Raw genomic sequence first — 115343 nt, 5'->3', positions numbered from 1 at the left:
CAAGAATCCGCAGAATCTCGATTCGGTACACCACCGGCTGGTACAGATCTTCCCCGGCTGCGCCCTGGTGCACCGCCTGGATTTCGGCACGTCCGGGTTGATGGTGGTGGCCCGCAACAAGGCCGCCAACGCCGCGCTCTGCCGGCAGTTCAGCGAGCGCACCGTCAGCAAAGTGTACAGCGCGCTGCTGTGCGGCCATCTGGCGAATAACGAAGGGGTCATAGACGTGGCGATCGCCAAAGATCCGGCGCTGTTCCCGCTGATGTCGATTTGCGCCCTCCACGGCAAGCCCGCCCGCTCCCGCTATCGGGTCGTCGAGCGTTTTTATCGTGAAACGGAAGGCGGGATCCCGCTGCCGCTGACGCGGGTGCAGCTCACCCCGGAGACCGGGCGCACCCACCAGCTGCGTATTCACAGCCGGCAGTTGGGCCACCCTATTTTAGGCTGCGATCTGTACGGCGGGCGCCTGCTGCCGGGTACCGAACAGACGCCGCGGCTGATGCTGCACGCCAGCGAGCTGGACTTTGTGCACCCCATCAGCGGAGAGCGGATCGCCGCTCGTCACGCCGCGCCGTTCTGAACGCGGCTTACCACATCAAATCGTCGGGCACTTTAAAGTCGGCGTACGGATCGTCTTCATCCTGCTCTTCCTGACTCAGCGCACTGTGCAGCACAATGCTGGCCGCATCGCGCTGCGCGATTTTATCGGCGACGCTCGCGGGGATAATCGCGTATTCACACTCTTCCCGGTTCTCGACCACCAAGCGGGCAATGGCGAGGCGGCCATTGATCAGCTGAGTCTGCGTCGCCTTATCCACCAGGATTTTCTTGATCAGGTTGCCGTCGGTGAAGTTGAAACCGATATCACCTTTCGCCAGAACGATGCGGTTCATCTCGATCAGTTGCTTCACCTGCGCCTTGTATTCTTTGGACAGCGCGGCTTGCTTTTGCTGCTCGTTCAGCGCTTTATCGCGCTCAAGCTGCGCCTTTTTATTCTCTTCCACCGCCTCTCTGGCCTCACGGGCCTGAACGCGTGATTTTTTAGCCGTTCTTTGGACTTTGGCCATTTTCTTGCTGGTTACCAAGCCCGCTTTGAGCATCTGCTCTTGTAAGGTGAGTTTTGTCATGTTCGTGTCTGAAGCCGTGGGATCATGGGGGGATTATACCCGTAATTTTTCAGGCTGCACCAGGTTGCCGGCCCGGTACGTTGGCGGTTTGCGCTGCAGAGCAACGGCGATAAACCGCCCCGAACGCCAGATCATGAATAGCGCTCATGTGGTAATGAAATTAAGTCTCTTTCACTCCCTGCGGGACTCTGGCAAAAATAGACCTCATTAACGACAGACAATATGAAATCGGCTGAATGAAAAAAAGAGAAAAACAACCCATTGAAAGAAATGGATAAATCCAGCCGTCATACCATATAACAGGATGCTATAAGACGATGAATAGAGACTTTACCTTTACGATTAAGAGCAGTTCTTTCAATGAAGATTATAACCCTTCTGAAAGTACGCGTATCACCACCAACTTCGCCAATTTGGCCAGAGGGGAAAACCGCCGGGAGAACCTGCGCAATACGCTGGTGATGATTAACAACCGCTTCAATACGTTGGCGCATTGGGATAACCCCAAGGCCGATCGCTATTCGGTCGAGCTTGAAATCATCTCGGTTGAGATGCGCGTTGAAGATCAGGGTGCCAGCTTCCCGGTGATCGAAATCCTGAAAACCAACATCATTGATAAAAAAACGCAAAAGCGTATCGAGGGCATCGTTGGGAACAATTTCTCCTCTTACGTGCGCGACTACGACTTTAGCGTCTTGCTGCCGGCGCACAATAAAAACACGGCGGAATTTACCATTCCGGATGATTTCGGCGATTTGCACGGCAATATCTTTAAGCACTTCGTCAATTCAAACGAATACCATGAAAATTTCAGCAAACCGCCGGTGATCTGCCTCAGCGTGTCCAGCAAAGACACCTACCATCGGACGGGCAATCAACACCCGGTGTTGGGCGACGAGTATCGGCAAGACGGCGCTTCGCTGACCGACCAGTATTTTAAAAAAATGGGCCTGCAGGTGCGCTACTTCATGCCGAAAAATAGCGTCGCGCCCCTGGCGTTTTATTTCCCCGGGGATTTGCTGAGCGATTACACCGATCTGGAACTGATCGGCACCATCAGCACGATGGAGACCTTCCAGAAAATTTATCGGCCTGAAATTTACAATGCCAACTCGGCGGCGGGGCAATGCTATCAGCCAAGCCTGAATAACCAGGATCATTCATTAACCAAGATTGTTTACGATCGCGAAGAGCGTAGCCAGTTAGCGATTGAGCAGGGGAAATTTACGGAAGAGCAATTTATCAAACCCTATAAACCTCTTCTTGAGCAATGGTCTGCTCACTACGCGCTTTGATTCACTCAAATACAGGTCATCTATTATGAAAATATTGCTCCCTACGTCGACCGCCGGCAGCTTGCCCAAACCTGTCTGGCTGGCCCAACCGGAAACCCTGTGGTCGCCTTGGAAATTGCAGAATGAAGAATTAATCGAAGGGAAACAGGACGCCTTGCGTTTGTCGCTGGCAGAGCAACAACAGGCCGGCATCGATATCGTCAGCGATGGCGAGCAAACGCGCCAGCACTTCGTCACGACGTTTATCGAACACCTCAGCGGCGTCGATTTCGAGAAACGCGAAGTGGTTAAAATCCGCAATCGCTACGAGGCGAGCGTGCCAACCGTTGTGGGGGCGGTCTCGCGCCAAAAACCCGTTTTCGTTGAAGACGCCAAATTTTTACGCCAGCTGACCAAGCAGCCGATTAAATGGGCCCTGCCGGGGCCGATGACCATGATCGACACGCTTTATGACAACCACTATAAAAGCCGCGAGAAATTGGCCTGGGAGTTCGCCAAGATCCTCAATCAGGAAGCTAAAGAGCTCGAGGCCGCCGGCGTCGACATTATTCAGTTTGATGAGCCCGCATTTAACGTGTTCTTTGACGAGGTGAATGACTGGGGCATTGCCGCCCTGGAAAGAGCCATTGAAGGGCTTAAGTGTGAAACCGCCGTACATATCTGCTATGGATATGGGATTAAAGCCAATACCGACTGGAAAAAGACGCTGGGCTCGGAATGGCGGCAATATGAAGAGGCGTTTCCGAAACTGCAAACGTCCAACATCGATATCATCTCCCTGGAGTGCCATAACTCGCACGTGCCGATGGATCTGCTTGAACTGATCCGCGGCAAAAAGGTGATGGTCGGCGCCATCGACGTAGCGAATCATGCCGTTGAGACGCCGGAAGAAGTGGCCGCTACGCTGCGCAAAGCGCTGCAGTTTGTCGATGCCGACAAGCTCTATCCGTCGACCAACTGCGGCATGGCCCCCCTGCCCCGTCAGGTCGCCCGCGGCAAGCTGAATGCGTTAAGCGCAGGTGCCGAGATCGTGCGCCGAGAGCTGTTAGCCAAATAACCTTGCCAGCGCCCGCCACAGGCACCTCCTGTGGCGGGCGATTATCATCAATTCCCCCTCCCCGCAACGTCCCCGCTCTGGTGTATACTCGGATTTCTACGCGATGCCAGCCACAGCGGTTTTGGTTCAGGCCTGGCCTGAACAGCCCTCAGCCAGCCCACACCAGCCGAATAACAGTGGAATAACCATGAGCCCAAATACCGCTCGCATCAGCGAAATCATCGATCGCGCCAGGATCTCCCCCTACCAAATCCTGATCCTCACCCTGTGTTTCCTCATTGCCCTGCTGGACGGTTTCGATACCGCCATCATCGGCTATATCGCCCCGGCGCTGCGCGAAGAGTGGGATCTGCTGCCCGCTCAGCTCTCTCCCGCCTTCGGTGCGGGGCTGTTCGGCCTGCTGATCGGCAGCCTGCTGTTCGGGCCGATCGCCGACGCCTTCGGCCGCAAACGCGTGCTGCTCGTCGCGGTGCTGGTGTTTGGCGGCTGCACCCTGGCTTCGGCCTATACGCATTCGATCGAATCCCTGACCCTGCTGCGCTTCATCACCGGCATTGGCCTCGGGGGCGCAATACCAACTTGCATCACCCTCAGCTCGGAGTACTCACCGGCGCGCCGCCGCATGCTGATGGTCACCTTGAGCTGGAGCGGCTTTACCGCTGGGTTAGCCCTGGGCGGCCTGCTGGCCGGGCAGATCATCCCGACGTTCGGCTGGCGCGGCCTGCTGCTGGTCGGTGGCATCGCGCCGTTGGCGCTGCTGCCGCTGTTGGCCTGGCAGATGCCCGAATCAGTACGCTTTATGGCCGCCAGCGCCAAACATGCCGATCGGCTGCGCCGGGTGGTCGAGCGCATCACCGGCCAGCGTTGGACGGGGGTAACCATCGTCGATGACGAGCGCCCGGCGCAGGCCAGGTCGCCGATCTCGCACCTGTTTATCGAAGGGCGCGCCGTGCGCACCCTGCTGCTGTGGGCGGCATTCTTCTGTTCGCTGTTCGTGTTTTACCTGCTCACCAGCTGGTTGCCGACGATCCTCAAAGACGCCGGTTTCGATATCGCCCACGCCTCGCGCATCGGCGCGATGGTGCCGCTCGGCGGCACCCTGGGCGCCATTCTGATGGCGCTGCTGATGGATCGGGTCGGGCCCTACCGCGTGCTGGCCGTCTCCTACCTGGGTGCCGCGCTGGTGATTGGCGCCACCGGGTATCTGATGGGCGACGTCTACACGCTGGCCGCCGTCGTGTTCCTTATCGGCTTCGGCGTGGCCGGCGCGCAGAACGGCCTGAACCTGGTTTCCGCCACCCTTTACCCGACCGCAGCCCGCGTGACCGGCGTCAGTTGGGCCATGGCCAATGGCCGCTTTGGCTCGATCGTCGGCTCGATGCTCGGCGCCTGGATGATGACCGCCGCCGGCTCGACGGAGGTGTTCTTCCTCTGGCTGGCGCTGCCGGCGCTGTTGGGCGCCGCCGCCATCTTCCTGCTTTATCGCCTCAGCCTGCGCCGCCGCGTGCCGCTCACGGAGCCGGCAGCGGACATCTGACCGCCCTAAAAGAAAAGGCCGAGACGCCATCGGTAGCGTCTCGGCCTGCAGTAAAAAAAGGGGGCCAAGGCCCCCTTCTGTGTTATTCCGCCTTGGCGGAAGCGTCTTCGGTGCGATACAGGTGCACGTCCATTTGCGGGAACGGAATGCCGATGTTGTGGGCATCCAGCGCGCGCTTGAAGTTTTCCATCAGATCGAAGTACACGTTCCAGTATTCCGCATTGGTGGTCCAGGAACGGGTCACAAAGTTCAGGGAAGATGGCGCCATCTCGTTCAGACGCACGGTCACGCCTTTAGCGTGCATGATGCGCTTGTCGGCGGCGATCACATCGCCCAGCACCTTCTTCACCACGTCGATATCGGCGTTGTAGGCCACGCCTACCACGATATCCACACGGCGATTCGGCTCGCGGGAGTAGTTGATGATGTTGCCGGCGATGATTTTACCGTTCGGCACCACGATGGTTTTGTTGTCTGCGGTGCGCAGGGTGGTGGAGAAAATCTGCACCTGATCGACGGTACCGGCCACGCCGCCCAGATCGACATATTCACCCACGCGCAGCGGGCGGAAGATCACCAGCAGCACGCCGGCGGCGAAGTTAGACAGCGAGCCTTGCAGCGCCAGGCCGACGGCCAAACCAGCGGCACCCAGCACGGCGATCACCGAGGTGGTCTGCACGCCGACACGCCCCAGCACCGCGATGAAGGTGAACGCCAGCACGCCGTAGCGCACGATCGCCGACAGGAAGTCTGCCACCGTGGCGTCGATGCCGCGCAGCTTCATCACGCGGTTCAGCGCATTGCCGACCACGCGGGCCACGATCGAACCGATGATCAGGATAACGATGGCGGCGACGATATTCACCGCGTACTGGATCAACAGATCCTGGTTCTTCACCAACCAGTTGCCGGCACCGTTGATGCCGTCTACTACATTCAAATCTTTCATTCGTGTCGTCCTAACTCAGTCCCTAACGGGAGAAACTCGCAAAAATACACTGGCCTCGGCAGCCAGTAGGAAACCACCGCCTAAGGGTAACCAACATTAAAGGCTCATGCCAACCGTCAGCGTTAAAAATAGCCGAAACCGCCCGCCGCGTCTTCTATGCTGAAAACAGCGCGTTGGCTATTTCACGACTAGGGATCCGTTCTTCATGCACATTCGCTCTTCGCTCAAACACTATTGGCAAGTGCGGCCCAGGCTGCTGTTTTCCGTCGGTGCCGGGCTGTTGTGCTTTCTGCTGCTGCCCGCCCAGCTCTCGTTGCTGCAGCGCCTGATGATCGGCTGGAATACGCTGGCCTGGCTCTATCTGCTGTTTCTCTGGCGGCTGATGCTGGTCAGCACACCGCAGCACATTCGCCAGATCGCTCGGCGACAGGATGAAAGCGCCAGCACGGTGTTGGCGCTGGTCAGTTTCGGTTGTCTGGTGAGCATTCTGGCGATCCTGTTCGAATTGAGCAGCGCCAAACAGGCCAGCGACTCGCTGAAAACGCTACATCTGGCGTTAACCGGCGCAACGCTGGCAGTCTCCTGGCTGCTGCTGCCGACCGCCTTCACCATGCACTATGCCCATCAGTTTTACCGTCAGGGCGCACAGCAGGATCCCTTGCCGCTGCTGTTTCCCGGCAATCTCACCGAGCCGACCTATCTGGACTTCGCCTACTTCTCCTTCACCATCGCGGTCGCGTCGCAAACGGCCGACGTGGCGGTCGGCGCCGCGGAGGTGCGTAAAATCGCGCTCGTGCAGTCGGTTATTTCGTTCGTGTTCAACATGCTGATCCTGGGCCTGTCGATCAACGTCGGTGCCGGCCTGCTGGGCTGAAAACGAAAAAGGCTCCCCGCAGGGAGCCTTATGCACGTGCAACAGGTGCCGAAGATTACAGAACGTCTACCGCGTTCAGATCTTTGAAAGCCTGCTCCAGACGCGTCACCATGCTGGTCTGCGCTGCGCGCAGCCATACGCGTGGATCATAGTATTTCTTGTTCGGCTGATCGGCGCCTTTCGGGTTGCCCAGCTGGCCCTGCAGGTAAGCTTCGTTCGCTTTGTAGTACTGCAGGATGCCATCCCAGGTCGCCCATTGGGTGTCGGTGTCGATGTTCATTTTGATCACGCCGTAACCCACAGACTCTTTGATCTCTGCGTCGGTAGAACCGGAACCGCCGTGGAACACGAAGTTCAGGCTGTTGTGCGGCAGGTTGAATTTCTTGGACACGTAGTCCTGAGAATCACGCAGAATGGTCGGAGTCAGCTTGACGTTGCCTGGCTTGTACACGCCGTGCACGTTACCGAAGGAGGCTGCGATGGTGAAGCGCGGGCTGATGGCGTTCAGTTTTTCGTACGCGTAAGCCACGTCTTCCGGCTGGGTGTACAGTGCGGAAGCATCCATATGGCTGTTGTCCACGCCATCTTCTTCACCGCCGGTGCAGCCCAGTTCGATTTCCAGCGTCATGCCGATTTTGGCCATGCGCTTCAGGTAGGCGCTGCAGATCTCGATGTTTTCTTCCAGAGATTCTTCAGACAGATCGATCATGTGGGAAGAGAACAGCGGTTTGCCGGTAGCGGCGAAGTGCTTCTCGCCGGCGTCCAGCAGGCCGTCCAGCCATGGCAGCAGTTTCTTCGCGCAGTGGTCGGTGTGCAGGATCACCGGCACGCCGTAGTGTTCAGCCATCTGGTGAACGTGGTGTGCGCCAGAGATAGCGCCCAGAATCGCTGCACCCTGAGGCACATCGGTCTTCACGCCTTTGCCGGCGATGAACGCGGCGCCGCCGTTGGAGAACTGAACGATAACCGGCGCGCGCACTTTAGCCGCGGCTTCCAGCACTGCGTTGATGGAGTCGGTACCCACGCAGTTTACCGCTGGCAGCGCAAAGTTGTTCTCTTTAGCAACTGCGAAGACTTTCTGAACGTCATCACCCGTGATGACACCCGGTTTTACGAAATCAAAAATTTTAGACATGTTACTTTGTCCTGTTTCGTCGGCCGTAGATGGATGTAAATCGATGTTTTCACGCCGCGCAGCGTGAGCCGCGCGGTATAAAACAAACGGGCGGCTTTCGCCTCCCGTTGTCTGAATTACTGCTTAGCGCGCTCTTCCAGCATCACGACTGCAGGCAGCGGTTTCCCTTCAACGAATTCCAGGAATGCGCCACCGCCGGTGGAGATGTAGGAAATTTTGTCAGCGATACCGAACAGATCGATGGCTGCCAGAGTGTCGCCGCCGCCAGCGATAGAGAAAGCGTCGCTATCGGCGATCGCGCGGGCGACAATTTCGGTGCCCTTACGGAAGTTAGGGAACTCGAATACGCCAACCGGGCCATTCCACAGAATGGTCTTGGCGTTCTTCAGGATAACGGCCAGACGCTCGGCAGAGACGTCGCCCATATCCAGAATTTGCTCGTTGTCCTGGATCTCGTTGGCCTGCTTCACGGTCGCGGTCGCGGTTTCAGAGAACTCGGTCGCCACGCGCACGTCGGTCGGAACCGGGATGTCGCAGGTTTCCAGCAGTTTCTGCGCGTTCGGGATCAGATCCGGTTCGTACAGGGACTGGCCCACGTTGTTGCCCTGCGCCGCCACGAAGGTGTTGGCGATGCCGCCGCCGACGATCAGCTGATCGGCGATTTTGGACAGGGAATCCAGCACGGTCAGTTTGGTGGAGACTTTAGAGCCGCCCACGATGGCGACCATCGGACGGGCCGGGTTGCCCAAGGCCTTGCCCAGCGCTTCCAGCTCGGCGGACAGCAGCGGGCCGGCACAGGCGACAGGCGCGAACTTGCCCACGCCGTGGGTGGAGGCCTGCGCGCGGTGCGCGGTGCCGAACGCGTCCATCACGTACACGTCGCACAGCGCCGCGTATTTCTTGGACAGGGTTTCGTCGTCTTTCTTCTCGCCCTTGTTGAAGCGGACGTTTTCCAGCACCACCAGTTCGCCTTCGGCGACGTCGACGCCATCCAGATAATCCTTCGCCAGACGCACTGGGGATTTCAGATGATCTTTCAGGTAGTTGACCACAGGCAGCAGGGAGAATTCTTCGTTGTACTCGCCTTCGGTAGGACGACCCAGGTGGGAGGTTACCATCACGCGGGCGCCTTGCTTCAGCGCAGCTTCGATAGTCGGCAGGGAAGCGCGGATACGCGCGTCGGAAGTCACTTTACCGTCTTTTACCGGCACGTTCAGATCGGAGCGGATCAGTACGCGTTTACCCGCCAGATCCAGATCGGTCATCTTAATTACAGACATGGTGAACCCTCTTTATTGAATCTCTATAAAATTGCCTAAGCAGCGCGCCCATCACGCCGGCGCCGCCGTACTAGAAACCGCTGGCGGCCATTGCCCGTGTTGTATCCAACATCCGATTGGCAAAGCCCCATTCATTGTCGCACCAGACCAAGGTCTTTATCAGGTGCTGCCCGCTGACCCGGGTCTGCGTACCGTCGACGATAGCGCTGTGCGGGTCATGGTTAAAATCAATCGAGACCAATGGTAATTCCGTGTAGTCAACTATACCACGAAATGATTCCCGTGCGGCCTTTTGCAACAGCTGGTTGACCTCCGCCACCTTCACCGCGGCGCTCACGCTGACGCTAAGATCGATAGCCGTCACGTTGATGGTCGGCACGCGCACCGAGATAGCCTCGAAGCGATCGCAAAACTGCGGGAAGATGCGGGTGATGCCCGCGGCCAGCTTGGTATCGACCGGAATGATCGACTGGCTCGCCGCGCGGGTGCGCCGCAAATCCGCGTGATACGCGTCGATCACCGGCTGATCGTTCATCGCCGAGTGAATGGTGGTCACGGTGCCGGACTCGATGCTGTAGGCGTCGTCCAGCAGCTTGATCACCGGAATAATGCAGTTGGTGGTGCACGAGGCGTTGGACACGATGCGGTGTTCCGCCAGCAGCGTCTGATGGTTGACGCCAAACACGATGGTGGCGTCCAGATCGTTGCCGCCCGGATGGGCGAACAGCACTTTCTTCGCCCCCGCCGCCAGATGGGCTTCGCCATCCGCCCGGCTGCCGTACACGCCGCTGCAGTCCAGCACCACGTCGACGCCCAGCTCGCCCCAGGGCAACTGCTCCACCGCCGGCTGATGCAACAGGCGAATCGCGTCGTCTCCGACGCTCAGCGTGTCGCACTCTTGCCGCACATCCCACGCAAAGCGGCCGTGGCTGGAATCGTACTTCAGCAGATGGGCCATGCCTTCGGCGTTCGCCAGCTCGTTGATCGCCACCACGGAGATTTCCGCCCGTCGTCCCGATTCGTACAGTGCGCGCAATACGCTGCGGCCGATGCGGCCAAAGCCGTTTATCGCTATGCGGATGGTCATGCTGCTCCTGAAAAAGGGCCGTCCACGCCGGGTGACTCACCGGCGCCGCCCGGCGCTGACTGGTTGTCTCACTAACCCGCATAGAGTAGTGGATCGTACCGCCCGCTGTGAATCGCCGAGTTTGCATTATTCCCGCGCTTCAGCGGTTTTTCACCGCCGTCACATCGGCATTTCTGTTGAAGAGTGCTTCAACTGAAACGCTTCAGCTGAGCATAAACCAAAGTTTTGGCAAAAGGAACAGGTGCGACAGTTCCTCAGGTAACGGACGGGAGTTTTACGAGCATAAGATGATCTGGCGCACATTTTTGGCCTCAAGACCGCGACGAATTTTCGCTCGCCGGCCCCGTTTCGCCGTAGTGCTCACGAAAATAGTCGCGCAAAAATTCGACCGTCACCCGCACTTTCGCCGACGTTGCCAGCCGGGAAACGTACACCGCCCAGAAAAGATCGCTGCTAGCGGTTTAACTCTGTAAACGGAGCGCCCGCATCGGCGGGCGTCCTGGTTAAGCTTTCGGGAATATCCACAAATGCTCGGCCGGCAGGGAGAGCCGGCACAGCGTTTGATCGCGCGCCTCGTGGCCATAGGCACGCACCACGAAATCTTCGGCCACGGTGCGGAACAGGTATTCCCAGCGATCGCCGAGATACATGCTGGTCAGCAACGGCAGCTCAAGCTGGTTGCCCTGCGGATCTTCGCCCAACCGCACGCGCTCGACGCGGATCACCGCCGTGCCCTCCTGCCCGACCTGCACGCCTTCGCCCGCTTTGCCCCACAGCGCCCAATCCTTACCTTCGATGCGCGCCCGATCGCCTTCCAGCGCGACGACCTTGCCCGGCAACCGGTTGTTGCTGCCCATGAACTCGGCGGTGAACAGCGTGGTGGGCGAGCCGTACATCTCCTGCGGCGTGCCCTGCTGTTCGATTTTGCCGTTATTGAGCAGCAGGATGCGATCGGAAATGGCCATCGCCTCGTTCTGATCGTGAGTCACCATCAGTGCCGACAGACCGAGCTTGATGATCAACTCGCGCAGGAATACCCGCGCCTCTTCGCGCAGCTTGGCGTCAAGGTTGGACAGCGGCTCATCCAGCAGGATCACCGGCGGGTTGTAGACCAGCGCGCGCCCGATCGCCACGCGCTGCTGCTGGCCGCCGGAGAGCTGGTGCGGATGGCGTTTGGCCAAATGCCCCAGCCCGAGTTGATCCAGCACCGCCTGCACCCGCTGGGCGATTTCCGCCGAGGCAGTCTTACGCAGTTTCAGCGGGTAAGCGACGTTCTCAAACACCGTTTTATGCGGCCACAGGGCGTAGGACTGAAACACCAGCCCCAGATTGCGCTCTTCGGCGGGAATTTCACTGCGTGCGCTGCCGTTGTACACCGCGCTGTTGCCGATGACGATCCGGCCCTGGCTCGGTTTCTCCAGCCCGGCTACCGCCCGCAGCAGCGTGGTTTTGCCGCTGCCCGACGGGCCCAGCAGCGAGACCACTTCGCCCCGTTTCAGATCCATCGACACCCCTTTCAACACCGGGTTGTCGCCATAGGTCAAATGCAGATTCTCTACCGAAAGTTCAATCATGTAATTTCACTCCAAAGCGCAAGGCGATCCCCAGCCCCAACACCACCAGCAGGATATTGATGAACGACAGCGCGGCGACGATATCGATAGCGCCCGCGGCCCACAGGGAAACCAGCATCGAGCCGATGGTTTCTGTGCCCGGAGACAGCAGATACACCCCGGTGGAATATTCGCGTTCAAAGATCAGGAACATCAGCAACCAGGAGCCGATCAGGCCGTAGCGCGACAGCGGAATGGTGACGTGGCGGGTGATCTGACCGCGGCTGGCGCCGGCGCTGCGCGCCGCCTCCTCCAGCTCCGGTCCCACCTGCAGCAGCGTAGAAGAGATCAGCCGCAGGCCGTAAGCCATCCACACTACGGTGTACGCCAGCCAGACGCTGAAGATGGTGCTGCGCAGCGAACGCAGCCAGACGATCACGTTCTCGCGCAGCCACTCGGCCATCGGCAGCACTGACAGCCAGCCTTCCTTAAGCGATTTGTCCAACCACATCGGCAGGAACAGAAACACCCACAGGAACGCCAGGCCGGCCAACAGCCCCGGCACCGCGCGCGGCACCAGCACGCTGTAGTCGAGGAAGCGCGTGGCGCCATCCGGCTTGCGGTGCATGGCAATGCCGATAAACAGATAGCACGCCACCGCCAGCGCCCCGCCGATCACCCCGATCGCCATCGAGTTGACGATGGCGCGCAGCAGGTTGGGTTGCGCCCAGATGGTGCGGAAGGTGTTGATCGACAGTTCGTCCCAGACAGACACGCCCACGCCCCAGTTGGAGATAAAGGCGCGCAGCACTACGCCGATCAGCGGCACGCCGATGGTCACGGTCAGCCAGAACATCACCACCGCGCCGGCCACCCAGCGCCATTTGCCCAGCGGCAGCGCGCGCGCCTGCGAGGCTTTGCCCTTGACGGTGACGAAACGGTTGGCGGTACGCATCAGACTGCGCTGCAGCATCACCAATGGAATGGTGATGCAGATCAGCACCACCGCTACCGCCGCCATCAGGTGGTAAGAAGGCGTACCCAGCTTGTTGGTCAACTGATACAGGTAGGTCGCCAGCACCAGGTTGCCTTCCGGATCGCCCAGCACCAGCATCAGGCCGAACACCTCCAGCCCGAGGAAGAACAGCAGCACCCCGGCGTACAAGATAGACGGCCGCACCATCGGCAGGCTGACGGCGGTCATCACCTGCAGCGGCGTAGCGCCGGCGGTGCGCGCCGCTTCTTCAACGTCGGAGCCCACGCTGCGCAGCGCCGAGGAGATGTACAGATACGCGTGGGGCACGTGCGTCAACCCGGCTATCACCACGATGCTGGCCATCGAATAGATGTTCCACGGCACGAAACCCAGCAACGCTTCCGCCCACAGCGAGAAGAAGCCGACCGGCCCCGCCGCCACCACGTAACCGAAACCCAGCACCATCGGCGACACGAAGATCGGTACCAGAATCAGCGGTTCGATGATCCGCCGCCCCGGCAGATCGGTGCGCACCATCAGGAAGGCCAAAATGCCGCCGAGCGGGATGGCGATAATCACCAGGCCGAATGCCAGAATAAAGCCGCTTTTCAGCGCCTTGTAGAAATCCGGATCGGTAAAGATGAACTCGAAGGCCTCCAGGCTGAAGACCTTGGAGGGAGAGAAAAACGGAGCCGAGAGGAAGCTTTGAATGATGATAAACGACAGGGGGACATAGATAACCAGCGCGGTTATCAACACCACCAGGCCGCGCGGCAGGCTCTGCCACTTTCTGCGCCATGCTTGCATAAATGCTCCCTATGGTTGTAAACGACGACCAAAGGGCGCGCGCCCGTGCGGCAGGCGCGCGTCCGAATGCAGTCCCTGTTATTTCGCCGCGGCGGCGCGCCATTGTTTGATGTAGTCGAGACGTTTGGCCGGCTGCAGATATTCCAGCAGGCTGTCATCGACCGGGATCGGCTTGAGCGCGTTACCCAACAGCTTGGTCATGCCATCGATGTCGTTCTTGCCTTCGATGTCGTTGCGGATCGAGGGGATATCCGCCTGATTGGCGAGAATATTTTGCCCTTTCTCCGACAGCACGTAGTCGAACCACAGCTTGGCGGCATTAGGGTTGCCGGCCTCTTTGCTGATGAAGCTCACGCGCGACAGCACCAGGGTATAGTCTTTCGGATAGACGATGCCGAGCGACGGATCGCTCTTGGCGCGGGCCTCGGCGTATGAACCGAGGATATTGAAGCCGATCAGGTTTTCACCGGAGGAGACGCGCTCCATCATGGTGCCGGTGGAAGATTGCACCGCCAGCCCGCCCTTGGCCACGTCGGCCAGCGTTTTGAAGTAGTTAGGATCGGCCTTGAAGTCCTGCACCGACAGCATGAAGCCGACGCCGGATTTTTCGATGTCGTAGGTGGTGACTTTCTTCTTGAATTTGTCCGTCTGACCGGCGATCAGTTTAGCCAGCGCCGCGTGTGAATCCGGCACATCGCCCTGCGGGATCAGCCGTTTGTTATAGATAAACACCACCGGCTCATAGGTGGTGCCATACACTTTATCTTGCCATACCGCCCATTTTGGCAACTGAGCCCGCTCCGGAGAGGCATACTCCTGCGCGTAATCGCCCGCCAGTTTCAAAATGGTGTCCATCGACGAACTCCACACCAGGTCGCCGCTGGTGCCGCCGGCCGCCTGCTCGCTGATAAAGCGGTTATACAGTTCGGTGCTGTTCATGTCGTTGTATTCGACCTTGATGCCCGGATACAACGCCTCGAACCCCTGGATCAGCGGCGCCGCCGCCTTGGTGTCGGTGGTTGAATAAATCACCACCTTGCCTTCTTTCTTCGCGCCGTCGACCAGTTTCTGATAGTCGGCGGGGTAGCCCGCCGGGAAGGCCGCATAGGCGGAAACGGAGCCCAGTAAGGTGATAGCAGCTACGGTCGCGCTGATTTTTTTCATCATCATCCATCCCCTGATCACATTTAATAAACCAAAAATTAACATACAGTTAATATTTATGACGAGGCAACGGCGTTGCTTGTTATCTTTCGGTTTTGTGAGGTTGGACGTTTTTCAGCCAATAAAAAGCCCGGCAGCGCGGGCTTTACAGCACTTCCTATCGCAGACTATTCGGCCAGGTGAGAGCGCCGCCGCAGGCGAATTCGCTGTACGATGGCAACCCCCAGCAGCGTCAGAACAAATCCCGCCAGCTGCACCAGCGACAACGCCTCACCAAACAGCGCGTAAGCCTGCAGCGCCGCCGCCGGCGGCACCAGCAGCATCAGCGCGGTAATGCGAGTCAAATCGCCGTGGCGCACCATCCAAATGAACAGCGCGGTGCCGCCCAGCGACAACACGCCGGCCGACCACAGCAGCGAGAACCACAGCGTTGGCGAATTGTCCCAGGCGCCTGAGCCCATTACGGCCGCCAGTACGCCGGTCACGATCGCCGCGCCGAGGTGCTGAATGGCGCCTGCCGCCCGCAGATCGGCCGCTGCCAGCGAAGACTTCTGCACCATGATGCCTATCGTCAGCGCAACGATGCTGCCAAACCCCATCAGGATCGGCAGCAGCGCCATATTGCCGACGTCGATGCCGGTCAGCCGCGGGGAGAGCACCAGCGCAACGCCGATAAAACCGACCGCCAGCCCGGCCCAGGAACGTAACCCGATCGGCTTACGCAGCACCAGCGCGAAAATCAGCGCGGTAAACAGCGGCTGCAATCCGCCGATCAGCGACATCACTCCGGCCGCCAGGCCGTTCGCCACCGCCCACCAGCTTGCGGCAAGGTAAACACCGTTCATCAACATGCCGGTCAGCAGGTGCATTACGAACTGTCGCCCCTTGGGCCAGGCGCAATGCAGCGCCAGCAGAGCGAATACTACCGCGGCGATCAAAAAGCGAAAGGTCAGGAAAAGGTTGGGATCGGCATGATCCGCCACCGCCCGCGCGGCAATAAAACCGGTCGACCAAATTAATATCAGGAAAAACGGCGCAATAAATGCCTTTCGCCGATCGCGTTTTTCGCGCTGGGTTATTTCCATATCACTACCTAAAAAATGCCGTTGATGAATTAATGCAGAGCATACTAACCAATTTAACACGGGCTTAACAGTATCGACGCTGGCACCAAGCAGGCGTGGTGAACATAATTGCGGGAAATAATGAAGTTTCAATTTTATATAATTCACCAAGCTTATAATTAATTCCACCACGTTACGATAATGTAAATTAATTGCTACATCCGGTATAACTATTCCCCTCCTGGCGGCATTGTCGGAATAATTCCCCTTTGCTAGCCTTCCTGAAGCCACTTAATTAACTGGACTGACTCATGGCCGAAATCACTGATTTTATGAAACTGGATATGCGTATTGGCGAAATTATTTCCGTGGAATATAACGACAAGGCATTAAAACCCGCCTATAAGCTGCGCATTGATTTCGGCGAAGAAATTGGCATTAAAAACAGCTCGGCGCAATTATGCGAAAACTATCAGGAAGATGATCTGCTTGGAAAAAAAGTCATCTCCGTCGTTAATTTCCCCGCCAGGCGGGTTGCCGGATTTAAATCTGAAGTGCTGGTACTTGCCGCGGTCACCCGGGATCAAGGCACTGTCTTGCTGAAACCCGATGTCGACGTGGAGATCGGCAGCAAGATTTTATAATCGCCACATCATTCGTGAGGCCACCGAGAAATGCGACAGTTATCCCTGCTTGATGAAGTTAAGAAGGCGTACCAGGAACACCGTTCAGCCTTTATCCCCGGCGCCACCATGCAAGCGATCCTGCTGGCGCTGGGCGCGCGGCCGGAAGATTTCGCCAGGCTGCAGCAGGTCAGCGCCAATCTGGCGGACGATCCCACACTGCCTTTCCGCAAGTCCAGAAACGGCCGCTTCTGTTTCGACTTCGATCGCGCCCAGATTGAGCGGCTGGAGTTCCAGCCTTTCGTGCTCTCGGTCGAGGAAGACTTCATCCGCTACGATTCGGGAAAGGTGCGCCATTTCCGCGGCATCAACGACGATCTGCAGTTGAATACGGCATTTCAGGCACTGATGAAATTCAAAGCCTACGTGATCGATGGCGTGAGCGTGACGCCGCGCCCCCGGCTTAATCAGGAAATCAACAAATTCGTCTGCACGGTGTTCAACCTGCGCACCGTCACCACGCCGCAGATGTTGGGCGAACCGGCGCTGGAAGGCGTACACAGCGACGGCGTCGACCACACCATGACGACCTTCCTCGGCTGCGACAACATGACCGACGACAGCGCCAAGACCTTTATTCACGATATGCGCGAAACCAGCGGGATCAAATTCGATCGCGCCCGGCCGGAATGGATTTTGGGCGAAATACAGCATCGGCATTTCCTCGATACCCTGCTGATTGTCGACCATGAGCGCAAACACAGCCTCTCACCGGTGGAAGCGCAGGACAAACGCCGGCATTCGACCCGTGATATGCTGATCTTTTTCACCCGTAAACCGGTCGAAGACGGCCACGTCTCCTTCGCGTATGACTCTTTTAAACCGCATATCGAAATCCCGCTGTCGATAGACATGGTGGCGCGCGCGAGCTAACGCGCTGCCGGGCCGGCCGCCAGGATCCCTCTGTGCGGCCGGTTCACTCCGGGGTAAACAGCGCTGGATTAATCAGGTTTTTGTCGCCGAATTATTATATCCTGCCGGACGAAAATTTTTGCGGGCTTACGCTGCCCCACGCGCCTCCTCCTGCAGTGCTTCATTCCGCAGCCAGGCCGTTTATTTCATGAATACAGGCAGTGCCATACCGTTATGACCAAGAGTTTATCCCCGAAAGACATTATCGCCCTGGGCTTTATGACCTTCGCCCTATTTGTCGGCGCCGGCAACATCATTTTCCCACCGCTGGTGGGGCTGCAGTCCGGTGAGCATCTGTGGCCGGCCGCCCTCGGTTTTATGGTGACCGCCGTCGCCCTGCCGGTGATTGCCGTGATCGCGCTGGCGCGCGTCGGCGGCAGCATCAGCCTGCTGACTGGCCCCATCGGCCGCACAGCCGGCCTGCTGTTGGCGACCGTCTGCTATCTGGCGCTCGGCCCACTGTTCGCCACCCCGCGAACCGCCAATGTTTCTTTCGCCCTCGGCATCGCGCCCTTCACCGGCGACGGCGCCCTGCCGCAGTTCATCTACAGCCTGCTGTTCTTTACCCTGGCGATGGTCGTGTCGCTGTATCCCGGCCGCTTGCTCGACAACGTCGGCCATATTCTGGCGCCGCTGAAAATTCTGGCGCTGGCCGCGCTCGGCATCGCCGCCCTGGTCTGGCCCGCCGGTGCGCCGGTCTCCGCCGTCGGCAGCTATCAGGCCGCGGCGTTTTCCACCGGCTTCGTTCAGGGTTATCAAACCATGGACACGCTGTCGGCGTTGATGTTCGGCTCGATTATCGTCACCGCCGCCCGCTCGCGCGGCGTCAGCGACAGCGGCCTGCTGCTGCGCTACACCCTCTGGGCCAGCCTGATCGCCGGCGTCGGCCTGACTCTGGTCTATATCTGCATGTTCAAGCTCGGCGCCGGCAGCGGCAGCCTGGTCGGGAACGATGCTCAGGATGGCGCGGCAATCCTGCACGCCTATGTGCAGCACACCTTCGGCGATCTGGGCAGCGTCTTTATGGCGGTGCTGATGTTCATCGCTTGCCTGGTGACGGCGGTCGGCATGACCTGTGCCTGCGCGGACTTCTTCTCCCGCTACCTGCCGCTCTCTTACCGCACGCTGGTGGTTATCCTCGCCCTCTTCGCCATGCTGGTTTCCAACATGGGGCTGGCCAATCTGATCCGCGTCTCGCTGCCGGTGCTGACGGCGATCTACCCGCCCTGCATCGCGCTGGTATTGCTCAGCTTCAGCCAGAACCGCTGGCGCAGCGCCAAGCGCGTCTTCGCGCCGGTGATCGCTACCAGCCTGGTGTTTGGCCTCGCCGACGGCCTGAAAGCCTCCAGCTTCAGCAGCCTGCTGCCCGTCTGGTTCGATAAGCTGCCGCTGGCCGAACAGGGTCTGGTCTGGCTGCAGCCTACGCTGCTGGTGCTGTTGCTGGCGGCGGCTTACGACCGGTTGCGCAGCGCCGAAAGCATCAAGACCGCGTCGTAAACGCGGTTTCCGCCCATAAAAAAAGCCGGTCATGATGACCGGCTTTTGTATCGGCTTGCGCCCGGCGGCTTACTTCAGCAGCGCTTGCGCCTTGGCCACCACGTTGTCCACGGTGAAGCCGAACTCGGCGAACAGCTGCTCCGCCGGCGCCGACTCACCGAAGGTGGTCATGCCCACGATGGCGCCGTTCAGGCCCACGTACTTGTACCAGTAGTCCGCGATACCCGCTTCCACCGCCACGCGCGCCGTCACCGCCGCCGGCAGCACCGACTCGCGGTACGCCGCATCCTGCTTGTCGAACGCGTCGGTCGACGGCATCGACACCACGCGCACCTTGCGGCCCGCTGCGGTCAGCGTGTCCGCCGCTTCCACCGTGATACCCACTTCGGAGCCGGTGGCAATCAGGATGACGTCCGGCGTGCCCGCGCAGTCTTTCAGCACGTAGCCGCCGCGGTACACGTTCGCCAGCTGCTCTGCGCTGCGCGGCTGCTGGGTCAGGTTCTGGCGCGAGAACACCAGCGTGGTCGGGCCGTCGTTGCGCTCGATACCGTACTGCCACGCCACCGCCGATTCCACCTGGTCACACGGGCGCCAGGTGCTCATGTTCGGGGTCACGCGCAGGCTCGCCAGCTGCTCCACCGGCTGGTGGGTCGGGCCATCTTCGCCCAGACCGATGGAGTCGTGGGTGTAGACGAACACGTTGCGCAGCTTCATCAGTGCCGCCATGCGCACCGCGTTGCGGGCGTATTCCACGAACATCAGGAAGGTCGCCGAGTACGGCAGGAAGCCGCCGTGCAGCGCGATGCCGTTGGTGATGGCGGTCATGCCGAACTCGCGCACGCCGTAATGAATGTAGTTGCCCGCCGGGTCAACGTTCAGCGCTTTCGAGCCGGACCACATCGTCAGGTTGCTCGGCGCCAGGTCGGCAGAGCCGCCCAGGAACTCCGGCAGCACCTTGCCGAACGCTTCCAGCGCGTTCTGCGACGCCTTGCGGCTGGCGATGTTGGCCGGGTTGGCCTGCAGTTTTTCCACGAACGCCTTGGCGTCGGCTTTCCAGTCCGCCGGCAGCTCGCCGTTCATGCGGCGCTTGAACTCGGCAGCCAGTTCCGGGAAGGCCTTGGCGTAGGCGGCGAACTTGTCGTTCCAGGCCGCTTCCTTGGCCTGACCGGCTTCTTTGGCGTCCCACTGGGCGTAGATGTCCTGCGGGATTTCAAAGGCGGCGTATTTCCAGCCCAGTGCTTCGCGGGTGGCGGCCACTTCGGCGGCGCCCAGCGCGGCACCGTGCACGTCATGGGTGCCGGCCTTGTTCGGCGAACCGAAGCCGATAACGGTCTTGCACATCAGCAGCGACGGCTTGTCGGTCACCTTGCGGGCTTCTTCAATCGCGGCCTTGATGGCGTCCGGGTTGTGGCCGTCGACGTTGCGCACCACGTGCCAGCCGTAGGCTTCGAAACGCAGGGCGGTGTCGTCGGTGAACCAGCCGTCGACGTGGCCGTCGATGGAGATGCCGTTGTCATCGTAGAAGGCGGTCAGCTTGCCGAGCTTGAGGGTGCCGGCCAGGGAGCAGACTTCGTGCGAGATACCTTCCATCATGCAGCCGTCGCCCATGAAGGCGTAGGTGTGGTGGTCGACGATGTCGTGGCCAGGGCGGTTGAACTGCGCCGCCAGGGTGCGTTCGGCGATGGCGAAGCCGACGGCGTTGGCGATACCCTGGCCCAGCGGGCCGGTGGTGGTCTCAACGCCTGGGGTGTAGCCGTACTCCGGGTGCCCCGGGGTTTTGGAATGCAGCTGACGGAAGTTCTCCAGCTCGCGCATCGGCAGGTCGTAGCCGGTGAGGTGCAGGAGGCTGTAAATCAACATGGAGCCGTGGCCGTTGGAGAGCACGAAACGGTCGCGGTCAGCCCAGTGCGGGTTAGTCGGGTTGTGGTTGAGGTAGTCACGCCACAGGACTTCGGCGATGTCCGCCATGCCCATAGGGGCCCCCGGGTGGCCGGAATTTGCTTTTTGTACGGCGTCCATGCTGAGTGCGCGGATGGCGTTGGCAAGCTCTTTACGAGAGGACATGTTTTACTCCAGGTCGGATAAAAAAAGCAGTCAAGTTCCCTATTTTCTCAGACTCCACATCACAACGGCAATCCCTAATGCCAAATGAGAGCGAGTTCACCACTTATTAGCACGATTGGACGCTTTTTCGGAATAACACTATTCTCGCCTTAGCTGGCGTACACTAGGCTCTTGCGACAAGATTTCCTCAAAGCAAAATGACTCTTTTACCTTGTTACCTTCACAGGAAGATAGCGTTATGAAGATCCGTACCTCTTTGATTGCGTTGGGCATTGCCACCTTGGCAACCGGCTGTCAAAACCTGAATACCGAAACCTTGATGCAGTCCGGCGCGCAGGCGTTCCAGGCGGCGACCTTGAGCAACGACGACGTTAAGGCCCTGAGTGATAAATCCTGCGCCGAGATGGACAGCAAGGCACAAATCGCGCCGGCCGGCAGCACCTACGCCAAGCGTCTCAACAAAATCGCTGCGGCGCTGGGCGACAACATCAACGGCACCCCGGCCAACTATAAGGTTTACGTGACCAAAGACGTCAACGCCTGGGCGATGGCCAACGGCTGTATCCGCGTCTACAGCGGCCTGATGGACATGATGAACGACAACGAAGTGGAAGGCGTGCTGGGCCACGAAATGGGCCACGTGGCCCTGGGCCACACCCGTAAAGCGATGCAGGTGGCTTACGGCACCGTGGCGCTGCGCACCGCGGCGTCCTCCGCCGGCGGCGTCATCGGCTCGCTGTCGCAGTCGCAGCTGGCGGACATCGGCGAGAAACTGGTCAGCGCCCAGTTCTCGCAGAAGCAGGAAAGCGAAGCGGATGATTACTCGTTCGATCTGCTGAAAAAGCGCGGCATCGATCCGAACGGCCTGGCCACCAGCTTCGAAAAATTGGCCCAAATGGAAGCCGGCCGTCAGAGCAGCATGTTCGACGATCACCCGTCTTCCCAAGCGCGCGCGCAGCACATTCGCGATCGCATCGCGGCAGAGAAGTAACAACGAGAACGCCCGGCAACCGCCGGGCGTTTTTTATCGTCTCAATACAGGGTTTTCTGCGGCGGCCCGGCGAAGGTCAGCGGCCCGACCTGCTTCATGTCCACCTCGACCACCGACGGCCCCGGGTAGTTGATCGCCTCGGCCAATACGCCGTTGAACTGCGCCGCCGCCTCGACCTTCCAGGCTTTCAGCCCCATCGCTTCGGCTATTTGAGTAAAGGCCGGCGTATGCAGCTCGTTGTAATACTGGCGCCCGGCGAAATACTTGTCCTGAATGCCGCGCATCACGCCATAACCGCCGTCGTTCATGATCAGCAGGGTGATGTTCACCTGTTCCTGCGCCATGGTCGCCAGTTCCCCCAGGCCCAGCGCCAAACCGCCATCGCCCACCAGCCCCACCACCTTGCGCTGCGGGTTGGCGATCGCGGTGCCGATCGCCATCGGCAGCCCCATGCCGATAGCACCGGCCAGCGAGTGAATGTTGCACAGCGGCGAGATCGCGCGGAACAAACGGCTGCCCCAGACGCTGCCGGAAACGGTGATATCGCGCACCAGCAATCCGTCCTGCGGCAACGCGGCGTCGATGGCGTCGTTGAGTTTGGCGTATTCGCCGGACTGTTGACGCAACGCGCTCTCCGCCTGCTGCACCGCCCCCGCGATCTCGGCATCCCACTCGGCGTTAACCTTCTCGCCGGGGGCCAGTCGCGCCGCCAGCGCGGCCAGCAACGCCGCACAGTCGCCGTTGATCTGCTCATCGGCCAGATAGTTGCGGTTGGCCGCCGCCGGATCGATGTCAATCTGCACCAGCGGGCGCGGCAGCGGCAGCGTCCAGGTGCGGGTTTCATTGCTGCGCAGCCGTGAACCGGCCACCAGCGTCAGGTCGCACTGCGTCAGGATCGCCTCGATGCTCGGCGAGTTGTGGAACGCCCGCAGGCTGCGCGGATGGCTGTCCGGTAGAATGCCGCGCCCGTGGGTGCTGGAGATCACCGCCACGCCGGCGTCCGCCAGCTTGCGCACCGCGTCGCCGCAGGCCAAGGCGCCACCGCCTAACCACAGCAGCGGACGCTTGGCCTGTTTCAGCCGCTGATGCAGCCGCTCCACCGCCGCATCGTCCGCCTTCGGCAGCGGCGCCGGCGCCAACGCTTCGGTCAGCACCGAACGGGAAACCAGGCTGCTTTGAATATCGATCGGGATCTCGACCGCCACCGGGCCACAGGGCACGGTTTGCGCATCCAGGATCGCCCGCTGGATCACCGCCACCGCCTGCTCCGGCGAATTGACCCGGTAAGCGCGCTTGGAGCAGGCGCGCAGGAAGCCGAGCTGATCGCGGGTTTCATGAATAAAACCGGCGTCGGCGTCCAGATAGGCTTTTTCCACCTGGCCGGTGATATGCAGCAGCGGCGTGTTGGCGTTGAGCGCCTCAATCATCGCCCCCACCGCGTTGCCCGCGCCGGCGCCGGTGCTGGTCAACGCCACGCCCAGGCCGGAGAAGCGCCCGTGCGCGTCGGCCATGGTGACCGCGCCCGCTTCGCCGCGCGCCGGCACGAAGCGAATTTTATCGCGCTGCCCCACCGCATCGGCGATCGGCAGATTATGAATCGAAATGATGCCGTACATCGCCGACACCGCGTACTGTTCCAGAGTCCGGGCTATCGCCTCGCCAACCGTGATTTTATCGCTCATCATCTGCCTTCTTAGGGTAGTCGTTATTAGGGTTATGCGTAGAGGTGTCGGCCTAGTCGCTCCAGCGGTTCACCTGATGGCTCAGCGCCAGATACACGCTTTTCTGCTGCATGTAGGCCTTGATGCCGTTCAGGCCCTTTTCGCGGCCCAGCCCGCTTTCCTTGAAACCGCCGAACGGTGTAGAAATCGAGAACGTTTTGTAGGTGTTGATCCAGACGGTGCCGGTTTCCAGCCGCTCCGCCAGCGCCATCGCCCGCGGGAAATCGCGGCTCCAGATGCCGGCCGCCAGGCCGTACACCGAGTCGTTGGCCTGTTCGATCAGCTGTTGCTCGTCGTCGAACGGCAGCGCCACCAGCACCGGGCCGAAGATCTCCTCCTGGCACACGCGGGCGTCGTTGTTCAAGCCTTCAATAATGGTCGGCAGGTAATAGCTACCGCTCGCCAGTTGCGGATCGGCCGGCGCTTCGCCGCCGATGATCACCCGGCCACCCTCCTGCCGCGCCAGCGCCACGTAGTCCGCCACGCTTTGTCGATGTTTGGCGCTGATCAGCGGGCCGAGATGCACGCCCGGCACCAGCGGGTTGCCGATGCGCAGCCCCGCCGTCAGTTCGGTCAAGCGCGCCAGCAGCGGCTGATACAGCGAACGATGCACGAACAGCCGCGATCCGGCGATGCACGCCTGGCCGGCGGAGCTGAAAATGCCGTAGCAGATACCGCGCGCCGCCTGTTCCAGATCGGCGTCCTCCAGCACGATGGTCGGTGATTTGCCCCCCAGTTCCAACGAGGTGGGGATCAGCTTGTCGGCGGCGATATGCGCCAAATGGCGCCCGGTGCTGGTCCCACCGGTAAAGGAGATCTTTTTCACCCGCGGATGGCGCGCCAACGCCTCGCCGATCACCGAACCTTTGCCCGGCAGCACGCTGAGCAGCCCGGCAGGCAGGCCCGCCTGTTCGAACAGCTCGGCCAGCTTCAGCGCCATCAGCGGCGTGGCTTCGGCCGGTTTGAGCACCACCGCGTTGCCCGCCGCCAGCGCCGGCGCCACCTTCTGCATTTCACTGGCGATCGGTGAGTTCCACGGCGTGATGGCGGCGATCACCCCCATCGGCTGATACTGGCTGAGCGTCATCACCTCGGCGCTGCGCGGGGTCGGCAATTCGCCTTCCAACACTTCGCAGGCGGCGGCGAAGTAGCGCGCGGTCGCCGCTGCGCTGGCCACCAGCCCGCGGGTCTCCGCCAGCGGCTTGCCGTTGTCGCGGGTCTGCAGCTCGGCCAGCTGTTCCTGCTGCGCCAGGATCAGGTTGCTGACGCGGTAGAGGATCGAGGCGCGTTGGTGCGGCACCAACCCACGCCACTCCGGCGCGCGCCAGGCGCGTTCCGCTGCCTCCACCGCCTCATTCACGTCCTCGACGTTAGCGGCACGCAGCCGCGCGTTGACGCTGCCGTCGGCCGGGAATACCGAAGCCATCTCTTCGCCACGCCCTTCGCGCCAGCGTCCGGCGACAAAAATATTCAATCGTTCCATGCTCCGCTCCTGCCGTTCAGGCAATAAAACCGCCGTCCACCAGACGGCGGCAGGCTTGTACCGCGCTCAGCGCCGCCAGGGTTGATGTTTTGGGATTGCTCGCCAGCGGGGTGCCGCTCAGCTCGATGTGAAACTCGCCAAAATCGCCGCACACCTGCAGGCGATGGGTATTGCGTCGGGTGGCGGGATCGACCTGCAGGCGTACCCGGGTGGCGTCCATCCCCAGGCCGTTGAGCGCAATGGTGGCCGCCACGTTGGCATTAGCCGGGAACAAACGCGCCGCTTCACGCGCCGAACCTTCAAAAAACACCTGCGCTTCACTCACCGCATCGAGATCGATCAACTGTTCCGCCGGGCTGCCGCGCCAGCTGGCCGGGCTTTTACTGGCCTGATAGGTCACGCTCTCCAGCCCGCCTTCGCGCGCCGACGCCAGCCCGTCCATCCCCGCCACCGCGCCGGACAGCACGATCAGTTGCCCGTGATGGCGGCGGCAAACCTGCTGCAGCCGCTGTTGCAATGCGGCGTCCGCCAGCGCGCCGGTCGAGATCAGCGCCAGCGGCCAGCCGCGCTGCAGCACCGCTTCGCCAAACTCCGCCACCGCCTGCTGGCTGGCGCACTCCAGCACCAGATCCGGCCGCTGCGAACACTGCCCAGGATGGGCCAGCGCCTGCACCCGCCCGCCAAAAGCCTCGGCGATCGCCGCATGATGAGCTGCGCGCGCCAGGATCCAACCGACCTCCACGCCTTCCGGCAAACGGGCGATCACTTCCTTCGCCATCGCGCCGTAGCCAATCATCATGATCTTCTTCATCTTTTTCTGCCCCTGCTACACATGGCGGTTAAAGCCGCCGGAAACGTCCAGCGCCGCACCGGTGGTAAAAGAAGCCAGCGGCGAAGCGAGGAACAGCAGCGCCTGCGCCGGCTCCTGCGGCTTGCCCAGGCGCTTCATCGGGATGCCGCGCCGTTCGGCGATCGCCGCCGTCCACTGCTCCCAACTTTGATCTTTATCGCTGCGCTCTTCGAAACGGCGGCGCCACTGACCCGACTCCACCATCCCCAGCAAGATCGAGTTAACGCGAATACCTTTGTCCACCAGCTCTTTCGATAGCGTCAGCGTCATGTTGAGCAGCGCGGCACGCGCCGCCGAGGTGGCGATCATGTGTTCTTCCGGCTGCAGCGCCAGCAGCGAGTTCACGCAGGTGATAGACGCGATCGCCGATCGTTCCAGCGCCGGTAAGAACGCCTGCACCGGATTGATCACGCCGAACAGCTTCAGCTCGGCCTCATGCAGCCAGGCCTCGCGCGGCGTCTGGTCAAAATGGGCGACGAAGCCCTGACCGGCGTTGTTGATCAGCAGATCCACGCCGCCGAAACGCGCCGTCACCTGAGCGGCGAACTGCGCCACCTGCTGTGCATCCAGCACGTCGCAGCGCAGCGCCAGGATCTCCGCCTGCGGGAAGTCCGCGCGCAGGCTGGCCTCCGCGCCGGCCAGTTTGTCCGGATCGCGGCCGCAGAACGCCACCTTCGCCCCTTCGGCCAGCAGCAGCTTCAGAGTTTCGAAACCGATGCCCGACGAGCCGCCGGTCACCACCGCCACCCGATCCTCAAGCTGAAAATTCATCGTTGGATTGCTCCCGTAAAATCCCGCAGATAGCGGTTGAAACACGCCGGCGCATCGAGGTAGCTGGCGTGACCGGCGGCGGCGATCAGACGCAGCGTCGCGTCTTGCTCACGCGCCAGCTCGGCCGCCTTCTCCGGCGGCGTAATGCGATCCTGTTCACCGCACCACACTTCCAGCGGGCCGCGATAGCGCGCCAGATAGCGGCCGATGTCGTCGTTAGCCAGCATCCAGGCGGCGCTCAGAAAACCGTCGGGATCGAGCTGTTGCATGCCGTTGCGCACCCAGGCGATGTCCTGCGGATCCGCCTCTTCATGCAGCAAGGCCGCCGCCCGCTGCTCGCCGTAGCCCACCGGCCCCAGCGTCTCTATCATCTGTTGGCGCTGGCCGTACACCTGCCGGCGTTTTTCCTCCGGCGCCGTGGCATAGCCCTGCGCCGGATCCGCCAACACCAGCCCACATAGCCCGTCCGGATAGCCGGCGGCGTAGGCGCTGCCGATCAGCGCCCCCAGTGAATGGCCGACGATCAGCGGCTGCGCCAGCTGCAGCTCAGCAATCAGCGCCGCCAACGCCGCCGCATAACCGGCGGCATCGGCCTGCGGGTCCGCCAACGGCAGGCTGCCGCCGTAGCCCGGCGCGTCCCACGCCAACAGGCGGTGACCGTCCGTCAGGCCGCTGTCGTTAAACTGCTTTATCCACGAGGCGGACCCGGAGCTGATGCCGTGCAGCAACACCACCGGCCGCCCCTGCCCGGCCTCGCGCCAGCTCAGGGTGTACGCCCCGCAGCGCGCCCGTTGGCGTTGCGCCAGGCCGTTCATCAGTTGCGCTTCACTTTGGACAGCGGGTGATCCGCCGGATAGGTTGGGATCTCCGGCTTGGCGGTGCCGAGCATCACGCACATCAGCGCCTCTTCCTCGCCGTGGTTGAACAGGCCGCGGTACACGCCCGCCGGCACCGAGATCAGATCGCGCTCTTTCAGCCTGGTTTCGTAATACTCTTCCCCATCCTGGATCATCAGCGTGATGCTGCCTTTCAGCATGAAGAACACTTCTTCCACGTCGTCGTGCAGGTGCAACGGGCCCTCGCACTTCGACGGCAGCACCATGGTGGAAAAGGTGAAGTTGCCCGCCGGAATAGTGTTGGCGTCGCTGGCCACGCCGGTGGCGCCGGTGCCGATGTAGCGCATCTGCGCGCGGCGGTATTTCGGGTCAAAGTCGGCCTGGAATTTCAGCGCGTTCCAGTCGTATTTGCGGCCCTCGAAACGGGCGATGCGCGACTCTACCCAGTTTTCCATCGACAGATCCTGCGGCTTGACGCCGGCTTTGTTCTCAACCTGAGACATGTTGTCACTCCTCTGTTGAATCAAATGGTTATCCCCTTCGTCTTTCACGCTGTGGCGTTGTTGGCTGCATTCGTTCACACCAGTCACTTACCGCAGTAAGCTCCTGGAAACTCACGAACTTGCCGCCTAGCCACAGCATGAAATCCATTGGGCTTAGCAATTGTTAATTCAGTACTTTCTCAGCAACGGCAGCAGAATGAGGCAGCCGACGAACGCCATCACCACCAGGAACAGCAGGCCGTTATCCATATTGACGGTGGCGGCGATCAACGCCCCCATCAGCACCGGCGCCAGCGCGCCGGCAAAATTGCCCAGTCCGTTGAAAATGCCGCCGGCGGTGGCGCTGACCTTGCTGCTGGTCGCCTTCGCCAACAGCGCGAAAATATTCGGCGCACCGGCGCCCCACATAAAGGTGCTGAAGGCCATGGCGGCGATCACGCTGTAGGTGCCCTGCAGGTGCAGCACCACCGCCAGACCGAGGCCGGCGCCGCACAGCGACAGGAAGCAGGCCAGCGCGCGGCGATCCAGCTTGTCCGACAGCCAGGCGCCCAGCACTTCGCCGAGCAGCATGGCGATGAACGGCAGCGAAGAGAGGTAACCGGCATGCTCCAGATGAATGCCTTTGCCCTTGATCAGGTAGCTCGGCAACCAGCCGTTCATGCCCCACAGGTAGGTCAGGAAGGCGATATTGAACAGGCAAATCATCCAGAAATGCGGGCTGCGCAGCAGCTCGCGGCGGTGCTGTTTGCGTTCGGACACCGCCGGCTTGGCCGCCGCCGCCGGGCGCGAGACGTTCAGGTGGCGCATGCCGAACAGCACCAGCAACATCACCGGCAGCGTCAGAAACGCCATAAAGAAGAAGGTGGTCTGCCAGTCGAAGGTATTGAGGATGTACAGGGTGACCGGGAAGCCGAGCGCGGCCCCGAGCGGCGTGCCGAGCAGCCACAGCATGGTGGCGCGCGCCTGCAGCTGCGGCGGAAAGGCCTGACGAATAATGGCGTAGGCCATCGGCAGCAGCGGCCCTTCGGCGATGCCGAGCAGAATGCGCAGCGTCATCATGGCGTGATAGGAACGCACCAGCCCCATCAATACCATCAGCACGCCCCACACCACCATCATGCCAATCAATACTTTTACCGGGTTAAGCCGATCGCCGATGCCGCTGAGCAGCATCGAGGAGATGCCGTAGGAGAACAGAAACGCGCTCATCAGCAAGCCCAGCCGCGCCGGGTCAAAGCCGATCCCTAACGCCTGCTGAAACTCGGCGTCGGAAAACAGCGCCGCGATGCTGATCTTGTCGAAAAACGCCAGCAGCACGCAGGCGAACAGCGCGATCGGCACCGACCAGCGCACCCGTTGCTGCGGATTTTCGGCAACGGCTTCCCCCGCCCGTCCAGCGCGGGCGTCAATGTCTTGCGTAGTCATAAAACGCTCCCGAGGTTCGGGCGTTATTTCAACGCCATCAAAGAAAACTCCGCATCCGCCAGCTGCTGCGGATCCAGCACCCGGCCGCTCGCCAACCAGCGCTTGCCGAGTTTGATGGTGCGCGCGTCGTTGAACGCCACCATCTGCACCAGCTGCCGATCGGCGTTCAGCGTGAAGAACACCTGCGACTGCGGCGTGCGGCGCACCACATGGTGCACGCCGCCGCTCGGCACGCCGAGGATCTGGATATTGACGTCATATTGATCCGACCACAGCCAGGCCACGTCGTCATACGGAGCGGCAAAGGCGTCGAGCATCGCGCAGGCGGTGCTGATGGCCTGATTTTGCGCGTAGGCCCAGGACTGCAGGCACAGGCCAAGCGTCGGGTGGCGCGCCACGTCGCCGGCGGCGAAGATCGCCGGATGGCTGGTACGCCCTTGGCCGTCGACCACGATGCCGGACTCGATCGCCAGCCCGGCGCTGCGCGCCAGTTCGAGATTCAGCTCGACGCCGATCCCCACCACCACCAGATCGAAGACCTGCGGATCGCTGACTTCGCTGCCGATCCAGGCGGCGCCGTCGCGATCTTCCAGCGAGATCTCGCCGCAGCCACACAACACCGTAACGCCCTGCCGGCGATGCAGTTCGAGCAACGCCTGCGAGACATCGGCGCCGACGCTGCGCATGCATAGCGCGGGCTGGCGTTCAAACACCGTCACCTCGGCGCCGAGACGGCGCGCAGAAGCGGCGATCTCCAGCCCGATCCAACCGCCGCCGACGATCGCCAGACGGCGGCAACCTTGCAGGCCCTGCCGCAACCGGGCCGCATCGTCCCAGGAACGCAGCGTCATCACGCGCGGATGCTGCGCCCAAGCGGCGCCCGGCACACGCGGCCGCCCGCCGGTGGCGATCAGCAGCTGCTCGAACTGCAGCCGTTGCCCGTCGCTGAGCGTGACGATTTGCTGTTCAGCGTCGATGGACTCGGCGCGCAGCGGGCGACGCCAGTCGATGTTCAGCTCCGCCACCGCCTGTTCGCTGAACAGCCGACTGAGGGGAGCCGCGGCATCCAGCAGCGCCGCTTTCGACAGCGGCGGCCGCTCGTAAAAATCGTAGGGCTCGTCGCTGACCACCGTCAGCCGGCCGCTGTAACCGCGGTCGCGCAGCGTCTTGGCCGCCCAGCCGCCGGCCTGGCCGCCGCCGACGATGACGATGCCCGTCTGTTCTGGCCGGTTCATAACGCTTGCGCCTTTTTATGCTGGCGGCGCGTATCGTGATCGATGCCGCCCTCTACCGCCCATTCGGTGAAGGAGACCAGCGAATGCTCCAGCTCGCGCGGCTGCCAGTTTTCCGTCAGATAATCGTCGTTGGTGTAATACTCGAACGCGCCGCCGGTCGGGCTGTTGACGTACCAGAAATAGGCCGAGGAAATCGGGTGGCGGCCGGGGCCGATAAAGGTGCTCCACTGCTCTTTGTTCATGGCGATGCCGCCGCCGATCACTTCATGGATATCGCGCACGGTGAACGCCACATGGTTCAGGCCGCGTGGGCGGTTAGGCAGCTTCAGCAGGAACAGGTTATGGTGGCCGCCGCGCGCCTGGGTGCGCAGGAAGACGGCGCGATCGATATAGCGATCGGAAACCTGGAAATCCAACAGCTCGCGATAGAAACGCTCGGTCGCCGCCAGATCTTCAACGAAGAACACTACGTGGCCAATATTGATCGGTTGCGCCTGCGAATAGACCGGGCTGGGTTGATCGATGCGGCGCACGTCGCCCCATTGGTTGATCGGCGTGACCGGCACCTCAACCGCCTGCTGGCGGCTGACGACGAAGCGCAGCGTCATGCCGTTGGGATCGAGGCATTCCAGCTCTTCTCCCACCTGACGGAAGCCGGGCATCAACGCCAAACGCGGCTGCAGGCGCGCCAGATCGGCGGGTGAGCCCACGCCCCAGGTCATGCGGCGCAGGGTAGAACCGCCTTCAAACGCCGCAGGCAGCGCCGCGCTTTGCAACGGGTACAGGACAACCTGCGCCCCGCTCAGGGTGGTGAATTCGCGCTGCGGTTCGCCCCAATGTTGCGTGGCGGGCTGCAGGCCGAAGTCTTGCATAAATTTTTCGCAGGTTGGCAGATTTTCGACGCCAAATTCCAGTTTTTCGATTCCGATTATGCTCATTGTTCAGCCTCACGTTCTCGCTGCATACGGTTTTCAGGCATGAGTGAACCCCGGCCCCTGTTTGCTGTGGGCCTTATCCCTGCCTGAGTGAAAGAGTCGGTCCTGTCGGTTAGCCGACGTTGGCCTGCGGCGGCGCGCCGAGGAAGCCAGAAATTTTCTCCGCCGCATCGCGCACTTCCATGCGCAGCCGCTCGCGATCCGCTTTCGGGATCTCATCGGACGGCACCATGATGCTGACCACCGCCTCGACCCGCTGCTCACGGTTGAAGATCGGGTACACAATCGAGGAGATGCCGTGGCGGAAGAACGATTCGCCGATCACATAGCCGCGCGCCTTGTCTTGCTGCACCATCTGCCACAGCATTTCGCGATCCGCCGGGGTGCCCGGCGCGTTGCCCGGCAGCTGCGCGTCCGGATAGAGTTGTTCGAACTCGCTGCGGGTGGCGCTGGTCAACAACATGCGACCGAGCGAGGTTTGGTGCACCGGCAAGCGGGTGCCGACGCTGACCTGATTGATCTGTGAACCGGCGGCGCTGACGCGGGCGATATAGATCACGTCGCGCCCGTCGCGGATCGCCAGATGGCTGCTGCACTGGCTGCGATCGCGCAACTGCTCGATCACCGGCTGGCCGGCCTGCGCGACGTCCAGCGACGCGATGTATTCAAAACCGAGACGCAGCACCTTGATGCCCAGTGCGAAGGTATTGGTGCGCGGATTGCGCTCCAGAAAGCCCAGGTGCTCGAGCGTCTGCACCACGCGGTAGGCGGTGGCCTTCGGCATATCGACCAGGCGATGCAACTCGGCAAAAGTCATTTCCTTATGCTGCTCGCCAAACGCCAGCAGCAACTGCAACCCGCGATCCAGTCCCGGGATCAGATACTTACATGCTTGCTCGTCCGCCATCTCTCGCTCCTGCGCTGTGCGCCTGCCCTGCGGGCCGTCAGTTGAATACGAAGCCGCCGTTGACCGGCAGCAGTTGGCCGGTGACGAAATCCGCCAGCGACGACAGCAGATAAAGTACCGTACCGTTCACATCGTCCGGGTGCTGCGCCCCGGCCAGCGCGCGCCCCTGCTCGTACAGCTGATGGCGCTCGGCGGGCACATACTCAGTGGCTTCCACTCGCGTCAGGCCCGGCGCGATGGCGTTGACGCAGATACCCTGTGGGCCCAGCTCGCGCGCCATCGATCGGGTCATCGCGATCACCGCGCCTTTACTGGCGACATAGGCCATCAGGCGCGGCGCGCCCCACAGCGCGGTGTCCGACGCCACGTTGACGATCTTGGCGTGCGGATTGCGCGCCAGCAGCGGCACCGCCGCCTGGCTCACCAGCCAGGTGCCGCGCACGTTGACTTGCATCACGCGATCCCACAGATCGATATCGTATTCCATCATGGTTTTACCGCCGACGCCGGTCGCCAGCGCCGCGTTGTTCACCAGACCGTCGATCCCGCCGCCAGCGGCGATCTTCTCGAACGCCAAGCGGATCGAATCCGGTGAGGCCAGATCGATCGTCTGCGTTTCCACCCGAGCGCCCTGCTCGCGCAGCGCGGCGCCGCTCGCCGCCAGCTCATCCGCCAAGATGTCGCACATCACCACCTGCGCGCCTGCTGCGGCGATGGCGGCGGCAAAGCTGTAGCCCAGGCCGCGCGCCGCACCGGTGACCACGATGCGCTTGCCGTCCAGCAAGCCGTTCACTGCGCCGCCTCCCGCTCGCGCAGCGTCGCCAGCTGTTTCTGCGCCTCTTTCTGCATCAGGCGGCGCAGGCGCGACAGACCGACGTCGTGCTGGTACAGGTATTCGCGGCCGCGGGCGTTAGGCGCCATGTTCTCGAGCACGATGCGATCCTGCTCGAGCACGTCCCAATGCAACGATTCCAGGCGATTACGGTACATGAAGCGCCACATGTCGCGCTGCCAGTCTTTGACCTTACGGATGCGCCAGAAGAACACCCGGCAGTGATCCTTGTCTTCCGGCACCACCATGCCGATGATCCAGAAGTGACCACCCGGCCCAAAGCGCTTCTTGTACGGGATCGACAGGCGCATCCAATACGCGCCGCTGCTGCCGAATTCCACCCAGTCGAAGTTAACCCCGATCTGTCCGTTCTTTTTGAAGATAAACCCGCTGTCGGTCGGCTCCAGCCCCATATCCGCCTTGCGATCCCCTTCCGCCATCGAGTGTGAGGAAGAGTGCAGGTAGGTGCCGTGCATCGGATCCATCACGTTTTCCAATGCGTACTGGTAGTTGCAGTCCCAGCTGGCGGTACACAGAAAATTACTGTACGACGCTTCGTCCGCCAGCTCTTGCGGGAAAGTCAGCGCCGCCGGCGCTTCATCCGCCGTCACGCCGAAATAGAGAAACACTGCGCCGTAGGCTTCTTTGGCCGGGTAAGACCGCAGGCATTTTTGCCCCACCAGCGGGCAGCGATCCACCGCCGGCACGTCTTTCACCGTTCCGTCGCCGCCGACTTCCACCCCGTGATACCAGCAGGCGATACGATCGCCGAGGTTCCACCCCATGGAAAGCCGCGCGCCGCGGTGCGGGCAGCGATCTTCCAACGCGTGGATCTGGCCTTCACCGTCGCGCCACACCACGATTTGCTGCTCGAGACGGGTGATGCCGACCGGGTTGTTGCCCACTTCCCAACTGGCCAGCACCGGATACCACATGCCGCGCAATCCCTGGTCAAGATAGTCCTGCAGGCTCTGTTCGGAGGATGTTGTGTTTGCTGTCATTGTCTTCTCCCGGATGTGGCTCAGAAACCGTTAACGTGAAGGAATTCGCGGAACGTCGCCTCATTCCACGGTTGGCCGCTGCGATCGAACAGGCGGCGCTGATTCAACGCGCTGACGATCTGCTCCAGCTCTTCCGCCCCCTGATCGAAGATCGTTTCCAGCGCCGCCACCAGCGCGGTTTCGAAACCGTCCGGCACCCGGGCGCGGTTTTGCCAGATGACATTGCGGAACTGGCCCGGCTGATGGATTTGGCCGTTGCCGCCTTCGCGGGCCGGCGTCACCTGTTGGGTGTCCGGCAGCCAGGGATTGAAATCGGTGATGTGCTGCATGATTACTCCTCCGCGATAAAGGTGATCTGGATTTGGTTGTCGACCACCCGGGTGGGATAGGTTTGCAGATCGCGGCCGCCTGGCTCGCGCAGGCACTGGCCGGTGCGCACGTCAAACAGCGCTTCGTGCAGCGGGCACTCAACCTTACCGTCGTCTACAAACCCCTGGCTGAGCAAGGCATAAGCATGCGGGCAGACGTCTTCCAGCGCGTAGTAGTTACCGTCGAGCAGGTACACCCCGATCTCTTTTCCTTCCACTTTGCCGGAGAAAGGAAAATCTTCTTTCACCTGAGACACTTCGCACACATTCTTCCAGCTCATTGCTTTTATCCTCTATCTGATTGTTTCATATATGAAACTCAGTTTCTTATTTAATACAGCCACTATAAGTCTGGCGAAACTTTCGTCAAGCGAGCGGAACGGCAAATGTTAATGAAAGGTTGTTTAAAAATGACAAATGCGGGAGGGATCACGAAATCATGCACCGATATGAAAAACCTATGTCAGTTGTGCGCTCTTCCGCTAATTTATGGCAAAAAATGCGTTGATCCCGGCAGCGCATTGCGCGTAAAAGTGTTTTCTCACTGTCTTTTACACTCAATTTAATAACAATTAATTTACATTGATCAGCCTCGTCCCCCGCGTTTGCGCGTAATGGCCTCCGCGGGCGAGTTTACTGCTGCCTGAATTCGTCAACCGCTCGCACTGAGGAACGCGCCGTGCAACAACGTCAACGCTGGTTTGGGGTGATCGCCCTGCTGTTTCTGATCGTTATCGCCTATGCGGATCGGGTTAATATCGCCGTGATGTTGGTCAATCCCGACTTCCTGCAACACTTTCAACTCGGCGGCGACCGCGCCCATCAGGGCACGCTGATGACGGTGTTTTTACTCGGTTACGGCCTGTCCGCCATGTTGCTGACGCCGTTTCTGGAAACGCTGATGGGCTACCGCCGCGCGCTGACGCTGAGCGTGGTGCTGTGGGCGCTGCTCACCGCCGCCTCGCCGCTGGCGGGATCGCTGATGCTGCTGTGCGTAGTGCGCGCGCTGCTTGGCGTCAGCGAGGGGCCGCTGTTCTCGCTGAAGACCATGTACATCAGCGATCATTTCGCCGCCGACGAACGCGGCAAGCCCAACGCGGTCAGCACGCTGGGCGTTTCATTGGGGCTGGTGCTCGGCTTTCCGCTGGTGAGTTTTCTGATGGCGCATTTCGGCTGGGTGATGTCGTTTCACCTGCTGGCGCTGCTCAACCTGCTGCTGGGGCTGGCGCTGGTGCGGCGGTTCGTTCATCCCCTCGCCCTGTCTTCACCCTCGCGCCCTGCTGCTCCGCAACCGGTGCTGAGCCGCGTCAGGCACACCTTTACGCTGGCCTGGCGCACGCCGATGCTCGGCTGGATCCTGCTGATCGAGATCGCCACGCTCAGCTATCTGTGGGGCTCCAGCTCCTGGTTGCCGGCGTATCTGACCGATGAAAAGGGGTTCTCCATCAAGCAGATGGGCTGGATGGCCGCGCTGCCTTTCATCGTCAGCATCGCCTCCAAATACCTCGGCGGCGTGTTGCTCGATCGTATCCGCCCTTATCAAGCGCCGCTGATCTTCGTCTGCGGCGGCGCAGCGACCGCGCTGTGCATCTATGGCGTGATGAACAGCCATCAGCTTGGCTGGATCGCCTTCTTCCTGCTGGCGGCCAATGCCTGTTGGGGCGCGCAGGGCGCGGCGATCCCTACCCTGCTGCAACATTATGCGCGGCCGGAGGCGGTCGGCAGCGCCTATGGGCTGATCAACGGCATCGGCAATCTATTCTCGGCGTTTGTGCCGATGGCGATGGGCATGGTGATGGCCAGCCAGGGCAAGGTGTCCTCGGGCTTTGCGGTACTGATTGCCTCACAGCTGCTGACGCTGCTGGCGGGCGGCGCGCTGTTTAGCCGCATGTTGCTGGCGCGCCAGGTGAAACGGGCATAAATCCGTTTCACCGTGTTCTACGGCGGCAAACCGAAAGCGTTGAGAGGGTGCTCATGGATCTGGACGCCAACAACCAGCAGACGGGGGCCCCCCCGTCGCCGGGTTGCCTTACCGTTCGGATTCGTAAGCCAAAATGGCCGCAACCTCCGTAGTGCCCGATCGGATCCGCAGCTCGCACAGCGTGCTGCGAGTTATCCATGCCAGTGATATTACCGTGGCACAAATAACCACCAGTTTTAACAGGCTCCGTTTGTTCGGCATCATGCCTTCTTCTCCTTGCCTCGCGGCGGGTAAGAGGCTAACTTAACGTTGCTGGCGTTAGAGTAGGCCTCGGGTTGATGAATATCGACTCGGGGCTTTTCTCTTTGTACCTTTCACGCAGGCTCTAGATACAAAGATCCAGAGCACCCGCGCGCAGTATATTCATCCTCCCCGTTATCCCGATTCCTTTTTACTGACTCCGTTTCATTTCTGCGCAAAATTGCGCAAAGGCGTTGCAACAGACTGAAAATCGCCGCACGGATGGCGAAAAATGAAATAAAAAAAGCGACCCCCATACGATGGGAGCCGCTTTTTCAGCGAGGCGTGGCCAAGCGTCAGGCGTGTTTCTTGGCCGCCTGCAGGTACAGCATCTCCAGACCCAACGTCGCCGCGGCCAGTGCGGTGATCTCGGACTGGTCATAGGCCGGCGCCACTTCCACTACGTCCATGCCGACGATGTTCAGCGACTGCATGCCGCGTACCAGTTTCAGCGCGCGATCGGAAGTCAGGCCGCCGATCACCGGCGTGCCTGTGCCCGGTGCGAACGCCGGATCCAGGCAGTCGATGTCGAAGGTCAGGTACACCGGCATATCGCCGACGATGCCCTTGATCTGGGTCAGCAGGTCGTCCACGCTGCGATCGTTCACCTGCGCGGCGTCCAGCACGGTAAAGCCGTTGTCGTGATCGAACTCGGTGCGAATGCCGATCTGCACCGAGTGGTGCGGATCGATCAGGCCTTCGTTCGGCGCATGATAGAACATGGTGCCATGGTCGAACTTGCTGCCGTTGGCGTAGGTATCGGTATGGGCGTCGAAGTGCACCAGCGCCAGCTTGCCGAAATGCTTGGCGTGCGCGCGCAGCAGCGGCAGGGTGACAAAGTGGTCGCCGCCGAACGAGAGCATGCGCTTACCGGCTTTCAGCAGTTTCTCCGCGTGCGCCTGCAGCTTGTCGCTCATATCCTGCGCATCGCCGAAGTTGAACACGATGTCGCCGCAGTCAACCACGTTCAGGCGATCGCGCAGATCGAAGCTCCACGGCCAACGGTTGCCTTCCCAGGCCAGGTTGGTGGACACCTGACGGATGGCCGCCGGGCCATGGCGGCCGCCGGCGCGACCGGAGGTCGCCATGTCAAACGGAATGCCGGTGATGACCCACTCTGCATCGCTGTCGTAAGGCATGAAGTTCAGCGGAAAGCGCAGGAAACCAAAGGCGTTGGACACTAATGAATTATCGGACTGATGGCCTAAGGTGCTCATAGTAAACCCTCGTAGTTCAACAAGTTGCCGGGCGCAGACGCCGGGCCGTTACAAAAAAAAATCCCTCCCGCGTCGTTAGCCCGACGAGAAAGGGATTTATTCGATGTGTGTTTCGGTGCTACCGATACGGCAGATTATGGCCGCATTTTGTTCATGCTTCAAGGGGGTCAACAGCGCCCCCCTGAAGAGGGCGGTTACTCGTCTTCCAGATACGTATAACCGTACAGACCGGCCTCAAACTCTTCCAGGAACTGCGCCTGCAGCTCGCTGTCCAGATCGGTTTCTTTGACCTGATCGCGGAACTTGGACAGCAGCGCGCTCGGATCGAGCTGCACATACTCCAGCATGTCCGCCACGGTATCGCCCTCGTCGGACAGCTCGGTCTCGACGCTGCCGTCCGGGAACACGTACACGTCAACCGAGGCGGTGTCGCCGAACAGGTTGTGCATGTTGCCAAGGATCTCCTGGTACGCGCCGACCATGAAGAAGCCCAACGCCGGCGGGTTCTCCGGATCGTACGGCGGCATCGGCATGGTGGTCGCCACGCCGTCGCCGTCGACGTAATGATCGATGGTGCCGTCGGAGTCGCAGGTGATGTCGAGCAGTACCGCACGGCCTTCCGGCGGCTTATCCAGCCCTTCCAGCGGCAGCACCGGGAACAGCTGGTCGATGCCCCATGCATCCGGCATCGACTGGAACAGCGAGAAGTTGACGTAGAACTTGTCCGCCATGCGCTCTTGCAGTTCGTCGATGATAGGACGGTGCGCGCGGTTGCTCGGATCGAGCTGCTGCTGGATCTTGTTGCAGATGTTCAGATACAGCTGCTCGGCCCAGGCGCGCTTGGTCAGGTCCAGCATGCCGTGCGCGTATTGGGTATGCACGTCGTGCAGATCCATCTGGCTGTCGTGCAGCCATTCGCGCAGCGAGCGGCGGTTCTCCGGCTCGTTCATTTCCAGCCAGGTTTCCCACATGCTTTCCAGCGCGCGCGGCGCGTCGGCTTCCGGCGGCTGCGGTTCGCTGAACTCGTTGCGCTCGACGCCAATCACGTTGGAGACCAGCACCGTGTGGTGCGCGGTCACGGCGCGACCGGACTCGGTGATCACCGTCGGGTGCGGCAGGCCGTGTTCGTTACAGGCGTCGCCGATGCCCCAAATCACGTTGTTGGCATATTCGTTCAGGCCGTAGTTGACCGAGCAATCGGACTGCGAACGGGTGCCTTCGTAGTCGACGCCCAAGCCGCCGCCCACGTCGAAGCACTGAATGTTGACGCCCAACTTGTGCAGCTCAACGTAGAAGCGCGCCGATTCGCGCACGCCGGTGGCGATGTCGCGAATATTGGCCAGCTGCGAACCCAAATGGAAGTGCAGCAGCTGCAGGCTGTCGAGGCGGCCCGCTTCACGCAGGGTCTCCACCAGCTTCAGCACCTGCACCGCCGCCAGACCGAACTTGGATTTTTCGCCGCCGCTCGACTGCCATTTGCCGGAGCCTTGCGATGCCAGACGCGCACGCACGCCCAGGCGCGGTATGACGTTCAGCCGCTCGGCCTCTTCCAGCACCAGGTTGATCTCGGACATCTTCTCGATCACCAGGTACACCTTGTGCCCCAGCTTTTCCCCGATCAGCGCCAGACGAATATATTCACGATCTTTATAACCATTACAGACGATCACCGAGCGGGTCATGCCGGCATGCGCCAGCACCGCCATCAGTTCGGCCTTGGAGCCGGCTTCCAGCCCCAGCGGTTCGCCGGAGTTCACCAGCGATTCAATCACGCGGCGGTGTTGGTTCACCTTGATCGGATACACCAGGAAATAACCGCCCTGGTAGCCGAAGGATTCACGCGCGCGTTTGAACGCGGCGTTGATAGAGCGCAGGCGATGCTGAAGGATCTGCGGGAAGCAGAACAGCGCCGGCAGACGTTGGCCGTCTTGCTGGCGCGTTTTCACCAGTTCTGCCAGATCGACGCGCGCCTGCGGGACATCCGGGTCCGGGCACACGCTGATATGGCCCAGCTCGTTGACGTCATAGTAATTGTTGCCCCAGTAGGCGACGTTATAAGTACGCAGCATCTTGCTGGCATTACGATCATTCATGGCAACCTCCTGCATGGAGCGCAAAGATAAAGACTCGCCCGCAACCGGCGGGCGGTGAATCAACAGATCATCAGACATGGTTCGCCTCACATTCCGCACTGACGAAACCGTCAGCCACTATCGCAGCTACAACCCGCGAGAACAACCCAACAAGCCGCGCCGGCGGCAGCGAAGAGAACTGCCGTTCGCGGTCAGCGATCGGTTTATCACTCATATAATTGTAAGACACCCTGTTCAAACCTCGTGAATCGGGCCAAGAAACATCCCACAGGAAGGCTGCAGGCTACCCTTGTTCAGTTCTTCAGACGACCGTTAGCCGGCCCGAGAATCCTGAGTAGCGGCCAAGTGTTTATCGCACCTGGTAAGTGACAGAGAGACAAGACGGGAAATAGCAGAAGAATGTGCGCCAGAACGGCACTGCTGTTGGGAACCAACAACCGGTAGACAACGGATCATTAATCCAACCACCTCCACGCGCGCCGTTCACAGTGAACGACCCAGCCTCTAAAATAGTGTAAGAACGTGACCGTTCGATGAAGCGGCGGCGCCACGGCGAACGCCCGCGACGGATAATAGCGCAACGCCGGCGAATGCAAAGCGGAAGTTTATCACACCTTCCCCAGCGCCAATCGCCGTACTGTGCAGCAAATGAACCGCGCGCGCAGTTTATACCGGTAAGAAGGTGAAAAAGCAAAATGAAAATTCGCCGAAAACTGTTTCAAGCGATGAAAATGGCGCCAACCCGTTTGCGCAAAAGAGCGAAAGCGCAAAAAATTACTGGCAATCTGGCTAAACCCTGACCTAAAATAGACGTCCAGATGTTAATCCATCTATACTGGTTAACTGATAAACTGCTTAACGGCTTTGCCTGAGGGGCGTTGCAGGATGCATCTCGCGCCATCAGCGGAAGACCCTTCGCTTCGATGCCGGATCTCCAGCGCTGTGCAGTAATTTCTAACCCGTCTTATGCAAGGTAAAGAACACAATGGCTAAACACCTCTTCACGTCCGAATCCGTCTCCGAAGGACATCCAGATAAAATCGCCGACCAGATCTCCGATGCCGTCCTCGACGCCATCCTGGAACAAGATCCGAAAGCGCGCGTCGCCTGCGAAACTTACGTGAAAACCGGTATGGTGCTGGTCGGCGGTGAAATCACCACCAGTGCCTGGGTCGATATCGAAGAGATTACCCGCAAGACCGTGCGCGAGATCGGCTACGTTCATTCGGACATGGGCTTTGACGCCAACTCCTGTGCAGTATTGAGCGCCATCGGCAAGCAATCCCCAGACATCAATCAGGGCGTTGACCGTACCGATCCTCTCGAGCAGGGCGCCGGCGATCAGGGCTTGATGTTTGGCTACGCCACCAACGAAACCGACGTGCTGATGCCTGCACCGGTCACCTACGCGCACCGTCTGGTGCAGCGCCAGTCCGAAGTGCGTAAAAACGGCACCCTGCCGTGGCTGCGCCCGGATGCGAAGAGCCAGGTGACCTTCCAGTACGACGACGGCAAAATCGTCGGCATCGACGCCGTGGTGCTGTCCACCCAGCACTCAGAAGACATCTCGCTGAAAGATCTGCAAGAAGCGGTGATGGAAGAGATCATCAAGCCGGTACTGCCGGCGGAATGGCTGACGGCGGGCACCAAATACCACATCAACCCGACCGGCCGTTTCGTTATCGGTGGCCCGATGGGCGACTGCGGCCTGACCGGCCGTAAGATCATCGTCGACACCTACGGCGGCATGGCTCGCCACGGCGGCGGCGCCTTCTCCGGTAAGGATCCGTCCAAGGTTGACCGTTCCGCGGCTTACGCGGCGCGCTACGTGGCGAAAAACATCGTTGCCGCCGGCCTGGCCGATCGCTGCGAGATTCAGGTGTCTTACGCTATCGGCGTAGCGGAACCGACCTCCATCATGGTGGAAACCTTCGGTACCGAGAAAGTGCCAACCGAACAGCTGACGCTGCTGGTGCGCGAATTCTTCGATCTGCGCCCATACGGCCTGATCCAGATGATGGATCTGCTGCAGCCGATCTACCGCGAAACTGCCGCCTACGGCCACTTCGGCCGCGAGCACTTCCCGTGGGAAGCGACCGACAAAGCCGCACTGCTGCGCGATGCCGCCGGCCTGAAATAAGCCCCGACATCAACATGAAAACGGCGAGCCAAGGCTCGCCGTTTTTTTTGAACGGATGGGTGCTCCTGGATCAACGCATCGACTGCCGGCCGGCGGAGGCAAAGCCCCCGCCGCCGGGTTGCCTTACCGTTCGGATTCGTAAGCCAAAATGGCCGCAACCTCCGTAGTGCCCGATCGGATACGCAGCTCACACAGCGTGCTGCGGGTTATCCATGCCAGTGATATTACCGTGGCACAAATAACCACCAATTTTAACAGGCTCCGTTTGTTCGGCATCATGCCTTCTTCTCCTTGCCTCGCGGCGGGTAAGAGGCTAACTTAACGTTGTCGTGCGTTAGAGTAGGCCTCGGGTTGATGGATATCGACTCGGGGCTTTTCTCTTTGTATCTTTCACGCAGGCTCCAGAGACAAGGATCCAGAGCACCCGCCCGCAGTATATTCACCTCCCCCTCTCTTCCCGCGTTCCTTTTCACGTTAAATGTCTTTCTTGCGCAGCGGCACGCAACGCCTTGCAAGGCGTTGAAAAAAGGCCCAGCAACGCTGGGCCTTTGATGGCGGAGAAAGCAAAGTAGGGCTGAAGCTTACGACGTCTGCTTACGCAACAGATAAACGAAGTACGGCGCACCGATAAAGGTCGCCAATAACCCGGCGGGGATCTGATACGGGAACAGCAGCATCCGCCCGCACCAGTCGGCAAACACCATCAGCAAGCCGCCCAGCAGCGCGGCGATCACCATTTGCGGCAGCGCGCGGCGGAAGCCCAGCATACGCGCCATATGCGGCGCCATCAGCCCGACAAAGCTCAACGGCCCGACGGTCAGGGTCGCCATGGCGGTCAGGGTGGCAGCCAGCAACAAAATGGTCAACCGCGCCGGCGTCAGCGCAATGCCCACCGAGCGGGCGGTGGCGCCGCCGAGCGGCAGGATGGTCAACCAACGGCGGCACAGCGGCGCCAATACCATCAGGCCGGCGGCCACCAGCGCGGTACGCAGCGCCTGCGCCGGCTCCACCGAATAGGTCGAACCGGAGAGCCAGGTCAGCAAGCCCCCCATACGCGGATCGCCGCTGGCCAACAGCAGGAAGATGACGGTAGTAAAGGCGGTGCTGAGCGCGATACCGGCGAGCAGCATGCGTTCCGTCGAGAAACCGCCGCGGCCTGCGGCGATCATGATGATCAGCAGCGTAGCGGCCGCTCCCAAACTGCCGGCGGGCAGCAGCCAAACGAAGGCGTCGCCCGGCACCATAAACAGCATCATCACGACGCCAAAAGCGGCGCCGGAGCTGATCCCCAACACTTCCGGGCTGGCCATCGGGTTGCCGGTCAATTTCTGGATCAACGTGCCGGCGACCGCCAGCATCATGCCCGCCGCCAGCGCCGACAGCACCCGCGGCCAGCGCCACGGCAGCAGGGAATCCAGCTCCGCACCCAGGCTCCAGTGCCAACCGCCGGCATTTTTGCCCAGCATCAGCGCCAGCGTCAGACCGATCAGCAATACGAGGCCACCCAGCAGGATCCAGCCGGGCAGATTCCCGCGCTCGGCAGGCACCTTGTCGCCAAGGTTCATCGGCGGCGGCGTGGTGGCGCTGCGCAAACGCGGCAACAGCCACAGCAGCAGCGGTGCGCCGAACAGCGCAGTGGCCGCGCCGGTCGGGATCTCACGCCACACCTGCGTCACCCCGAGCATCACCTGATCGGTCAGCCACAGCAGCAGCGCCCCCAGCAACGGCGCCAACATCATGCGGTGCGCCAGGCGGCGCGCGCCCAGCATCTTCGCCATCAGCGGCGCAAACAGGCCGATAAAGCCGATAATGCCCACCGCACTCACCAACATGGCGCTGAAGATAATGGCCAGCCCCAAGGCGCAGAAGCGCGCCATCGATAGCCCCAGCCCCAGGTTGCGCGCCACGCCGTCGTCCAGCCCCAGCAGCGTCAGCGGGCGCAGCAACAGCGCCGCCAGCAGGCCTGCCACCAGCAAACGCGGCAGGAGGAACTGTACGGCGCTCCAATCCTGTTGGTTCAGCGCGCCGGTGCCCCACAGGAACATGCCCTGCAGCTGATCGTAATGAAACAGCGCCAACAGGCTGTTGACCGCGCCGCAGTACAACCCCAGCACCAGCCCGGCCAGAATCAGCGTCACCGGCGACATCCGCTTGCCCCAGGCGATGCCGAACACCAGCCCGCCCACCACAATCGCGCCCACCATAGCGGCCAGCTGGCGGGTAAATTCGCCCCCCGGCAGCACCCACAGCGTGGCGATGGTCAGGCCGAGCTGCGCACCGGCGGCCACGCCGAGCGTCGACGGTTCCGCCAACGGATTGCGCAACACCTGCTGGAACAGCACGCCGACCAACCCCAGGCCGGCGCCGGCCAACAGCGACACCGTCAACCGAGGCAGCAGGCTGTAATGGAACAGCATTTGCCGCACGTCGTCGATGTCCGGCGCGCTGAGCGCCCGCGCCCATTGCGCCGGCGGCAGCTGCTGCGTCAGGTTGTATATCGTCAGGCCACCTGCCGCCGCCAGCAACAGCAGGATCAGCGTCAGCGGTAATTTCCGGATGCCCGCATTCATGCCGCATTCTCCTGAGCCTGCGCCAACAGGCGGCAAAACCGCATCGTCGACAGCGTGGCACCGTAGAACCACACGGCCGGCACCTGCCGCAGCTGGTTTTGCCGCACGAAGGGCAATGACTGCCACAGCGGCGTCGCGCTGACCTTGTCCATCATCGCCTGATTGCCGTGATCGAGATAGATGACTCGGGCGTTACGCACCGTGGCCAACCGTTCAATCCCCACCACCGCCGTGCCCCAAAAGTCGGTTGGCTCCTGCCAGGCATTGCGGATGCCCAGTTGGTCCATCGCTTCCTGGAACAGGCTTTTCTGGCCGATGATCAACGCATGGCGCGTGTCTATCAGGGAAAACAGCAGCAACGGTTGGCGGGTGTAGCTTTGCAGGCGCTGACGGGCGTCCTGCATAAAGCGGTCGAACTGCGCCAGGTGGTTTATCGCCCGGCTTTCTATGCCTAATCGTTGCCCCAGCGCCAGCAGCGACTGGCGGGCGACGGTCAGCGGTTTGCCGCTGCCATCGTTGAAGCCGAAGCTCATGGTTGGCGCGATGGGTTGGATTTTTCGCGGCGTCGGGCCATAGCCCTGCGACAGCAACACCAGCGAAGGCTGGAGCTGCTGCAGCAGTTCGAGATTCGGTTCGGTGCGCTGGCCGACGTCGACCACCGTCGCCGGCAGCTTCGGCTCCGCCACCCACAGGTTGTAGTTATGGACATCGGCCACCGCCAGCGGCGTCACGCCCAATGCCAACAGCAGCTCGATCGGCAGCCATTCCAGCGCCGCAACGCGCGCGATATCCGGCGGCGCATCCGCCGCTCGCCCGGGCAACGATCCCAACAGCGGCGACAGCGCCAGCGCCATCAACAGGCGGCGGCGCAGCGGATCGTGAGAAGAAGTGAATACAGAGGACATCAGTAGACAAAACTCACCGGCGCGCCGCCGCTCGGGTGCGGCAACGTGCCCATAGGAATACCGTAAATTTGCTCCAGCACCGGCCCCTGCATCAGTTCCAGCGGGCCGCCCTGGGCGATCATTTCACCGCCGCGCAGCGCAACCAAATGGTCGCAGTAGCGCGCCGCCATATTGATGTCGTGCAGTACGGCGATCACCGTGAGATCGCGTTCGCGGCTCAGGCGCTGGATCAGCGCCAGCACCTCGACCTGGTGCGCGATGTCCAGCGCCGACGTCGGCTCGTCGAGCAACAGACAGCGGCTGTCCTGCGCCACCATCATCGCCAGCCAGGCGCGTTGGCGCTCGCCACCGGACAGGCTGTCCACCAGCCGGTTGGCGAACGGCTTCAAGCCCACCAGCGCGATGGCCTCTTCCACCTGTTGACGATCGTTGGCGCCAAAACGCCCCAGCGCGCCATGCCACGGATAACGGCCGACGGCCACCAGCTCACGCACCGTCATGCCTTCCGCCGCCGGCAACTGCTGCGGCAGGTAAGCCACCTGGCGAGCGAAGGATTTGCCGTCCCACTGCGCCAGCGGCTGCCGATTGAGCAGTACCTGGCCGCCACTGGGGGCTTGATGCCGCCCGAGCAGTTTCAACAGGGTGGATTTACCGGAACCGTTATGGCCGATCAGGCCGCAGACTTTGCCCTGGGGAAAACTGAGCGACAGCGGTTGCAGCAGCACCCGGCCGGGGACGGCGAAGCTGGCGTTATCCAGCGCAAAGGCCGCGCCGGGATTAAGAAGTTTGTCCTGCATAGATCCTGCTTTGTCCGGGGCGACGCGGCGCCGCCCCGGCTATCCGGTTAGAAACGGAAGGTTGCGGTGGCGACCACCTGGCGTTCTGCGCCCCAGTAGCAGGCGTAGTCGCGGTAGCAGCTCGACACGTAGGTCTTGTCGAACAGGTTGTTGATGTTGACGCCCACGGACGAGCCCGGCAGGCCAAAGCGCGCCAGATCGTATTTAATGGTGGCGTCCACCAGCGTGTAGTCCGGCACCTTGAAGGTGGTGTTATCGCTGTTGAAGCTCGAGCTGGAGCCGACGTAACGCACACCGGAACCCAGCGTCAAACCGCTCACCGCCGTTTCGTGGAAGGTATAATCCGCCCACAGCGACGCCATGTGTTTCGGCACTTCGACGGTCGGTTTGCCCTGATAGGTGTTGTCCTTGGTGTATTTCGCATCGGTGTAGGTATAGGAGGCGATCAGGTTGACGTTGGCATTCAACGCCGCCTTGGCTTCCAGCTCCACGCCGCGTGAGCGGATCTCGCCGCTCTGCACGCTGAACTGCGCGTTATCCGGATCCGGCGTCAGGTTGTTGTTCTTGGTCAGCTGATACAGCGCGCCGGTCAGCACGATTGGGCGATCCTTCGGCACGTATTTCACGCCGGCTTCATACTGCTTGCCGATCGAGGGCTTAAAGGTCTGGCCATTGATTGACGTATCCAGGGTCGGTTCAAACGACTCGCTGTAGCTGAAATACGGCGTCACGCCGTTGTCGAACAGGTAATTCAATCCGCCGCGCCAAGTAAATTGCCCATCGGAGCGTTCGTTGGTGTACCCGAGAACGCGGTTATTGGCCGACGTTTTCGCCCAGTCATAGCGCCCGCCCAGCGTCAACAGCCACTGGTTCCACTCCCCTTGCTCCTGCACATACAAACCGGTTTGCTCCTGACGGTTCAAGTACTTGTATGGGAAGTTGATATTGACCACATCATTGCCATACTGCGGCCGGGTCATGCTCAGGCCGTCTGTGGAACCATAGTCGGAATTGATATCGTTGCGCATACGCGAATAATCTACGCCAAACAACAGCGTATGGTCGATATCCCCGGTTTTCACCTTCGCCTGCGCCTGAGTATCAACCGCAAAATTGTTCAGGTGCTCTTTCGACTGAACGTAAGCGCGATTGATCGTCGTCGGTGATGATAAGCCGAATCCGTAGATGCTCTTCATATCGGTGTCCACCTGCATATAACGCAGGTTCTGGCGCACCGCCCAGGTATCGTTGAAGGCGTGTTCGAAACTGTACCCGATCATCCGCTGCTTGCGCGCCATATAGTTGCTGGCTTCGCCTTCGTTGAAATCGGTCGGCAGTTTGCTGCCGTCCGGCAATGGGATCAGCGTGCCCTGCTTCGGCAACCAGCCGTAATAACCGGTATAGGGATCGTTTTGAATGTTGGCCAGCAGCGTGAAGTTGGTTTTGTCATCCGGGCGCCAGCTAAAGGACGGCGCGATCGCATAGCGCTTCTCTTTGCTCATGTTCTGCTGCGTATCGCTGTCTTTCGCCAGGCCGGTCAGGCGATAGGAATAGATGCCCTGATCGTCCAGCGCGTCGCTGAAATCGAAACCGGTCTGGAACAGGTTATCGGTACCCATTTTGAACTGGATTTCGCGCAGCGGCTCGGTGGTTGGCCGCTTGCTGACCATCGAGACCAAACCGCCCGGGTTGCTTTTACCGTACAGCACCGAGACCGGGCCGCGCAGCAGCTCGGCGCGTTCGAGGAAATAAGGATCGATGGACGCTTCGCTGTAGTTGTCGCCCAGCAACCGCAGGCCATCCAGATACTGGGTGGTGTTGGTAGCCGGGAAGCCGCGGATTGCCACCGCGTCATAGGTCGTGGAGCTGCCGCGGCTGGCGAATACGCCCGGCGCATAGGCCAGAGCACTTTTCACCGTATCCGGCTGGCGCATGTCCATCTCTTCACGCGTCACCACGGAAACGGACTGCGGGTTCTTTTCGATCGGCGTATCGGTTTTGGTGCCGGTGGCGCTACGTTTGGCGACATAGGTGCCGACCGGCCCCCAGGCGCTTTCCTGCTGGGCGGAATTGCTGCCGCCCACAACGGTAATCGTGTCTTCCTTGGCGGCCGGCTTGGCGTCGGCGGAAAAAGCCGGCATCGCCAGCGTGCCTAACGCCGCAGCGACGGTGATCGCTAACGCGCTGACGGGGAGACGGCCCTGCTTGGCCGCGGATGATGAAAGACGCTTGGTCGGCATGATTTATTTCTCTGATGAATTATTAAATGACGAATGTAAACGATAATAATTATTATAAGCGTCGCATTTTATGCAGAAGCCAAATTAAACTGCAAGCCGAATTCATAGGGCAAATAGGTTAAGGATTAGGCGCTTAGCCATGTAGTTAACAGGGAAATAAAACGAGCGGAAAACAAAAAAGCCCGCAACCAAGGTTACGGGCCTAATAACAAAGAAAAAATTTTCACCGGGGCCGACGCCCCGGTAGCGATTACTGACCGAACATATCCTTGATCCAGCCGGCGACGCCATCGCCATCTTTTTGCTCACCCGCCGCCGGTTGCTGCTGTTGCTGCACCGCCGCCTGGCTGGCCTGGCACAATCCCTGCGGATTGTCGGTCCAGACCGGGATGGTGCGCCAGCTGCCGCCGCCGCAGATAAAGTTGCCGGCAGAGTCGATGCTCATCTGGTTTATGCCTTCCGGCGGCTGCAGCATCAGCGGCAGCGGCGTCTGGTTTTCCAGATAGCGGCGATACAGGGTCAACGCGCCGTTGGCGCCGGTCAGCTTGGCCGGGCCGTTGTTGTCGCGCCCCACCCAGGCGATCGCCACTTCCTTGCCGTCGATGCCGGCGAACCAGCTGTCGCGCAGATCGTTGGTGGTACCGGTTTTCGCCGCCAGGTTGTAGTTCGGGAACTTCACCGACAGCGAGCGGGAGGTCCCGCGCGCCACGCCCTGCTGCATCGCGTACAGCGTCAGGTAAGCGGCCTGCGCCGGCACCATGCGCTCCGCCTGCGGGAAGCTCTGGTACAGCACCGTGCCGTCTTCGGCGATCACCGAACGCACCGCCGACAGCGGCGCACGGTTACCGCCGCTGGCGATGGTCTGGTACTCCTGCGCGACTTCCATCGGCGTCAGGCCGATCGCCCCCAGCAGCATCGAAGGCACCGGATTGATCTCCGCTTTCGGGATCCCCAGGCGTTGCAGCGTGGCGCTGATCTGATCCAGCCCGACCGACAGGCCGAGGTTCACCGTCGGCACGTTCAGCGAGTTGGCCAACGCATCCACCAGCATCACCTGACCGCGGAATTTACGGTCATAGTTGTTCGGCTGCCAGACGGCGCCGTTCGGCTGTTTCAGCGACAGCGGCGCATCCGCCAGCCAGGTGTTGAGGCGGTATTTATCCGGTTCGGACAGCGCGGTCAGGTACGTCGGCGGCTTGGCCAGCGAGCCTACCAGACGGCGCGCCTGCATGGCGCGGTTGAAGCCGGCGAACTGCGGGTTGGCGCCGCCGACCATGGCGCGCACTTCACCGCTGAAGCGATCGACGATCACCATCGCCGCTTCCAGATCCTGCAGGTGACGCGCAGCGCGCAGCGCCGGGATGCCGTCTTCGACCGCTTTTTCCGCCGCGTCTTGCGACACCGGATCCAGCGTGGTGAAGATCTTCACGCCGGACAGGTCATTGACCTTATCGCCCAGCTTGGTTTGCAGTTCCTGACGCACCATCTGCATAAACGCCGGCTGTGGCGTAATGACGCCGCCTTTCGGCTGCACGCCCAGCGGACGCGCGCTCAGCATGTCATACAGCTCGCCGTCGATCACGCCCTGGTTCTGCAACAGTTTGAGCACCAGGTTGCGGCGCTCCAGCGCCAGTTTCGGGTTGCGCCACGGGTTATACAGCGACGCGCCCTTGACCATGCCGACCAGCAACGCCTGCTGATCGAGGCTCAGCTCGTCCACCGGACGGCCGAAGTAATACAGGCTGGCCAGCGGGAAGCCGCGGATCTGGTCGCTACCGCTCTGGCCGAGGTACACCTCGTTCAGATACAGCTCCAGGATGCGGTCTTTGCTGTAACGGTAATCCACCAACAGCGCCATATAGGCTTCGTTGGCCTTACGCCACAGCGAACGCTCGTTGGTCAGGAACAGGTTCTTCACCAGTTGCTGCGTCAGGGTACTGCCGCCCTGCACCGCACGGCCAGCGGTCAGGTTGGCCAGCACCGCGCGGCCGATGGAGTACGGGCTGATGCCGTCATGCTCATAGAAATGGCGGTCTTCCGTGGCGATCAGCGTGTCTACCAACAGATCCGGGAAACCGGAACGCGGCACGAACAGGCGCTGTTCACCGTTCGGCGACTGCAGCATGGTGATAAGACGCGGATCGAGGCGGAAGAAGCCGAAGCTACGGCCGCTGTCCAGGTTTTCGATCTTCGCCAGACGGTTGTTCTGGAAATCGAGGCGGGCACGGATCTGCCCTTCTTTACCATCCGGGAAGTCGAACGGGCGGCGCAGCATTTCGATGCTGTTGGCCTGCACGGTAAACTCGCCCGGGCGCGTCATGCGGCTGACCTGGCGATACTGCATGCCTTCCAGCAGGTTGACCATCTCCTTCTTGCTGTACGGCATACCCGGTTCCAGGTTGACCATGCGGCCGTACACCGCCGCCGGCAGTTGCCAGACTTTACCGTCGATGCGGCTGCGGATCTGCGAGTCCAGGTAGACGCCATAGATTGCCAACAAGACGGCGATCACCAGGATCAGTTTGATAAACAGGCCGAGCCAACGGCGTTTTTTACGCGGCGGAGTCGCTTTTACCTTACGCGGCATGCGTTCCTCCTCCTCTTCATACTCATCATCGTCATACTCGTCTTCTTCGTAATCGTCATAATCGTCGTCTCGGCGACGGCGCGGCGGCTTGCGCGACGCGGTGCTTTTTGGTTGTTTTCCTTTGCGCCCGATGGGCTCGCGGTCATCCCCAGCCATGGCTGTTGTTCTCCGAGCTTGCCGACACTGCCGGCCATGATTAGTCGCTTAATCTGTGCCTACGCCGCAGCGCTGACCAGAAGAAACATCTGAATTCCAAACCTTAAATGATCGCGACCTACTGATATTTCTTCGTTCGGCGCGTCGGTACCGCCGTGGCCGGATCGTCCGGCCAAACGTGTTTAGGGTAGCGGCCCTTCATCTCTTTTTGCACCTCGCGATAGGCGCCTTGCCAGAAGGCCGCCAGATCGCCGGTGATTTGCAACGGCCGGTGCGCCGGTGAGAGTAACTCAAGCACCACCGGGATGCGACCCTCCGCCAACATCGGGCTGCGCTGCTCGCCGAACACCTCCTGCAAACGCACCGCCAGCGCCGGCGGTTTACCGGCCTCATAACGGATCGGTAAGCGGCTGCCGGTCGGCACAGTGTAATGAGTGGGTAGCGCATTATCCAGCCGCTGCTTTTGCTGCCAGTCCAGCAGACGGGACAGCGCCTCGGCGATGTTGACCTGCTTCAATCCGCGCAGATCGCGCACGCCGTTCAGCGACGGCAACAGCCACTGCTCCAGCGCCGCCAGCAGCGGCTCTTCATCCATCGCCGGCCACTCCGCCTCCGGCAGCCAGGCTTGCGCGCACTGCAGGCGCACCCGCAATTGTTCAGCGGCCCCCTCCCAGTTGAGCACCGCCAACCCCTGTGCGCGCACCCAGTCGAGCAGCGCCTGCTGCAGCTCTTCGTCCGCCGGTTTGGCCAGCGGCTGAGCGCGCAGCGTCAGACGACCGATCTGCTGGCGCTTCCAGGCGCGCAGCGTGCCCTTCTCTTCATCCCATTCCACCGCCGTGCGCTGCGTGACGATCGCCGGCAGCTGCGCCGCCAGGGCTTCGATGTCCACCGGCAGCGCCAGCAGGATACGCGCATCGGGGCTGTTGTGGCCCTGCAACAGGCTGGGAACGATAAGCCAGGGGGCGCGCGACAGCGCCTCGTCCTGGTTCATCGCCGCGCCCAGGCCGTTGGCCAGCAGGTAGCGGCCGTCCTGGCCACGGCGCTGGGCGATGCGATCGGTAAACGCCTGCGCTAACAGGCGCGGCGCCAGATCGACGTCGACTTGCCCCGCACGTTGCGGCAGGCGTTTGGTCAACTGCGCGGCGCGCTGCCGCCAGTTCGGTTGCGGGCGGCTCAGCCAGTAGCCGATATCCATCTGCCCGCCGCGCGGCGGTTCTTCCAGCAATGCCGCCAGCAACGCCGCCGTCGCCAGGCCGTCGGCGCTCAGTGCCGCCCCGGCGACCAGCATCGCCGCCAGCCGCGGCTCGCACCCCAGCGCGGCCATCTGGCGCCCCGGCGCGGTAAGTTTGCCGCCGTCATCCGTGGCTCCCAGCCGGTGCAACAGTGCCCTGGCCGCTGCCAATGCCGCCGTCGGAGGCGCATCAAGCCAGGTCAGCTGCGCCGGATCATGGCACCCCCATTGCAGCAATTCGAGCCAGAAGCCGGTGAGATCGCTCTGTAAAATTTCCGGTTCGGTATGTTCGGCCGCACGCTCCGCCTGCTCTTTGGCGAACAGGTGCCAGCAAAGGCCCGGCTCCAGGCGCCCGGCGCGCCCGGCGCGCTGCACCATCGAGGCCTGACTGATGCGCTGCGTCGCCAGCCGCGTCAAACCGTTGCGCACGTCGTAACGCGCCACGCGTTCCAGGCCGCTGTCCACCACCAGCCGGATACCCTCGATCGTCAGGCTGGTTTCGGCGATGTTGGTCGCCAGCACCACCTTGCGGTGGCCAGGTGCCGCCGGCTGAATCGCTTTTTGCTGTTGCACCAAAGGCAGGGCACCATACAGCGGGCAAAGATCGGTATCGCTCGCCACCTCGCCGGTCAATCGCTCCAGCACCCGATTGATCTCCGCTACGCCCGGCAGGAACAACAGCAAAGACCCCGGCTGTTCGGCCAGCAGACGCTTCACCGCCGCCGCTACGCCATCCTCCAGCCGCTGATGGCTGGCCAACGGCTGATATAAACGTTCAACCGGAAAGCTGCGTCCCTCTGACACCACCACCGGTGCCTGCGGCAGCAGCTGCGTCATACGTACGTTGTCCAGCGTGGCCGACATGATCAGCAGTTTCAGATCGTCGCGTAGCCCTTGCTGTACGTCGAGCAGCAGCGCCAGCGCCAAATCGGCCTGCAGACTGCGTTCGTGAAATTCATCGAGGATCACCAGCGACACGCCCTGCAGCTCGGCATCCTGCTGCAGCATGCGGGTGAGAATGCCTTCCGTCACCACTTCCAGCCGGGTCTGCGGCCCGCTTTTACTTTCGGCGCGCATGCGGTAGCCCACGGTCTGGCCGGGCTCCTCCCCCAGTTGCTGTGCCAGGCGGTAAGCGACATTTTTCGCTGCCAGCCGCCGCGGCTCCAGCATGATAATGCGCCCCGGCAATCCGGCCTTAGCCAGGATCTGCAGCGGCAACCAGGTGGATTTACCGGCGCCGGTCGGGGCGTGCAACAGCACCTGAGGAGCGGACTGCAGCGCAGCCAGCAACTCATCAAGCACCGCGCTGACGGGCAATGAAGACACTGAACTCTCCGTGGTGGTTAACGTTAAACGGCGTACAGTGTAGCATTAGCTTTGCCCCCGTAGCCTTTCAAACTGCGGCGTCGTTAGCTATAGTACGGAGCTCATCCATGCGCCCCGCTTCGCGCGAGACCGTTGCAAACCGTATTCAAGCCTGTTCCTGACGGATTTGTCATTATTTACCGAGCCCCCATGTCCAATTCGCGCCGCCTGTTTTTCGCCCTGTCTTTGCCTGATGCCCTGCAACAGCAGGTGATCCGCTGGCGCGCCGAGGCGTTTGCGCCGGAGGCCGGCCGACCGGTGGCGGCGGCCAATTTGCACCTGACGCTGGCGTTTCTTGGCGAGGTCACCGCGCAGAAAGAGCTGGCGCTGCGCAAACTGGCCGGCCGCATCGTTCAACCCGGCTTCAGCATGCGGCTCGACGATCTCGGCCATTGGCCGCGCCCCGGCGTAGTCTGGCTCGGCACCCGCCGCGCACCGCGCGGGCTGCTGCAGCTGGCCGAGCTGCTGCGTTCGCAGGCCGCCCGCAGCGGCTGCCACCAAAGCGCGCTGCCGTTCCATCCGCACATCACGCTGTTGCGCGCCGCCACCCAGCCGGTGGCCATCCCGCCGGCGACGCCGGGCTGGGCGTTCAGCGCCGACGCCTTTTCCTTATATGAGTCGGTGTTCGAAAACGGCCGCACCCGTTATCAACACCTCGAACAGTGGCCGCTGGCCAAGTAGGCATCCGCATGATTTTCTCTCCACCGCTGCGTTCCGCCACGCTGATCAAACGTTACAAGCGCTTTCTGGCGGACGTGATCACCCCGGAAGGGGAAACCTTTACGCTGCACTGCGCCAATACCGGCGCCATGACCGGCTGCGCCACGCCCGGCGATACCGTTTGGTACTCCACCTCGGACAACCCCAAACGTAAATACGCCCACAGCTGGGAGCTGACCCATACCCAACAGGGACACTGGATCTGCGTCAACACCCTGCGCGCCAACGCGCTGGTGCGCGAGGCGATTGAACACAATTTAATCAATGAATTATCCGGTTACAGTAAAATTAGTGGCGAAGTGAAATACGGCGGTGAAAACAGCCGTATCGATTTGTTATTACAGGCAGAAAATCGGGTTAACTGCTATATTGAAGTTAAGTCAGTCACATTACTGCAACAACAACGTGGTTACTTTCCTGATGCGGTAACGCTCAGAGGGCAAAAGCACCTGCGTGAGTTGCTCAGCGTGGTTGAAAGCGGGCAACGGGCGGTGTTGTTCTTTGCCGTGTTACACAGCGGTATTGAGCAGGTCGCACCGGCACATCATATAGATGAGCGCTATGCGGCGCTGTTGGCACAGGTCCGGCAGTTGGGAGTGGAAGTGGTTTGCTATGGGGCAAAATTATCACCTGACGGTATTTATCTCTGCGATAAGCTGCCGTTTTTTATCGATTAGCGCAGTCGGGTCCCTATAAATAGACAACCGGCCAGCACGATCGCCAAATACGCCCTCCTTCACACGATTGTCAAGCGGGCGACAGGAATAATTGCCAACCTACCTTCCTTCTGTTATTTATAGCGGCCTGTTTTTCCCCCGCATTGGGGATTCGATAGTGCGTGTGTATGTAGGAGAAGCAACATGCAAGAAGGGCAAAACCGTAAAACCTCGTCCTTGAGCATTCTCGCCATCGCTGGGGTGGAGCCGTACCAAGAGAAGCCGGGCGAAGAGTACATGAACGACGCCCAGTTGTCGCATTTCAAGCGCATTCTTGAAGCGTGGCGCAACCAGCTCAGGGACGAAGTGGACCGTACTGTATCGCATATGCAAGAAGAGGCAGCCAACTTCCCTGATCCGGCCGACCGCGCTACCCAGGAAGAAGAGTTCAGCCTTGAACTGCGTAACCGTGACCGTGAACGCAAACTGATCAAAAAGATCGAGAAAACGCTGAAGAAAGTGGAAGACGATGATTTCGGCTACTGCGAATCTTGTGGCGTGGAGATCGGCATTCGTCGCCTCGAAGCGCGTCCGACCGCCGATCTGTGCATCGACTGCAAGACGCTGGCTGAGATCCGCGAAAAGCAGATGGCCGGCTAATACCGTTGTTACCGCTGCGGCGTGCGCACCTGCGTGCGCCGCACAGAGAAAAGGGAACCTCTCCCCTCTGATATGCAAGAAAGTCATTATGTGGGGCGCTTTGCCCCATCGCCTTCCGGGGATCTGCATTTCGGTTCGCTGATTGCCGCTCTGGGAAGCTACCTTCAGGCTCGCGCCCAACGCGGGCAGTGGCTGGTTCGCATCGAAGATATCGACCCGCCGCGTGAAGTTCCCGGCGCCGCCGCTCGCATCCTGTCCGCGCTGGAACATTATGGTCTTCACTGGGACGGCCAGGTCATCTATCAATCCCAACGTCACGATGCCTATCGCGCCGCGCTGGATCTGTTGCAGCGCCAGGGGCTCAGCTATTACTGCACCTGCACCCGCAGCCGCATCCAGCACATCGGCGGATTGTACGACGGCCACTGCCGCGATTTGCAGCTCGGCCCGCAGGGTGCCGCCATCCGCTTGCGTCAGACCGCCCCCGTTTACCGGTTCCACGATCGCCTGCAGGGAGAATTGCACGCCGATCCGGCGCTGGCGGGGGAAGACTTTATCATTCGCCGCCGCGACGGGCTGTTCGCTTACAATCTGGCGGTGGTGATCGACGACCATTTTCAGGGCGTGACCGAGATTGTCCGCGGCGCCGATCTGATCGAACCGACGGTGCGCCAAATTGCCCTTTACCGCCAGCTGCAGGCGCCGGTGCCCACTTATGTGCATCTGCCGCTGGCGCTGGGTGCCAACGGCATCAAGCTGTCGAAGCAAAACCATGCGCCGGCATTGCCCGCTGGCGATCCGCGGCCGGTGCTGATCGCCGCGCTGAAATTTCTGCGCCAACCGCTGCCGGAAAGCTGGCAAGATCTTGACCTGCCATTATTATTGAGCTGGGCGATCGAACACTGGCGGTTGGAAAACGTGCCGCGTCAGGAGGCTATCCCTCTGGATGAAAACACGCCGGCATTCTCAAAGGAGCCATGGTGAGCTATGATTAGCCGCTATTTTTTGTTAGCTCCATTTTTATCAGTCACTATCGAGGTGTACCATTTTTACCCGAGTAGCCAACTTCTGTCGTAAGGTACTGACCCGCGATGACAAGCTGCCCCGCGACGACGCGGCGGCCGGCGATAAAAACGTAGTCCGCGAAGAGCGTGCCGCGGCGCCAAGCCGCCCTGCGCCGCAGCCGCGCGCCGCCGATAACGGCAGCAACGCCCCTGCCCGCCGCTCAACGCCGCGCAAGCGTCCGCCTTTTCCTATCGCCGAGAGCAACGACTCGATGACCGTGATCCCGCGCGAACAGCACTCGATCTCCCGTAAAGACATCAGCGAAAATGCGCTGAAAGTGCTTTATCGCCTGAACAAGTCCGGCTACGAGGCCTATCTGGTCGGCGGCGGGGTGCGCGATCTGTTGCTCGGCAAAAAGCCGAAAGACTTCGACATCACCACCAACGCCACGCCGGAGCAAGTGCGCAAGCTGTTCCGCAACTGCCGCCTGGTCGGCCGCCGTTTCCGCTTGGCGCACGTGATGTTCGGGCCGGAGATCATCGAAGTGGCCACCTTCCGCGGTCACCACGAACAGAATCAGGAATCCGACAAGAACTCGTCTCAGCAGGCGCAAAACGGCATGCTGCTGCGCGACAACATCTTCGGTTCGATCGAGGAGGACGCCCAGCGCCGTGATTTCACCATCAACAGCCTGTACTACGGCGTGGCGGATTTCACCCTGCGCGATTACGTCGGCGGCCTGAACGATCTGAAGCAAGGCGTGATCCGCCTGATTGGCGATCCAGAAACCCGCTACCGCGAAGATCCGGTGCGCATGCTGCGCGCGGTGCGCTTCGCCGCCAAGCTGGATATGCGCATCAGCGAAGAGACCGCCGAGCCGATCCCGCGCCTGGCCTCGCTGCTGCACGAGATCCCGCCGGCGCGCCTGTTCGAAGAATCCCTCAAGCTGCTGCAGGCGGGTTACGGTTTCCAGACCTACCTGAAGCTGTGCGAATACCAGCTGTTCCAACCGCTGTTCCCGCTGATCGCCCGCAACTTCACGCCGAACCACGATACGCCGATGGAGCGCATTCTGGCGCAGGTGCTGAAGAACACCGATCACCGTCTGCAGAACGACATGCGCGTCAACCCAGCCTTCCTGTTTGCCGCCATGCTGTGGTACCCGCTGCTGGAGCACGCGCAGAAGCTGGCGCAGGAAAGCGGCCTAGCGTACTACGACGCCTTCGCGCTGGCGATGAACGACGTACTCGACGAGCAGTGCCGCTCGCTGGCGATCCCGAAACGCATCACCACGCTGGTGCGCGATATCTGGCAGCTGCAGCTGCGCCTGTCCCGCCGTCAGGGCAAACGCGCGCACAAACTGATGGAACATCCGAAATTCCGCGCCGCCTATGATTTGCTGGCGCTGCGTGCGGAAGTGGAAGACAATCAGGAGATGCTGCGTCTGGCCGAGTGGTGGGGTGAGTTCCAGGACGCCACGCCGGCGCGGCAGAAAGCCATGCTGAGCACCCTGGGTGACGATCCGGCGCCGCGCCGCGCGCGTCAACGCCGCCCTCGTCGCCGGGCACCGCGTAAAGAAGGGGCATAATGATCCGCGTTTATATCGCGCTGGGCAGCAACCTGGCGCAGCCGCTGCAACAGGTTAACGCCGCGCTGGAGGCGCTGGAGCATCTCCCGCGCACCCGGCTGGTCACCTGTTCTTCGTTTTACCGCACCAAGCCGCTGGGGCCGCAAAACCAGCCGGACTTTCTCAACGCGGTGGTGGCGCTGGATACCCTGTTGCCGCCCGAACAGCTGCTCGACCATACCCAGGCGATTGAACGCAATCAGGGGCGCGTGCGCAAGGATGAACGCTGGGGGCCGCGCACGCTCGATTTGGACATCATGCTGTACGGCGACAAGGTGATCCATACCGATCGCCTGACCGTACCGCATTACGGCCTGAAAGAGCGCGAATTCATGCTCTACCCGCTGGCGGAAATCGCCCCCGAGCTGATTTTCCCTGATGGCGAACCGCTCGCCAGCTGCCTCAAGCGCGTGCCGGAAAACGGCATGGCGCTGTGGCACTCGCCAAAACCGAAATCCTGACCTACCTACAGCGCCAACCGCGCAACGAATCCCCCCGCCGAGCGATTGGCGAAACTGATCTGTAAACCATGCAAGCCGGCAATACGCTGCACGATAGATAACCCCAGCCCGCTGCCGGTTTGTTCCTGTCCCGGCGGGCGATAGAAACGTTCTCCCAGCCGCGCCAGATGCTCCGCGGTCACCCCCGGACCGTCGTCCTCTACCGTCAGCGAACGTTCGCTCAGCGTCACGGTGACGACGCCGCCCTGCGGGGTATAGCGCACCGCGTTGTCCAGCAAGTTGCGCAATAGCAGCGACAACAGCAAGGTTTCCCCCTGACGCGGCGGTGGCGTTCCCCGATGTTCATAGCGCAGCGTCACACCCGCCGCATGGGCTTGCCGATCCTGTTCCGCCAGGGTCATCGTCACCAGATCGTTCCAGTCGATCGGCGTCAGCTCGGCCAGATCCGACAGCGAATCCAGCCGCGACAGCGTCAGCAGCTGATCCACCAGCCGGGTCGCGCGATCGATGCCGACCGTCAGATTGTCCAGCGCGTGCTCGCGCATCGGCGCATCATCCCCCGCCAACTGCACCACTTCGGTCTGCACCCGCAATGCCGCCAATGGGCTGCGCAATTCGTGCGCGGCATCGGAGGTGAAGCGTCGCTCTCGCACCAGCAAAGCGTTGATGCGAACGAACAGCGCATTGAGCGCATCCACCAGCGGGCGCACCTCGGTCGGCACCTGGCGCGCATCCAGCGGCGTGGCGTCATCGGGTGCACGCCGACGCAAACCGGCGGCCACCGCACGCAGCGGCCGCAGCTCGCGCCCAACCATCAGCGCGATCAGCAGCATCAGCACCGGCAGCGTCGCCAGCCAGGGCACCAATTGGCCCGTCACCATGCCCAGCGCCATATCGCGCCGGTAATCCCACTCCTGCCCCACGACAATGCGGTAGCGCCCGTCCGGGCTGGTCAACCATACCAGGCGCCAGCTGTCGTCATCGCCTTTGCGCTCACCGTCGGTAAAACCTTCACGCTCCCCGTCAAACAGGAAATCAGCGCCGTTCTCGCCGTCGTTGAGCAGCATCTTGCCGTCGCGATCGAAGATGGCGAACGCCAGCGCGTCGTCGTCCTGCTCGCCGCGCTTGCCATGATGCACCAGCTTCTTGGTTTTCGGCAGGCTGCGCGCACTTTCATCGGCCAGCAGATCGCCGAGGTTGGCGGTCGCCAGCCGTTTGGCGAACAGCATCTGTTGGGTGTCGAACACTTCGTTGATGGTGTTGCGCGACATCACCCAGGCCACCACGCTGGCGGTGCTCCAGGTCAGCAGCGCCAGCAGGCTGAAGATCAGGATCAGGCGCAGCCGCAGGCTGAGACGCTTCACGGCGCATCCCCCAGCGTGTAACCCACGCCGTGGATGGTACGGATGAAGCCGTTGCCCAGCTTGCGCCGCAGGTGGTGAATATGTACCTCCACCGCGTTGCTGCTCACCTCGTCATCCCAGTTGTACAGCTTCTCCTGGATCAACGGCCGCGCCAGCACCCGCCCCTTGTTGTGCAGAAACAGCTCCAGTACCGCCAATTCGCGCGGCGTCAGCGTCACCGGCTCGCCGTTGCAGCTCACGCTGCGGGTGGCGCTGTCGAACACCACGTTGCCGTGCGTCAGCTGTGGCATCAGTTGGCCGTGGCGACGGCGGATCAGCGCCTGCAGGCGCGCCGCCACTTCGGCCAGCGCGAACGGCTTGCACAGGTAATCGTCGGCGCCGCTTTGCAGCCCGCTGACCCGCTGCTCCAGCGCGTCGCGGGCGGTGAGGATCAGCACCGGCACGTCCTGCCCCGCCTGGCGCCACTGGCGCAGCAGATCCAGGCCGTCGAGGCCCGGCAGGCTGAGATCGAGGATCACCGCGTCGTACGGCGCACTGTCCAGCGCATTTTTGCCAACGGCGCCGTCGGTGAACCAGTCCAGATTGAAGCCGAGTTTGGTCAGCCCGGCCTTGATGCCGTCACCGATCAGTTTGTCATCTTCGATCAACAGAATTCGCATGAGTATCCCTTTTGAGTCTTGGCGCCATTGCACCACAAGGTTCTTAAGAACCGCTTAAGCATGGCGATCCGCGCTACCCACCCCGATCGGGTTACAGTAGAATGGCTGCACTTTTTTGCAGCCTGGGCCTGCGTAAGCCGCACGGCCCGTTTCAGGAGACGTTGTGATGAAACCCACCACCGTGACCCATTTGCGCCAGTGGAAACAGGAGCAGCGCAAGTTTGCTACCCTTACCGCCTACGATGCCAGCTTTGCCAAACTGTTTGAAGAGCAAGGCATCAAAGTCCTGTTGGTGGGCGATTCGCTGGGCATGACGCTGCAGGGCCACGACTCCACGCTGCCGGTCACCGTCGCCGACGTGGCCTACCACACGCGCGCCGTGCGCCGCGGCGCGCCGGCCTGCCTGCTGCTGGCCGATCTGCCGTTCATGAGTTACGCCACCCCGGAACAGACCTTCGCCAACGCCGCCGAGCTGATGCGCGCCGGCGCCAACATGGTGAAACTGGAAGGTGGCAGCTGGCTGTGCGACACGGTGAAAATGCTCGCCGAGCGCGCCGTGCCGGTGTGCGGCCACCTGGGCCTGACGCCGCAGTCGGTCAACGTGTTCGGTGGCTATAAGGTGCAAGGGCGCGACGAACTGGCCGCCAAACAGCTGCTGCAGGACGCGCAGAATCTGGAACTGGCCGGCATTCAGCTGCTGGTGCTGGAATGCGTGCCGACCGAGCTGGCGCGCCAGATCACCGAAGCGTTGTCCATTCCGGTCATCGGCATCGGCGCCGGCAGCGGCACCGACGGCCAGATCCTGGTGATGCACGACGCCTTCGGCATTACCGGCGGCCACACGCCGAAGTTCGCCAAGAACTTCCTGGCGCAGAGCGGCGATATCCGCACGGCGGTGCAGCACTACATTCAGGAAGTGGAGCAAGGCCTCTACCCGGCGGCTGAACACTCTTTTAACTAAGCGATGGTTCCAGGAGTCACCCAATGATTATTATCGAAACCCTGCCGATGCTGCGTCAGCAGATCCGCCGCTGGCGCCAGGAAGGCAAACGCATCGCGCTGGTGCCGACCATGGGCAACCTGCACGACGGCCACATGACGCTGGTCGATGAAGCGCGTGCCCGCGCCGACGTGGTGGTGGTGAGCATCTTCGTCAACCCGATGCAGTTCGATCGGCCGGACGATCTGGCGCGCTACCCGCGCACGCTGCAGGAAGACAGCGAGAAGCTGACCCGCCGCGGCGTCGATCTGGTGTTCGCGCCGGCCCCGGCCGCGGTCTATCCGCAGGGGCTGGAGCAGCAGACCTACGTCGACGTGCCCGGCATCTCCAGCATCCTGGAAGGCGCAAGCCGGCCGGGCCACTTCCGCGGCGTTTCCACCATCGTCAGCAAGCTGTTCAACCTGGTGCAGCCTGATTTGGCCTGCTTCGGCGAGAAGGATTACCAACAGCTGGCGCTGATCCGCAAAATGGTGGCGGACATGGGTTACGACATCGATATCGTCGGCGTACCGACCGTGCGCGCCAAAGACGGCCTGGCCCTCAGCTCGCGTAACGGTTACCTGACCGCCGAAGAGCGCAAGATCGCGCCGCAGCTGAGCAAGATCATGAACGCGCTGGCGCAGCAGTTGGCCAATGGCGAACGCCATGTTGAAACGCTGTTGGAGCAGACCGCCGAGCAACTGCGCGCCGCCGGCTTTACGCCGGATGAGCTGTTTATTCGCGACGCCGATAGCCTGCAGCCGCTGACGGTAGATAGCCAGCGGGCGGTGGTGCTGATGGCCGCCTGGCTGGGCAAGGCGCGTCTTATCGACAACCAGCAGGTTGACCTGACGCTATAAGCCGTTTTTTATACTGTCGTCACCCTGAAGCCTTGGCCATTGGTAGACAATGGCGGAGCAATCGGTGACGATAGAGATTGCAGGGATGCAGGAGAGATGTTCAACCCCAGCGCCTGTGAAGGCCGATATTCAGTTAGGTAAAGCTATGATACGTACTATGCTGCAAGGCAAGCTGCATCGCGTCAAAGTCACTCAGGCTGACTTGCACTATGAAGGATCCTGCGCCATCGACCAGGATTTTCTGGAAGCCGCCGGCATTCTGGAATATGAAGCGATCGATATTTACAACGTGGATAACGGCCAGCGCTTCTCCACCTACGCCATTGCCGCCGAGCGCGGTTCGCGCATCATTTCGGTCAACGGCGCCGCCGCGCGCTGCGCCTGCGTGGGCGACAAACTGATCATCTGCTCCTATGTGCAAATGACCGACGCCGACGCCCGCCAGCACCACCCGAAAGTCGCCTATTTCGAAGGTGACAACAACCTGCAGCGCAAGGCGAAAGCCGTGCCGGTTCAGGTCGCCTGACAATAAAACGGGCGCCTTACGCGCCCGTTCTTCCCTACTGCACCACCACCGTACCCGGCTTGTTGGCTATCCGATCCGCCATGGTCTGGATCGAGTCGGTGCGCAGAATATACAGCCGCTTCAGCGTATAGGGGTTATCCCCCGGCTTCACCTTGCCCTGCACCGTGGTCACCGCCAGATGGAACCCGGCGTCCTGCGCCGCCTGAATCGCCCGTTGGTTATAGCCGCCGAACGGGTAGGACACATACAGCACGTGCGGGTTGAACTGCGACAGCGCGCGGCGCGAGCGCTCAAAATCGAACTCGATATTGTGCAACGAACGGCTCAGCAAAATCGGCTGGCGGTTACCGTCGGTGCGGTGCAGAAAATGGGTATGCGACTGCACGTCGAACACGTCCTGAATCTGCTTGAGCTCCGAAACGCTCATAAACTGCAGCGAGTCCGGGTTCCATTTCTGCGGGTGGCGTTTGATGCGCGAAGAGATGATGAACGCCGTGGCGCGGAAACCGTAATCCTTCAGCACCGGGTAAGCGTAGCGATAAACCGACTTCAGCCCGTCGTCGAAGGTCAGCACGATCGCCTTGCCCGGCAGGTTGATCTGATTTTTCAGGTAGGCTTCCAGCTGATACAGCGAAATGGTGTCGTAGCCCGCCTGCTTCAGATAGGTCATTTGGTTGCTGAACGCCACGTCTGAGGTGGTGGTCGAGGTGTGGCGGAAGCGTTTGTTCTCTTCGTTTTTCAGCAGGTGGTGGTAAGTCAGCACCGGTATGCCGTTATCGATCTCGCAGTCCAACTCATTAATGAACCCCAGCCGCTCGCCGATGTTGACCTCGTACCAGGTGTTGTTCAGGCGATCTTTCAGCTTGCCGATGATGGGATAGCGCAGGTTGCCTTCCAGCGTGCCCAAGACCTCGCTGTCCTTGTCCGCTGCGGTGTATACGTCGATCGTTTTTTGCGTGATCAGATTCTGGTTGGTCAGCGGTTTGTTCAGCTCGCCCAAATCGTCTTGCACCTTGCGCGACTTCTTCAATTCACGCACGTCGTCTTTATCGATAAAGCCGGTACCGTGCCCGAATTTGAATTCGTAGTATTCCGCATCCGCCGGGAAGACTTGGATCAGCTGCCCGCGCTTCACTTCCCCTACCGGGATCACATGCTCGCCCACCAACGCATAGACTTCGCTATCGCGCTGCGCTTCCATGTATTCAGATTTAACCGCGCCGTCTTCCGACAGCAGATTAGCCAGGCTCACAGGGGAAACCAACGACATCAGAATGCCGAGTAACCCAGCCGTTAACGTGTATTGAGACCGCATGATGATGTTCTGCTTACGAGTGCGTAATGACAAAAGTGAAGGAAATGTGGAGCGCCAGCATAGCACGATTTGAACAGCGGGGAACTAGCGGTTATTTGAGCAATTCTATTGATTTACGCGCCGCCTGCGCCAAATCAAGAAAGGCGCTCCCGCCGGGAAAGCGGGAGCGCGATATGATCAGCTGCGCAGGCCGCGGCCGCGCTCGATCAGATACCAGGACAGCAGATAGAACACCGCGATAAACGCCACCAGCACCGCCATGGTGAACGCCAGCGGCACATCGTTGATGCCGAGGAAGCCGTAGCGGAAGCCGCTGATCATATAGACGATCGGATTCAGCTTGGACACCGCCTGCCAGAATGGCGGCAGCAGCGACAGCGAGTAGAACACCCCGCCCAGGTAAGTCAGCGGCGTCAGCACGAAGGTCGGGATCAGGCTGATATCATCGAAAGTGGTGGCAAACACCGCGTTGATCAGCCCCGCCAGCGAGAACAGGATCGCCGTCAGCAACAGCGTCAGCGCAATCACCCACCAGGCGTGCACCTGCAGCGGCACGAAGAACAGCGAGATGATGGTCACCAGCACGCCGACGCAGATACCGCGGGCCACGCCGCCGCCGACATAGCCGGCGATCACCACGTGGGTCGGCACCGGCGCCACCAGCAGTTCCTCAATGTTGCGCTGAAACTTGGCGCTGAAGAACGACGAGGCGACGTTGGCATAGGAGTTGGTAATGACCGCCATCATGATAAGGCCGGGCACGATGAACTGCATGTAGCTGAAGCCGTGCATATCACCGATACGCGAACCGATCAGGTTACCGAAGATGATGAAGTACAGCGTCATGGTGATCACCGGCGGCACCAGGGTCTGGATCCAGATGCGCGCGAAGCGGTTTACCTCTTTGGCCCAGATGCTTTGTAAGGCCACCCAATACAAACGCGTCATGCTTTTTCTCCATTGCCGTTAACCAGGGTGACAAACAGCTCTTCCAGGCGGTTCGCCTTATTGCGCATGCTCAGCACCTGCACGCCCTGCGCGCTCAGCTGGGCGAACAGGCCGTTCAGCCCCTGCTCGCGCATCACCTCCACTTCCAGCGTCGAGGTATCCGTCAGGCGGCTGTGGTAACCATCCAGCTTCGGCAGCGGGCTCTTCGCCGCCAGATCGAGGATGAAGGTTTCCGACTTCAGCTTGGCCAGCAGCCCCTTCATCGAGGTGTTTTCCACCAGTTCCCCGTTCTGGATGATGCCGATGTTGCGGCACAGCATTTCCGCCTCTTCCAGATAGTGGGTGGTGAGGATAATGGTGGTGCCCTGGGCGTTCAGCTCTTTCAGGAAGCCCCACATCGAGCGACGCAGTTCGATATCCACCCCGGCGGTCGGTTCATCGAGGATCAGCAGCTTCGGTTGGTGCATCAACGCGCGGGCGATCATCAGGCGGCGCTTCATGCCGCCGGACAGCATACGGGCGCGCTCGTTGCGCTTGCCCCACAGATCCAGCTGATTGAGGTATTTCTCGGCGCGCGCCATCGCTTCACGCCGCGTAACGCCGTAGTAACCCGCCTGGTTCACCACGATCTGCAACACGGTCTCGAACGGGTTGAAGTTGAACTCCTGCGGCACCAGGCCGAGCTGGCGCTTGGCGTTAACGATGTCTTTATCGATGTCATAACCGAATACCCGCACGCTGCCGGCGGTTTTGTTCACCAGCGAGCTGATGATGCCGATGGAGGTGGACTTTCCGGCGCCGTTTGGCCCCAGCAGAGCATAAAAATCCCCCGCCTCGACGCTCAGGTCGATGCCGCGCAGCGCCTTGACGCCACCGGCGTAAGTCTTGGTCAGCTGCGCTAATTCCAGTGCATAATTCATATGTAAAATAGTACCTTATGACGATGAGTATGCCGCCGCGCCCCTGTTTGCGAGGCTTGAAACACTAACAATAATCCTAGCATCGACGGCGTTTTCACTGCGTCGAATCCGTGCGGTAAATGAGGTTGCACCACTGTTCCGATTTCCAAATTGTGACGCTTACCCTATATTACTCCAACGCAATCTGTTCGTTACGGGTCAATCACCTTCATGAAAGAAATCGAAGAGCTTATCGCCAACAACCAGGCCTGGTCGGCCAATATCAGTCAGGAAGACCCGGAATTTTTCGAACGTTTAGCCCAGGCGCAAAAGCCCCGCTTCTTATGGATTGGTTGCTCTGACAGCCGCGTTCCTGCAGAACGCCTGACCGGCCTCGAGCCGGGTGAACTGTTCGTCCATCGCAACGTGGCGAACCTCGTGATCCACACCGATCTTAACTGCCTGTCGGTGGTGCAGTATGCGGTAGATGTGCTGGAGGTCGAACACATCATCATCTGCGGCCACCTGGGCTGCGGCGGCGTGCAGGCCGCGGTGGAAAACCCGGAACTGGGGTTGATCGACAACTGGCTGCTGCACATTCGCGATCTGTGGTACAAGCACAGCTCGCTGCTGGGCGAGCTGCCGCCGGAACAGCGTTTCGACATGCTGTGCGAGATCAACGTCATTGAACAAGTGTACAACCTGGGCCACTCCACCATCATGCAGTCCGCCTGGAAGCGCGGCCAGAAGGTGATGATTCACGGTTGGGTGTACGGCATTCAGGACGGCCGTCTGCGCGATATGGAAGTGCTGGCGACCAGCCGCGAGAGCCTGGAGATGGGCTACCGCAAAGCGATAGCCAAACTGAAGCAGGATAAAGGCGTATAACCCCGCCGCGGGCGCGGCTTGCCGCGCCCCACATCCAATTACTCGTCCAGCAGCACCACTTTGCCGACGTACGGCAGGTGACGGTAGCGCTGAGCGTAGTCGATGCCATACCCCACCACGAACTCATCCGGGATCGAGAAGCCGACATATTCGACCGGCACCTGCACTTCACGGCGCTCAGGTTTGTCCAGCAAGGTGCAAATCGCCAGCGATTTCGGCCCGCGCAGCGCCAAAATCTCGCGCACTTTGTTCAGCGTGTTGCCGGAATCGATGATGTCTTCCACGATCAGCACGTCTTTGCCGCGAATGTCTTCGTCCAGATCCTTGAGGATCTTCACGTCGCGGGTGGTGGACATACCGCTGCCGTAGCTGGAGGCGGTCATAAAGTCGACTTCGTGCGGCACGTCGATCGCGCGGCAGAGATCGGCCATGAACATGAAGGAGCCGCGCAGCAGCCCGACCAGCACCATGTCGCTGCCGCTGTCGCGGTAATGTTCGGTGATCTGGCGGCCAAGTTCGGCGATACGGGTCTTAACTTCCTGCTCGGAAATCATTACGTCTACAGTGTGTTTCATAGTATTCAGGTCAGTTGCCGGAAGAAAGGCGCAGAGTTTAGCATAGCCTTTCGCCGGTGGCGACGCGAGCGCACCGCCACCTGAGCGATGAACCGCGATCAGTCGTCGACGGTAAAGCCCATCATCATGCCGGTATCTTCATGCTCCAACAGGTGGCAGTGGGCCATATACGCATGTTCGCTGCTTGCCGGATGATCGAAACGCACCAGCACTTCGCTGCGCCACCCTTCGACGCGCACCGTGTCCTTCCAGCCGCTGCGATGCGCCGCCGGCGGTTTGCCGTTTTCCGACAGGATACGGAACTGGGTGCCGTGAATGTGGAACGGGTGCAGCATCATGTCGCCCTCACCGGAAATGGTCCATTTTTCATACTGACCCCGTTTGGCGGCAAACATCGGTTTGTTCATGTCGAAGGCCTTGCCGTTGATCATGTTGCCGTGGCTGAAATCGAACGGTTTGGCTTTGCTCTGCGCGCCGCCGTGATCCATCCCGGCCATCTTGCCATGATCCATGCCCTTCATGTTGCCGTGGTCCATGCCCTGCATGCCGCCCTTCTCCATACCTTTCATGTCTCCAGCGCCCGTCCCGCCATGATTCATGCTCATGCCAGCCATCGCCTGGTGACCATAACGATCCATCAGCGCCTGCATGCCGAGCATATCCAGCTGCGGATCCATCATCAGCTGCAGCCAACGCTCCTGGATACCAGTGGTGGCAGGCAATGTCGGCAGCTTCACCAGGCTGTCCGGCATGGTTTTGATACCCTGTGCCAACGACGGCTGAATGCGCAACACCGGCAGCGGCTGATCGAACGGAGCCAGCGTCATGCCCATCTGTTTCACCGGCAGCGTCACGATATCGAACGCTTTCCCGTCGGAGGCATCCACCAGCACTTCAAAGCGTTCGCCCATCAGCATCGGCAGCTCGGTCAGCTTCACCGGCTCCGCCAGGAAACCGCCGTCGCTGGCGATAACATACAGCGGACGGTTGTCACTGGCCGCCAGATTCAACGAGCGGGCGTTGCAGCCGTTGAGAAAACGCAGACGCAGCCAGCCGCGCGGCGCCAGATGTTGCGGATACTGCGCGCCGTTGGTGAACATGCGATCGCCAAACCAGCCCACCGCCGCGCTCATCACGTCCAGACGGTATTCGATCTGCGCGTCTTTGCCCAGCCGCTTATCCTGCAGGATCACCGGAATATCATCCTGTCCCCAGGTTTTCGGCAGCGGCAGTTTGGCGCTTTCATCGTCTTCCAGCAGCACCAACCCCGCCAGCCCCATCATCACCTGGCTGCCGGTTTTACCGTGCGTGTGCGGGTGGAACCAGCAGGTAGCGGCCGGTTGATCGACGGTGAAATTCACCGTGCGCGTCGCGCCGGGGTGGATCAGCGCCTGCGGGCCGCCATCGACGTCGCCGGGAATTTCCAGCCCGTGCCAGTGGACGGTACTGGCCTCCGCCAGGCTGTTTTTGATATCGACCGTCACCGGCTGGCCACGCTGCAGCTTCACCGCCGGCCCGAGCAGCGCGCCGTTGAATCCCCAGGTTTTGGTGGCGGCGCCGGGCAACCAGCGGGTTTCACCCGTCTGCAGCGCCAGCGCAATCTTTCCCTGCGCGTCCGGCATCAACAGCGGCGGTACCGGCAAGACCGGCCGATCGGCCGCCCAGGCGGCCCGGCTCCATAACGGCAATGCGCTCGCCGCGCCCAGCGCAGCGCTTAATTTAATAAAATCACGGCGTAACATCGCTGACTCCCTTTTCTCAGTGATATAACTCAATGCCGTCAGCCTAAACCTTCCCCCAGGCGGAAGGTCAAGCCTTTCCTGGCGGTATTTTAAGCTATGCCTCACAATCAAGAGAGTATGACCGGCACGCGCGACGCCGGCCCGGCAGCAATAAAATTTGGTGCCTTTACAGGCAAGTGTGGTAACGTCAGCAGACGACAAACAGGCCTATTTCATGATGAAAAAAACAACGTTATCGATGCTGTTGCTGGCGATGCTGGGCTTCTCCAACGCCAGTCTGGCGCTGAATGAATCCGAGGCGGAAGATCTGGCCGATCTGACGGCGGTATTTATTTATTTGAAAAATGATTGCGGCTACAACGATTTGCCAAATGCGCAAATCAAACGCGCCATTGTCTATTTCGCGCAACAAAACCGCTGGGATTTGAGCAACTACAACAGCTTTAACATGAAGGCGCTGGGCGAAGACAGCTATCGCGATCTCAGCGGCATCGCCATTCCAACGCCTAAGAAGTGCAAATCGCTGGCGCGCGACTCTTTGAGCCTGCTGGCCTACGCCAACTAATTCCGCCCCTCTCCCCCACCCGCCTTTCGCTCTCTCTGTCTGAAATTCAACCGTGCATCGCCAGACAGAGTTAGCTATGATGTTGCGCCGATTTTTCATGGCTGTTATTACGGAGTTTCCCGCACATGACCCAGAAAGAAATTTGGTACGAAACGCTGCATACGGGCTTCGGCCAGTATTTCTCGGTAGAGAAGGTGCTGTACCGCGAGAAGACCGATCATCAGGATCTGGTGATCTTCGAGAACCCGGTCCTGGGGCGCGTGATGGCGCTCGACGGCGTGGTGCAAACCACCGAGCGTGACGAGTTCATCTATCACGAAATGCTGACCCACGTGCCGCTGCTGGCGCATGGCCAGGCGAAGAAAGTGCTGATCATCGGCGGCGGCGACGGCGGCATGCTGCGCGAAGTCAGCCGGCATCCTGGCGTGGAGCAGATCACCATGGTCGAGATCGACGCCGGTGTCGTCGAGTTCTGCCGCCAATACCTGCCCAACCACAGCGCCGGCGCCTATGACGATCCGCGCTTCAAGTTGGTGATCGACGACGGCGTCAACTTCGTGAATCAAACCGACGAAACGTTCGATGTGATCATCTCCGACTGCACCGATCCGATCGGCCCCGGCGAAAGCCTGTTCACCTCGGCGTTTTATGAAGGCTGCGCCCGCTGCCTGAATGAGGGCGGCATTTTCGTTGCGCAGAACGGCGTCTGCTTCCTGCAACAGGACGAGGCAATCAACAGCCACGCCAAACTGAGCCGCTACTTTAGCGACGTCAGCTTCTATCAGGCGGCGATCCCGACCTATTACGGCGGCATCATGACCTTTGCCTGGGCGAGCCAGAACCCGGCACTGCGCCAGATCGATCTGCCGACTCTGCAACAACGCTTTAACCAAAGCGGCCTACACTGCCGTTATTACAACCCGGCAATTCACGTCGGCAGCTTTGCCCTGCCGCAATATTTGCTCAATGCCCTGAACGTAACACGTTAAGCGAGAAGATAAAGGAGGTGGCCTAAATTGCATAAGCTAAAACTGCACGGCTTCAACAACCTGACCAAGAGCCTGAGTTTTTGTATTTACGATATTTGTTATGCCAAAACCGCGGACGATCGCGACGGCTATATCGCCTACATAGACGAACAATATAACGCCAACCGGCTGACCGAGATCCTGAGCGAGACCTGCTCGATCATCGGCGCCAATATTCTGAACATCGCGCGTCAGGACTACGAGCCGCAGGGCGCCAGCGTCACCATCCTGGTCAGCGAAGAGCCCATCGATCCGAAAGACGTCGATACGTCGGAACACCCAGGCCCGTTGCCGAATACGGTCGTCGCGCACCTGGACAAAAGCCATATCTGCGTACATACCTACCCGGAAAGCCATCCGGAAGGCGGGCTATGCACCTTCCGCGCCGATATCGAGGTCTCGACCTGCGGCGTCATTTCGCCCCTCAAGGCACTGAACTACTTAATTCACCAGCTGGAATCCGACATCGTCACCATGGACTATCGCGTGCGCGGTTTTACCCGCGACGTGAACGGCGTGAAACATTACATCGATCACGAGATCAACTCGATCCAGAACTTTATGTCGGAAGACATCAAGGCGCTGTACCACATGATGGACGTGAACGTTTACCAGGAAAATATCTTCCATACCAAGATGTTGCTGAAAGATTTCGATCTGAAGCACTACCTGTTTAACGCGGAGCCGGAGGCGTTGAGCGCAGCCGAACGCAAGCAGATCACCGATCTGTTATGGAAAGAGATGCAGGAAATCTATTACGGCCGCAATATTCCGCATCTGTGATGGAAAGGGCGCGGTACGCCGCGCCCTGATGCTTAGTACTTCAGCATGAAAGAACGATAGGCCTTCAACACCAGCAGGAAGTCCTCAACGCCGCAGAATGAGAGGCTTTCTTCGTCGTAGTAGTTCATCCCCTCTTCCATTTCATCGCCCTCGAACTCCAGCTGATTGGCACGGATCATCACTTCTTCACCATCCATCAGCAGCGTATATTCATGGCCTTCCAGCTGCCATTGACGCTCGCTGCCTTTGACCTCGGCCGCACCGGCTTCAATCCGGTCCAGCAGGTTGAAATCGCCTTTAACTTCTTCGTTGATCCAGTGGCCAATCGCTTCATGCCCCATCGAAAATCTGACGATCACCTGACCGGTGACGTCACGCAGAAATTCGTAATCCATAGCATGCCCTCCTGAGCCCTTTTTCTTAGTGTAAACATAAATGGCGGACTAACTCAGTGAGCGCTCGCAAAGTTGGCAACTGAGCAAAATAAAACGGGAGGCCAAGGCCTCCCGTTAAACAGTTGCGCAATATAGCGGCTTACACGGCGGTTTGGAAGATCACGCCGTCGGCTTTTTCGGTGTACTGCCCCAGCTGGTCAAAGTTCAGGTAGCGGTAGGTATCCGCCGCCGTCTTGTCGACCTGCGTCATATAGGTCTGGTACTCGTCCGGCGTCGGCAGGCGGCCCAACAGGGACGCTACCGCGGCCAGTTCGGCAGACGCCAGATAGACGTTGGCACCGGTGCCCAGACGGTTCGGGAAGTTACGGGTCGAGGTGGAAACCACCGTCGCGCCGTCCGCCACGCGCGCCTGGTTGCCCATGCACAGCGAGCAGCCCGGGATCTCGATACGCGCACCGCTCTTGCCGAAGACGCTGTAGTAGCCTTCTTCGGTCAGCTGAGCCGCATCCATCTTGGTTGGCGGCGCCACCCACAGACGGGTCGGCAGCTGGCCCTTGTGCTGATCCAGCAGCTTGCCGGCCGCGCGGAAGTGGCCGATGTTGGTCATGCAAGAACCGATGAACACTTCATCGATTTTGCTGTTGGCCACGTCGGACAGCAGGCGTGCATCGTCAGGATCGTTCGGCGCGCACAGGATCGGCTCTTTGATCTCGTTCAGATCGATGTCGATCACCGCTGCGTATTCCGCATCCGCATCGCCTTCCAGCAGTTGCGGATCCGCCAGCCATTTTTCCATGCCCTGAATACGGCGCTCCAGCGTACGGCGATCGCCGTAGCCTTCGGAGATCATCCACTTCAGCAGCACGATGTTGGAGTTCAGATACTCTTCGATCGGCGCCTTATCCAGCTTGATGGTACAACCGGCGGCGGAACGTTCGGCGGACGCATCGGTCAGCTCAAACGCCTGCTCGACCTTCAGATCCGGCAGGCCTTCGATCTCCAGAATGCGGCCGGAGAAGATGTTTTTCTTGCCCTTCTTCTCGACGGTCAGCAGCCCTTGCTGGATCGCGTAGTAAGGGATGGCGTGCACCAGATCGCGCAGGGTGATGCCCGGCTGCATTTTGCCTTTGAAGCGCACCAGCACCGACTCAGGCATATCCAGCGGCATCACGCCGGTCGCGGCGGCAAACGCCACCAGGCCGGAACCGGCCGGGAAGGAGATACCGATCGGGAAGCGGGTGTGGGAATCGCCGCCGGTGCCGACGGTGTCAGGCAGCAGCATACGGTTCAGCCAGGAGTGGATCACGCCGTCGCCCGGACGCAGCGAGACGCCGCCGCGGTTCATGATGAAGTCAGGCAGCGTGTGGTGCGTGGTCACGTCGACCGGTTTCGGGTACGCGGCGGTGTGGCAGAACGACTGCATGACCAGGTCGGCGGAGAAGCCGAGGCAGGCCAGGTCTTTCAGCTCATCACGGGTCATCGGGCCGGTGGTGTCCTGAGAACCGACGGAGGTCATCTTCGGTTCGCAGTATTCGCCAGGGCGAATACCGGCGACGCCGCAGGCGCGGCCGACCATTTTCTGCGCCAGCGAGAAGCCTTTGCTGCTCGCGGCAACCGGTTTGGCGATGCGGAACACGTCGCTGTGCGGCAGGCCGAGCGCTTCGCGCGCCTTGGTGGTCAGGCCGCGGCCGATGATCAGCGGGATACGGCCGCCGGCGCGCACTTCATCCAGCAGCACGTCGGTTTTCAGCTCGAAGTTGGCGATCAGCGCGCCGGTTTCGTGGTTGCGCACTTCACCTTTGTACGGGTAAACGTCGATCACGTCGCCCATGTTCAGCTCGGACACGTCCACTTCGATCGGCAAGGCGCCGGCATCTTCCATGGTGTTGAAGAAGATAGGTGCAATCTTGCCGCCCAGCACCACGCCGCCGCCGCGCTTGTTCGGCACGTGCGGGATGTCATCACCCATGAACCACAGCACCGAGTTGGTGGCGGATTTACGGGAGGAACCGGTGCCGACCACGTCGCCGACGTAGGCCAGCGGGAAGCCTTTCTTGTTCAGCAGCTCGATCTGTTTGATCGGGCCAACGCTGCCCGGCTGATCCGGCACGATGCCTTCACGTTCGTTTTTCAACATCGCCAGCGCGTGCAGCGGGATGTCAGGACGCGACCAGGCGTCCGGCGCCGGAGAAAGGTCATCGGTGTTGGTTTCGCCGGTGACTTTGAACACGGTGACGGTGATCTTTTCCGCCAGCTCAGGGCGCGACAGGTACCATTCGGCATCGGCCCAGGACTGCATGATCTGCTTGGCGTGCGGGTTACCGGCCTTGGCCTTATCTTCCACGTCGTAGAAGTTGTCGAACATCAGCAGCGTGTGGGACAGCGCTTTGGCGGCGATAGGCGCCAGCTTTTCGTTGTCCAGGGCATCGATCAGCGGATGAATGTTATAACCGCCCTGCATGGTGCCTAACAGTTCAATGGCTTTCTCGGGGGTAACCAGGGGGGATGTCGCTTCGCCTTTGGCGATGGCCGCCAGGAAACCTGCTTTAACGTAGGCGGCTTCGTCGACGCCCGGTGGAACACGGTTAATCAGCAGGTCTAACAGGAATTCTTCTTCGCCTTTTGGCGGATTCTTCAGTAGTTCGACCAGCGCGGCCATTTGGGTGGCGTCTAGCGGCTTAGGGGCGATGCCCTCAGCAGCACGCTCGGCTACGTGCTTACGGTATTCTTCTAGCACGACGTTCTCCTCGCTCTCATTGTCATTTATTGTGCCTGGCGTATATGCAAACCGGGTTTATACCCTTGGGGTTTCACTCTGTGGCTAGGCGATCGGCCCGTAGAGGCCCCGAAACGGTGATTGGGGCAAACAAGCACGGTCAAACAGCGTTACAGCATGAAAGACTGATGGGTAGAGCGCACGGCGATATTGATGCCATCTATCCTGACGGGGCACTGCTGTCGATGTCCTGGACTGTAAGGTACAGTGCCCGGTTCCGCTCAGCCAGCATATCAGGATTTGAAACGGTTGTTAATTCGTTCACATAAAAGCAACATTAAATCTTTGCTGAATCGTTGAGCGCAGCGTAATCGGCTGCCGGACTAGCAGAGCATTATATCCACATAATTAAAATGGATATAAGCATAAGGATCGGAATTTGGCGCAGCGGCCACAAAAATACCGCTTGGTGCATCTGAGCAAAAAAAAACGGCCCCTTCTCAGGAGCCGCTTGTTTACCGGTCAAACCAGCAGAATTACTTCTTCTTGGCTTTCGGGTTAGGCAGGTCGGTGATGCTGCCTTCGTAGATTTCCGCCGCCAGGCCCACGGATTCGTGCAGGGTCGGGTGAGCGTGGATGGTCAGCGCGATGTCTTCCGCGTCGCAGCCCATCTCGATAGCCAGACCGATTTCACCCAGCAGTTCACCGCCGTTGGTGCCGACAATCGCGCCACCGATGATGCGGTGAGTTTCTTTGTCGAAGATCAGTTTGGTCATGCCGTCTGCACAGTCGGAAGCGATCGCACGGCCGGAAGCCGCCCACGGGAAGGTGGAGGTTTCGTAGCTGATGCCTTTCTCTTTCGCTTCTTTCTCGGTCAGACCCACCCATGCCACTTCCGGCTCGGTGTAAGCGATGGATGGGATCACTTTCGGATCGAAGTAGTGCTTCATGCCGGCGATAACTTCTGCGGCAACGTGGCCTTCGTGCACGCCTTTGTGCGCCAGCATCGGCTGACCGACGATGTCGCCGATAGCGAAGATGTGCGGCACGTTGGTACGCAGCTGTTTGTCGACGTTGATGAAGCCACGCTCGTCAACTTCAACACCGGCTTTGCCGGCATCCAGCAGTTTGCCGTTCGGCACGCGGCCGATCGCCACCAGCACCGCGTCGTAACGCTGTGGTTCTGCTGGCGCTTTTTTACCTTCCATCGTGACGTAGATGCCGTCTTCTTTGGCTTCTACCGCGGTCACTTTGGTTTCCAGCATCAGGTTGAACTGCTTGCTGATACGCTTGGTGAAGACTTTCACCACGTCTTTATCTGCCGCCGGGATAACCTGATCGAACATTTCAACGACGTCGATCTGTGAACCCAGTGCATGGTATACGGTGCCCATTTCCAGGCCGATGATGCCGCCGCCCATAACCAGCAGACGCTCTGGGACGGTTTTCAGCTCCAGCGCATCGGTGGAATCCCACACGCGTGGATCTTCATGAGGAATGAATGGCAGTTGGATCGGACGAGAACCTGCAGCGATGATGGCGTTGTCGAAGTTGATGGTGGTTGGGCCGTTTTCGCCTTCCACAACCAGGGTGTTAGCGCCGGTGAACTTGCCCAAGCCGTTGACCACTTTCACTTTACGGCCTTTCGCCATGCCAGCCAGACCGCCGGTCAGCTGAGTGATGACTTTTTCTTTCCAGACGCGCACTTTGTCGATGTCGGTTTTCGGCTCGCCGAAAACGATGCCGTGTTCGGCCAGCGCTTTGGCTTCTTCGATCACTTTGGCAACGTGCAGCAGTGCTTTGGAAGGGATACATCCCACGTTCAGGCAAACCCCGCCCAGAGTGGAATAACGTTCAACCAGAACGGTTTCAAGACCTAAGTCAGCGCAACGAAAGGCTGCAGAGTAACCTGCCGGGCCCGCCCCAAGTACCACGACCTGAGTTTTAATTTCAGTACTCATCATGACCTCTTAATTGATTGTCCGGCGGGTCAGACGTCATTTTTATTGCTAATCGATCTCATAACGCCCTTCATCCACCGGGACGCTTACACCGCGAGCAGTTTACAGAATTGTTAATAATCTGCAAAGCGTGTTCGAGTGACCCGTGTCTCAACAATTTTGTCGAGTTGTGCAAAATCCGACAAAACTGCTACAGAATCATCAGGGGCGCAGCATGCTGCGCCCCTTTTGCATTACATCACCAGACGGCGAATGTCGGACAACATGTTGTTGATGATGGTGATGAAGCGCGCACCATCGGCACCGTCGATAACGCGGTGGTCGAAGGACAGCGACATCGGCATCATCAGGCGCGGCATGAACTCTTTACCGTTCCAGACCGGCTCCATCGCAGACTTGGAGACGCCCAGGATAGCCACTTCCGGCGCGTTGACGATCGGCGCGAAGTGAGTCGTCCCGATGCCGCCCAGGCTGGAGATGGTGAAGCAGCCGCCCTGCATCTCGCCCGCGGTCAGCTTGCCGTCGCGCGCTTTCTTGGAGATGGCCATCAGTTCGCGAGACAGCTCGGTGATGCTCTTCTTGTTCACGTCCTTGAACACCGGAACCACCAGGCCGTTCGGGGTATCTACCGCCACGCCGATGTTGATGTATTTCTTCAGCGTCAGCTTCTGGCCATCTTCGGACAGCGAGCTGTTGAAGCGCGGCATCTGCTCCAGAGCGGCAGCAACGGCTTTCATGATGAACACGACAGGCGTGAACTTCACGTCCAGCTTGCGCTTGGCCGCTTCTTCGTTCTGCTGCTTGCGGAACGCTTCCAGATCGGTGATGTCGGTTTTGTCGAAGTGAGTCACGTGCGGGATCATCACCCAGTTGCGGCTCAGGTTCGCGCCAGAGATCTTCTGGATGCGGCCCATTTCGACTTCTTCGATCTCGCCGAACTTGCTGAAGTCCACTTTCGGCCATGGCAACATGCCTGGCAGACCGCCGCCAGCAGCAGCCGGAGCTGCTTCAGCGCGTTTCACCGCGTCTTTCACGTAAGTCTGAACGTCTTCGCGCAGGATGCGGCCTTTACGACCGGTGCCTTTCACTTTCGCCAGGTTAACGCCGAATTCACGCGCCAGACGACGAATGACCGGGGTCGCGTGCACGTATGCCGCGTTCTCGGCGAACTCGCCTTTGTCGTCAGCTTTCGCAGCCGGAGCGGCGGCTTTAGCGGCGGCCGGCGCCGGCGCAGCGTCCGCTTTAGCGGCTGGAGCGGCGGCAGCGGCAGGCGCAGCGCCTTCCACTTCGAACACCATGATCAGAGAGCCGGTTTTCACTTTGTCGCCGGTCGCGATCTTGATCTCTTTCACGGTACCCGCGAACGGAGCAGGCACTTCCATGGAGGCCTTGTCGCCTTCCACGGTGATCAGAGACTGCTCGGCGGCAACCTTGTCGCCCACCTTAACCATCACCTCGGTCACTTCGACTTCGTCACCGCCGATATCCGGCACGGCGACGTCTTTGGCCGCAGAGGCCGCAGGCGCTGCAGCGGCGGCAGGAGCTTCAGCCGCAGCCGGGGCCGCAGCAGAAGCGGCGCCGGCCACTTCGAACACCATGATCAGGGAACCGGTTTTCACTTTGTCGCCGGTCGCGATCTTGATCTCTTTCACGGTGCCTGCGAACGGCGCAGGGACTTCCATGGAAGCCTTGTCGCCTTCCACGGTGATCAGGGACTGCTCGGCTTCCACCTTGTCGCCCACTTTCACCAGGATCTCGGTCACTTCGACTTCGTCGGCGCCGATGTCCGGCACAGCAACGTCTTTGGCCGCAGCGGCAGCCGGGGCAGCTGCTGCTGCCGCCGGTTTTTCTTCCGCTTTCGCCGCCGGTGCAGCTTCCGCTGCGCCTGCCGCTTCGAAGATCATGATCAGTTTGCCGGTTTCGGTTTTATCGCCGACCGCCACTTTAATCTCTTTCACCACGCCCGCCTGAGGGGATGGCACTTCCATGGAAGCCTTGTCGCCTTCCACGGTGATCAGCGATTGTTCCGCTTCAACTTTATCGCCGACCTTCACCAGAATCTCGGTGATTTCGACTTCATCTGCACCGATGTCCGGTACGTTGATTTCGATAGACATTATTCAGTACCTCTTAGGCCAGACGCGGGTTAACTTTTTCCGGGTTGATGTCGAATTTCTTGATTGCATCAGCAACCACAGAAGCTTCGATCTCACCGCGTTTAGCCAGTTCACCCAGAGCAGCAACCACCACGTAAGATGCATCGACTTCGAAGTGGTGACGCAGGTTTTCGCGGCTGTCCGAACGACCGAAGCCGTCGGTGCCCAGTACGCGATAATCGCTGGCCGGCACATAAGTACGAACCTGTTCAGCGAACAGTTTCATGTAGTCGGTAGACGCTACCGCTGGCGCGTCGCTCATCACCTGAGCGATGTAAGGCACGCGTGGCGTTTCGGTTGGGTGCAGCATGTTCCAACGCTCGCAATCCTGGCCGTCACGCGCCAGTTCGGTGAACGAGGTCACGCTGTAGGTGTCGGAACCCACGCCGTAGTCCTTCGCCAGGATCTGCGCAGCTTCGCGCACGTGGCGCAGGATAGCGCCGGAGCCCAGCAGCTGTACCTTGCCTTTGCTGCCTTCCAGCGTTTCCAGCTTGTAGATACCCTTGCGGATACCTTCTTCCGCACCCTGCGGCATCGCAGGCATGTGGTAGTTTTCGTTCAGCGTGGTCAGGTAGTAGTACACGTTTTCTGGGTTGTCGCCATACATGCGCACCAGACCGTCGTGCATGATCACCGCCACTTCGTACGCGTAAGCCGGATCGTAAGAGATGCAGTTAGGGATGGTCAGAGACTGAATGTGGCTGTGGCCATCTTCGTGCTGCAGACCTTCGCCGTTCAGGGTAGTACGGCCCGAGGTCCCGCCGATCAGGAAGCCACGCGCCTGTTGGTCGCCCGCTGCCCAGCACAGGTCGCCGATACGTTGGAAACCGAACATCGAGTAGTAGATGTAGAACGGAATCATCGGCAGATCGTTGGTGCTGTAGGAAGTCGCTGCGGCCAGCCAGGAAGAGGCTGCGCCCAGTTCGTTGATGCCTTCCTGCAGGATTTGACCTTTCTCGTCTTCTTTGTAGTAAGCAACCTGCTCACGGTCCTGCGGGGTGTACTGCTGGCCGTTCGGGCTGTAGATACCGATCTGACGGAACAGACCTTCCATACCGAAAGTACGCGCTTCGTCGGCGATGATTGGCACCAGGCGATCTTTGATCGACTTGTTCTTCAGCATCACGTTCAGGGCACGCACGAAGGCGATAGTGGTGGAGATCTCTTTGTTCTGCTCTTCCAGCAGCGAGCTGAAATCTTCCAGCGCCGGCATTTCCAGCTTCTGGGTGAACTCCGGCAGACGGGTTGGCACGTAGCCTTTCAGCGCCTGGCGACGTTCGTGCAGGTATTTGTATTCTTCGGACTCTTTCTCGAAGGTGATGTACGGCAGTTTTTCGATGTCAGCATCGGCAACCGGCACATTGAAACGATCGCGGAAGTGGTGAACCCCTTCCATGTTCATTTTCTTCACCTGGTGAGCGATGTTTTTACCTTCCGCGGTTTCACCCATGCCGTAACCTTTGATGGTGTGGGCCAGGATAACGGTCGGTTTGCCTTTGGTGTCCTGCGCTTTTTTCAGTGCAGCGAAGATTTTCTTCGGATCGTGACCACCACGGTTCAGCGCCCAGATTTCGTCGTCGGTCATGTCTTTGACCAGCGCCGCGGTTTCCGGGTAACGGCCGAAGAAGTGCTCGCGCACGTAAGCGCCGTCTTTGGATTTGAAGGTCTGGTAGTCGCCGTCCAGGGTCTCGTTCATCAGCTGAACCAGTTTACCGCTGGTGTCTTTGCGCAGCAGCTCGTCCCAACGGCCGCCCCAGATCACTTTCAGCACCTGCCAGCCTGCGCCGGAGAAGATGCCTTCCAGTTCGTTGATGATCTTGCCGTTACCGGTGACCGGGCCGTCCAGGCGCTGCAGGTTGCAGTTGATGACGAACACCAGGTTGTCCAGCTTCTCGCGAGTCGCGATGGTGATGGCGCCTTTGGATTCCGGCTCATCCATCTCACCGTCGCCCAGGAAGGCGTAAACGGTCTGCTCAGAGGTGTCTTTCAGGCCGCGGTGTTCCAGGTATTTCAGGAACTTCGCCTGATAGATGGCGCTGATTGGGCCCAGGCCCATGGATACGGTCGGGAACTGCCAGAATTCCGGCATCAGCTTAGGATGCGGGTAAGAGGACAGGCCGTTGCCGTGCACTTCCTGACGGAAGTTGTTCATCTGTTCTTCGGTCAGGCGGCCTTCAAGGAAGGCACGCGCGTAAACGCCCGGAGAGATGTGGCCCTGGAAGTACACCAGGTCGCCGCCGTCTTTCTCGTTGCGTGCGCGGAAGAAGTGGTTAAAGCAGACTTCATAGAAGGTCGCGGAAGACTGGAAGGAAGCCATGTGGCCGCCCAGCTCCAGGTCTTTTTTGGATGCGCGCAGAACGGTCATGATCGCGTTCCAACGGATCGCAGAGCGAATGCGGCGTTCCAGATCCAGGTTGCCTGGGTAGGCCGGTTCGTCTTCTACCGCGATGGTGTTGACGTAGTTGTGCGCTGCAGCACCGGCCGCAACGTTAACGCCGCCTTTGCGGGCTTCTCCCAATACCTGATCAATCAGAAACTGAGCTCGCTCAACACCCTCTTCACGGATGACCGATTCGATCGCCTGCAGCCAGTCGCGGGTTTCGATCGGATCCACGTCATTGTTTAAACGTTCTGACATGGTGGTATTCCTTATCTGTCTAATGGTTTGTTTGGAGCCTGTCTTCCTGTGCTCTGTGCAAAAACACACGAAGACAGGCCCATCAGTTTAGTTGCCGCTTAAGTACTTAACTAAGTACCTCGAACTTAACCCCCGCAGGCTGGTGTACCCTGAAGAGGACAGCTCTTAATCCTTGCGTTGCTGGAGACGCCGTAGCGATCTCTCGCGCCGAGTATGCTCCCGGCTGAGATCCAGCAAGATTTCCTCGATAAACGCCAAGTGGCGATGCGAGGCTTCACGGGCCTTTTCCGGCTCGCGTGCCACAATCGCCTCAAAAATTCCGGCGCGGTGGCTGCTCACTTTTGCCAACATCTCACGGCGCGAGTAGAGCAATTCAAAGTTCTGACGCACGTTCTGTTCCAGCATCGGTCCCATGCAGCGTAGCAGGTGAAGTAACACAACGTTGTGAGCGGCTTCAGTCACGGCGATTTGATACTGCATGACCGCATCGGCCTCGGCGTCGAGATCGCCGCTGTCTTGAGCCTGTTGAATCACGATGTGGCAATCGCGGATGCGCGCCAGATCTTCATCGGTGCCGCGCAGCGCCGCGTAATAGGCGGCAATGCCTTCCAGCGCGTGACGGGTTTCCAGCAGATCGAACTGTGATTCGGGATGGTCGGCCAGCAGCTCGGCCAGCGGATCGCTGAAGCTCTGCCACAGATTAGTTTGCACGAAGGTGCCGCCGCCCTGACGGCGCAGGAGCAGCCCTTTCGCTTCAAGGCGCTGAATGGCCTCTCTCAGAGAAGGACGGGAGACATCAAATTGTTTCGCCAGCTCGCGCTCCGGAGGCAGTTTTTCGCCTGGGCGCAGTGTCCCCTCGAGGATCAGGTATTCGAGCTGTTGCTCGATAACATCTGACAACTTGGGTTGGCGGATTTTGCTGTAGGCCATGAGTGAATTCTTCTCTGCGAATGGCGCGGAGTCAATTGGTAATACCAATTTCAAAAACGTGACGGTAAAGTAACAAAGTATTCACCTCCTGTCCATACGGGCCTTGATCGAAATCAGGTTACCCGCACATTTTAACACCCCGCTGAAAACCCCGCTGCAAACCGGTAACGCCGTGATGGTATTACCATTTACGCGGCGGGTTGGGGATTTAACTTTTACCAAACCTTACGCAAGGCAGAGTGCAAACTTTTTGCCCGAGTTTTATTGCATGGTTATGACGCTTTAATGAATGGCTATTTGGCGAGCAGCGCAACGGCGGTTCGTTCATTATTTGAACGCACCCCACCGTTCAGATCTACGTTATTTTTGCGCATTATGTGATTTGTTGCTTATTTCATGCACTGAATCCCCCCCGCCGTCACACAACCCGCATTTTGTTTCCTAAACTGCTGCAATCTTAATCACTCACACGACAAAGCAGGTGCAAACCGACGCGCATAACATTATTCTCTGCCAAACGGTAGCGGCGCCGTGGAATTAATAGCTATAACGCCGTAAATAAAACAAAACACACATCGTAACCACTGCTTTACAGGCAGGTGGGCATTCACAACGACAGAGGGTTAGATTGATGGATGGTCAACAGCAGGGTGACCAGCTGAAACGCGGCCTGAAAAACCGCCATATTCAGCTCATCGCCTTAGGTGGCGCAATCGGTACCGGGTTATTTCTCGGTATCGCTCAAACAATAAAAATGGCCGGCCCGTCAGTGCTTCTCGGCTACGCCATCGGCGGCTTCATCGCGTTTCTGATCATGCGCCAGCTGGGGGAAATGGTGGTGGAAGAGCCGGTCGCCGGTTCCTTCAGCCACTTCGCCTACAAATACTGGGGCAACTTCGCCGGCTTCGCCTCCGGCTGGAACTACTGGGTGCTGTATGTCCTGGTGGCGATGGCGGAGCTGACCGCGGTCGGCATCTACGTGCAGTACTGGTGGCCGGAGATCCCGACCTGGGTCTCCGCCGCGGTATTCTTCCTGGCGATCAACGCCATCAACCTCGCCAACGTTAAAGTTTACGGCGAGATGGAGTTCTGGTTCGCCATCATCAAGGTGGTGGCGATTATCGGCATGATCGTGTTCGGCGCCTACCTGCTGTTCAGCGGCATGGGCGGCCCGGAAGCCACCGTCACCAACCTGTGGGCGCAGGGCGGGTTCTTCCCGAACGGCGTCATGGGCCTGGTGATGGCGATGGCGGTGATCATGTTCTCCTTCGGCGGCCTCGAACTGGTTGGCATCACCGCCGCCGAAGCCGACAACCCGCAAAAGAGCATTCCGAAAGCCACCAATCAGGTGATCTACCGCATCCTGATCTTCTATATCGGTTCGCTGGCTATTCTGCTGTCGCTGTACCCGTGGGGCAAAGTGGTCGAAGGCGGCAGCCCGTTCGTACTGATCTTCCACGCGCTGAACAGCAACCTGGTGGCGACCGTGCTAAACGTCGTGGTGCTCACCGCCGCGCTGTCGGTGTACAACAGCTGCGTCTACTGCAACAGCCGCATGCTGTACGGTCTGGCGCAGCAGGGCAACGGCCCGAAAAGCCTGCTGAAGGTCGACGGCCGCGGCGTGCCGGTGGTGGCCATCGGCATCTCCGCCCTCGCCACCGCGCTGTGCGTGCTGATTAACTACCTGATCCCGGGCCGTGCCTTCGAACTGCTGATGGCGTTGGTGGTGTCGGCGCTGGTGATCAACTGGGCGATGATCAGCCTGGCGCACCTGAAGTTCCGCGCCGCTAAAAACCGCGAAGGCGTGGTGCCGAAGTTCAAAGCGTTCTGGTACCCGTTCAGCAACTACCTGTGCCTGCTGTTCATGGCCGGCATCCTGGTGATCATGTACCTGACGCCGGGCATTCAAATCTCGGTGCTGCTGATCCCGGTATGGGTGGCGATCCTGGCCGTCGGTTACGCCATCAAACAGCGCAGCCAACGCGTCGACGGCGTCACCAGCCGTTGAATCCCGTGACCGCGCAATAAAATGGCCCGCAGATGCGGGCCATTTTTTTCGTCTGAACGCCGCTTACTTGCGCAGCGCTTTCACCTGCTCGGCGGTGACGTCCGCCGGCAAACCGCCCCAGGCCACCCGCAGGTAATTTACCAGTTCCGCCACGTCGGCATCGCTCAGACGCTCGCCGAAGCCCGGCATGCTCTGCATGCTTTCACCGTTCGGGAACTGCTGGGCCGGCAGGCCGTCCAGCACCGACACGATCAGGTTCTTGCCGTCCGCCTGGCGCAGCGTGGCGTTATCGCGCATCGCCGGTGCGACGTGCGGTTTGCCTTCGCCTTCGCGCGCATGACAGCCGGCGCACTGATCCAGATAGGTCATGCGCCCGGCATCGCTGCCCTGCCCCATTTTCACCGGCATCGCCGCTGGCGGCTGCTCGCCCATCAGATACAGCGCCAGCGCCTGATGGTCTTCTGGCGTCAAATGACGGGTGCTGAGATCCACCACCATATGCATCTCACTGAAGGCCGAACCCTGCGGCGCGAGGCCGGTGCCAAGGAAGCGGCTGACGTCCTGCGGTGTCCAGCCGCGCTGCGCCAGGCCGTGCGGCGTAATGTCCGGCGCCATGAAGCGGCCGAGATCGCCGCCCTGCATCGGCTTGCCGAGATCCATCTGCCCCAGCGCGCCGCGCGGCGTGTGGCATTCGCCACAGTGGCCCAGCACGTCGGCTAGATAGCGGCCGCGCTGCCATTGCGACGAGCTGCCCTGCGAGCTGGCCGGCAGCGGATCCTGGCTGCGGAACAGCAGGTTCCAGCCGATCAGCGCCATGCGCTGGTTGAACGGGAACGGCATCTCGTTGGCCGGAATGGCCACGTCCACCGCCGGGCGCGTCATCAGGTAAGCGTAGATGTCATCGGCGTCCTGACGCGACATGCCCTTGTACGAGGTGTAAGGCATCGCCGGGTACAGGTGCCGCCCGCCCGGCGCCACGCCCTGCGTCAGCGCCAGGAAGAAGTCGTCCTTGCTCCAGCGCCCGATGCCGTGGTCGGCCGACGGCGTCAGGTTGCTGCCGTAAATCGTGCCGAACGGCGTGTCCAGCGGATAGCCGCCGGCCAACGGCGCCCCGCCGCTGGCGGTATGGCAGGCGGCGCAGTCGGCGGCCTGCGCCAGATAGCGGCCGCGCGCGATCTGTTCGGCGCTGGCGGTCACCTGCTGCACCGGGCCGTCGTAACGGCGGTTTTCCCGCCACCACAGCAGCGCAATCACCACGATCGCCACCAGCACAATCAACACTGCGAGACGTTTTTTCATTGCGCCGTCTCCTTCAGCAGGCCCGGCGTTTTCAGCACCACGTCGCGCACCGCTTCGTAGTAGCGCACGTAGCCGGTGCAGCGGCAGATGTGGCTGTCCAGCGCCTGCTCGATGGCGTTTTCCAGCTGTTCGCGGGCGATCGGCTCACGCTTGAGCTTTTCCACGAAAATGGTGGCGGCGTTGACGAAGCCCGGCGTGCAGTAGCCGCACTGGAAGCTGTAGTGCTCCAGAAACGCCTGCTGGATCGGCGACAGTTCAACCACCTCGCCCTGCTCGTCCACCTTGGCATGGCCTTCGACGGTACGCACTTTCTTGCCGTTGAAGAAATGCGCGCCGGTGATGCAGGTGCGCACCTCTTCGCTAGTGCCGCTCGGGTGATCGACGATCGCCACGCACGCGTGGCAAATGCCCTGCCCGCAGCCGAGGCGCGAACCGGTCAAATCGAGGTACTCATGCAGGAAATCGATCATCATCAAGCCTTCCGGCACCTCGATCGGGCCGTACTGCTTTTCGTTGATGGTCAGGGAAATCGGCTGGGTTTTAATGCTCATTGTAATACCTCACGAATATTTTCTGCACGAACGGGCAAATCACGGAAACGGTGGCCGGTGGCGTCGGCGATGGCGTTGACCAGCGCGGCCACGATCGGGATCATCACCACCTCCGCCATGCCTTTCGGCGGATCGGTTTCCGACAGCGCCGGCAGGATGTCGCCGCTCTGCTTCCACACCGCCACGTCACTAGCGCGCGGCAGGTGGTAACGGTTGAAGTTCCAGGTGCCGTTGCCCGGGCCGTCTTCGTACAGCGGTAAATATTCGTGCAGCGCATGGCCGATCCCCATCGCCAGCCCGCCCTGCAGTTGGCCGGAAACCAGTTCCGGCACGATCAGGTTGCCACACTCCATGATCGAGTGGTGATTCAGCAATTCCACCTGGCCGGTGGCGATATCCACCGCCACTTCCGCCAGCGTGCCAACGGCGCTGTAGTAGGTCACCGCCGCATTGTTGCGCTGGGTCGGCGGATAATAGACCTGCCCGCGCGCCAGCGGTTTGAATTCGCCGCTGGCGTTGCGCAGCGCCATGCCGTCGACCGGCAGGCGCTCGCTTTTGCCGTTCAACGTGAAATCGGCCTCCGCCCACTGCCAGCGGTTGAACACGTGCACCGCCGCGCCGGTGACGCCGCCCATCTGATAAGCCGTCTTGGCCAGCAGCTCGAGGCTCAGCACCGACATGCCCGCCGCCGTCAGGCCGCCTTCGACCCAACGCGCATCTTCGCGCCGCACCACCAGCGGCGCCGCCTGGCCGCCGCCGATACCGGCCTGCCACAGCGCCATCGCCGCCGGCCACAGGCCGTGATCGAAGATCAGGCGCGCCGCTTCGCGGGTGCTGTGCGAGAAGTAATAGGCCGAATTGCTGGCGCTCGACGGCGAACAGTAGCTCGGCGTCCAGTTGGGGTTGGTTTGCAGCTTGTCCTGCTCTTCTTGCGACATCAGGTAAGGATCGCCGCTGGTGACCATCGGCAGTACCGACCAGTCGGTGACCGAGAAGTGCGCTTCGTCGGCCGGTTTGCCCAGCCACTGCGCGCACAGTACCGACTGCGAGGTCGACATGCCGGTGCCCATCTCCGCGCCGCTGTGATGCAGGGTGATGCGCCCGTCTTCGCTCAGCTCCACCCGGGCGAACGAGGTTTCCGCCCCGGTGCCGAAGTCTTTCTGCACGCAGCCGAAGCCAACGCCATAGCGCTTGCCGGGATAGCGGCTCTCAAACTCGGCCTTGCGTTCGGCGCGCTTGAGCCACATCTCATGCTTCGCCGCCTTCACCAGCACTTCATCGGCGCGGATCGCACCGGCCGGGATCGCCCCTTGGGTGTTTTTCATGCCGGATTTCAGCACGTTGCGCAGGCGGAACTCGATCGGGTCGATCTTCAGCTCGGCGGCCAGCTCATCCACCATCATCTCGGTGGCGGCCATGCTCTGCAGCGTGCCGTAACCGCGCGCCGATCCGGCGTCGATGGCGCGTGAGGCCAGCCCGACCGACGACAGATCGCTTTTCGGGAAGTAGTAAATCGACTGGGCGGCGGTCGCGCCAACCATCACCACCGAAGGGGTAAAGTTGCTGCGGCCGCCGCCGTCCGCCGTCATGTCACCGAGGAACGACTGCATAACGCCGGTCTGGCGATTCACCGCGATGCGATAGTTCATGTCGAACGCGTGGCGCTTCAGCGCCGTCTGGAACTGCTCGAAGCGGTCATTGGCCAGGCGCACCGGGTGGCCGTCGCCGTACATCGCCGCCACTGCGCCGTAATAGGGGAAGTTGTAGTGATCTTTCGAGCCGTAGCCCACGGTGTAGCACGGGTGCAGGATCAGCTGTTTCACCGGCGGGTTGCGCTTGGCCAACATGCGCGGCATCTCGTCGGCCACTTCCTGCGGCGACTGGGTCGGCACCACCAGATGCAGGGTTTGCGTCTGCGCGTCGAACCAGCCGTTGGCGTTGTCCGGCTCCAGCGCCGAGGTATCGATCGACTGCGTGGTGTAGCGGCGTGACATCACCAGCCAGTCGGCCGGCGGGTTGGCCATCTCGTCGGCGATCTGGCCCGCATAGCGCATGCCTTCCTGATCCAGCTTGCCGCCCTCGCGCCCTTCCGGCCACACCGGCAGGTGCTTTTTCATCGATACCGGGAAGATTGGCGTGTCCTTCAGGCTGGAGAAGCGGTCATCGTCAAACGGCTGTTCTCCCCCCACCCGCACATAGCGGAAACTGCCCCAGGGATCGCGCTCGAGCGGGCCGGTCACCGCGCCGTATTTGATGGTTTCTTCGCGGAATTTCAGCTTGTCCTTGGCAAAGCGGAATCGGGCGAAGTCGTGATAGATCAGGATCGCCACCGCCTGGCCGAGGTAGGCCGGGGTTTTGCCGCTCGGCAGCAGCATGTCGTCACCGTAGAACGCCGGGAAGGCCAGGCCATCGCGCGCCAGATCTTCCGCCGTCACCAGGCGATCCGGCTGCAGGTCGTCCCCCAACAGCGACAGATCGACCCCTTCGAACAGCCGGTCGGCTTTGGTGACGCGCAGAATGAAGGCGTGCGCCTGTTTCTGCGGCCAGTGCGGCATGTCCACCGCGCGGATATCGCGCGCGAACACCTTCTGCCCCATGACCTTGGCGCGGCCATCGATGCGGAAACGGACGCGTTTGGTCTGCGGATCCCAGTTGGGCGACTGGAGGATTTTTTGCTCGAACAGCGCGGCGTAGGCGCGGCTGTACAGGGGGGCGAGATACACAGACACCCCCGCAATCACGGCGCTTTTGATAAAGCGGCGCCGCGACGGGTTGAAATTGCTCATAAATAAGTCCTTCACGTCTTTCTTGTAATTGGTTTTTGTTCGCGGTGTTGTTGCGCAAACGCTGACGACCTTGCCGTAGACGTCATAAGCATATGCTTATAACTAAAATTATGTGATGATTAACAGGCTGTTTTCAACAAAAAAACATTTGCAAAACACAGGTAGTTTGTAGGCTAATAAATAATTTGCGCAAACGCGGACTTCAAGCATGACCACGGGCATTGTCATTACCGCCGCCGGACGCGGGGAGCGCTTTATCCAGGCCGGCGGCCAGGGCAACAAATTGAACGCCGGATTCGCCGATGCAGCGGGCGAGCAGCGATCGCTGTTCGAACACACTCTGCGCCAGGCGCTGGCTTCCGGCCTGCCGGTACAGGTGGTAACCCGGCCGGATAATCTGCCGGTGCTGGCAGCCTGCGCCGCCAAGGAAGTGCCGGTCACCCTGCTCGCCAGCGGGGGCCTCGGCGACTCGATCGCCGCGGGCGTTGCGGCCACGCCGCACTGGCAGGGCTGGCTGATCCACCTGGCCGATATGCCGTTCGTCGGCGCCGACGTTTTCCGACAGGTGGCGGATGCCTTACGGCAACACGCGATCGTGCGCCCCTGCTATGCGCAACAGCCCGGTCACCCGGTCGGCTTTTCCGCCCGATTGCGCAAACCGCTTTGCCAACTGCGCGGCGATAATGGCGCGCGTGAACTGCTGCAAGGCGCGGCAGTGCACCTGCTGCCGCTTGAGCACCCCGGCGTCGTGCAGGATATTGATCTTCCATCGCAACTCCCGGCCAGCGAGTAAATTCACCTATGCAACATCTTGATGTCACCGTGGTCAGCCAGGCGATAAGCTGGCTGCAGCAACAGCCGGTCTGGTTATGCACCGTGCTCAGTACCTACGGCTCTTCGCCGCGGTCGCCGGGCGCGTTGATGGCCGCGACCCGAGACGGCCGCTACAGCGGTTCATTGTCAGGCGGGTGCGTGGAGGAGGACTTTCTACGGCGCGTAGCCGCCGGGGAGTATCAGGCGGCCAGCCAGGTGATCCGTTATGGCGAAGGCGGCATGACGCCCAACGTGGCGCTGCCCTGCGGCGGCGTGCTGGACGTGCTGATCGAGTATCTGCCGGCGGGAGAAGCCAGCGTCGCTTATCTGCAACGCATCGCCGGCGCGCTGGAAGGGCATCACGCGTTGATCAAACACCTGACGCTGCCCCACGCCTGCCACAGCCTTGAGCAGAGCCACTTCACCAGCGCCACCCAGGTCGAACGCCGGCTCGAGCAGATCACCCTGCACATCGCGGCCGCGCCGCGCCTGCTGATCGCCGGGTTGTCCAGCGTGGCGCTGTACTGCGCCGACTTCGCCGTGGCGCTGGGGTTTGAGGTGCTGGTGTGCGAGAGCCGCCCGGAGGCGCTGAATAACTTCGCCGCCGAGCTGAAACCGGGCGTGACGCTGCTGCGCCAGTTTCCGGCCAAGTTCATTGAGGACGGCGGTTGCCACGCCAATACCGCCGTCGTGGCGCTGACCCACGATCCGCGCATGGATGACCTGACGCTGATGGAAGCGATCCACACTCCGGCGTTTTACATCGGCGCCATGGGCTCGCTCAGAAACAGCGCGCGGCGGCGCCAGCGGTTGCAGCAGATTGCCGAATTCACGCCGCAGGAGTTGGAACGCATTCATGCGCCGATCGGCCTGCCGCTGGGCAGCAAAACGCCGGCGGAGATCGCCCTGGCAGTGATGGCGGCGATCGTGCAGCAGAAAAACCGGCGGCCGGCCGCCGACGGGATCAGTGCAACGGCACCACCGGCACCAGATGCTGCAGCTCCAGGTACAGCTCCTCTTTCCCGCTCAGCGAATAGCTGAACACCGTCATGTCCGGCCCGTCACCGCGGGCCAGCCCCATTTCGGGTAGCACCTGCGTGTAAATTTTAATGATGTGGTCGTTGAGCGCCACCGGCTTGCCGGAATAGCGAAAACGGCAAAACTCGCCGTGGATCTCCGGCAGCGGCTCCAGCGCCACGCCTTCGCGCAGCGGGTATTCCGTCGTCACGCCCAGGGTATAATCGACCCTGACCCGCTCGCCGTCCGGCACCAGCTGGGTAAACGAATAGGTTTGTGCCGGGCGCTCACCCAGCAAAGTATAGAACTGCCCTCGCAGCGCGCTGCGCTGCGGCAGGTGCGACTTGTCCAGCTTCTCGATATCCAGATGGTACGCGTAATGTTTGCCGTGAAAGGCATATTGCCCTCTGGCGATGCTGACGCGTTCGACCTGAATATCGCCGGGCTGGCTGGCCGCCAGCGAACGCACCAGATTGCTGAAGTCCTGCTTGCGGGCATGGCGATACACGCTGGGCGATTCGGCGAAGTGCTTTTTGAAACAGCGCGAGAATGTCTGCTGATTATCGAATTGATATTCAACCGAAATATCGAGGATGCTCTTCTGCGTGAAACGCAAGGCGAAGGCGGCGAGGTAGAGGCGGCGAGCGCGGATATACGAGGCTAACGATAATCCGGTCTGCTTTTTGAACATGCGCTGCAGGTACCATTTCGTGTAGCCTGACTTGGCAGAAACGATATCCAACGACAGCGGATTGGTCAGGTTATCTTCAATCCAGACCAGCAATTCCTTGATGTGACTTTCCTGCGTTCCCATGTGCTTGCCGAACCTTCTGTTGCCGATATTCCATTAGTCGAATTTTAGTGCTACCCGCGTAGGGTATACAGGTTAAAACTCGACGTCCAGCAAGCTACAGGACTTTACACACTCCCCTTCACCGCCCGCGGGCGGCGAAGGGGGCAGCGATTATTTCAGACAGCTGGAGCACTGACCGGCCTGAATCTTCTGGAAGAAGTCATTGCCTTTGTCATCCACCAGGATAAACGCCGGGAAATCTTCCACTTCGATTTTCCAGATCGCTTCCATGCCCAGCTCAGGGTACTCCACGCACTCCAGGCTCTTGATGCTCTGCTGCGCCAGCACCGCCGCCGGGCCGCCGATGCTGCCGAGGTAAAAGCCGCCGTGCTTGTGGCAGGCATCCGTCACCTGCTGGCTGCGGTTGCCTTTCGCCAGCATGATCATGCTGCCGCCGTGAGATTGCAGCAGATCGACGTAGGAGTCCATACGCCCGGCGGTGGTTGGCCCCAAGGAACCGGACGCGTAGCCTTCCGGCGTTTTGGCCGGGCCGGCGTAGTAGATCGGGTGATCCTTGACGTACTGCGGCAAGCCTTCACCGCGATCCAGGCGCTCTTTCAGCTTGGCGTGCGCGATATCGCGGCCCACGATGATGGTGCCGCTCAGCGACAGACGGGTGGAAACCGGGTACTGCGACAGCTGTTTGAGGATCTCGGCCATTGGACGGTTGAGATCGACCTTGATCGCCTCGCCTTCCCCGGCCTGGCGCAGCTCCTGAGGAATGAATTTACCCGGATTGTGCTCCAGTTTTTCCAGCCAGATGCCATCGCGGTTAATCTTGCCTTTGATGTTGCGGTCCGCCGAACAGGAAACGCCCATGCCGACCGGGCAGGAGGCGCCGTGGCGCGGCAGGCGCACCACGCGGATATCGTGCGCGAAGTATTTGCCGCCGAACTGCGCGCCCAGCCCCAGGTTTTGCGCTTCTTGCAGCAGTTCCGCTTCGAGTTCCAGATCGCGGAACGCCTGGCCATGCTCGTTGCCTTCGGTCGGCAGGCCATCGTAATACTTGGTCGAGGCCAGTTTGACGGTTTTCAGCGTCGCTTCCGCCGAGGTGCCGCCGATGACGAACGCCACGTGGTACGGCGGGCAGGCCGCAGTGCCCAGCGTGCGCATCTTGTCGACCAGGTAGTTTTTCAGCTTGCCCGGCGACAGCAGCGCCTTGGTTTCCTGATACAGATAGGTTTTGTTGGCAGAACCACCGCCCTTGGCGATGCACAGGAATTTGTATTCTTCGCCGTCCACGCTGTAGAGATCGATCTGCGCCGGCAGGTTGCTGCCGGTATTGACCTCTTTGTACATATCCAGCGCGGCGTTCTGCGAATAGCGCAGGTTCTCTTCGATGTAGGTGTTGTACACCCCGCGCGACAGCGCTTCTTCATCGCCGCCGCCGGTCCAGACGCGCTGGCCCTTTTTGCCGACGATGATCGCCGTACCGGTATCCTGGCAGGTCGGTAAAATACCCTTGGCGGCGATTTCTGAGTTACGCAGAAATTGCAGCGCAACGTATTTGTCGTTTTCGCTGGCGTCCGGATCGTCGAGGATATCGGCCACCTGCTGTTGATGCGCCGGGCGCAGCATGAACGAGGCGTCGTGGAACGCATGCTGGGCAAGCAGGGTTAACGCTTCAGGGGCAACTTTCAGTATTTCCTGGCCTTCAAACTCGCTCACGGAAACGTGGTCGCGGCTCAGCAGATAATATTCGGTATCGTCTTTCTTCAGCGGGAACGGATCTTGATAGTGGAACGGTTTATTCGACATTGATCTCTCACTTGCAACATCAGCTGCGTTAAATTCACACTTGTGGTGGCGCGCGAGGCGGCGCCTTATCAAAAAACTGCCTCCACCTTACGTATTTTTAATCAGTCAGTTATTGCGCCAAATCGCAAAATAACCGCTCTTTGCGTAAGGGATTACCACAGGCGGCGTTTCAACCTTGCTCGGTGAGAACTGCGGGTACAGGCTCATCATGCACGCTTTATTATCCCGCAGTTAACACATTGATTACAATCCATCGACGGCGATCGCTTTATCAATGTGGCGAAAAAACGCGGATGCGGATTTGCGTCGGAGCATATTGTCAGCCGCCGTGCCATTGCTTAAGCTAGCCGCAATGAACAAACCAAGAATCCCCATCGCGCTGCAACAAGCGGTGATGCGCTGCCTGCGAGAAAAGCTGCAGTTGGCACGCCAGCATTTTGCCGTCGAGTTCCCCGAACCCAGCATCGTCTATCAGCAACGCGGCACCAGCGCGGGCACCGCCTGGCTGCAAAGCTGGGAAATCCGTCTGAACCCGGTGCTGCTGCTGGAAAACCAACAGCCGTTTATCGATGAGGTGGTGCCGCATGAGTTGGCGCACCTGCTGGTGTTTCGCCAATTCGGCCGGGTGGCGCCGCACGGCCGCGAATGGCGCTGGATGATGGAAAGCGTGCTACTGACCCCCGCCAGCCGCACTCACCGTTTCGAAACCGCCTCGGTGCAAAGCAAAACCTTCCCCTACCGCTGCGGCTGCGGGCAGCACCAGCTCACCATTCGCCGCCATAACCGCGTGCTGCGCGGCGAAAGCGAATACCGCTGCCGCCGGTGCGGCGAAAAACTGAAATTTCTTGCTAGCGAGAACCTTTAGTTAAACGATTTATACGTTAAAACAAGCAAATATCGCCATTTGCCACTGCCGGCAAGTTCCGTTACCCTGCCTGCTTTTCCAATTTTGAGCTGTTTTGGAATATGCTTCGCAGAATTTTGTTTATGGCGGTTTTCGCCGCAGGCGCCGTACAGGCGCACGGCATCAATAACTTCTCTCAGGCCAAAGCGGCGGCGGCCAAGATTAATCAGGATGCGCCGGGCAGCTTTTACTGCGGCTGCCGCATCGACTGGCAGGGCAAGAAGGGTATCCCGGATCTCGCCGGCTGCGGCTATCAGGTGCGTAAAAACGCCCAGCGCGCACAGCGCATCGAATGGGAACACGTAGTGCCGGCCTGGCAGTTCGGTCACCAGCTGCAGTGCTGGCAGGACGGCGGGCGCAAAAATTGCAACAAGGACGCCACCTATCGCCAGATAGAAACCGATCTGCACAACCTGCAGCCGGCGATCGGCGAAGTGAACGGCGACCGCAACAACTTCATGTACAGCCAATGGAACGGCGGTGCAGGCCAGTACGGGCAATGCCCAATGAAGGTGGACTTCAAGAATAAACAGGCGGAGCCGCCCGCCCGCGCCCGCGGCGCCATTGCCCGCACCTACTTCTACATGCGCGATCGCTACCAGCTGCGGCTGTCACGCCAGCAAACCCAGCTGTTCGAGGTGTGGAACCGGCAATATCCGGTGAGCCAATGGGAATGTCAGCGTGAAGCACGTATCGCCAAGGTGCAGGGCAACCACAACCCCTATATTCAACAGGCTTGTCAGCAGCGGAAAAGCTAACCTACTATAGCCTTTATCTTTCATGGCGCCGCCAACCCGCGGCGCCGTTTCGTCAGGATCAGACTACCCATGCGCATACCCCGCATTTACCATCCGCAGCCGTTGACCGATCGGGCGGAGATCGCCCTCAGCGAGGACGCCGCCAACCACGTCGGGCGCGTGCTGCGCATGAGCGCCGGCCAGGCGCTGCAGCTGTTCGACGGCAGCAACCAGGTGTTCGACGCCGAGATAGTCCGGGTGGACAAAAAGAGCGTGCTGGTGCGCCTCGACGACGGCCGCGTGGAGGACATCGAATCGCCGCTCAACCTGCATCTGGGCCAGGTGATCTCGCGCGGCGAGAAGATGGAGTTCACCATCCAGAAATCCATCGAGCTGGGCGTCAACGTCATCACCCCGCTGTTTTCCGAGCGCTGCGGCGTCAAGTTGGACGGCGAGCGTCTGGCGAAGAAAATCCAGCAATGGCAAAAGATCGCCATCGCCGCCTGCGAGCAGTGCGGCCGCAACCGCATTCCCGAAATCCGCGAGGCGATGTCGCTGGAGGCCTGGTGCGCCGAGCAGGACGGCAGCCTGAAGCTCAACCTGCATCCGCGCGCCAGCCACAGCATCAACACGCTGCCGCAGCCGGTAGACCGCGTCCGCCTGCTGATCGGCCCGGAAGGCGGTTTGTCCGCCGACGAAATCGCCATGACCACCGACCACGGATTTACTGATATTCTGCTGGGACCACGCGTTCTGCGTACCGAAACCACAGCGCTCACCGCCATTACCGCTCTGCAGGTCCGCTTCGGCGACCTGGGTTAAAGGAGAAAAGATGATTAAGCTCGGCATCGTGATGGATCCTATCGATTCCATCAACATCAAGAAAGACACCAGCTTCGCCATGCTGCTCGAAGCGCAGCGCCGCGGTTACGAATTGCACTACATGGAGATGAACGATCTCTATCTGCACGCCGGCGACGGGCGCGCCCGTACCCGCCTGCTGAGCGTGAAGGAAGACAAGGAGAGCTGGTTCAGCTTCGGCGCCGAGCAGGATCTGGCGCTGCACGATCTGGACGTGATCCTGATGCGCAAGGATCCGCCGTTCGATACCGAATACATCTACGCGACCTACATTCTGGAACGCGCCGAAGTCAAAGGCACGCTGGTGGTCAACAAGCCGCAAAGCCTGCGCGACTGCAATGAGAAGCTGTTCACCGCCTGGTTCTCGGAACTGACGCCGGATACGCTGGTCAGCCGCAGCGCCGCACACATCCGCAAATTCCACCAACAGCACGGCGACATCATCCTGAAACCGCTGGACGGCATGGGCGGCGCGTCTATCTTCCGCGTGAAGCAGGACGATCCTAACCTGTCGGTGATCATCGAAACCCTGACCGAACACGGCAGCCGTTTCTGCATGGCGCAGAACTTCCTGCCGGCGATCAAGGACGGCGACAAGCGCATCCTGGTGGTGGACGGCGAGCCGGTGCCTTACTGCCTGGCGCGCATTCCGGCGCAGGGCGAGACCCGCGGCAACCTGGCGGCCGGCGGCCGCGGCGAAGCGCGTCCACTGAGCGAGAGCGACTGGAAAATCGCCCGTACCGTCGCCCCGACGCTGAAAGAGAAAGGGCTGATCTTCGTCGGTCTGGACGTGATCGGCGATCGCCTGACCGAGATCAACGTGACCAGCCCAACCTGCGCACGCGAGATCGAGGCGGCATTCCCTATCTCGATTACCGGCATGCTGATGGACGCGATTGAAAAGCGCCTGGCGGCGAAGTAATGCGTCATGCGGGCGGCATGCCGCCCGCTATCCTGTATCGCGCCTGCCAAAGCCCGCCTTTCCGGCAGCGGCTTGAAAGGCGGCGGGTATAGCCGCATACTGGCGGCTGTTTATTTTCTCACCCATTGATTACCTTATACTAACGCCATGAATTTACAGCACCATTTTCTGATCGCCATGCCAACGCTGCAGGATCCTCGCTTCAAGCGCTCGGTGATTTACATTTGCGAGCACAATGAAGAAGGCGCCATGGGTTTGGTGATCAATAAACCGGTGGAGCAGTTCACGGTAGCCACGGTGCTGAGCAAGCTGAAGATCATGCCGCCTGCGCGCGATCCGGCCATCAGCCTGGACAAGCCGGTGTTCGCCGGCGGCCCCCTGGCGGACGATCGCGGGTTTATCCTGCATACGCCGCGCCACGGCTTCGGCGCCAGCATTCAAATTTCGCCCAACACCATGATCACCACCTCGAAAGACGTGCTGGAAACACTCGGCACGCCAGAGCAACCGGACGACGTGCTGGTGGCGCTGGGTTATGCGGGCTGGGAAAAGGGCCAGTTGGAGCAGGAAGTATTGGAAAACGCCTGGCTGACCATCGAAGCCAACACCGACATTTTGTTCCGCACGCCGATCGCCAGCCGCTGGCGCGAGGCGGGGAACCTATTGGGTATCGACATTCGCAGCATCGCCAACCACGCAGGACACGCCTGATGAGCAACCGCACCATTATCGCCTTCGACTTCGGCACCAAAAGCATTGGCGCGGCCATCGGCCAGGAGTTGACCGGCAGCGCCCGCGCCCTGCCGGCCTTCAAAGCGCAGGACGGCTCGCCGGACTGGCTGAAAATTGAAAAACTGCTAAAGGAGTGGCAGCCGGATTTGGTGGTGGTCGGCCTGCCGCTGAACATGGACGGCACCGAACAACCCGTTACCGCCCAGGCGCGCAAGTTCGCCAACCGCCTGCACGGCCGCTTCGGCATCCAGATCGATCTGCATGACGAGCGCCTGAGCACCGTGGAAGCGCGCGCCAACCTGTTCGACCGCGGCGGCTTCCGCGCCCTTGATAAAGGCAGCGTGGATTCCGCCTCCGCGGTAGTGATCCTCGAGAGCTGGTTCGAACGGCAGCTGGGCTAAACACCCGTTCCCTCCCCCGCACAGTCCCCCAACACACCGGCGTCAATCCGCTGCTGCAAACCTTGCTCAAAGGTTTGCATGCCGGACTGTGCGCCGGTTTGCAACACGCTCGCCAACTGATGCGTTTTCCCTTCGCGGATCAGGTTGCTGACCGCCACCGTCGCCGTCAGCACTTCGAAGATCGCCACGCGTCCGCCGCCGGGCCGCCTCATCAGCTTTTGCGCGATCACCGCCTGCAGACTGCCGGCCAGCTGGGCGCGCACATAGGGTTTTTCTTCCGCCGGAAACACGTCCACTAACCGTTCCACTGCCTGCGACGCGCTGCGGGTGTGCAGCGTCGCCAGCACCAGGTGGCCGGTCTCCGCCGCGGTGAGCGCCAGCCGGATGGTGGTGGTATCGCGCAGCTCGCCCAGCAGGATCACATCAGGATCTTCGCGCAGCGCGGCGCGCAACGCCGCATCAAAGCTGTGGCTGTCGCGGCCGATCTCCCGCTGCTGGATCAGCGATCGCCGGCTGCGGTGCAGGAATTCAATCGGATCCTCCAGCGTCAAAATGTGCCGCTGCTGGTGCCGGTTGATCTCGTCGATCATCGCTGCCAGCGTGGTGGACTTGCCGCTGCCGGTGGCGCCGGTGACCAGGAGAAGCCCATCGTCGCGCCGCAGCAGCGCCGGCACGATGGCCGGCGCTGCCAGCTCGGCAAGCGAAGGCGATTGCCCGGCAATACGCCGCAACGCGAGAGAAATCCCCGCGCTTTGTTGAAAAATGTTGGCGCGCAACCGCTCCCCGCCCGGCCTGTGCAACGCCAGATCGACCTGCCCCAGCCGCCGCAGGCTCTCGCGCTGCTGCGCATTCAGCAATCCATCGCAGAGGGCCTGCGCGCCTTGCGCCGTCAGCGTTGGCGCCGCCGCCAGCGGCTGCAGTTCACCGTCGATGCGCAACATCGGCGGATGACCGGCACAAAGGTGCAGATCGGAAGCATTATGCTTTACACTAAGGGCCACGAATTCATCGATATCCATATCACTCTCCCGGGTCAATAATGAGCACTATCCAACAGAACCTGCAGGATGTCAGAAACCGCATCGCGGCCGCCGCGCAAAACTGCGCACGGTCGCCGGAAGAAGTTGCTCTGCTTGCAGTCAGCAAAACCAAACCTGTGGCGGCGATCGAAGAAGCCATCGCCGCCGGCCAGCGCGCCTTCGGCGAGAACTACGTGCAGGAAGGGGTAGACAAGATCCGGCATTTCGCCGAGTCGCCGCAGGGCGGTGAGTTGGTGTGGCACTTTATCGGCCCGCTGCAATCCAATAAGAGTCGGCTGGTGGCGGAACATTTCGCCTGGTGTCATACCGTGGATCGGCTGCGCATCGCCCAGCGCCTGAGCGATCAGCGCCCGGCCGACCTGCCGCCGCTCAACGTGCTGATTCAAATCAACATCAGCGATGAGCAGAGCAAATCCGGCATTGCATTAAGCGAACTGCCAGCGCTGGCCGAGGCGCTCGCTGCGCTGCCGAACCTGACGCTGCGCGGCCTGATGGCCATCCCGGCGCCGGAAGCGGATTACCAGCGGCAGTTGGCGGTATTCAACCAGATGAACGACGCCTTTCTCGCCCTGCGCCAGCGTTATCCGCAGGCCGATACGCTGTCGATGGGCATGACGGACGATATGGCGGCAGCGATTGCCGCAGGCAGCACCCTGGTGCGCATCGGCACCGCAATTTTTGGCGCCCGCGACTACTCGCAGGCCTGACAAACAGACGAGGGATTTGATGCAACATCGCAAGATTACCTTTATCGGCGCCGGCAACATGGCGCGTGCAATCATCGCCGGCCTGGTGGCGGGCGGCTATCCGGCCAAATCCATCAGCGTCTGCGCCCCTTCGGCGAAAAACCGTGACGCGCTGGCGGCGGACTACGGCATCGTCAGCAGCGGCGACAACGTCGCCTGCGCGCGTGAAGCCGAGGTGGTGGTGCTGGCGGTCAAACCGCAGATGATGGCCGACGTGTGTCAGCCGCTGCGCGAACAGGTCGATTTCGGCGGCAAACTGGTGCTGTCGATCGCCGCCGGTATTCAGGTCAGCCGTTTCTATCAGCTGCTCGGCGACCAACTGGACATCGTGCGCATCATGCCCAACACCCCGTCGCTGGTCGGCAAGGGCATGAGCGGGCTGTACGCGCCGGCGCAGGTCAGCCAACAGGATCGCGACTACACCGGCGATTTAATGGCGTCGGTCGGTAAAGTTTGCTGGGTAGATGACGAAAATGGCATCAACGGCGTGATCGCCGCCGCGGGCAGCGCCCCGGCTTATTTCTTCCTGTTTATGGAAGCGATGCAAAAAGAGGCCGAACGCATGGGCTTCGACAGCCAGACCGCGCGCGATCTGGTGCAGCAGGCCGCTTCCGGTGCTGCCGCCTTGGTGGAAGCCAACCCGGATACGCCGCTGGGCACGCTGCGCGAGCAGGTGACTTCCAAAGGCGGCACCACCGCCGAAGCGCTGCGGGTGTTCAACGAACGCCAACTGCCGGAAACCGTGGCGCAAGCGATGCAGGCCGCCGTTTCTCGTGCGCAAGAAATGGAAAAATTATTTTAAATAACCATGAGTTAAGGAGAAGGACCACTTCATGCTAACGCTGACTTTCCTGGTCAAGACCGTTATTGATCTGTACGTGATGGTGCTGTTGCTGCGCATTTGGATGCAATGGACGCGCACCGATTTTTATAACCCGTTCTCGCAGTTTGTGGTGAAGATCACCCAACCGGTGGTCGGCCCGCTGCGCCGCATCATCCCATCGCTGGGGCCTATCGACAGCGCTTCTCTGCTGCTGGCGTTCCTGTTGATGACCATCAAGTACCCGCTGCTGCTACTGATCCAGGGCGGCGCGATATCGCTCAGCCCGTATAACCTGCTGTTCGGCCTGATCTCGCTGGTCAAGTCCGCCGGCTACCTGATCTTCTGGGTGATGATCATTCGTGCGCTGATGAGCTGGGTAAGCCAGGGCCGCAGCCCGATCGACTACGTGATGTACCAGCTGACCGAACCGTTGATGGCGCCGATCCGTCGCATCATTCCGGCGATGGGCGGTATCGACTTTTCCGCCATGGTGGTGATCCTGATCCTCTATCTGATCAACTACCTGGGCATGGATCTGTTCGGCGAGATCTGGTTCCTGCTGTGAGTGCCGTCACTCCGGTGCTGGACGGGCTGGCGATCAGGCTATATATTCAGCCGAAAGCCAGCCGCGACCAAATTATCGGCTTGCATGGCGACGAACTAAAAGTCGCCATCACCGCCCCGCCGGTCGACGGCCAAGCCAACGCCCATTTGATCAAGTTTATCGCCAAGCAGTTCAAAGTGGCGAAAAGCAACGTCACCATCGAGAAAGGCGAACTGGGGCGGCATAAACAGTTACGCATCGTGAATCCGCAACAGATCCCCGCCGTGGTCGCGGCGCTCATCGAATAATTTTCAAGGTAGTCATTATGCAAAAAGTCGTTCTTGCCACCGGTAACCCGGGCAAAGTGCGCGAACTTGCCGACCTGTTGGCCGATTTCGGCCTGGACGTGGTCGCGCAAACCGATCTGGGCGTGGAATCCGCCGAAGAGACCGGCCTGACGTTTATCGAAAACGCCATTCTGAAAGCGCGCCATGCGGCACAGGTCACCGGCCTGCCAGCGATCGCCGACGACTCCGGTCTGGCGGTCGACGCGCTGGGCGGCGCGCCGGGCATCTACTCCGCACGCTACGCCGGTGAAGACGCCGACGATCGGCAGAACCTCGACAAGCTGCTGGCGGCGATGAAAGACGTGGCGCTGGGCAAGCGCGGCGCGCAATTCCACTGCGTGCTGGTCTATCTGCGCCATGCGGCAGACCCGACGCCGCTGGTGTTCCACGGCAGTTGGGCCGGCGAAATCACCGAACAGGCCGCCGGTGAAGGCGGCTTCGGTTACGACCCTGTCTTCTACGTGCCGGAACTGGGGCGCACCGCCGCCGAGCTGAGCCGCGACGAGAAGCGGGCGATTTCGCACCGCGGCAAGGCGCTGAAGCTGATGTTGGAAGCCATGCGCAATGCTTAAGCTGCCCCCGCTGAGTCTCTACATCCACATCCCGTGGTGCGTGCAGAAATGCCCGTATTGCGACTTCAACTCCCATGCGCTGAAGGGTGACGTACCGCATCAGGAGTACGTCGATCATCTGTTGGCGGATCTGGATGCCGACCTGCCGCTGGCCGGCGGCCGGGAAATCAGCACTATCTTTATCGGCGGCGGCACCCCCAGCCTGCTGAGCGCCGAGGCGATGCAGGCCTTGCTGGACGGCGTGCGGGCGCGCATTCGCGTCGCCGACGACGCCGAAATCACCATGGAGGCTAACCCCGGCACCGTGGAAGCCGATCGCTTCAGCGGCTACCAGCGCGCCGGCGTCAACCGCATCTCCATTGGGGTGCAAAGCTTCAGCGCCGAGAAGCTGACCCGCCTGGGGCGCATCCACGGCCCGGAAGAAGCCAAACGCGCGGCGACGCTGGCGACCGGCCTTGGCCTGCGCAGCTTCAACCTCGATCTGATGCACGGCCTGCCGGATCAGTCGCTGGAAGAGGCGCTGGACGATCTGCGCCAGGCGATCGCCCTCAATCCGCCGCACCTGTCGTGGTATCAGCTGACCATCGAGCCGAACACCCTGTTCAGCTCACGCCCGCCGGTCTTGCCGGACGACGACGCGCTGTGGGACATCTTCGAGCGCGGCCACCAGCTGCTGAGCGCCGCCGGCTATCAGCAGTATGAAACCTCGGCCTACGCCAAGCCGGGCTACCAATGCCAGCACAATCTCAACTACTGGCGCTTCGGCGACTATCTGGGGATCGGCTGCGGCGCGCACGGCAAGGTGACCTTCAGCGACGGACGCATCCTGCGCACCGCCAAGACCAAGCACCCGCGCGGCTTTATGCGCGGCGACTACATGGACAAGCAGCATGAGGTGGCGGCGGCGGATCGGCCGTTCGAGTTCTTCATGAACCGCTTCCGCCTGCTGGAAGCCGCGCCGCGCGCCGACTTCGTCAACTACACCGGGCTGGCGGAAAGCGTTATTCGCCCGCAGCTGGACGAAGCGCTGGCCAAAGGCTATTTGGAAGAAACCGCGGAGCATTGGCAAATTACCGAGAAGGGCAAGCTGTTCCTCAACTCGCTGCTGGAACTGTTCCTGGCGGACGACGAGTAAAAAAAAAAGCGCTGAATGATCAGCGCTTTTTTTCATGTTCAGGCGGCATTATGAGGGCGGTGCGTCACGTCGCCACGCCCCTTCAGCAATCCCTCAACGGAAACATCCTCGTCCAACGCGTCCCAATGGATGCCGCGAGCGCTGAGCTCATACCCCGCCCGCTGTTCTTCCGTCGCGTTCAACAAACGGGGAAACCAGGCCAGCGGCACGCCAATAATTCTGGCGTCACTTAGTTCGACCCACATCGTCGTATCGTCAAAGCTGACGCGTTTAGCCGAAATACTCATGCCAAGCCTCCAAAAACAATGCCTGATAGGTATCAACCAGACCAGCCAACTCTTTTAGCGTTCTGGCGTTAAAGCCATCATTACGCGCCAACTGCACGCCAGGAACCAACCAAAATTTCGCTTCAGCCTCAGCGTCTCTGATATGAACATGCGGCGGCTCAAGCGGGTCACCCTCATTTGAATAAAAAAAGAACCTATAGCCTTTATAACGGAATATCACTGGCATCAATGCAAAATCCTTTTGCCCATTGATTATAGTTTAGCCAGTTTCTCAGATAGCCGTCGTGAGGTCAAAGAACGCACGGCGGCTATGCCTATCCGTTACTTCAACGCCTTGAGCAGATCCTTGCGCTGGGTTTCCAGTGCGGTGACGCGGTTGCACACGTCATGACCGAAGTTCTGGAAGTCCTGCTCCTGGTTGTTCCATTCGTTCTGGATCGCCTTCTGCAAGCCGCCCAGGTTGCCCATGATCGCCTGCAGCGGGTTGCCGCCGCTGTTGGCGGCCTGTTTGACGCCCATCTCGTTCAGGCTGTCCTGCAGCACCCCGCCCATGCTCTGCTGCACGATGTTGCGGCCGTCCTGTTCCACCTGGTCAATCGCCTGGTGGTGGAAGGTCAGACCGTCGCTGCGGTGTTCGATGATGCGGTTCATCTGCTGTTTCAGCTGGCCGTTCAGGGTGGTCAGCCGGTTGCGCACGTTGCTGTTGCTGCCCAGCTCTTTAACGATCACCTTATCCAGCGCCGAGCGGGCTTTCTCCAGGTGCTTCTGCGCGCCGTCGTCGATCCACGGCAGCTGCTTGCGCAAGGCGCTCTGGTAACTGAAGGCTTTCTGCCGCTGGCTGTCATTCAAGCTTAGCGCCTGGCCGTTGCGGATCACGTCGCCATCCGGCGATATTTGCAGATCGCCGCTGGCGCCTTTCACCTGCACGCTCTGCGGGCTGATGATCACATCGTCCTGGGGTTTAACGCTGCACTGGTACTCGGCATGCGCCTGCGCGGCAGTCGCCGCCAGCAGCAGTAAGGCTAACCCGGTTTTCTTCAACATAGCTTCTCCTGACTCCCATCCAGACTGGGATTAAAAAATCGAACGACCGATACGTTGAGACAACAGTTCCAGCGCCGCAGTTCCCGCCAGCGAGTTGCCGGAAGCATCCAGTTCCGGCGACCAAACGACGATCGACAGTTCGTCCGGCACGATGGCCACGATGCCGCCGCCCACGCCGGACTTGCCCGGCATCCCCACCCGATAGGCGAATTCGCCGGCGCCGTCGTACATGCCGCTGGTCATCATCAGGGCGTTGATCTGCCGGGCCTGCAGCGGGCTGATCACCGCCTCGCCGCTGAGATCGCGGCCGTGATTGGCCAGATAGACGAAGCTGCGCGCCAGTTCCACGCAGCTCATGCGCAGCGCGCAGTAGTGGAAATAGGTTTGCAGCACGGTGATGACGTCGTTTTCGAAATTGCCGAACGACTTCATCAGATAGGCGATGGCCGCATTGCGATCGGAGTGTTCGAACTCGGAGCGCGCCACCCGCAGGTCATAGGCCAGGTCGTCTTCACCGGCCAACTGACGCACCACCTCCAGCATGCGCTGTTTGGGGGCGCTGAGCCGGGTTTGCAGCATGTCGCACACCACCAGCGCGCCGGGGTTGATAAACGGATTGCGCGGTTTGCCCTGCTCCATCTCCAGCTGCAGCAGCGAGTTGAACGGCAGGCCAGAAGGCTCTTTGCCGACGCGCCGCCAGATCTCAGGCTCCTGATAGCGCGTCAGCGCCAGCGTCAGGCTCAGCACTTTGGAGATCGACTGGATGGAGAAGCGCTCCGCGGCGTCGCCGGCCTGGAACAGTTCGCCATCCACCGTACACACGGCGATCGCCAGCCGATCGGCGGGCACTTCCGCCAACGCCGGGATGTAGTCGGCCACTTTTCCCTGGCCAATCAGCGGGCGCACCTGTTGCAGGATCTCTTCCAGCAACGCGTTATCCAATGTTGTTACCACCTCGGTCACACTCCGGGCAAAACAAAGGCGCCGTTAAGGCACCTTAGATCAATAAAACGGCGCGGCGCGAAGCCGCGCTCATCGGGCAAGCGCGATCAATCCCACCAGATATCGAACAGATCGCTGACCTTAACGTCGGACAGTTTGCGCGCTTCCAGCCAGTTTTTCACCAGTTCGCGATGCTCGTCGGTGCAGTGGCCGATCTTCTGCAGGCAGATCAGACCTTCCCACTGCAGGTAGCCGCTGCCGTCAAACGCCAGACCGTTCGGCTCGATCACTTCATCGATGAAGGTATCGAGCGTGCTGTCGATATCTTCCACCGACGTGCCTTCGGCGAAGCGCCAGGCTACGGAGAAACCCAGCTCCTGAAATTCTTCAATGTGCAACTTTTTACGTAAACGACGACTGCGGTTCTTAGCCATTATTCTTTCCTCTCAAACATCAAGTCCCAAACGCCATGTCCCAGGCGCTGGCCGCGTAATTCAAATTTCGTCAGTGGGCGCGAATCCGGACGCGGCACATAATCATTATCGCTGGAAAGATTACGGTAGCCTGCGACCCCGTTCATAACCTCTAACATATGTTCCGCATAAGGTTGCCAATCGGTGGCCATGTGGAAGACCCCGCCGGTCTTCAGCTTGCGCAGCACCAGTTCGACAAACGGCGTTTGCACGATGCGGCGCTTGTTGTGGCGCGCCTTGTGCCACGGATCGGGGAAGAACAGCTGCACCATGTCCAGCGAGCCGTCCGGGATCATGTTTTCCAGCACTTCAACCGCATCGTGGCACATCACGCGCAGGTTGCTCAACTTCGCCTCGTGGGCGTCGGCCAGGCAGGCGCCCACGCCCGGCGAGTGCACTTCGATCCCTAAAAAGTTCTGCTGCGGGTTGTTACCCGCCATGGTCACCAGCGAGGCACCCATGCCAAAACCGATCTCCAGCACCGTCGGCGCTTCGCGGCCAAACAGCGCGGTGAGATCGACAGCGTCAGTCTGATACTCCACGCCCATCACCGGCCAATAGTTCTCCAGCGCGTGCTGCTGGCCTTTGGTCAGCCGCCCCTGGCGGCGGACAAAACTGCGGATACGGCGCATCGCGCGGCCGTTCTCATCAAATTCCGGGGAGATGACGTCATTAATCATAGTGCTTTCTGTCTGTTTGGCTGCCAATTAGGGAAACGCGCATTATGCAAAGATACATTGGTTTAGCAAGTGTTCATCTTCTGTACCCGCCGTGCGGCGTCGGAAAGTTCCGGTTTACAGCACCATGACTCTATGCTGCAATCTCGCTTCATTTTCTGCCGGATAACGACGCTGCCCATGATGCAAGCACAACAATTCGCACAGGTGGTGCTTGACTGGTATCAGCGCTACGGTCGCAAGACTCTGCCGTGGCAGCTGGAAAAAACTGCCTATCAAGTATGGCTCTCCGAGGTGATGTTGCAACAGACCCAGGTTGCCACCGTCATTCCTTATTTTCAGCGCTTTATGGCCCGTTTTCCTAACGTGCGCGCGCTGGCGGAGGCCCCGCTGGACGAAGTGCTGCATCTGTGGACCGGTCTCGGCTATTACGCCCGCGCCCGTAACCTGCACAAGGCGGCGCAGACCATTGTCTCACAGCACGGCGGCGAGTTCCCGACAACCTTCGCAGAAATCGCCGATTTGCCGGGCGTTGGCCGCTCTACCGCCGGCGCGGTGCTGTCGTTGGCGCTGGGCCAACACTATCCGATCCTCGACGGCAACGTGAAGCGCGTGCTGGCTCGCTGCTACGCGGTGGAAGGCTGGCCGGGCAAGAAAGAAGTCGAAAACCGGCTGTGGAAAATCAGCGAAGAGGTGACCCCAGCTCAGGGCGTCGGCCAGTTCAACCAGGCGATGATGGATCTGGGCGCTATGGTCTGCACCCGCTCCAAGCCCAAGTGCGAGCTCTGCCCGCTCAACGTCGGCTGCCTGTCTTACGCCAACCACAGCTGGGCCAACTACCCCGGCAAGAAACCCAAACAGACTCTGCCGGAAAAAACCGCCTACTTCTTATTGCTGCAGCACGGCGACCGCGTGTGGCTGGAACAACGCCCGGCGGTGGGCCTGTGGGGCGGCCTGTTCTGCTTCCCGCAGTTCAGCGCGCGCGTGGATTTGGAACTCTGGCTGCAGCAGCGCGGTCTGAAAGGCAAGCGCCTGGAACAGCTGACCGCATTTCGCCACACGTTCAGCCATTTCCATCTCGATATCGTGCCGATGTGGCTGTCGCTCGACGCGGCGGGCAGTGGCATGGATGAGGGCGCGGGTCTCTGGTATAACTTAGCGCAGCCGCCATCGGTCGGGCTGGCAGCGCCGGTGGACCGCCTGTTGCAACAGCTGGCGAAGCAGCCCCCGATCCAACAAAACTTATATGGCGATAGCGCCATCGATGAGGAATTAGCATGAGCCGCACCATTTTTTGTACTTTCCTGCAGCGCGACGCCGAAGGCCAGGACTTCCAGCTTTATCCCGGCGACGTCGGCAAGCGCATCTACAACGAGATCTCCAAGGAAGCCTGGGGCGAGTGGATGAAGAAGCAGACCATGCTGATCAACGAGAAGAAGCTGAACATGATGAACGTGGATGACCGCAAGCTGCTGGAAGAGGAAATGATCAAGTTCCTGTTCGAAGGGCACGACGTACACATCGAAGGCTATACGCCGCCGAGCGAATAACGCTGTTGGGGCCAGGCGCTGGCCCGCTTCAATCCTCTTATACTTCTTCCAAACGGCTTTAAGATGAAGAAAATTTTAGCTTTGCTCGTAATAGCGCCTTTGCTGATTTCCTGTTCCGGCAAAAAAAGTGAAGAAATCAACGAAGCCTGGATCAAAGACACCAACGGCTTCGACATTCTGATGGGCCAATTTGCCCACAACATCGAGAACATCTGGGGTCTGAATGAAGTTCTGATCGCCGGGCCGAAAGACTACGTTAAATATACCGACCAATACCAAACCCGCAGCCACATCAACTTCGACACCGGCGCCATTACCATCGAGACCATCGCCACCACCGATCCGGCTGCGCACCTGCGCCAGGCGATCATCAGCACGCTGCTGATGGGTGACGATCCGGGTTCGATCGACCTCTATTCCGACGCCAACGATATCCAGATCAGCAAAGAGCCGTTCCTGTACGGCCAGGTGCTGGATAACAAGGGCGCGCCGATCCGCTGGGAATGGCGCGCGGCGCACTTCGCCGATTACCTGCTGCAGACCAAGCTGCAAAAACGCACCTCCGGCCTGCACGTGATCTACTCGGTCACCATCCAGCTGGTGCCGAACCACTTGGACAAACGTGCGCACAAATACCTGCCGATGGTGCGCAAGGCGTCGGAAAAATACGGCGTGGACGAGTCGCTGATCCTGGCTATCATGCAGACCGAATCGAGCTTCAACCCGTATGCGGTGAGCGGTTCGGACGCACTGGGCCTGATGCAGGTGGTGCAGCACACCGCCGGTAAGGATGTGTTCCAGATGCGCGGCAAGTGGGGCACCCCGAGCCGCAGCTACCTGTTCGATCCGGAAAACAACATCGACACCGGCACCGCCTATCTGGCTATCCTGCAGAACAACTACCTGGGCGGCATTCAGAACCCGACCTCGCGCCGCTATGCGGTGATCACCGCTTACAACGGCGGCGCAGGCAGCGTGCTGCGGGTGTTCTCCAGCGACAGAACGCGTGCGGTGGGCATCATCAACGGCATGCAGCCGGGCGACGTGTACCAAACGCTGACCACCAAGCACCCGGCCGCCGAGTCGCGCCGCTATCTGGTGAAAGTAAATACCGCGCAGAAGAGCTACCGCAGAAAGTAACGCTTCCCGCGTGGATAAATGAGAAGGGCCGGTGCGAACCGGCCCTTTTTCTATGGCTTGATCATGTAGCCGAAGATGCGCTTCCAGCCGTGATCTTTTTTCTCGATGTAGACCCCCTGCAGCTCCGGCGAGAAGCCCGGCAGGCGGTTGATGCCCTCTTCCAGCGCCAGGAAATAGCGCTGCACCGCGCCGCCCCACACTTCGCCCGGCACCACGCACAGCACGCCCGGCGGGTACGGCAAGGCCCCCTCCGCCGCGATGCGCCCTTCCGCCTGGCCGATCGGCACCAGCTCGACGTTGTCGCGGATAAACTCCACGTTGGCGTCCTGCGGGTTCATCACCACCGGCGGGAAATGATCCTGGCGGAACATCTCTTTTTGCAGCTGCTTGACGTCGAAGCTGACGTACAGATCGTGCATCTCCTGGCACAGCCGGCGAATGCTGTAGCCACGATAGCGCTGCTCGTTCTTGCGGTACACCGTTGGCAGCACCACGCTCAGCGGCGCGTCTTCTGCAACATAGCGCTCGAACTGCGCCAGCATCTCCACCAGCTGTTCCATCTTGGCCGGGTTTTCCGCCGGAGTCAGCAGGAACAGGATCGAGTTGAGATCGCACTTCTCCGGCACGATGCCGTTCTCGCGCAGGAAGTTGGCCAGAATGGTGGCCGGCACGCCGAACTCGGTGTATTGGCCAGTCGCGGCGTCAATCCCCGGCGTGGTCAGCAGCAACTTGCACGGATCCACCAGATACTGATCCTGGGCATAGCCTTCGAAGCCGTGCCACGTTTCCCCCGGTACGAAGGTGAAGAAACGCGCGTCATTGGCAATCAGATCGGTATCGTAATCCTGCCAGTCCTTGCCCGCCACCTGCAGCGGAATAAACGGCTTCAGCTGCGAGCAGCGCGTGAGCAGCTGTTTACGCGTCTCGATGCCCAGCTTGACGCAGTCCATCCACATGCGACGTCCGGCGGCGCCGGCATGCATCTTGGCGTTGACGTCCAGCGCGGCGAACAGCGGATAGAACGGGCTGGTCGACGCATGCAGCATGAACGCATTGTTCAGATGCTTATGGTTGCAGTGGCGCTTCTGCCCTTTGATATGGTCGTCTTTCTTGTGGATCTGCGAGGTCTGCGAGAACCCCGCCTGCTGTTTATGCACCGACTGGGTGACAAAAATGCCCGGATCGTGCTCGTCCAGCTCCAGCAGCAGCGGCGAGCACTCTTTCAGCATCGGAATAAAGCCTTCGTAGCCCACCCAGGCGGAGTCGAACAGGATGTAATCGCACAGGTGGCCGATGGTGTCGATCACCTGGCGAGCGTTGTAAATCGTGCCGTCGTAGGTACCGAGCTGAATGATCGCCAGCCGGAACGGCCGTGCCGCTGCGGCTTTCTCCGGCGCCACTTCGCGGATCTGCTCGCGCAGGTAGCGTTCGTCGAAGCAGTGCGCATCGATACCGCCGATAAAGCCGAACGGGTTGCGGGCGGTTTCCAGATAGACCGGCGTGGCCCCAGCCTGGATCAGCGCCCCGTGGTGGTTGGATTTGTGGTTGTTGCGATCGAACAGCACCAGATCGCCACGGGTCAGCAGCGCGTTGGTCACCACCTTGTTGGCCGCCGAGGTGCCGTTGAGCACGAAGTAGGTTTTATCGGCGTTGAACACCCGCGCCGCGTGCTTTTGCGCATCCTTGGCCGATCCTTCGTGGATCAGCAGATCGCCCAGCTTGACGTCGGCGTTGCACATATCGGAACGGAACAGGGTTTCACCGTAGAAATCGAAGAACTGCCGGCCGGCCGGGTGTTTGCGGAAGAACTCTCCGCCCTGATGCCCCGGGCACGCAAAGGTCGAGTTTTCCATCTCGACGTAGGTCTTCAGCGTTTTGAAGAACGGCGGCAGCAGCGCCTGCTCGTAGGCGTCGGCGGCGGCCTCCAGCTGCGCCATGTAGAATGGCTTGCTGGCGCCGGCCAGCAGCGCGAAGACCCCGCTGACAAACGGCAGATAATCCGGGGAAAGATGCTCGTCCCCTTCCACCGCCACGAAGGTCGGAATATCGAACCCCGTCGCCTGCAAGCGCGCCAGAATGCCGGCGTCCACGTCGGCGACCGACACCACCACCGCCGCCACGTCGGTGTAGTCCGTCTGCTCTACGCGCACGATCTGGCGCAGCGTCTCAATGGTGGCGACCAGGCTGGCGCTGGTCGCGATTTTCAATTCTTTCATCATGCTGACTCTCAAACGGTGAAGGATGAGGGTGTGCCACCGGCACGGTAATGAGATAACGCGGTTATCCCGGTAAAAGCGATACCCGGGCACGGCAGCATAAGCGGCGTGCGTGACCGGCTCATGATCGGGGGATCATCAGGCGGCTATCGGGGGAACTGGTCTTGGCAGCATCCGACAGGCATCAGTAAAATCAGGGCAGAAGCGCTGGCTTTACGCATGCCTAACAGCGAGCATCAGGCGGCCTTACCGCATGGCCGGCAGGCGTATTCGGGCGGAGGACGTGCGGAGGAAACAACGACGGAACGGTGACGGCGTCAGATGTCTGGTGCGCAGCAGCGCTTGAGCAACAAAACCAGTCATGCCAATAACCCTCTGGCTTATAAGAAGCGGGAACACCGTCAGGGAACGGAGAGTGCTAAAATTTGCGCAATGATTGCATGATTCGTTGCGGGGTTCAAGCAAGAATCGTCTTGATTGAACGCCTATTGAACCAAGCATAACTAATTGTTATTTAATTTAAAAACAAGAAATCACGCATTTTAAAGTGGTATAAATACACGTTTTATATGCATATTTATTGAGTAGCGTTGGCTCCCTGCGCCACTCCCCTTTTGGTTATCTGCCTGAAAATAGAGCAACCGATCGGCTTTGTGACAGAAAGCGATTGACGCCATCCGGCCAATACGGTTTAATGCGCCCCGTTGCCCGGATAGCTCAGTCGGTAGAGCAGGGGATTGAAAATCCCCGTGTCCTTGGTTCGATTCCGAGTCCGGGCACCATATTCAGAAGAACCCGCCTATGGCGGGTTTTTCGCTTTCTGGAGTACGGACTCTCCATCGAACTGCGTTCGATTATTCGGTCTGAAGACCTCACCCTGCGGGCCAGCGCTGAAGCGCTGTTCAACACGGCGCCAGCGCCGGTTGTCCGAGTCCGGTCGCCCTATTCAGAAGAACCCGCCTATGGCGGGTTTTTCGCTTTCTGGAGTACGGACTCTCCATCGAACTGCGTTCGATTATTCGGTCTGAGACCTCACCCTGCGGGCCAGCGCTAAAGCGCTGTTCAACACGGCGCCAGCGCCGGTTGTCCGAGTCCGGTCGCCCTATTCAGAAGAACCCGCCTATGGCGGGTTTTTCGCTTTCTGGGGTACGGATTCCCCATCGCTTCATCCGATGGGGTGTAACTTCGCATTACAGGTGGACTCTCTCGAAAGAGCGCCCCTAATCCCCAACTACCCGAACGTCAAACGAACGCGCTCATATTCCGTGTTTATTGAGTGTTTTATTGTCGAACGGTGATGGGAGACAGTTACGAACATATAACCGCATCCCATTGTTAAATAATAATATATTGCACAAAAACTAGGAACATTCCGAATAAAAACGACATTACTGTCAATTCATTCATATAGGGCTATGCTGAATTTTACCCATTGATAAGGCATTTTTAACCTATTCCGCTGCCAACACGAAATAATGGAGGATCCGGCGACAATGGCCATTGATATGTATATGAAAGTTGAAGGAATGACGGGCGAGTCCCAAGACAGCAATCATAAAGGATGGACCGACGTACTTTCGTTTAACTGGGGCGCTTCACAGCCAGGAAATATGGCTGTTGGCGGCGGGGGTGGCTCTGGAAAAGTGAATTATCAAGACCTCCGTATTCAAGCCCTTATCGACAAATCTACGCCCGCTATTCTCAAATATTGTTCCAGTGGAAAACATGTCGCGAAAATCGAGCTTTCCGTATGCAAAGCGGGCGGCAACCAGGTGGAGTATTCCAAAATCGTTCTCGAAGACGTTCTGGTGACGCAAACCGATTTTAACGGTGTAGGCCAAAATGATGCGATCGTGGTTGATTACGCCTTCCAGGCGTCAAAAGTCACCATGAGTTACTGGGAACAAGGCAGCAGCGGCACTAAAGGCGCGGAAAGCAAATCTGGTTGGGATATCAAGCAGAATAAAGAGAGCTAAGCGCATTCTGGCACCTAACAATACGTTAATGATCGGGTGATAAAATCATGGCAATGGATATGTTTTTAAAAGTTGAAGGCATTAATGGTGAATCGAAAAATGCGAATCACAAGCAATGGATCGATGTCTTTTCCTTTAACTGGGGCGCGCGACAGCCTGGCAATATGGCCGTTGGCGGCGGCGGCGGTGCGGGTAAAGTGAACTTTCGCGATCTGACCGTACAGGCTCTGATAGATAAAGCGACACCTGCCTTATTGAAATACTGCTCGGCCGGTAAACATCTCGCCAAGGTGCAGTTGTCTCTTTGCAAAGCCGGTGGGCAGGAAGTGGAATATACCCGCATTACCCTGGAAGATGTATTGGTGACTCATACCGACTTCATCGGTGTCGAGCACGGTTCCACGCTAGGCATTGAGTACTCTTTTCAGGCCGGTAAAGTGTCGATGGAATACTGGGAGCAAGCGAAGCAAGGTAATAAAGGGGCTTCGGTGCAGATGGGCTGGGATATTAAGCAAAATAAAGAAAGCTAATCACATTACGGTGCATATCGTAATGACGGGGGCATTATGGCATTTCCTAAGTCACATGAAATTTTAGCTCTGACATCGCAACACGAATCGAATAATCGGGTGTCGGCCAACTTTTTGACCCGCGAGATTTTAAATGAGGCGCTGATCCTCGTCAGGTCTCTG

At 60.3% G+C, this 115343-nt stretch carries 105 protein-coding genes, 1 tRNA gene and 1 pseudogene (2 of these 107 running past the window's edge); 46 read left to right on the top strand and 61 right to left on the bottom strand.

The window, feature by feature from the left end:
• Window positions 1-580, top strand: partial view of an RluA family pseudouridine synthase gene (locus WA302_RS17755; protein ID WP_167324589.1) — the 3' portion only. It extends 119 nt beyond the left edge of the window; 580 of the gene's 699 nt are visible here — the last part of the coding sequence; its start codon lies beyond the left edge, outside the window; the stop codon is at window positions 578-580.
• Between the two features lie 7 nt (window positions 581-587).
• Here the strand turns inward: WA302_RS17755 and WA302_RS17750 are convergent, their stop codons facing one another.
• Window positions 588-1127: a DUF2058 domain-containing protein gene (locus WA302_RS17750; RefSeq protein WP_025304173.1), complete on the bottom strand. Its 540-nt coding sequence runs from the start codon at window positions 1125-1127 to the stop codon at window positions 588-590.
• A gap of 317 nt (window positions 1128-1444) precedes the next feature.
• On the opposite strand from WA302_RS17750, the gene WA302_RS17745 reads away from it, so the two are divergent.
• The 3 genes from WA302_RS17745 to WA302_RS17735 all read left to right on the top strand — a co-directional run bounded on the left by WA302_RS17745 (window position 1445) and on the right by WA302_RS17735 (window position 5016).
• The gene (locus tag WA302_RS17745) at window positions 1445-2422 is read left to right on the top strand and encodes a DUF1852 domain-containing protein (RefSeq protein ID WP_336064644.1); all 978 of its coding nucleotides are present in this window, start codon (window positions 1445-1447) and stop codon (window positions 2420-2422) included.
• 25 nt (window positions 2423-2447) lie between these two features.
• Complete coding sequence (locus tag WA302_RS17740) at window positions 2448-3479, top strand: methionine synthase (RefSeq protein WP_025304175.1); 1032 nt, start codon at window positions 2448-2450, stop codon at window positions 3477-3479.
• A gap of 187 nt (window positions 3480-3666) precedes the next feature.
• Window positions 3667-5016, top strand: coding sequence for an MFS transporter (locus WA302_RS17735; protein ID WP_164068693.1), 1350 nt, complete (start codon window positions 3667-3669; stop codon window positions 5014-5016).
• An 82-nt stretch (window positions 5017-5098) separates the two neighbouring features.
• On the opposite strand, the gene mscS is transcribed toward WA302_RS17735, so the two are convergent.
• Window positions 5099-5965, bottom strand: coding sequence for a small-conductance mechanosensitive channel MscS (gene mscS, locus WA302_RS17730; RefSeq protein ID WP_025304177.1), 867 nt, complete (start codon window positions 5963-5965; stop codon window positions 5099-5101).
• 205 nt (window positions 5966-6170) lie between these two features.
• On the opposite strand from mscS, the gene WA302_RS17725 reads away from it, so the two are divergent.
• Window positions 6171-6839 carry a DUF1345 domain-containing protein gene (locus WA302_RS17725; protein WP_025304178.1) on the top strand — a complete coding sequence of 223 codons (669 nt, stop codon included), beginning with the start codon at window positions 6171-6173 and terminating at the stop codon, window positions 6837-6839.
• 55 nt (window positions 6840-6894) lie between these two features.
• On the opposite strand, the gene fbaA is transcribed toward WA302_RS17725, so the two are convergent.
• From fbaA to WA302_RS17685, 8 genes and pseudogenes are all read right to left on the bottom strand, one after another.
• Window positions 6895-7974 (bottom strand): class II fructose-bisphosphate aldolase, encoded by a 1080-nt coding sequence (fbaA, locus tag WA302_RS17720; protein WP_025304179.1) that lies wholly within the window; start codon window positions 7972-7974, stop codon window positions 6895-6897.
• Between the two features lie 116 nt (window positions 7975-8090).
• Window positions 8091-9254, bottom strand: coding sequence for a phosphoglycerate kinase (pgk, locus tag WA302_RS17715; RefSeq protein WP_025160206.1), 1164 nt, complete (start codon window positions 9252-9254; stop codon window positions 8091-8093).
• 70 nt (window positions 9255-9324) lie between these two features.
• Entirely contained in the window at window positions 9325-10341 is a 1017-nt protein-coding gene (epd, locus tag WA302_RS17710; RefSeq protein WP_004931582.1) for an erythrose-4-phosphate dehydrogenase, read from the bottom strand.
• Between the two features lie 311 nt (window positions 10342-10652).
• Window positions 10653-10781 (bottom strand): annotated as a pseudogene (locus tag WA302_RS17705) (LysR family transcriptional regulator); the annotation flags it as partial.
• Window positions 10782-10844: 63 nt separating this feature from the next.
• Window positions 10845-11915 carry an ABC transporter ATP-binding protein gene (locus WA302_RS17700; protein WP_043142690.1) on the bottom strand — a complete coding sequence of 357 codons (1071 nt, stop codon included), beginning with the start codon at window positions 11913-11915 and terminating at the stop codon, window positions 10845-10847.
• Window positions 11908-13677, bottom strand: a complete 1770-nt coding sequence (locus tag WA302_RS17695; RefSeq protein ID WP_313244676.1) for an ABC transporter permease — start codon at window positions 13675-13677, stop codon at window positions 11908-11910. Before WA302_RS17695 ends, WA302_RS17700 begins: the two co-directional genes overlap by 8 nt.
• Window positions 13678-13755: 78 nt before the next feature.
• Window positions 13756-14844, bottom strand: a complete 1089-nt coding sequence (locus WA302_RS17690) for an ABC transporter substrate-binding protein (protein WP_043142713.1) — start codon at window positions 14842-14844, stop codon at window positions 13756-13758.
• 164 nt (window positions 14845-15008) lie between these two features.
• On the bottom strand, window positions 15009-15926 hold the full coding sequence (locus tag WA302_RS17685; RefSeq protein WP_049296208.1) for a DMT family transporter: 918 nt from the start codon (window positions 15924-15926) through the stop codon (window positions 15009-15011).
• A 290-nt stretch (window positions 15927-16216) separates the two neighbouring features.
• Here WA302_RS17685 and WA302_RS17680 point away from each other — a divergent pair, with 290 nt between their 5' ends.
• From WA302_RS17680 to brnQ, 3 genes are all read left to right on the top strand, one after another.
• A complete protein-coding gene (locus WA302_RS17680) occupies window positions 16217-16549 on the top strand; it encodes a tRNA-binding protein (RefSeq protein ID WP_025304190.1) in 333 nt (110 codons plus the stop codon).
• A gap of 30 nt (window positions 16550-16579) precedes the next feature.
• On the top strand, window positions 16580-17461 hold the full coding sequence (locus WA302_RS17675) for a 2OG-Fe dioxygenase family protein (protein WP_025304191.1): 882 nt from the start codon (window positions 16580-16582) through the stop codon (window positions 17459-17461).
• 213 nt (window positions 17462-17674) lie between these two features.
• The gene (gene brnQ, locus WA302_RS17670) at window positions 17675-18997 is read left to right on the top strand and encodes a branched-chain amino acid transport system II carrier protein (protein WP_025304192.1); all 1323 of its coding nucleotides are present in this window, start codon (window positions 17675-17677) and stop codon (window positions 18995-18997) included.
• Between the two features lie 69 nt (window positions 18998-19066).
• Here brnQ and tkt read toward each other — a convergent pair whose 3' ends face one another.
• Window positions 19067-21061, bottom strand: coding sequence for a transketolase (gene tkt / locus WA302_RS17665; RefSeq protein WP_089180484.1), 1995 nt, complete (start codon window positions 21059-21061; stop codon window positions 19067-19069).
• Window positions 21062-21299: 238 nt separating this feature from the next.
• On the opposite strand from tkt, the gene WA302_RS17660 reads away from it, so the two are divergent.
• A complete protein-coding gene (locus WA302_RS17660; RefSeq protein WP_016930039.1) occupies window positions 21300-22052 on the top strand; it encodes a M48 family metallopeptidase in 753 nt (250 codons plus the stop codon).
• A 41-nt stretch (window positions 22053-22093) separates the two neighbouring features.
• On the opposite strand, the gene WA302_RS17655 is transcribed toward WA302_RS17660, so the two are convergent.
• The 14 genes from WA302_RS17655 to WA302_RS17590 all read right to left on the bottom strand — a co-directional run bounded on the left by WA302_RS17655 (window position 22094) and on the right by WA302_RS17590 (window position 35200).
• On the bottom strand, window positions 22094-23734 hold the full coding sequence (locus WA302_RS17655) for a thiamine pyrophosphate-binding protein (protein ID WP_193402448.1): 1641 nt from the start codon (window positions 23732-23734) through the stop codon (window positions 22094-22096).
• Between the two features lie 52 nt (window positions 23735-23786).
• Window positions 23787-25256, bottom strand: coding sequence for an aldehyde dehydrogenase (locus WA302_RS17650; RefSeq protein ID WP_025304195.1), 1470 nt, complete (start codon window positions 25254-25256; stop codon window positions 23787-23789).
• A gap of 16 nt (window positions 25257-25272) precedes the next feature.
• Window positions 25273-26067: an aspartate dehydrogenase gene (locus tag WA302_RS17645; RefSeq protein ID WP_025304196.1), complete on the bottom strand. Its 795-nt coding sequence runs from the start codon at window positions 26065-26067 to the stop codon at window positions 25273-25275.
• 15 nt (window positions 26068-26082) lie between these two features.
• The gene (locus WA302_RS17640; RefSeq protein WP_043141245.1) at window positions 26083-26877 is read right to left on the bottom strand and encodes an SDR family oxidoreductase; all 795 of its coding nucleotides are present in this window, start codon (window positions 26875-26877) and stop codon (window positions 26083-26085) included.
• Window positions 26874-27692 (bottom strand): alpha/beta fold hydrolase, encoded by an 819-nt coding sequence (locus WA302_RS17635; protein ID WP_025304198.1) that lies wholly within the window; start codon window positions 27690-27692, stop codon window positions 26874-26876. The genes WA302_RS17640 and WA302_RS17635 overlap by 4 nt, the downstream gene beginning before the upstream one ends.
• Window positions 27692-28216, bottom strand: a complete 525-nt coding sequence (locus WA302_RS17630; RefSeq protein ID WP_004937634.1) for a cupin domain-containing protein — start codon at window positions 28214-28216, stop codon at window positions 27692-27694. The genes WA302_RS17635 and WA302_RS17630 overlap by 1 nt, the downstream gene beginning before the upstream one ends.
• Window positions 28217-28384: 168 nt before the next feature.
• Window positions 28385-29641: an MFS transporter gene (locus WA302_RS17625; protein ID WP_336064643.1), complete on the bottom strand. Its 1257-nt coding sequence runs from the start codon at window positions 29639-29641 to the stop codon at window positions 28385-28387.
• A gap of 23 nt (window positions 29642-29664) precedes the next feature.
• Window positions 29665-30876, bottom strand: a complete 1212-nt coding sequence (locus tag WA302_RS17620) for an NAD(P)/FAD-dependent oxidoreductase (RefSeq protein ID WP_025304200.1) — start codon at window positions 30874-30876, stop codon at window positions 29665-29667.
• A complete protein-coding gene (locus WA302_RS17615) occupies window positions 30873-31814 on the bottom strand; it encodes a VOC family protein (RefSeq protein WP_336064642.1) in 942 nt (313 codons plus the stop codon). The genes WA302_RS17620 and WA302_RS17615 overlap by 4 nt, the downstream gene beginning before the upstream one ends.
• 109 nt (window positions 31815-31923) lie before the next feature.
• Window positions 31924-32718, bottom strand: coding sequence for an IclR family transcriptional regulator (locus WA302_RS17610; protein WP_025304202.1), 795 nt, complete (start codon window positions 32716-32718; stop codon window positions 31924-31926).
• A gap of 37 nt (window positions 32719-32755) precedes the next feature.
• Window positions 32756-33511 carry an SDR family oxidoreductase gene (locus WA302_RS17605; protein WP_025304203.1) on the bottom strand — a complete coding sequence of 252 codons (756 nt, stop codon included), beginning with the start codon at window positions 33509-33511 and terminating at the stop codon, window positions 32756-32758.
• Complete coding sequence (locus tag WA302_RS17600) at window positions 33508-34551, bottom strand: aromatic ring-hydroxylating oxygenase subunit alpha (RefSeq protein WP_060434497.1); 1044 nt, start codon at window positions 34549-34551, stop codon at window positions 33508-33510. The genes WA302_RS17605 and WA302_RS17600 overlap by 4 nt, the downstream gene beginning before the upstream one ends.
• Before the next feature lie 20 nt (window positions 34552-34571).
• A complete protein-coding gene (locus WA302_RS17595; protein WP_004937617.1) occupies window positions 34572-34880 on the bottom strand; it encodes a recombinase-like helix-turn-helix domain-containing protein in 309 nt (102 codons plus the stop codon).
• Between the two features lie 2 nt (window positions 34881-34882).
• Window positions 34883-35200: a non-heme iron oxygenase ferredoxin subunit gene (locus WA302_RS17590; protein WP_004937614.1), complete on the bottom strand. Its 318-nt coding sequence runs from the start codon at window positions 35198-35200 to the stop codon at window positions 34883-34885.
• 398 nt (window positions 35201-35598) lie between these two features.
• On the opposite strand from WA302_RS17590, the gene WA302_RS17585 reads away from it, so the two are divergent.
• Window positions 35599-36840, top strand: coding sequence for an MFS transporter (locus WA302_RS17585; protein WP_197781671.1), 1242 nt, complete (start codon window positions 35599-35601; stop codon window positions 36838-36840).
• A 108-nt stretch (window positions 36841-36948) separates the two neighbouring features.
• On the opposite strand, the gene WA302_RS17580 is transcribed toward WA302_RS17585, so the two are convergent.
• The 3 genes from WA302_RS17580 to speA all read right to left on the bottom strand — a co-directional run bounded on the left by WA302_RS17580 (window position 36949) and on the right by speA (window position 40528).
• Window positions 36949-37101: a Hok/Gef family protein gene (locus tag WA302_RS17580; protein WP_004937610.1), complete on the bottom strand. Its 153-nt coding sequence runs from the start codon at window positions 37099-37101 to the stop codon at window positions 36949-36951.
• A 335-nt stretch (window positions 37102-37436) separates the two neighbouring features.
• Complete coding sequence (speB, locus tag WA302_RS17575) at window positions 37437-38357, bottom strand: agmatinase (RefSeq protein ID WP_004937606.1); 921 nt, start codon at window positions 38355-38357, stop codon at window positions 37437-37439.
• 194 nt (window positions 38358-38551) lie between these two features.
• Window positions 38552-40528 (bottom strand): biosynthetic arginine decarboxylase, encoded by a 1977-nt coding sequence (gene speA / locus WA302_RS17570; RefSeq protein WP_004937600.1) that lies wholly within the window; start codon window positions 40526-40528, stop codon window positions 38552-38554.
• 907 nt (window positions 40529-41435) lie between these two features.
• Between speA and metK the strand changes: the two genes are divergently transcribed.
• Window positions 41436-42590: a methionine adenosyltransferase gene (gene metK, locus WA302_RS17565; protein WP_016926681.1), complete on the top strand. Its 1155-nt coding sequence runs from the start codon at window positions 41436-41438 to the stop codon at window positions 42588-42590.
• 123 nt (window positions 42591-42713) lie between these two features.
• Here metK and WA302_RS17560 read toward each other — a convergent pair whose 3' ends face one another.
• The 7 genes from WA302_RS17560 to hrpB all read right to left on the bottom strand — a co-directional run bounded on the left by WA302_RS17560 (window position 42714) and on the right by hrpB (window position 54402).
• Window positions 42714-42866: a Hok/Gef family protein gene (locus WA302_RS17560; protein ID WP_004937610.1), complete on the bottom strand. Its 153-nt coding sequence runs from the start codon at window positions 42864-42866 to the stop codon at window positions 42714-42716.
• Window positions 42867-43171: 305 nt separating this feature from the next.
• Window positions 43172-45160, bottom strand: a complete 1989-nt coding sequence (fhuB, locus tag WA302_RS17555; RefSeq protein WP_336064641.1) for a Fe(3+)-hydroxamate ABC transporter permease FhuB — start codon at window positions 45158-45160, stop codon at window positions 43172-43174.
• Complete coding sequence (fhuD, locus tag WA302_RS17550; protein ID WP_336064640.1) at window positions 45157-46065, bottom strand: Fe(3+)-hydroxamate ABC transporter substrate-binding protein FhuD; 909 nt, start codon at window positions 46063-46065, stop codon at window positions 45157-45159. The genes fhuB and fhuD overlap by 4 nt, the downstream gene beginning before the upstream one ends.
• Complete coding sequence (fhuC, locus tag WA302_RS17545) at window positions 46065-46862, bottom strand: Fe3+-hydroxamate ABC transporter ATP-binding protein FhuC (RefSeq protein WP_049205557.1); 798 nt, start codon at window positions 46860-46862, stop codon at window positions 46065-46067. The genes fhuD and fhuC overlap by 1 nt, the downstream gene beginning before the upstream one ends.
• Window positions 46863-46909: 47 nt before the next feature.
• A complete protein-coding gene (fhuA, locus tag WA302_RS17540) occupies window positions 46910-49102 on the bottom strand; it encodes a ferrichrome porin FhuA (RefSeq protein ID WP_043141280.1) in 2193 nt (730 codons plus the stop codon).
• Window positions 49103-49352: 250 nt separating this feature from the next.
• Entirely contained in the window at window positions 49353-51845 is a 2493-nt protein-coding gene (mrcB, locus tag WA302_RS17535) for a bifunctional glycosyl transferase/transpeptidase (RefSeq protein ID WP_025304218.1), read from the bottom strand.
• Between the two features lie 118 nt (window positions 51846-51963).
• Complete coding sequence (gene hrpB, locus WA302_RS17530) at window positions 51964-54402, bottom strand: ATP-dependent helicase HrpB (RefSeq protein WP_336064639.1); 2439 nt, start codon at window positions 54400-54402, stop codon at window positions 51964-51966.
• Window positions 54403-54591: 189 nt separating this feature from the next.
• On the opposite strand from hrpB, the gene thpR reads away from it, so the two are divergent.
• The 6 genes from thpR (at window position 54592) to folK (ending at window position 59570) form a co-directional block, all read left to right on the top strand.
• On the top strand, window positions 54592-55122 hold the full coding sequence (gene thpR, locus WA302_RS17525; RefSeq protein ID WP_089181278.1) for an RNA 2',3'-cyclic phosphodiesterase: 531 nt from the start codon (window positions 54592-54594) through the stop codon (window positions 55120-55122).
• Window positions 55123-55130: 8 nt separating this feature from the next.
• Complete coding sequence (gene sfsA, locus WA302_RS17520) at window positions 55131-55838, top strand: DNA/RNA nuclease SfsA (protein ID WP_004937572.1); 708 nt, start codon at window positions 55131-55133, stop codon at window positions 55836-55838.
• 183 nt (window positions 55839-56021) lie between these two features.
• Entirely contained in the window at window positions 56022-56477 is a 456-nt protein-coding gene (dksA, locus tag WA302_RS17515) for an RNA polymerase-binding protein DksA (RefSeq protein ID WP_004937569.1), read from the top strand.
• 72 nt (window positions 56478-56549) lie between these two features.
• Window positions 56550-57461, top strand: coding sequence for a tRNA glutamyl-Q(34) synthetase GluQRS (gene gluQRS, locus WA302_RS17510; protein ID WP_025304222.1), 912 nt, complete (start codon window positions 56550-56552; stop codon window positions 57459-57461).
• Window positions 57462-57522: 61 nt separating this feature from the next.
• A complete protein-coding gene (gene pcnB / locus WA302_RS17505) occupies window positions 57523-59070 on the top strand; it encodes a polynucleotide adenylyltransferase PcnB (RefSeq protein WP_071826146.1) in 1548 nt (515 codons plus the stop codon).
• Window positions 59070-59570, top strand: a complete 501-nt coding sequence (gene folK, locus WA302_RS17500; RefSeq protein ID WP_025304224.1) for a 2-amino-4-hydroxy-6-hydroxymethyldihydropteridine diphosphokinase — start codon at window positions 59070-59072, stop codon at window positions 59568-59570. Before pcnB ends, folK begins: the two co-directional genes overlap by 1 nt.
• A gap of 5 nt (window positions 59571-59575) precedes the next feature.
• Here the strand turns inward: folK and qseC are convergent, their stop codons facing one another.
• Together qseC and qseB are read right to left on the bottom strand one after the other, a co-directional pair.
• Window positions 59576-60934: a quorum sensing histidine kinase QseC gene (gene qseC, locus WA302_RS17495; protein WP_336064638.1), complete on the bottom strand. Its 1359-nt coding sequence runs from the start codon at window positions 60932-60934 to the stop codon at window positions 59576-59578.
• Window positions 60931-61593, bottom strand: coding sequence for a quorum sensing response regulator transcription factor QseB (gene qseB, locus WA302_RS17490; RefSeq protein ID WP_004937550.1), 663 nt, complete (start codon window positions 61591-61593; stop codon window positions 60931-60933). Before qseB ends, qseC begins: the two co-directional genes overlap by 4 nt.
• Before the next feature lie 166 nt (window positions 61594-61759).
• On the opposite strand from qseB, the gene panB reads away from it, so the two are divergent.
• From panB to panD, 3 genes are all read left to right on the top strand, one after another.
• Window positions 61760-62554, top strand: a complete 795-nt coding sequence (gene panB / locus WA302_RS17485) for a 3-methyl-2-oxobutanoate hydroxymethyltransferase (RefSeq protein WP_025304226.1) — start codon at window positions 61760-61762, stop codon at window positions 62552-62554.
• A 23-nt stretch (window positions 62555-62577) separates the two neighbouring features.
• A complete protein-coding gene (panC, locus tag WA302_RS17480; RefSeq protein WP_049296228.1) occupies window positions 62578-63432 on the top strand; it encodes a pantoate--beta-alanine ligase in 855 nt (284 codons plus the stop codon).
• Between the two features lie 145 nt (window positions 63433-63577).
• Window positions 63578-63958, top strand: coding sequence for an aspartate 1-decarboxylase (panD, locus tag WA302_RS17475; protein ID WP_004937544.1), 381 nt, complete (start codon window positions 63578-63580; stop codon window positions 63956-63958).
• Between the two features lie 34 nt (window positions 63959-63992).
• Here panD and WA302_RS17470 read toward each other — a convergent pair whose 3' ends face one another.
• The 3 genes from WA302_RS17470 to WA302_RS17460 form a co-directional block, all read right to left on the bottom strand.
• Window positions 63993-65273, bottom strand: a complete 1281-nt coding sequence (locus WA302_RS17470; protein ID WP_025304228.1) for a polysaccharide deacetylase family protein — start codon at window positions 65271-65273, stop codon at window positions 63993-63995.
• Window positions 65274-65450: 177 nt separating this feature from the next.
• A complete protein-coding gene (locus WA302_RS17465; protein ID WP_004937535.1) occupies window positions 65451-66221 on the bottom strand; it encodes an ABC transporter permease in 771 nt (256 codons plus the stop codon).
• Window positions 66218-67141, bottom strand: coding sequence for an ABC transporter ATP-binding protein (locus tag WA302_RS17460; protein ID WP_212562999.1), 924 nt, complete (start codon window positions 67139-67141; stop codon window positions 66218-66220). Before WA302_RS17460 ends, WA302_RS17465 begins: the two co-directional genes overlap by 4 nt.
• A gap of 210 nt (window positions 67142-67351) precedes the next feature.
• On the opposite strand from WA302_RS17460, the gene can reads away from it, so the two are divergent.
• Window positions 67352-68008 carry a carbonate dehydratase gene (gene can, locus WA302_RS17455; RefSeq protein ID WP_016930066.1) on the top strand — a complete coding sequence of 219 codons (657 nt, stop codon included), beginning with the start codon at window positions 67352-67354 and terminating at the stop codon, window positions 68006-68008.
• 38 nt (window positions 68009-68046) lie between these two features.
• Here can and hpt read toward each other — a convergent pair whose 3' ends face one another.
• Both hpt and cueO read right to left on the bottom strand, forming a co-directional pair.
• Window positions 68047-68583 (bottom strand): hypoxanthine phosphoribosyltransferase, encoded by a 537-nt coding sequence (hpt, locus tag WA302_RS17450; protein ID WP_048234659.1) that lies wholly within the window; start codon window positions 68581-68583, stop codon window positions 68047-68049.
• A gap of 98 nt (window positions 68584-68681) precedes the next feature.
• Window positions 68682-70325, bottom strand: a complete 1644-nt coding sequence (cueO, locus tag WA302_RS17445; RefSeq protein ID WP_151429366.1) for a multicopper oxidase CueO — start codon at window positions 70323-70325, stop codon at window positions 68682-68684.
• 217 nt (window positions 70326-70542) lie between these two features.
• On the opposite strand from cueO, the gene WA302_RS17440 reads away from it, so the two are divergent.
• From WA302_RS17440 to speD, 3 genes are all read left to right on the top strand, one after another.
• Window positions 70543-70890, top strand: a complete 348-nt coding sequence (locus WA302_RS17440) for a YacC family pilotin-like protein (RefSeq protein ID WP_004937515.1) — start codon at window positions 70543-70545, stop codon at window positions 70888-70890.
• A 125-nt stretch (window positions 70891-71015) separates the two neighbouring features.
• Window positions 71016-71879 (top strand): polyamine aminopropyltransferase, encoded by an 864-nt coding sequence (gene speE / locus WA302_RS17435; RefSeq protein ID WP_043141308.1) that lies wholly within the window; start codon window positions 71016-71018, stop codon window positions 71877-71879.
• A gap of 27 nt (window positions 71880-71906) precedes the next feature.
• Window positions 71907-72701 (top strand): adenosylmethionine decarboxylase, encoded by a 795-nt coding sequence (gene speD / locus WA302_RS17430; RefSeq protein WP_004937510.1) that lies wholly within the window; start codon window positions 71907-71909, stop codon window positions 72699-72701.
• 32 nt (window positions 72702-72733) lie between these two features.
• On the opposite strand, the gene yacL is transcribed toward speD, so the two are convergent.
• The 6 genes from yacL to pdhR form a co-directional block, all read right to left on the bottom strand.
• Complete coding sequence (gene yacL, locus WA302_RS17425) at window positions 72734-73096, bottom strand: protein YacL (RefSeq protein WP_004937507.1); 363 nt, start codon at window positions 73094-73096, stop codon at window positions 72734-72736.
• 139 nt (window positions 73097-73235) lie between these two features.
• On the bottom strand, window positions 73236-75833 hold the full coding sequence (acnB, locus tag WA302_RS17420; RefSeq protein WP_261456696.1) for a bifunctional aconitate hydratase 2/2-methylisocitrate dehydratase: 2598 nt from the start codon (window positions 75831-75833) through the stop codon (window positions 73236-73238).
• A 515-nt stretch (window positions 75834-76348) separates the two neighbouring features.
• Complete coding sequence (lpdA, locus tag WA302_RS17415) at window positions 76349-77773, bottom strand: dihydrolipoyl dehydrogenase (RefSeq protein ID WP_004937500.1); 1425 nt, start codon at window positions 77771-77773, stop codon at window positions 76349-76351.
• 233 nt (window positions 77774-78006) lie between these two features.
• A complete protein-coding gene (gene aceF / locus WA302_RS17410; protein ID WP_043141312.1) occupies window positions 78007-79890 on the bottom strand; it encodes a pyruvate dehydrogenase complex dihydrolipoyllysine-residue acetyltransferase in 1884 nt (627 codons plus the stop codon).
• Between the two features lie 13 nt (window positions 79891-79903).
• The gene (aceE, locus tag WA302_RS17405; protein ID WP_025304233.1) at window positions 79904-82567 is read right to left on the bottom strand and encodes a pyruvate dehydrogenase (acetyl-transferring), homodimeric type; all 2664 of its coding nucleotides are present in this window, start codon (window positions 82565-82567) and stop codon (window positions 79904-79906) included.
• A gap of 165 nt (window positions 82568-82732) precedes the next feature.
• Entirely contained in the window at window positions 82733-83497 is a 765-nt protein-coding gene (gene pdhR, locus WA302_RS17400) for a pyruvate dehydrogenase complex transcriptional repressor PdhR (RefSeq protein ID WP_004937490.1), read from the bottom strand.
• A gap of 631 nt (window positions 83498-84128) precedes the next feature.
• Between pdhR and WA302_RS17395 the strand changes: the two genes are divergently transcribed.
• A complete protein-coding gene (locus WA302_RS17395; RefSeq protein WP_025304234.1) occupies window positions 84129-85505 on the top strand; it encodes an amino acid permease in 1377 nt (458 codons plus the stop codon).
• Window positions 85506-85568: 63 nt separating this feature from the next.
• Here WA302_RS17395 and WA302_RS17390 read toward each other — a convergent pair whose 3' ends face one another.
• From WA302_RS17390 to WA302_RS17380, 3 genes are read right to left on the bottom strand one after another with little or no spacing between them, the layout of a single operon-like run.
• Window positions 85569-86804, bottom strand: coding sequence for a c-type cytochrome (locus tag WA302_RS17390; RefSeq protein ID WP_261456695.1), 1236 nt, complete (start codon window positions 86802-86804; stop codon window positions 85569-85571).
• Window positions 86801-87355, bottom strand: a complete 555-nt coding sequence (locus WA302_RS17385; RefSeq protein ID WP_025304236.1) for a (2Fe-2S)-binding protein — start codon at window positions 87353-87355, stop codon at window positions 86801-86803. The genes WA302_RS17390 and WA302_RS17385 overlap by 4 nt, the downstream gene beginning before the upstream one ends.
• Complete coding sequence (locus WA302_RS17380) at window positions 87352-90141, bottom strand: xanthine dehydrogenase family protein molybdopterin-binding subunit (protein WP_169541171.1); 2790 nt, start codon at window positions 90139-90141, stop codon at window positions 87352-87354. The genes WA302_RS17385 and WA302_RS17380 overlap by 4 nt, the downstream gene beginning before the upstream one ends.
• Window positions 90142-90349: 208 nt before the next feature.
• Here WA302_RS17380 and WA302_RS17375 point away from each other — a divergent pair, with 208 nt between their 5' ends.
• A complete protein-coding gene (locus WA302_RS17375) occupies window positions 90350-90934 on the top strand; it encodes a nucleotidyltransferase family protein (RefSeq protein WP_261456694.1) in 585 nt (194 codons plus the stop codon).
• 8 nt (window positions 90935-90942) lie between these two features.
• Window positions 90943-91995 (top strand): XdhC family protein, encoded by a 1053-nt coding sequence (locus WA302_RS17370; protein WP_261456693.1) that lies wholly within the window; start codon window positions 90943-90945, stop codon window positions 91993-91995.
• Here the strand turns inward: WA302_RS17370 and WA302_RS17365 are convergent.
• Both WA302_RS17365 and fumA read right to left on the bottom strand, forming a co-directional pair.
• Complete coding sequence (locus WA302_RS17365) at window positions 91919-92785, bottom strand: helix-turn-helix domain-containing protein (protein WP_060448062.1); 867 nt, start codon at window positions 92783-92785, stop codon at window positions 91919-91921. The genes WA302_RS17370 and WA302_RS17365 overlap by 77 nt on opposite strands.
• Window positions 92786-92935: 150 nt before the next feature.
• Complete coding sequence (gene fumA, locus WA302_RS17360) at window positions 92936-94582, bottom strand: class I fumarate hydratase FumA (protein ID WP_025304241.1); 1647 nt, start codon at window positions 94580-94582, stop codon at window positions 92936-92938.
• A 352-nt stretch (window positions 94583-94934) separates the two neighbouring features.
• On the opposite strand from fumA, the gene WA302_RS17355 reads away from it, so the two are divergent.
• From WA302_RS17355 to ruvX, 6 genes are all read left to right on the top strand, one after another.
• A complete protein-coding gene (locus WA302_RS17355) occupies window positions 94935-95447 on the top strand; it encodes a SprT family zinc-dependent metalloprotease (RefSeq protein ID WP_004937462.1) in 513 nt (170 codons plus the stop codon).
• 101 nt (window positions 95448-95548) lie between these two features.
• Window positions 95549-96244, top strand: coding sequence for a deoxyribonuclease I (gene endA / locus WA302_RS17350; RefSeq protein WP_025304243.1), 696 nt, complete (start codon window positions 95549-95551; stop codon window positions 96242-96244).
• A 69-nt stretch (window positions 96245-96313) separates the two neighbouring features.
• Window positions 96314-97045: a 16S rRNA (uracil(1498)-N(3))-methyltransferase gene (rsmE, locus tag WA302_RS17345; protein ID WP_261456692.1), complete on the top strand. Its 732-nt coding sequence runs from the start codon at window positions 96314-96316 to the stop codon at window positions 97043-97045.
• Window positions 97046-97055: 10 nt separating this feature from the next.
• Window positions 97056-98006, top strand: a complete 951-nt coding sequence (gene gshB, locus WA302_RS17340; RefSeq protein WP_043141334.1) for a glutathione synthase — start codon at window positions 97056-97058, stop codon at window positions 98004-98006.
• 147 nt (window positions 98007-98153) lie between these two features.
• Window positions 98154-98717, top strand: a complete 564-nt coding sequence (locus WA302_RS17335; protein WP_004937452.1) for a YqgE/AlgH family protein — start codon at window positions 98154-98156, stop codon at window positions 98715-98717.
• Window positions 98717-99139, top strand: a complete 423-nt coding sequence (ruvX, locus tag WA302_RS17330) for a Holliday junction resolvase RuvX (RefSeq protein ID WP_025304246.1) — start codon at window positions 98717-98719, stop codon at window positions 99137-99139. The genes WA302_RS17335 and ruvX overlap by 1 nt, the downstream gene beginning before the upstream one ends.
• On the opposite strand, the gene WA302_RS17325 is transcribed toward ruvX, so the two are convergent.
• The gene (locus WA302_RS17325) at window positions 99136-100158 is read right to left on the bottom strand and encodes a type IV pilus twitching motility protein PilT (RefSeq protein ID WP_261456691.1); all 1023 of its coding nucleotides are present in this window, start codon (window positions 100156-100158) and stop codon (window positions 99136-99138) included. The genes ruvX and WA302_RS17325 overlap by 4 nt on opposite strands.
• 20 nt (window positions 100159-100178) lie before the next feature.
• On the opposite strand from WA302_RS17325, the gene WA302_RS17320 reads away from it, so the two are divergent.
• From WA302_RS17320 to hemW, 6 genes are read left to right on the top strand one after another with little or no spacing between them, the layout of a single operon-like run.
• The gene (locus tag WA302_RS17320; RefSeq protein ID WP_151429370.1) at window positions 100179-100886 is read left to right on the top strand and encodes a YggS family pyridoxal phosphate-dependent enzyme; all 708 of its coding nucleotides are present in this window, start codon (window positions 100179-100181) and stop codon (window positions 100884-100886) included.
• Between the two features lie 19 nt (window positions 100887-100905).
• Window positions 100906-101727 carry a pyrroline-5-carboxylate reductase gene (proC, locus tag WA302_RS17315; RefSeq protein ID WP_025304249.1) on the top strand — a complete coding sequence of 274 codons (822 nt, stop codon included), beginning with the start codon at window positions 100906-100908 and terminating at the stop codon, window positions 101725-101727.
• A gap of 31 nt (window positions 101728-101758) precedes the next feature.
• Window positions 101759-102313: a YggT family protein gene (locus WA302_RS17310; protein ID WP_025304250.1), complete on the top strand. Its 555-nt coding sequence runs from the start codon at window positions 101759-101761 to the stop codon at window positions 102311-102313.
• Window positions 102310-102600, top strand: coding sequence for a DUF167 family protein YggU (yggU, locus tag WA302_RS17305; RefSeq protein WP_004948014.1), 291 nt, complete (start codon window positions 102310-102312; stop codon window positions 102598-102600). Before WA302_RS17310 ends, yggU begins: the two co-directional genes overlap by 4 nt.
• Before the next feature lie 17 nt (window positions 102601-102617).
• Window positions 102618-103211: an XTP/dITP diphosphatase gene (locus WA302_RS17300; protein WP_043141349.1), complete on the top strand. Its 594-nt coding sequence runs from the start codon at window positions 102618-102620 to the stop codon at window positions 103209-103211.
• Window positions 103204-104346, top strand: a complete 1143-nt coding sequence (gene hemW, locus WA302_RS17295) for a radical SAM family heme chaperone HemW (protein ID WP_033635947.1) — start codon at window positions 103204-103206, stop codon at window positions 104344-104346. Before WA302_RS17300 ends, hemW begins: the two co-directional genes overlap by 8 nt.
• Before the next feature lie 38 nt (window positions 104347-104384).
• On the opposite strand, the gene WA302_RS17290 is transcribed toward hemW, so the two are convergent.
• The 6 genes from WA302_RS17290 to trmB form a co-directional block, all read right to left on the bottom strand.
• A complete protein-coding gene (locus WA302_RS17290; RefSeq protein ID WP_025304253.1) occupies window positions 104385-104633 on the bottom strand; it encodes a DUF2442 domain-containing protein in 249 nt (82 codons plus the stop codon).
• Window positions 104617-104859, bottom strand: coding sequence for a DUF4160 domain-containing protein (locus WA302_RS17285; RefSeq protein WP_004937418.1), 243 nt, complete (start codon window positions 104857-104859; stop codon window positions 104617-104619). The genes WA302_RS17290 and WA302_RS17285 overlap by 17 nt, the downstream gene beginning before the upstream one ends.
• Before the next feature lie 95 nt (window positions 104860-104954).
• On the bottom strand, window positions 104955-105677 hold the full coding sequence (locus tag WA302_RS17280; protein ID WP_043141352.1) for a DUF2884 domain-containing protein: 723 nt from the start codon (window positions 105675-105677) through the stop codon (window positions 104955-104957).
• A 30-nt stretch (window positions 105678-105707) separates the two neighbouring features.
• Window positions 105708-106631, bottom strand: a complete 924-nt coding sequence (gene glsB / locus WA302_RS17275) for a glutaminase B (RefSeq protein WP_004937414.1) — start codon at window positions 106629-106631, stop codon at window positions 105708-105710.
• Between the two features lie 95 nt (window positions 106632-106726).
• A complete protein-coding gene (locus WA302_RS17270) occupies window positions 106727-107053 on the bottom strand; it encodes a YggL family protein (RefSeq protein WP_025304256.1) in 327 nt (108 codons plus the stop codon).
• Window positions 107053-107772 carry a tRNA (guanosine(46)-N7)-methyltransferase TrmB gene (gene trmB, locus WA302_RS17265; RefSeq protein ID WP_043141355.1) on the bottom strand — a complete coding sequence of 240 codons (720 nt, stop codon included), beginning with the start codon at window positions 107770-107772 and terminating at the stop codon, window positions 107053-107055. Before trmB ends, WA302_RS17270 begins: the two co-directional genes overlap by 1 nt.
• A gap of 177 nt (window positions 107773-107949) precedes the next feature.
• On the opposite strand from trmB, the gene mutY reads away from it, so the two are divergent.
• The 3 genes from mutY (at window position 107950) to mltC (ending at window position 110459) form a co-directional block, all read left to right on the top strand.
• The gene (gene mutY, locus WA302_RS17260) at window positions 107950-109050 is read left to right on the top strand and encodes an A/G-specific adenine glycosylase (protein WP_074055087.1); all 1101 of its coding nucleotides are present in this window, start codon (window positions 107950-107952) and stop codon (window positions 109048-109050) included.
• Window positions 109047-109319 carry an oxidative damage protection protein gene (locus WA302_RS17255; protein WP_004937404.1) on the top strand — a complete coding sequence of 91 codons (273 nt, stop codon included), beginning with the start codon at window positions 109047-109049 and terminating at the stop codon, window positions 109317-109319. The genes mutY and WA302_RS17255 overlap by 4 nt, the downstream gene beginning before the upstream one ends.
• A gap of 63 nt (window positions 109320-109382) precedes the next feature.
• The gene (gene mltC / locus WA302_RS17250) at window positions 109383-110459 is read left to right on the top strand and encodes a membrane-bound lytic murein transglycosylase MltC (RefSeq protein WP_004937402.1); all 1077 of its coding nucleotides are present in this window, start codon (window positions 109383-109385) and stop codon (window positions 110457-110459) included.
• Window positions 110460-110509: 50 nt separating this feature from the next.
• On the opposite strand, the gene speF is transcribed toward mltC, so the two are convergent.
• Window positions 110510-112675, bottom strand: coding sequence for an ornithine decarboxylase SpeF (gene speF, locus WA302_RS17245; RefSeq protein ID WP_049208424.1), 2166 nt, complete (start codon window positions 112673-112675; stop codon window positions 110510-110512).
• A 706-nt stretch (window positions 112676-113381) separates the two neighbouring features.
• Between speF and WA302_RS17240 the strand changes: the two genes are divergently transcribed.
• The 4 genes from WA302_RS17240 to WA302_RS17225 form a co-directional block, all read left to right on the top strand.
• Window positions 113382-113457 (top strand) — tRNA-Phe (locus WA302_RS17240).
• Between the two features lie 711 nt (window positions 113458-114168).
• Entirely contained in the window at window positions 114169-114651 is a 483-nt protein-coding gene (locus WA302_RS17235) for an Hcp family type VI secretion system effector (protein WP_025304260.1), read from the top strand.
• 47 nt (window positions 114652-114698) lie between these two features.
• Entirely contained in the window at window positions 114699-115181 is a 483-nt protein-coding gene (locus WA302_RS17230; protein WP_025304261.1) for an Hcp family type VI secretion system effector, read from the top strand.
• A gap of 36 nt (window positions 115182-115217) precedes the next feature.
• On the top strand, window positions 115218-115343 hold the start of the coding sequence (locus WA302_RS17225) for a hypothetical protein (protein WP_238476092.1). It continues 735 nt past the right edge of the window; only the first 126 of its 861 coding nucleotides appear in the window; its start codon is at window positions 115218-115220; its stop codon lies beyond the right edge, outside the window.

Source organism: Serratia sp. 201, from assembly GCF_037027545.1.
In the GTDB taxonomy this organism is placed as follows: Bacteria; Pseudomonadota; Gammaproteobacteria; order Enterobacterales; family Enterobacteriaceae; genus Serratia; species Serratia bockelmannii.
Note: the sequence above shows the minus strand (reverse complement) of the source record. Positions and strands in the feature narration are given on the sequence as shown.

Bases quoted from the DNA above. Each gene is read 5' to 3' on its own strand.
- WA302_RS17230 (WP_025304261.1), top strand. From the start codon at position 114,699: ATGGCAATGGATATGTTTTTAAAAGTTGAAGGCATTAATGGTGAATCG.
- panC (WP_049296228.1), top strand. From the start codon at position 62,578: ATGATTATTATCGAAACCCTGCCGATGCTGCGTCAGCAGATCCGCCGC.
- endA (WP_025304243.1), top strand. From the start codon at position 95,549: ATGCTTCGCAGAATTTTGTTTATGGCGGTTTTCGCCGCAGGCGCCGTA.
- WA302_RS17390 (WP_261456695.1), bottom strand. From the start codon at position 86,804: ATGAAAAAACGTCTCGCAGTGTTGATTGTGCTGGTGGCGATCGTGGTG.
- speA (WP_004937600.1), bottom strand. From the start codon at position 40,528: ATGTCTGATGATCTGTTGATTCACCGCCCGCCGGTTGCGGGCGAGTCT.
- trmB (WP_043141355.1), bottom strand. From the start codon at position 107,772: ATGATTAATGACGTCATCTCCCCGGAATTTGATGAGAACGGCCGCGCG.
- WA302_RS17690 (WP_043142713.1), bottom strand. From the start codon at position 14,844: ATGATGAAAAAAATCAGCGCGACCGTAGCTGCTATCACCTTACTGGGC.
- WA302_RS17735 (WP_164068693.1), top strand. From the start codon at position 3,667: ATGAGCCCAAATACCGCTCGCATCAGCGAAATCATCGATCGCGCCAGG.
- WA302_RS17320 (WP_151429370.1), top strand. From the start codon at position 100,179: ATGAGCACTATCCAACAGAACCTGCAGGATGTCAGAAACCGCATCGCG.
- WA302_RS17580 (WP_004937610.1), bottom strand. From the start codon at position 37,101: ATGCCGAACAAACGGAGCCTGTTAAAACTGGTGGTTATTTGTGCCACG.
- hemW (WP_033635947.1), top strand. From the start codon at position 103,204: ATGCTTAAGCTGCCCCCGCTGAGTCTCTACATCCACATCCCGTGGTGC.
- qseB (WP_004937550.1), bottom strand. From the start codon at position 61,593: ATGCGAATTCTGTTGATCGAAGATGACAAACTGATCGGTGACGGCATC.
- WA302_RS17630 (WP_004937634.1), bottom strand. From the start codon at position 28,216: ATGTCTCAGGTTGAGAACAAAGCCGGCGTCAAGCCGCAGGATCTGTCG.
- pgk (WP_025160206.1), bottom strand. From the start codon at position 9,254: ATGTCTGTAATTAAGATGACCGATCTGGATCTGGCGGGTAAACGCGTA.
- gshB (WP_043141334.1), top strand. From the start codon at position 97,056: ATGATTAAGCTCGGCATCGTGATGGATCCTATCGATTCCATCAACATC.
- WA302_RS17595 (WP_004937617.1), bottom strand. From the start codon at position 34,880: ATGCAGCACATCACCGATTTCAATCCCTGGCTGCCGGACACCCAACAG.
- WA302_RS17380 (WP_169541171.1), bottom strand. From the start codon at position 90,141: ATGAGCAATTTCAACCCGTCGCGGCGCCGCTTTATCAAAAGCGCCGTG.
- WA302_RS17255 (WP_004937404.1), top strand. From the start codon at position 109,047: ATGAGCCGCACCATTTTTTGTACTTTCCTGCAGCGCGACGCCGAAGGC.
- WA302_RS17645 (WP_025304196.1), bottom strand. From the start codon at position 26,067: ATGAAGAAGATCATGATGATTGGCTACGGCGCGATGGCGAAGGAAGTG.
- WA302_RS17270 (WP_025304256.1), bottom strand. From the start codon at position 107,053: ATGGCTAAGAACCGCAGTCGTCGTTTACGTAAAAAGTTGCACATTGAA.
- rsmE (WP_261456692.1), top strand. From the start codon at position 96,314: ATGCGCATACCCCGCATTTACCATCCGCAGCCGTTGACCGATCGGGCG.
- WA302_RS17610 (WP_025304202.1), bottom strand. From the start codon at position 32,718: ATGGCGGACGAGCAAGCATGTAAGTATCTGATCCCGGGACTGGATCGC.
- WA302_RS17700 (WP_043142690.1), bottom strand. From the start codon at position 11,915: ATGATTGAACTTTCGGTAGAGAATCTGCATTTGACCTATGGCGACAAC.
- gluQRS (WP_025304222.1), top strand. From the start codon at position 56,550: ATGCAAGAAAGTCATTATGTGGGGCGCTTTGCCCCATCGCCTTCCGGG.
- proC (WP_025304249.1), top strand. From the start codon at position 100,906: ATGCAACATCGCAAGATTACCTTTATCGGCGCCGGCAACATGGCGCGT.
- fhuC (WP_049205557.1), bottom strand. From the start codon at position 46,862: ATGCAGGACAAACTTCTTAATCCCGGCGCGGCCTTTGCGCTGGATAAC.
- WA302_RS17635 (WP_025304198.1), bottom strand. From the start codon at position 27,692: ATGAACGGCCTGGCGCAACGCCAACGGGCGCGCTGCGGGGCGTACACC.
- WA302_RS17660 (WP_016930039.1), top strand. From the start codon at position 21,300: ATGAAGATCCGTACCTCTTTGATTGCGTTGGGCATTGCCACCTTGGCA.
- mutY (WP_074055087.1), top strand. From the start codon at position 107,950: ATGATGCAAGCACAACAATTCGCACAGGTGGTGCTTGACTGGTATCAG.
- WA302_RS17620 (WP_025304200.1), bottom strand. From the start codon at position 30,876: ATGAACCGGCCAGAACAGACGGGCATCGTCATCGTCGGCGGCGGCCAG.
- WA302_RS17290 (WP_025304253.1), bottom strand. From the start codon at position 104,633: ATGAGTATTTCGGCTAAACGCGTCAGCTTTGACGATACGACGATGTGG.
- WA302_RS17615 (WP_336064642.1), bottom strand. From the start codon at position 31,814: ATGAGCATAATCGGAATCGAAAAACTGGAATTTGGCGTCGAAAATCTG.
- WA302_RS17355 (WP_004937462.1), top strand. From the start codon at position 94,935: ATGAACAAACCAAGAATCCCCATCGCGCTGCAACAAGCGGTGATGCGC.
- WA302_RS17280 (WP_043141352.1), bottom strand. From the start codon at position 105,677: ATGTTGAAGAAAACCGGGTTAGCCTTACTGCTGCTGGCGGCGACTGCC.
- WA302_RS17375 (WP_261456694.1), top strand. From the start codon at position 90,350: ATGACCACGGGCATTGTCATTACCGCCGCCGGACGCGGGGAGCGCTTT.
- aceE (WP_025304233.1), bottom strand. From the start codon at position 82,567: ATGTCAGAACGTTTAAACAATGACGTGGATCCGATCGAAACCCGCGAC.
- WA302_RS17560 (WP_004937610.1), bottom strand. From the start codon at position 42,866: ATGCCGAACAAACGGAGCCTGTTAAAATTGGTGGTTATTTGTGCCACG.
- WA302_RS17655 (WP_193402448.1), bottom strand. From the start codon at position 23,734: ATGAGCGATAAAATCACGGTTGGCGAGGCGATAGCCCGGACTCTGGAA.
- WA302_RS17745 (WP_336064644.1), top strand. From the start codon at position 1,445: ATGAATAGAGACTTTACCTTTACGATTAAGAGCAGTTCTTTCAATGAA.
- tkt (WP_089180484.1), bottom strand. From the start codon at position 21,061: ATGTCCTCTCGTAAAGAGCTTGCCAACGCCATCCGCGCACTCAGCATG.
- WA302_RS17685 (WP_049296208.1), bottom strand. From the start codon at position 15,926: ATGGAAATAACCCAGCGCGAAAAACGCGATCGGCGAAAGGCATTTATT.
- WA302_RS17470 (WP_025304228.1), bottom strand. From the start codon at position 65,273: ATGCGGTCTCAATACACGTTAACGGCTGGGTTACTCGGCATTCTGATG.
- WA302_RS17385 (WP_025304236.1), bottom strand. From the start codon at position 87,355: ATGAGCATTAAAACCCAGCCGATTTCCCTGACCATCAACGAAAAGCAG.
- mrcB (WP_025304218.1), bottom strand. From the start codon at position 51,845: ATGGCTGGGGATGACCGCGAGCCCATCGGGCGCAAAGGAAAACAACCA.
- speB (WP_004937606.1), bottom strand. From the start codon at position 38,357: ATGAGCACCTTAGGCCATCAGTCCGATAATTCATTAGTGTCCAACGCC.
- WA302_RS17625 (WP_336064643.1), bottom strand. From the start codon at position 29,641: ATGACTACGCAAGACATTGACGCCCGCGCTGGACGGGCGGGGGAAGCC.
- WA302_RS17640 (WP_043141245.1), bottom strand. From the start codon at position 26,877: ATGAATTTTCAGCTTGAGGATCGGGTGGCGGTGGTGACCGGCGGCTCG.
- fhuA (WP_043141280.1), bottom strand. From the start codon at position 49,102: ATGCCGACCAAGCGTCTTTCATCATCCGCGGCCAAGCAGGGCCGTCTC.
- WA302_RS17370 (WP_261456693.1), top strand. From the start codon at position 90,943: ATGCAACATCTTGATGTCACCGTGGTCAGCCAGGCGATAAGCTGGCTG.
- fhuD (WP_336064640.1), bottom strand. From the start codon at position 46,065: ATGTCCTCTGTATTCACTTCTTCTCACGATCCGCTGCGCCGCCGCCTG.
- WA302_RS17300 (WP_043141349.1), top strand. From the start codon at position 102,618: ATGCAAAAAGTCGTTCTTGCCACCGGTAACCCGGGCAAAGTGCGCGAA.
- fbaA (WP_025304179.1), bottom strand. From the start codon at position 7,974: ATGTCTAAAATTTTTGATTTCGTAAAACCGGGTGTCATCACGGGTGAT.
- yacL (WP_004937507.1), bottom strand. From the start codon at position 73,096: ATGGATTACGAATTTCTGCGTGACGTCACCGGTCAGGTGATCGTCAGA.
- WA302_RS17335 (WP_004937452.1), top strand. From the start codon at position 98,154: ATGAATTTACAGCACCATTTTCTGATCGCCATGCCAACGCTGCAGGAT.
- thpR (WP_089181278.1), top strand. From the start codon at position 54,592: ATGTCCAATTCGCGCCGCCTGTTTTTCGCCCTGTCTTTGCCTGATGCC.
- speE (WP_043141308.1), top strand. From the start codon at position 71,016: ATGACCCAGAAAGAAATTTGGTACGAAACGCTGCATACGGGCTTCGGC.
- pdhR (WP_004937490.1), bottom strand. From the start codon at position 83,497: ATGGCCTACAGCAAAATCCGCCAACCCAAGTTGTCAGATGTTATCGAG.
- fumA (WP_025304241.1), bottom strand. From the start codon at position 94,582: ATGTCGAATAAACCGTTCCACTATCAAGATCCGTTCCCGCTGAAGAAA.
- sfsA (WP_004937572.1), top strand. From the start codon at position 55,131: ATGATTTTCTCTCCACCGCTGCGTTCCGCCACGCTGATCAAACGTTAC.
- WA302_RS17680 (WP_025304190.1), top strand. From the start codon at position 16,217: ATGGCCGAAATCACTGATTTTATGAAACTGGATATGCGTATTGGCGAA.
- WA302_RS17725 (WP_025304178.1), top strand. From the start codon at position 6,171: ATGCACATTCGCTCTTCGCTCAAACACTATTGGCAAGTGCGGCCCAGG.
- dksA (WP_004937569.1), top strand. From the start codon at position 56,022: ATGCAAGAAGGGCAAAACCGTAAAACCTCGTCCTTGAGCATTCTCGCC.
- panB (WP_025304226.1), top strand. From the start codon at position 61,760: ATGAAACCCACCACCGTGACCCATTTGCGCCAGTGGAAACAGGAGCAG.
- WA302_RS17325 (WP_261456691.1), bottom strand. From the start codon at position 100,158: ATGGATATCGATGAATTCGTGGCCCTTAGTGTAAAGCATAATGCTTCC.
- fhuB (WP_336064641.1), bottom strand. From the start codon at position 45,160: ATGAATGCGGGCATCCGGAAATTACCGCTGACGCTGATCCTGCTGTTG.
- panD (WP_004937544.1), top strand. From the start codon at position 63,578: ATGATACGTACTATGCTGCAAGGCAAGCTGCATCGCGTCAAAGTCACT.
- WA302_RS17310 (WP_025304250.1), top strand. From the start codon at position 101,759: ATGCTAACGCTGACTTTCCTGGTCAAGACCGTTATTGATCTGTACGTG.
- WA302_RS17365 (WP_060448062.1), bottom strand. From the start codon at position 92,785: ATGGGAACGCAGGAAAGTCACATCAAGGAATTGCTGGTCTGGATTGAA.
- speF (WP_049208424.1), bottom strand. From the start codon at position 112,675: ATGAAAGAATTGAAAATCGCGACCAGCGCCAGCCTGGTCGCCACCATT.
- lpdA (WP_004937500.1), bottom strand. From the start codon at position 77,773: ATGAGTACTGAAATTAAAACTCAGGTCGTGGTACTTGGGGCGGGCCCG.
- WA302_RS17695 (WP_313244676.1), bottom strand. From the start codon at position 13,677: ATGCAAGCATGGCGCAGAAAGTGGCAGAGCCTGCCGCGCGGCCTGGTG.
- cueO (WP_151429366.1), bottom strand. From the start codon at position 70,325: ATGTTACGCCGTGATTTTATTAAATTAAGCGCTGCGCTGGGCGCGGCG.
- WA302_RS17285 (WP_004937418.1), bottom strand. From the start codon at position 104,859: ATGCCAGTGATATTCCGTTATAAAGGCTATAGGTTCTTTTTTTATTCA.
- hpt (WP_048234659.1), bottom strand. From the start codon at position 68,583: ATGAAACACACTGTAGACGTAATGATTTCCGAGCAGGAAGTTAAGACC.
- WA302_RS17440 (WP_004937515.1), top strand. From the start codon at position 70,543: ATGAAAAAAACAACGTTATCGATGCTGTTGCTGGCGATGCTGGGCTTC.
- WA302_RS17590 (WP_004937614.1), bottom strand. From the start codon at position 35,200: ATGAGCTGGAAGAATGTGTGCGAAGTGTCTCAGGTGAAAGAAGATTTT.
- WA302_RS17460 (WP_212562999.1), bottom strand. From the start codon at position 67,141: ATGAATTATGCACTGGAATTAGCGCAGCTGACCAAGACTTACGCCGGT.
- mscS (WP_025304177.1), bottom strand. From the start codon at position 5,965: ATGAAAGATTTGAATGTAGTAGACGGCATCAACGGTGCCGGCAACTGG.
- WA302_RS17675 (WP_025304191.1), top strand. From the start codon at position 16,580: ATGCGACAGTTATCCCTGCTTGATGAAGTTAAGAAGGCGTACCAGGAA.
- WA302_RS17235 (WP_025304260.1), top strand. From the start codon at position 114,169: ATGGCCATTGATATGTATATGAAAGTTGAAGGAATGACGGGCGAGTCC.
- can (WP_016930066.1), top strand. From the start codon at position 67,352: ATGAAAGAAATCGAAGAGCTTATCGCCAACAACCAGGCCTGGTCGGCC.
- WA302_RS17395 (WP_025304234.1), top strand. From the start codon at position 84,129: ATGGATGGTCAACAGCAGGGTGACCAGCTGAAACGCGGCCTGAAAAAC.
- folK (WP_025304224.1), top strand. From the start codon at position 59,070: ATGATCCGCGTTTATATCGCGCTGGGCAGCAACCTGGCGCAGCCGCTG.
- WA302_RS17465 (WP_004937535.1), bottom strand. From the start codon at position 66,221: ATGACGCGTTTGTATTGGGTGGCCTTACAAAGCATCTGGGCCAAAGAG.
- WA302_RS17740 (WP_025304175.1), top strand. From the start codon at position 2,448: ATGAAAATATTGCTCCCTACGTCGACCGCCGGCAGCTTGCCCAAACCT.
- WA302_RS17650 (WP_025304195.1), bottom strand. From the start codon at position 25,256: ATGGAACGATTGAATATTTTTGTCGCCGGACGCTGGCGCGAAGGGCGT.
- ruvX (WP_025304246.1), top strand. From the start codon at position 98,717: ATGAGCAACCGCACCATTATCGCCTTCGACTTCGGCACCAAAAGCATT.
- epd (WP_004931582.1), bottom strand. From the start codon at position 10,341: ATGACCATCCGCATAGCGATAAACGGCTTTGGCCGCATCGGCCGCAGC.
- WA302_RS17750 (WP_025304173.1), bottom strand. From the start codon at position 1,127: ATGACAAAACTCACCTTACAAGAGCAGATGCTCAAAGCGGGCTTGGTA.
- aceF (WP_043141312.1), bottom strand. From the start codon at position 79,890: ATGTCTATCGAAATCAACGTACCGGACATCGGTGCAGATGAAGTCGAA.
- WA302_RS17600 (WP_060434497.1), bottom strand. From the start codon at position 34,551: ATGACAGCAAACACAACATCCTCCGAACAGAGCCTGCAGGACTATCTT.
- brnQ (WP_025304192.1), top strand. From the start codon at position 17,675: ATGACCAAGAGTTTATCCCCGAAAGACATTATCGCCCTGGGCTTTATG.
- mltC (WP_004937402.1), top strand. From the start codon at position 109,383: ATGAAGAAAATTTTAGCTTTGCTCGTAATAGCGCCTTTGCTGATTTCC.
- metK (WP_016926681.1), top strand. From the start codon at position 41,436: ATGGCTAAACACCTCTTCACGTCCGAATCCGTCTCCGAAGGACATCCA.